The sequence below is a fragment of the Colwellia maritima genome, from assembly GCF_022669015.1.
Taxonomy (GTDB): Bacteria; Pseudomonadota; Gammaproteobacteria; order Enterobacterales; family Alteromonadaceae; genus Colwellia; species Colwellia maritima.
On record NZ_JAKKSL010000002.1, the window covers coordinates 692,060 to 807,402 of the forward strand.

Annotated in this window: 108 protein-coding genes, 1 tRNA gene and 19 pseudogenes (2 of these 128 running past the window's edge); 67 read left to right on the forward strand and 61 right to left on the reverse strand. The window is 36.6% G+C overall.

All coding sequences use genetic code 11. The annotated features are described in order from the left end of the window. The 4 genes and pseudogenes from glgB to L3081_RS13415 form a co-directional block, all read left to right on the forward strand. Positions 1–1,814 (forward strand): annotated as a pseudogene (gene glgB, locus L3081_RS13400) (1,4-alpha-glucan branching protein GlgB) (it extends 434 nt beyond the left edge of the window). 64 nt (positions 1,815–1,878) lie between these two features. After that, the gene (locus L3081_RS13405; protein ID WP_242286648.1) at positions 1,879–2,994 is read left to right on the forward strand and encodes an alpha-D-glucose phosphate-specific phosphoglucomutase; all 1,116 of its coding nucleotides are present in this window, start codon (positions 1,879–1,881) and stop codon (positions 2,992–2,994) included. Beyond that, a complete protein-coding gene (locus L3081_RS29400; protein ID WP_476728555.1) occupies positions 2,954–3,514 on the forward strand; it encodes a hypothetical protein in 561 nt (186 codons plus the stop codon). The genes L3081_RS13405 and L3081_RS29400 overlap by 41 nt, the downstream gene beginning before the upstream one ends. A 212-nt stretch (positions 3,515–3,726) precedes the next feature. Beyond that, a complete protein-coding gene (locus tag L3081_RS13415) occupies positions 3,727–5,310 on the forward strand; it encodes a glycogen synthase (protein WP_242286650.1) in 1,584 nt (527 codons plus the stop codon). Positions 5,311–5,357: 47 nt separating this feature from the next. On the opposite strand, the pseudogene bktB reads toward L3081_RS13415, so the two are convergent. The 3 genes and pseudogenes from bktB to L3081_RS26975 all read right to left on the reverse strand — a co-directional run bounded on the left by bktB (position 5,358) and on the right by L3081_RS26975 (position 7,745). Continuing rightward, positions 5,358–6,544, reverse strand: a pseudogene (gene bktB / locus L3081_RS13420) (beta-ketothiolase BktB). A gap of 56 nt (positions 6,545–6,600) precedes the next feature. Beyond that, positions 6,601–7,584 carry an acyl-CoA dehydrogenase family protein gene (locus L3081_RS13425; RefSeq protein WP_274620532.1) on the reverse strand — a complete coding sequence of 328 codons (984 nt, stop codon included), beginning with the start codon at positions 7,582–7,584 and terminating at the stop codon, positions 6,601–6,603. Positions 7,585–7,586: 2 nt separating this feature from the next. Then, positions 7,587–7,745 (reverse strand): acyl-CoA dehydrogenase family protein, encoded by a 159-nt coding sequence (locus L3081_RS26975; protein ID WP_338027332.1) that lies wholly within the window; start codon positions 7,743–7,745, stop codon positions 7,587–7,589. A 201-nt stretch (positions 7,746–7,946) separates the two neighbouring features. Here L3081_RS26975 and L3081_RS13435 point away from each other — a divergent pair, with 201 nt between their 5' ends. The 13 genes from L3081_RS13435 to L3081_RS13495 all read left to right on the forward strand — a co-directional run bounded on the left by L3081_RS13435 (position 7,947) and on the right by L3081_RS13495 (position 19,809). Further along, complete coding sequence (locus L3081_RS13435) at positions 7,947–8,957, forward strand: AraC family transcriptional regulator (protein ID WP_242286651.1); 1,011 nt, start codon at positions 7,947–7,949, stop codon at positions 8,955–8,957. Positions 8,958–9,039: 82 nt separating this feature from the next. Then, a complete protein-coding gene (locus tag L3081_RS13440) occupies positions 9,040–10,209 on the forward strand; it encodes a tetratricopeptide repeat protein (protein WP_242286652.1) in 1,170 nt (389 codons plus the stop codon). Positions 10,210–10,333: 124 nt separating this feature from the next. Continuing rightward, positions 10,334–10,888, forward strand: coding sequence for a phosphoribosyltransferase (locus L3081_RS13445; protein ID WP_242286653.1), 555 nt, complete (start codon positions 10,334–10,336; stop codon positions 10,886–10,888). Between the two features lie 69 nt (positions 10,889–10,957). Further along, positions 10,958–11,980, forward strand: a complete 1,023-nt coding sequence (locus L3081_RS13450; RefSeq protein WP_242286654.1) for an alkaline phosphatase family protein — start codon at positions 10,958–10,960, stop codon at positions 11,978–11,980. 29 nt (positions 11,981–12,009) lie between these two features. Further along, on the forward strand, positions 12,010–12,234 hold the full coding sequence (locus L3081_RS13455; protein WP_242286655.1) for a hypothetical protein: 225 nt from the start codon (positions 12,010–12,012) through the stop codon (positions 12,232–12,234). A 91-nt stretch (positions 12,235–12,325) separates the two neighbouring features. Next, the gene (locus tag L3081_RS13460) at positions 12,326–13,561 is read left to right on the forward strand and encodes an EAL and HDOD domain-containing protein (RefSeq protein WP_242286656.1); all 1,236 of its coding nucleotides are present in this window, start codon (positions 12,326–12,328) and stop codon (positions 13,559–13,561) included. A gap of 221 nt (positions 13,562–13,782) precedes the next feature. Continuing rightward, positions 13,783–14,781 carry a Gfo/Idh/MocA family oxidoreductase gene (locus L3081_RS13465; RefSeq protein ID WP_242286657.1) on the forward strand — a complete coding sequence of 333 codons (999 nt, stop codon included), beginning with the start codon at positions 13,783–13,785 and terminating at the stop codon, positions 14,779–14,781. Positions 14,782–14,799: 18 nt separating this feature from the next. Continuing rightward, the gene (locus L3081_RS13470) at positions 14,800–15,390 is read left to right on the forward strand and encodes a class I SAM-dependent methyltransferase (protein WP_242286658.1); all 591 of its coding nucleotides are present in this window, start codon (positions 14,800–14,802) and stop codon (positions 15,388–15,390) included. Positions 15,391–15,587: 197 nt separating this feature from the next. Beyond that, a complete protein-coding gene (locus tag L3081_RS13475) occupies positions 15,588–16,205 on the forward strand; it encodes a hypothetical protein (RefSeq protein ID WP_242286659.1) in 618 nt (205 codons plus the stop codon). A gap of 39 nt (positions 16,206–16,244) precedes the next feature. Continuing rightward, positions 16,245–17,237 (forward strand): DEAD/DEAH box helicase, encoded by a 993-nt coding sequence (locus L3081_RS13480; protein ID WP_420839731.1) that lies wholly within the window; start codon positions 16,245–16,247, stop codon positions 17,235–17,237. A 41-nt stretch (positions 17,238–17,278) separates the two neighbouring features. Next, a complete protein-coding gene (locus L3081_RS13485; protein ID WP_242286661.1) occupies positions 17,279–18,526 on the forward strand; it encodes a S24 family peptidase in 1,248 nt (415 codons plus the stop codon). Positions 18,527–18,621: 95 nt separating this feature from the next. Next, positions 18,622–19,014, forward strand: coding sequence for a redoxin family protein (locus L3081_RS13490; RefSeq protein WP_242286662.1), 393 nt, complete (start codon positions 18,622–18,624; stop codon positions 19,012–19,014). 273 nt (positions 19,015–19,287) lie between these two features. Further along, entirely contained in the window at positions 19,288–19,809 is a 522-nt protein-coding gene (locus L3081_RS13495; protein ID WP_242286663.1) for a hypothetical protein, read from the forward strand. A gap of 109 nt (positions 19,810–19,918) precedes the next feature. Here the strand turns inward: L3081_RS13495 and L3081_RS13500 are convergent. From L3081_RS13500 to L3081_RS13520, 5 genes are all read right to left on the reverse strand, one after another. Continuing rightward, positions 19,919–19,995 (reverse strand) — tRNA-Pro (locus L3081_RS13500). A 204-nt stretch (positions 19,996–20,199) separates the two neighbouring features. Further along, positions 20,200–20,820, reverse strand: coding sequence for a hypothetical protein (locus tag L3081_RS13505; RefSeq protein ID WP_242286664.1), 621 nt, complete (start codon positions 20,818–20,820; stop codon positions 20,200–20,202). After that, on the reverse strand, positions 20,792–21,409 hold the full coding sequence (locus tag L3081_RS13510; protein ID WP_242286665.1) for a DUF3413 domain-containing protein: 618 nt from the start codon (positions 21,407–21,409) through the stop codon (positions 20,792–20,794). Before L3081_RS13510 ends, L3081_RS13505 begins: the two co-directional genes overlap by 29 nt. Then, complete coding sequence (locus tag L3081_RS13515) at positions 21,387–21,947, reverse strand: DUF3413 domain-containing protein (protein WP_242286666.1); 561 nt, start codon at positions 21,945–21,947, stop codon at positions 21,387–21,389. The genes L3081_RS13510 and L3081_RS13515 overlap by 23 nt, the downstream gene beginning before the upstream one ends. 40 nt (positions 21,948–21,987) lie before the next feature. Continuing rightward, positions 21,988–22,206, reverse strand: a complete 219-nt coding sequence (locus L3081_RS13520; RefSeq protein ID WP_242286667.1) for a YejL family protein — start codon at positions 22,204–22,206, stop codon at positions 21,988–21,990. A 109-nt stretch (positions 22,207–22,315) separates the two neighbouring features. Between L3081_RS13520 and L3081_RS13525 the strand changes: the two genes are divergently transcribed. The 7 genes and pseudogenes from L3081_RS13525 (at position 22,316) to L3081_RS13555 (ending at position 29,071) form a co-directional block, all read left to right on the forward strand. Beyond that, the gene (locus L3081_RS13525; RefSeq protein WP_242286668.1) at positions 22,316–22,603 is read left to right on the forward strand and encodes a hypothetical protein; all 288 of its coding nucleotides are present in this window, start codon (positions 22,316–22,318) and stop codon (positions 22,601–22,603) included. Next, complete coding sequence (gene yejK / locus L3081_RS13530) at positions 22,603–23,454, forward strand: nucleoid-associated protein YejK (protein ID WP_242286669.1); 852 nt, start codon at positions 22,603–22,605, stop codon at positions 23,452–23,454. The genes L3081_RS13525 and yejK overlap by 1 nt, the downstream gene beginning before the upstream one ends. 182 nt (positions 23,455–23,636) lie before the next feature. After that, positions 23,637–24,666: pseudogene (gene pyrC, locus L3081_RS13535) on the forward strand (dihydroorotase). Between the two features lie 2 nt (positions 24,667–24,668). Beyond that, complete coding sequence (locus tag L3081_RS13540) at positions 24,669–25,550, forward strand: 6-carboxytetrahydropterin synthase (RefSeq protein WP_242286670.1); 882 nt, start codon at positions 24,669–24,671, stop codon at positions 25,548–25,550. Further along, positions 25,543–26,394, forward strand: coding sequence for a M23 family metallopeptidase (locus L3081_RS28335; protein WP_242286671.1), 852 nt, complete (start codon positions 25,543–25,545; stop codon positions 26,392–26,394). Before L3081_RS13540 ends, L3081_RS28335 begins: the two co-directional genes overlap by 8 nt. An 81-nt stretch (positions 26,395–26,475) precedes the next feature. Further along, the gene (locus L3081_RS13550; protein ID WP_242286672.1) at positions 26,476–27,201 is read left to right on the forward strand and encodes a substrate-binding periplasmic protein; all 726 of its coding nucleotides are present in this window, start codon (positions 26,476–26,478) and stop codon (positions 27,199–27,201) included. Positions 27,202–27,317: 116 nt separating this feature from the next. Then, a pseudogene (locus L3081_RS13555) lies at positions 27,318–29,071 on the forward strand (SulP family inorganic anion transporter). 40 nt (positions 29,072–29,111) lie between these two features. Here L3081_RS13555 and L3081_RS13560 read toward each other — a convergent pair. The 3 genes from L3081_RS13560 to L3081_RS13570 form a co-directional block, all read right to left on the reverse strand. Continuing rightward, the gene (locus L3081_RS13560; RefSeq protein ID WP_242286673.1) at positions 29,112–29,423 is read right to left on the reverse strand and encodes a chaperone modulator CbpM; all 312 of its coding nucleotides are present in this window, start codon (positions 29,421–29,423) and stop codon (positions 29,112–29,114) included. A 1-nt stretch (position 29,424) separates the two neighbouring features. Continuing rightward, positions 29,425–30,387 carry a DnaJ C-terminal domain-containing protein gene (locus L3081_RS13565; RefSeq protein WP_242286674.1) on the reverse strand — a complete coding sequence of 321 codons (963 nt, stop codon included), beginning with the start codon at positions 30,385–30,387 and terminating at the stop codon, positions 29,425–29,427. 82 nt (positions 30,388–30,469) lie between these two features. After that, positions 30,470–30,940 (reverse strand): cytochrome C, encoded by a 471-nt coding sequence (locus tag L3081_RS13570; protein ID WP_242286675.1) that lies wholly within the window; start codon positions 30,938–30,940, stop codon positions 30,470–30,472. 432 nt (positions 30,941–31,372) lie between these two features. Between L3081_RS13570 and acnA the strand changes: the two are divergent. From acnA to L3081_RS13635, 13 genes and pseudogenes are all read left to right on the forward strand, one after another. Further along, positions 31,373–34,075 (forward strand): annotated as a pseudogene (acnA, locus tag L3081_RS13575) (aconitate hydratase AcnA). A gap of 74 nt (positions 34,076–34,149) precedes the next feature. After that, complete coding sequence (atpD, locus tag L3081_RS13580) at positions 34,150–35,739, forward strand: F0F1 ATP synthase subunit beta (RefSeq protein WP_420839732.1); 1,590 nt, start codon at positions 34,150–34,152, stop codon at positions 35,737–35,739. Beyond that, complete coding sequence (locus L3081_RS13585) at positions 35,714–36,118, forward strand: F0F1 ATP synthase subunit epsilon (RefSeq protein ID WP_242286676.1); 405 nt, start codon at positions 35,714–35,716, stop codon at positions 36,116–36,118. Before atpD ends, L3081_RS13585 begins: the two co-directional genes overlap by 26 nt. A 39-nt stretch (positions 36,119–36,157) precedes the next feature. Beyond that, on the forward strand, positions 36,158–36,526 hold the full coding sequence (locus tag L3081_RS13590; protein ID WP_242286677.1) for an AtpZ/AtpI family protein: 369 nt from the start codon (positions 36,158–36,160) through the stop codon (positions 36,524–36,526). Beyond that, positions 36,519–36,896, forward strand: coding sequence for an ATP synthase subunit I (locus tag L3081_RS13595; protein ID WP_242286678.1), 378 nt, complete (start codon positions 36,519–36,521; stop codon positions 36,894–36,896). Before L3081_RS13590 ends, L3081_RS13595 begins: the two co-directional genes overlap by 8 nt. Then, positions 36,886–37,602 carry a F0F1 ATP synthase subunit A gene (locus L3081_RS13600; protein ID WP_242286679.1) on the forward strand — a complete coding sequence of 239 codons (717 nt, stop codon included), beginning with the start codon at positions 36,886–36,888 and terminating at the stop codon, positions 37,600–37,602. Before L3081_RS13595 ends, L3081_RS13600 begins: the two co-directional genes overlap by 11 nt. 257 nt (positions 37,603–37,859) lie before the next feature. Then, positions 37,860–38,042, forward strand: coding sequence for an ATP synthase subunit c family protein (locus L3081_RS29405; protein WP_476728551.1), 183 nt, complete (start codon positions 37,860–37,862; stop codon positions 38,040–38,042). A 3-nt stretch (positions 38,043–38,045) separates the two neighbouring features. Continuing rightward, entirely contained in the window at positions 38,046–38,924 is an 879-nt protein-coding gene (locus L3081_RS13610; protein WP_242286680.1) for a F0F1 ATP synthase subunit B family protein, read from the forward strand. Then, entirely contained in the window at positions 38,917–40,560 is a 1,644-nt protein-coding gene (locus L3081_RS13615; protein WP_242286681.1) for an alternate F1F0 ATPase, F1 subunit alpha, read from the forward strand. The genes L3081_RS13610 and L3081_RS13615 overlap by 8 nt, the downstream gene beginning before the upstream one ends. Further along, a complete protein-coding gene (locus L3081_RS13620; RefSeq protein WP_242286682.1) occupies positions 40,553–40,981 on the forward strand; it encodes a F0F1 ATP synthase subunit gamma in 429 nt (142 codons plus the stop codon). The genes L3081_RS13615 and L3081_RS13620 overlap by 8 nt, the downstream gene beginning before the upstream one ends. A 2-nt stretch (positions 40,982–40,983) precedes the next feature. Continuing rightward, a complete protein-coding gene (locus L3081_RS13625; RefSeq protein WP_242286683.1) occupies positions 40,984–41,184 on the forward strand; it encodes a F0F1 ATP synthase subunit gamma in 201 nt (66 codons plus the stop codon). 40 nt (positions 41,185–41,224) lie between these two features. Next, the gene (locus L3081_RS13630) at positions 41,225–41,479 is read left to right on the forward strand and encodes a F0F1 ATP synthase subunit gamma (RefSeq protein WP_338027359.1); all 255 of its coding nucleotides are present in this window, start codon (positions 41,225–41,227) and stop codon (positions 41,477–41,479) included. A 113-nt stretch (positions 41,480–41,592) separates the two neighbouring features. After that, positions 41,593–42,153: an excalibur calcium-binding domain-containing protein gene (locus L3081_RS13635; protein ID WP_242287048.1), complete on the forward strand. Its 561-nt coding sequence runs from the start codon at positions 41,593–41,595 to the stop codon at positions 42,151–42,153. Positions 42,154–42,433: 280 nt separating this feature from the next. Here L3081_RS13635 and L3081_RS13640 read toward each other — a convergent pair whose 3' ends face one another. Together L3081_RS13640 and L3081_RS13645 are read right to left on the reverse strand one after the other, a co-directional pair. After that, complete coding sequence (locus L3081_RS13640; RefSeq protein WP_242286684.1) at positions 42,434–43,588, reverse strand: serine hydrolase domain-containing protein; 1,155 nt, start codon at positions 43,586–43,588, stop codon at positions 42,434–42,436. Between the two features lie 65 nt (positions 43,589–43,653). Continuing rightward, on the reverse strand, positions 43,654–44,892 hold the full coding sequence (locus tag L3081_RS13645) for a tyrosine-type recombinase/integrase (RefSeq protein WP_242286685.1): 1,239 nt from the start codon (positions 44,890–44,892) through the stop codon (positions 43,654–43,656). Positions 44,893–45,401: 509 nt separating this feature from the next. Between L3081_RS13645 and L3081_RS13650 the strand changes: the two genes are divergently transcribed. The 3 genes from L3081_RS13650 to L3081_RS13660 are packed head-to-tail and all read left to right on the forward strand — an operon-like array spanning position 45,402 to position 50,278. After that, positions 45,402–46,442 carry an HlyD family secretion protein gene (locus L3081_RS13650; protein WP_242286686.1) on the forward strand — a complete coding sequence of 347 codons (1,041 nt, stop codon included), beginning with the start codon at positions 45,402–45,404 and terminating at the stop codon, positions 46,440–46,442. A gap of 12 nt (positions 46,443–46,454) precedes the next feature. Beyond that, positions 46,455–49,247: a ribosome-associated ATPase/putative transporter RbbA gene (gene rbbA / locus L3081_RS13655; protein WP_242286687.1), complete on the forward strand. Its 2,793-nt coding sequence runs from the start codon at positions 46,455–46,457 to the stop codon at positions 49,245–49,247. 2 nt (positions 49,248–49,249) lie between these two features. Beyond that, the gene (locus L3081_RS13660) at positions 49,250–50,278 is read left to right on the forward strand and encodes an ABC transporter permease (RefSeq protein WP_242286688.1); all 1,029 of its coding nucleotides are present in this window, start codon (positions 49,250–49,252) and stop codon (positions 50,276–50,278) included. 143 nt (positions 50,279–50,421) lie between these two features. Here the strand turns inward: L3081_RS13660 and L3081_RS13665 are convergent, their stop codons facing one another. From L3081_RS13665 to L3081_RS13675, 3 genes are all read right to left on the reverse strand, one after another. Then, positions 50,422–50,727 (reverse strand): DUF1330 domain-containing protein, encoded by a 306-nt coding sequence (locus L3081_RS13665; RefSeq protein ID WP_242286689.1) that lies wholly within the window; start codon positions 50,725–50,727, stop codon positions 50,422–50,424. 30 nt (positions 50,728–50,757) lie between these two features. Then, the gene (locus tag L3081_RS13670; RefSeq protein WP_242286690.1) at positions 50,758–51,633 is read right to left on the reverse strand and encodes a tetratricopeptide repeat protein; all 876 of its coding nucleotides are present in this window, start codon (positions 51,631–51,633) and stop codon (positions 50,758–50,760) included. A gap of 105 nt (positions 51,634–51,738) precedes the next feature. Then, positions 51,739–52,353: a class I SAM-dependent DNA methyltransferase gene (locus L3081_RS13675; RefSeq protein WP_242286691.1), complete on the reverse strand. Its 615-nt coding sequence runs from the start codon at positions 52,351–52,353 to the stop codon at positions 51,739–51,741. 491 nt (positions 52,354–52,844) lie between these two features. Between L3081_RS13675 and L3081_RS13680 the strand changes: the two genes are divergently transcribed. The 3 genes from L3081_RS13680 to L3081_RS13690 are packed head-to-tail and all read left to right on the forward strand — an operon-like array spanning position 52,845 to position 54,770. Next, complete coding sequence (locus L3081_RS13680; protein ID WP_338027360.1) at positions 52,845–54,053, forward strand: chemotaxis protein CheB; 1,209 nt, start codon at positions 52,845–52,847, stop codon at positions 54,051–54,053. Continuing rightward, positions 54,016–54,474: a CheR family methyltransferase gene (locus L3081_RS13685; RefSeq protein WP_242286693.1), complete on the forward strand. Its 459-nt coding sequence runs from the start codon at positions 54,016–54,018 to the stop codon at positions 54,472–54,474. The genes L3081_RS13680 and L3081_RS13685 overlap by 38 nt, the downstream gene beginning before the upstream one ends. Continuing rightward, complete coding sequence (locus L3081_RS13690; RefSeq protein WP_242286694.1) at positions 54,441–54,770, forward strand: EAL domain-containing protein; 330 nt, start codon at positions 54,441–54,443, stop codon at positions 54,768–54,770. The genes L3081_RS13685 and L3081_RS13690 overlap by 34 nt, the downstream gene beginning before the upstream one ends. Before the next feature lie 83 nt (positions 54,771–54,853). On the opposite strand, the gene L3081_RS13695 is transcribed toward L3081_RS13690, so the two are convergent. From L3081_RS13695 to L3081_RS13715, 6 genes are all read right to left on the reverse strand, one after another. Beyond that, the gene (locus tag L3081_RS13695; protein WP_242286695.1) at positions 54,854–55,480 is read right to left on the reverse strand and encodes a hypothetical protein; all 627 of its coding nucleotides are present in this window, start codon (positions 55,478–55,480) and stop codon (positions 54,854–54,856) included. A 270-nt stretch (positions 55,481–55,750) separates the two neighbouring features. Next, entirely contained in the window at positions 55,751–56,047 is a 297-nt protein-coding gene (locus tag L3081_RS29105) for a DUF3592 domain-containing protein (RefSeq protein WP_420839743.1), read from the reverse strand. Further along, positions 56,029–56,250 (reverse strand): hypothetical protein, encoded by a 222-nt coding sequence (locus L3081_RS13700; RefSeq protein WP_242286696.1) that lies wholly within the window; start codon positions 56,248–56,250, stop codon positions 56,029–56,031. Before L3081_RS13700 ends, L3081_RS29105 begins: the two co-directional genes overlap by 19 nt. Before the next feature lie 40 nt (positions 56,251–56,290). Beyond that, positions 56,291–57,190 (reverse strand): DUF2785 domain-containing protein, encoded by a 900-nt coding sequence (locus L3081_RS13705; RefSeq protein WP_242286697.1) that lies wholly within the window; start codon positions 57,188–57,190, stop codon positions 56,291–56,293. 381 nt (positions 57,191–57,571) lie between these two features. After that, the gene (locus L3081_RS13710; protein WP_242286698.1) at positions 57,572–58,339 is read right to left on the reverse strand and encodes a sulfite exporter TauE/SafE family protein; all 768 of its coding nucleotides are present in this window, start codon (positions 58,337–58,339) and stop codon (positions 57,572–57,574) included. 321 nt (positions 58,340–58,660) lie between these two features. After that, entirely contained in the window at positions 58,661–59,269 is a 609-nt protein-coding gene (locus L3081_RS13715) for a PEP-CTERM sorting domain-containing protein (RefSeq protein ID WP_242286699.1), read from the reverse strand. Between the two features lie 228 nt (positions 59,270–59,497). On the opposite strand from L3081_RS13715, the gene L3081_RS13720 reads away from it, so the two are divergent. Both L3081_RS13720 and L3081_RS13725 read left to right on the forward strand, forming a co-directional pair. Continuing rightward, complete coding sequence (locus L3081_RS13720; RefSeq protein ID WP_242286700.1) at positions 59,498–59,770, forward strand: type II toxin-antitoxin system Phd/YefM family antitoxin; 273 nt, start codon at positions 59,498–59,500, stop codon at positions 59,768–59,770. Continuing rightward, positions 59,751–60,020: a Txe/YoeB family addiction module toxin gene (locus L3081_RS13725; RefSeq protein WP_242286701.1), complete on the forward strand. Its 270-nt coding sequence runs from the start codon at positions 59,751–59,753 to the stop codon at positions 60,018–60,020. Before L3081_RS13720 ends, L3081_RS13725 begins: the two co-directional genes overlap by 20 nt. 260 nt (positions 60,021–60,280) lie before the next feature. Here L3081_RS13725 and L3081_RS13730 read toward each other — a convergent pair whose 3' ends face one another. From L3081_RS13730 to L3081_RS13740, 4 genes and pseudogenes are all read right to left on the reverse strand, one after another. After that, a complete protein-coding gene (locus L3081_RS13730) occupies positions 60,281–61,207 on the reverse strand; it encodes a GGDEF domain-containing protein (RefSeq protein ID WP_242286702.1) in 927 nt (308 codons plus the stop codon). Positions 61,208–61,417: 210 nt separating this feature from the next. Further along, positions 61,418–61,570, reverse strand: a pseudogene (locus L3081_RS13735) (type II toxin-antitoxin system RelE/ParE family toxin); the annotation flags it as partial. A gap of 14 nt (positions 61,571–61,584) precedes the next feature. Then, a complete protein-coding gene (locus L3081_RS26995) occupies positions 61,585–61,710 on the reverse strand; it encodes a hypothetical protein (RefSeq protein ID WP_274620534.1) in 126 nt (41 codons plus the stop codon). Beyond that, positions 61,707–61,988, reverse strand: a complete 282-nt coding sequence (locus L3081_RS13740) for a type II toxin-antitoxin system Phd/YefM family antitoxin (protein ID WP_242286703.1) — start codon at positions 61,986–61,988, stop codon at positions 61,707–61,709. Before L3081_RS13740 ends, L3081_RS26995 begins: the two co-directional genes overlap by 4 nt. 390 nt (positions 61,989–62,378) lie before the next feature. On the opposite strand from L3081_RS13740, the pseudogene L3081_RS13745 reads away from it, so the two are divergent. Further along, positions 62,379–62,723: pseudogene (locus L3081_RS13745) on the forward strand (group II intron maturase-specific domain-containing protein); the annotation flags it as partial. 89 nt (positions 62,724–62,812) lie between these two features. Here L3081_RS13745 and L3081_RS13750 read toward each other — a convergent pair. From L3081_RS13750 to L3081_RS13765, 4 genes and pseudogenes are all read right to left on the reverse strand, one after another. After that, entirely contained in the window at positions 62,813–63,070 is a 258-nt protein-coding gene (locus L3081_RS13750) for a hypothetical protein (RefSeq protein ID WP_242286704.1), read from the reverse strand. Between the two features lie 384 nt (positions 63,071–63,454). Further along, positions 63,455–63,754 (reverse strand): annotated as a pseudogene (locus L3081_RS13755) (transposase); the annotation flags it as partial. A gap of 251 nt (positions 63,755–64,005) precedes the next feature. Further along, positions 64,006–64,443, reverse strand: coding sequence for a hypothetical protein (locus L3081_RS13760; protein WP_242286705.1), 438 nt, complete (start codon positions 64,441–64,443; stop codon positions 64,006–64,008). A gap of 68 nt (positions 64,444–64,511) precedes the next feature. Then, positions 64,512–64,793 carry a hypothetical protein gene (locus L3081_RS13765; protein WP_189379678.1) on the reverse strand — a complete coding sequence of 94 codons (282 nt, stop codon included), beginning with the start codon at positions 64,791–64,793 and terminating at the stop codon, positions 64,512–64,514. 228 nt (positions 64,794–65,021) lie between these two features. Between L3081_RS13765 and L3081_RS13770 the strand changes: the two are divergent. Continuing rightward, positions 65,022–66,066, forward strand: a pseudogene (locus L3081_RS13770) (IS110 family RNA-guided transposase). A 491-nt stretch (positions 66,067–66,557) separates the two neighbouring features. Here L3081_RS13770 and L3081_RS13775 read toward each other — a convergent pair. Together L3081_RS13775 and L3081_RS13780 are read right to left on the reverse strand one after the other, a co-directional pair. Beyond that, entirely contained in the window at positions 66,558–66,911 is a 354-nt protein-coding gene (locus L3081_RS13775; RefSeq protein ID WP_242286706.1) for a hypothetical protein, read from the reverse strand. A 141-nt stretch (positions 66,912–67,052) separates the two neighbouring features. After that, positions 67,053–67,619, reverse strand: coding sequence for a DUF6151 family protein (locus L3081_RS13780; protein WP_242286707.1), 567 nt, complete (start codon positions 67,617–67,619; stop codon positions 67,053–67,055). 257 nt (positions 67,620–67,876) lie between these two features. Here L3081_RS13780 and L3081_RS13785 point away from each other — a divergent pair, with 257 nt between their 5' ends. Continuing rightward, positions 67,877–68,848 (forward strand): integron integrase, encoded by a 972-nt coding sequence (locus tag L3081_RS13785; RefSeq protein WP_242286708.1) that lies wholly within the window; start codon positions 67,877–67,879, stop codon positions 68,846–68,848. 50 nt (positions 68,849–68,898) lie between these two features. On the opposite strand, the gene L3081_RS13790 is transcribed toward L3081_RS13785, so the two are convergent. The 4 genes and pseudogenes from L3081_RS13790 to L3081_RS13805 form a co-directional block, all read right to left on the reverse strand. Beyond that, positions 68,899–69,516, reverse strand: a complete 618-nt coding sequence (locus tag L3081_RS13790; protein WP_242286709.1) for a hypothetical protein — start codon at positions 69,514–69,516, stop codon at positions 68,899–68,901. A gap of 89 nt (positions 69,517–69,605) precedes the next feature. Then, a complete protein-coding gene (locus L3081_RS13795) occupies positions 69,606–69,971 on the reverse strand; it encodes a hypothetical protein (RefSeq protein WP_242286710.1) in 366 nt (121 codons plus the stop codon). Positions 69,972–69,989: 18 nt separating this feature from the next. After that, positions 69,990–72,262, reverse strand: a pseudogene (locus tag L3081_RS29110) (dehydrogenase E1 component subunit alpha/beta). Between the two features lie 154 nt (positions 72,263–72,416). Then, positions 72,417–73,617 (reverse strand): annotated as a pseudogene (locus L3081_RS13805) (acyl-CoA dehydrogenase). Positions 73,618–73,797: 180 nt separating this feature from the next. Between L3081_RS13805 and L3081_RS13810 the strand changes: the two are divergent. Next, positions 73,798–73,998, forward strand: coding sequence for a helix-turn-helix domain-containing protein (locus L3081_RS13810; protein WP_242286711.1), 201 nt, complete (start codon positions 73,798–73,800; stop codon positions 73,996–73,998). Positions 73,999–74,009: 11 nt separating this feature from the next. Continuing rightward, positions 74,010–74,627 carry a LysR family transcriptional regulator substrate-binding protein gene (locus tag L3081_RS13815; protein ID WP_242286712.1) on the forward strand — a complete coding sequence of 206 codons (618 nt, stop codon included), beginning with the start codon at positions 74,010–74,012 and terminating at the stop codon, positions 74,625–74,627. Positions 74,628–74,774: 147 nt separating this feature from the next. Here L3081_RS13815 and L3081_RS13820 read toward each other — a convergent pair whose 3' ends face one another. After that, a complete protein-coding gene (locus L3081_RS13820; RefSeq protein ID WP_242287049.1) occupies positions 74,775–75,098 on the reverse strand; it encodes a DUF2956 domain-containing protein in 324 nt (107 codons plus the stop codon). Between the two features lie 83 nt (positions 75,099–75,181). Here L3081_RS13820 and L3081_RS13825 point away from each other — a divergent pair, with 83 nt between their 5' ends. The 3 genes and pseudogenes from L3081_RS13825 (at position 75,182) to L3081_RS13835 (ending at position 79,582) form a co-directional block, all read left to right on the forward strand. Beyond that, positions 75,182–75,865 carry an alpha/beta hydrolase gene (locus L3081_RS13825; protein WP_242286713.1) on the forward strand — a complete coding sequence of 228 codons (684 nt, stop codon included), beginning with the start codon at positions 75,182–75,184 and terminating at the stop codon, positions 75,863–75,865. 596 nt (positions 75,866–76,461) lie between these two features. Next, complete coding sequence (locus L3081_RS28360; protein WP_242287050.1) at positions 76,462–78,510, forward strand: diguanylate cyclase domain-containing protein; 2,049 nt, start codon at positions 76,462–76,464, stop codon at positions 78,508–78,510. Between the two features lie 2 nt (positions 78,511–78,512). Beyond that, positions 78,513–79,582 (forward strand): annotated as a pseudogene (locus L3081_RS13835) (EAL domain-containing protein). 62 nt (positions 79,583–79,644) lie between these two features. Here L3081_RS13835 and L3081_RS28365 read toward each other — a convergent pair. The 3 genes and pseudogenes from L3081_RS28365 to L3081_RS13850 form a co-directional block, all read right to left on the reverse strand. Further along, positions 79,645–80,076, reverse strand: a complete 432-nt coding sequence (locus tag L3081_RS28365; protein WP_338027361.1) for a helix-turn-helix domain-containing protein — start codon at positions 80,074–80,076, stop codon at positions 79,645–79,647. A gap of 9 nt (positions 80,077–80,085) precedes the next feature. Further along, positions 80,086–80,577, reverse strand: a pseudogene (locus L3081_RS13845) (AraC family transcriptional regulator ligand-binding domain-containing protein); the annotation flags it as partial. Continuing rightward, a complete protein-coding gene (locus tag L3081_RS13850) occupies positions 80,528–80,674 on the reverse strand; it encodes a hypothetical protein (RefSeq protein WP_242286714.1) in 147 nt (48 codons plus the stop codon). The pseudogene L3081_RS13845 and the gene L3081_RS13850, both read right to left, overlap by 50 nt. Positions 80,675–80,791: 117 nt before the next feature. Here L3081_RS13850 and L3081_RS13855 point away from each other — a divergent pair, with 117 nt between their 5' ends. The 7 genes from L3081_RS13855 to L3081_RS13880 all read left to right on the forward strand — a co-directional run bounded on the left by L3081_RS13855 (position 80,792) and on the right by L3081_RS13880 (position 85,747). Further along, positions 80,792–81,454, forward strand: coding sequence for an FAD-binding oxidoreductase (locus L3081_RS13855; protein WP_242286715.1), 663 nt, complete (start codon positions 80,792–80,794; stop codon positions 81,452–81,454). Positions 81,455–81,522: 68 nt separating this feature from the next. Then, positions 81,523–82,224, forward strand: a complete 702-nt coding sequence (locus tag L3081_RS13860; RefSeq protein WP_274620536.1) for an FAD-binding oxidoreductase — start codon at positions 81,523–81,525, stop codon at positions 82,222–82,224. Positions 82,225–82,265: 41 nt separating this feature from the next. Further along, positions 82,266–82,403, forward strand: coding sequence for an FAD-linked oxidase C-terminal domain-containing protein (locus L3081_RS27005; protein WP_338027362.1), 138 nt, complete (start codon positions 82,266–82,268; stop codon positions 82,401–82,403). Between the two features lie 2 nt (positions 82,404–82,405). Continuing rightward, positions 82,406–83,260 carry an FAD-dependent oxidoreductase gene (locus L3081_RS13865; RefSeq protein WP_242286716.1) on the forward strand — a complete coding sequence of 285 codons (855 nt, stop codon included), beginning with the start codon at positions 82,406–82,408 and terminating at the stop codon, positions 83,258–83,260. Positions 83,261–83,313: 53 nt separating this feature from the next. Next, positions 83,314–84,147 (forward strand): glycerol-3-phosphate dehydrogenase C-terminal domain-containing protein, encoded by an 834-nt coding sequence (locus L3081_RS28370; RefSeq protein ID WP_242286717.1) that lies wholly within the window; start codon positions 83,314–83,316, stop codon positions 84,145–84,147. Continuing rightward, the gene (locus L3081_RS13875; protein WP_242286718.1) at positions 84,147–85,304 is read left to right on the forward strand and encodes an FGGY-family carbohydrate kinase; all 1,158 of its coding nucleotides are present in this window, start codon (positions 84,147–84,149) and stop codon (positions 85,302–85,304) included. The genes L3081_RS28370 and L3081_RS13875 overlap by 1 nt, the downstream gene beginning before the upstream one ends. Further along, on the forward strand, positions 85,232–85,747 hold the full coding sequence (locus tag L3081_RS13880; RefSeq protein ID WP_242286719.1) for an FGGY-family carbohydrate kinase: 516 nt from the start codon (positions 85,232–85,234) through the stop codon (positions 85,745–85,747). Before L3081_RS13875 ends, L3081_RS13880 begins: the two co-directional genes overlap by 73 nt. A gap of 75 nt (positions 85,748–85,822) precedes the next feature. On the opposite strand, the gene L3081_RS13885 is transcribed toward L3081_RS13880, so the two are convergent. Then, on the reverse strand, positions 85,823–86,920 hold the full coding sequence (locus L3081_RS13885) for a cell division protein FtsZ (RefSeq protein ID WP_242286720.1): 1,098 nt from the start codon (positions 86,918–86,920) through the stop codon (positions 85,823–85,825). A 455-nt stretch (positions 86,921–87,375) separates the two neighbouring features. Here L3081_RS13885 and L3081_RS13890 point away from each other — a divergent pair, with 455 nt between their 5' ends. After that, on the forward strand, positions 87,376–87,795 hold the full coding sequence (locus tag L3081_RS13890; RefSeq protein WP_242286721.1) for a type II toxin-antitoxin system HicB family antitoxin: 420 nt from the start codon (positions 87,376–87,378) through the stop codon (positions 87,793–87,795). 85 nt (positions 87,796–87,880) lie between these two features. Here the strand turns inward: L3081_RS13890 and bioD are convergent, their stop codons facing one another. The 4 genes from bioD to bioB are packed head-to-tail and all read right to left on the reverse strand — an operon-like array spanning position 87,881 to position 91,798. Continuing rightward, entirely contained in the window at positions 87,881–88,624 is a 744-nt protein-coding gene (gene bioD / locus L3081_RS13895) for a dethiobiotin synthase (protein WP_242286722.1), read from the reverse strand. Positions 88,625–88,682: 58 nt separating this feature from the next. Continuing rightward, a complete protein-coding gene (bioC, locus tag L3081_RS13900) occupies positions 88,683–89,486 on the reverse strand; it encodes a malonyl-ACP O-methyltransferase BioC (protein WP_242286723.1) in 804 nt (267 codons plus the stop codon). Then, complete coding sequence (locus tag L3081_RS13905) at positions 89,487–90,689, reverse strand: aminotransferase class I/II-fold pyridoxal phosphate-dependent enzyme (protein WP_242286724.1); 1,203 nt, start codon at positions 90,687–90,689, stop codon at positions 89,487–89,489. 32 nt (positions 90,690–90,721) lie between these two features. Then, positions 90,722–91,798, reverse strand: a complete 1,077-nt coding sequence (gene bioB, locus L3081_RS13910) for a biotin synthase BioB (RefSeq protein WP_242286725.1) — start codon at positions 91,796–91,798, stop codon at positions 90,722–90,724. A gap of 88 nt (positions 91,799–91,886) precedes the next feature. Between bioB and bioA the strand changes: the two are divergent. Next, positions 91,887–93,201: pseudogene (gene bioA / locus L3081_RS13915) on the forward strand (adenosylmethionine--8-amino-7-oxononanoate transaminase). 35 nt (positions 93,202–93,236) lie between these two features. Here the strand turns inward: bioA and L3081_RS13920 are convergent. Continuing rightward, positions 93,237–93,626, reverse strand: coding sequence for a hypothetical protein (locus L3081_RS13920; RefSeq protein ID WP_242286726.1), 390 nt, complete (start codon positions 93,624–93,626; stop codon positions 93,237–93,239). 159 nt (positions 93,627–93,785) lie between these two features. Between L3081_RS13920 and asnS the strand changes: the two genes are divergently transcribed. Beyond that, complete coding sequence (asnS, locus tag L3081_RS13925; RefSeq protein ID WP_242286727.1) at positions 93,786–95,186, forward strand: asparagine--tRNA ligase; 1,401 nt, start codon at positions 93,786–93,788, stop codon at positions 95,184–95,186. Between the two features lie 62 nt (positions 95,187–95,248). On the opposite strand, the gene L3081_RS13930 is transcribed toward asnS, so the two are convergent. After that, a complete protein-coding gene (locus tag L3081_RS13930) occupies positions 95,249–95,791 on the reverse strand; it encodes an NAD(P)H nitroreductase (protein WP_242286728.1) in 543 nt (180 codons plus the stop codon). A gap of 460 nt (positions 95,792–96,251) precedes the next feature. Between L3081_RS13930 and L3081_RS13935 the strand changes: the two genes are divergently transcribed. The 3 genes and pseudogenes from L3081_RS13935 to ansA all read left to right on the forward strand — a co-directional run bounded on the left by L3081_RS13935 (position 96,252) and on the right by ansA (position 100,349). Further along, positions 96,252–97,169: a DMT family transporter gene (locus L3081_RS13935; protein WP_242286729.1), complete on the forward strand. Its 918-nt coding sequence runs from the start codon at positions 96,252–96,254 to the stop codon at positions 97,167–97,169. Between the two features lie 227 nt (positions 97,170–97,396). Then, a pseudogene (gene sppA, locus L3081_RS13940) lies at positions 97,397–99,300 on the forward strand (signal peptide peptidase SppA). 2 nt (positions 99,301–99,302) lie between these two features. Further along, positions 99,303–100,349: an asparaginase gene (ansA, locus tag L3081_RS13945; protein ID WP_242286730.1), complete on the forward strand. Its 1,047-nt coding sequence runs from the start codon at positions 99,303–99,305 to the stop codon at positions 100,347–100,349. A 149-nt stretch (positions 100,350–100,498) separates the two neighbouring features. Here the strand turns inward: ansA and L3081_RS13950 are convergent, their stop codons facing one another. The 14 genes and pseudogenes from L3081_RS13950 to lrp all read right to left on the reverse strand — a co-directional run bounded on the left by L3081_RS13950 (position 100,499) and on the right by lrp (position 114,958). Then, complete coding sequence (locus tag L3081_RS13950; protein ID WP_242286731.1) at positions 100,499–102,211, reverse strand: DUF349 domain-containing protein; 1,713 nt, start codon at positions 102,209–102,211, stop codon at positions 100,499–100,501. 392 nt (positions 102,212–102,603) lie between these two features. Further along, positions 102,604–103,410 carry a hypothetical protein gene (locus L3081_RS13955; RefSeq protein ID WP_242286732.1) on the reverse strand — a complete coding sequence of 269 codons (807 nt, stop codon included), beginning with the start codon at positions 103,408–103,410 and terminating at the stop codon, positions 102,604–102,606. A 72-nt stretch (positions 103,411–103,482) separates the two neighbouring features. Beyond that, complete coding sequence (locus tag L3081_RS13960) at positions 103,483–103,821, reverse strand: YeaC family protein (protein WP_242286733.1); 339 nt, start codon at positions 103,819–103,821, stop codon at positions 103,483–103,485. A 12-nt stretch (positions 103,822–103,833) separates the two neighbouring features. Then, a complete protein-coding gene (locus tag L3081_RS13965) occupies positions 103,834–104,160 on the reverse strand; it encodes a zinc ribbon domain-containing protein (RefSeq protein WP_242286734.1) in 327 nt (108 codons plus the stop codon). Positions 104,161–104,280: 120 nt separating this feature from the next. After that, positions 104,281–105,662: pseudogene (locus tag L3081_RS13970) on the reverse strand (alanine/glycine:cation symporter family protein). Positions 105,663–105,892: 230 nt separating this feature from the next. Next, a pseudogene (locus tag L3081_RS13975) lies at positions 105,893–107,033 on the reverse strand (M14 family metallopeptidase). Between the two features lie 94 nt (positions 107,034–107,127). Then, positions 107,128–107,544 carry a TlpA family protein disulfide reductase gene (locus L3081_RS13980; protein ID WP_242286735.1) on the reverse strand — a complete coding sequence of 139 codons (417 nt, stop codon included), beginning with the start codon at positions 107,542–107,544 and terminating at the stop codon, positions 107,128–107,130. A 269-nt stretch (positions 107,545–107,813) separates the two neighbouring features. After that, the gene (gene serS, locus L3081_RS13985) at positions 107,814–109,094 is read right to left on the reverse strand and encodes a serine--tRNA ligase (RefSeq protein WP_242286736.1); all 1,281 of its coding nucleotides are present in this window, start codon (positions 109,092–109,094) and stop codon (positions 107,814–107,816) included. 60 nt (positions 109,095–109,154) lie between these two features. Continuing rightward, on the reverse strand, positions 109,155–109,556 hold the full coding sequence (gene crcB / locus L3081_RS13990) for a fluoride efflux transporter CrcB (protein ID WP_242286737.1): 402 nt from the start codon (positions 109,554–109,556) through the stop codon (positions 109,155–109,157). Continuing rightward, positions 109,549–110,956: pseudogene (locus L3081_RS13995) on the reverse strand (replication-associated recombination protein A). The gene crcB and the pseudogene L3081_RS13995 overlap by 8 nt, the downstream one beginning before the upstream one ends. A gap of 123 nt (positions 110,957–111,079) precedes the next feature. After that, the gene (lolA, locus tag L3081_RS14000) at positions 111,080–111,817 is read right to left on the reverse strand and encodes an outer membrane lipoprotein periplasmic chaperone LolA (RefSeq protein ID WP_242286738.1); all 738 of its coding nucleotides are present in this window, start codon (positions 111,815–111,817) and stop codon (positions 111,080–111,082) included. A 23-nt stretch (positions 111,818–111,840) separates the two neighbouring features. After that, positions 111,841–112,839 (reverse strand): DNA translocase FtsK, encoded by a 999-nt coding sequence (locus tag L3081_RS29115; RefSeq protein ID WP_420839733.1) that lies wholly within the window; start codon positions 112,837–112,839, stop codon positions 111,841–111,843. Positions 112,840–112,858: 19 nt separating this feature from the next. Then, complete coding sequence (locus L3081_RS29120) at positions 112,859–114,424, reverse strand: DNA translocase FtsK 4TM domain-containing protein (RefSeq protein WP_420839734.1); 1,566 nt, start codon at positions 114,422–114,424, stop codon at positions 112,859–112,861. Between the two features lie 51 nt (positions 114,425–114,475). Then, entirely contained in the window at positions 114,476–114,958 is a 483-nt protein-coding gene (lrp, locus tag L3081_RS14010) for a leucine-responsive transcriptional regulator Lrp (RefSeq protein WP_242286739.1), read from the reverse strand. A 173-nt stretch (positions 114,959–115,131) separates the two neighbouring features. On the opposite strand from lrp, the pseudogene ald reads away from it, so the two are divergent. After that, positions 115,132–115,343, forward strand: a pseudogene (ald, locus tag L3081_RS14015) (alanine dehydrogenase) (it continues 905 nt past the right edge of the window).

Genomic DNA, 115,343 nt, shown 5'->3' on the forward strand with positions numbered 1-115,343 from the left:
TTTTGTCGTATGGGCACCTGAAGCGACGCGTGTTTCTGTTGTCGGAGATTTTAATTTTTGGGATGGCAGACATCATGTTATGCGTAAACATATCGCTGCAGGTGTTTGGGAGATTTTTATTCCTAATATCCCAATGAATAGCGCATACAAATACGAAATTCTTGATGCCAATGGTCATATTCAACCGTTAAAGGCTGACCCCTATGCAGTATCGATGCAGCATCCACCTGAAACTGCTTCTAAGGTTATCGCCACAAAACCGTATCAATGGCAAGACACGCAATGGATGCAAACAAGAGCTTCTTCCATTAATCATTATCATGGTCCGGTTTCCATATACGAAGTGCATTTAGGTTCATGGCGAAGAAATCATCAAGACGGACATAGTGAATTACACAATAAATATTTAACTTATCGTGAACTTGCTGAACAATTAATTCCCTATGTGCTTGATATGGGGTTCACCCATCTACAGCTTATGCCAGTAAGTGAATATCCGTTTGATGGCTCTTGGGGCTATCAACCTGTTGGACTGTTTGCGCCGACCTCCCGTTTTGGTAATGCTGAAGATTTTAAATACTTTGTAGATTGTTGCCATCAAGCAGGGCTTGGTTTATTGCTTGATTGGGTACCAGGCCATTTTCCTACTGATGCTTATGGTACGGGTAAATTCGATGGTTCATGTTTATATGAGCATCAAGATTTACGCAAAGGTTTTCATCCAGACTGGCAAACACTTATCTATAACTATGGCCGAGCAGAAGTGCAAAGCTATTTAATTAGTAATGCAATTTATTGGTTAGATCAATTCCACATTGACGGTTTACGTGTCGATGCTGTTGCCTCCATGTTGTATCTAGATTACAGCAGAGAAGACGGTGAATGGTTGCCTAATCACCATGGGGGACGTGAAAATTTAGAAGCCATTAATTTACTACAACAGGTAAATAGCCGAGCCTATTTTAACTACCCTGGGGTAATGATGATTGCTGAAGAGTCAACTGCTTGGCCTGGTGTTTCCCAACCTGTGGATAATGGCGGTTTAGGTTTTGGCTTTAAATGGAATATGGGTTGGATGAATGACACCTTGTCATATATGAAACGAGACCCTATTCATCGGTCTCATCATCATAACGAAATGACGTTTAGTTTGGTTTATAGTTTCAGTGAAAACTTTGTTTTACCTATCAGCCATGACGAAGTAGTACACGGCAAAGGGTCACTACTGACTAAAATGCCCGGTGATGAATGGCAAAAGTTTGCTAACCTGCGTGCCTATTATGGCTTTATGTGGACACATCCAGGCAAAAAACTTCTTTTCATGGGCTGTGAATTTGCGCAGTGGAATGAATGGAACCATGATCAAAGCCTTGATTGGCATTTGCTAAACGATGATCACCAAAATAAACATCGCGGTGTTCAGCAATTGATAAAAGACCTAAATCATTGCTATCGTAACATTCCTTCCCTTTACGAACTTGACTGTGACAGCAGTGGTTTTCAATGGCTTGATTCACAAAACAGCGAACAGTCGATTTTAATCTATTTACGTCAAGGAAAAGAAGGGAGTGCTCCAAACTTTAGTTGTTGTAAATTTAACACCAACAACGTATAAAAATTACTGTGTGGGTGTACCTGAACCGGGGTTTTATCGTGAATGCTTGAACACCGACAGTGCCCAATATGGTGGAAGTAATATAGGTAATAACGGCGGTGTTGAAACGCAAGATAAACCTTATGTTGGGCAATCAAATCAATTAAGTTTATCAATTCCGCCGTTGGCAACGTTAATATTTGAATTACAAAATCGATAAAAATTTAAATAAACAATATGTTTAACTGGTTAGGTTGAATTAACCAGATTATTTAGAGGTAAAAATGACAATTAAACAAATAAAAACAAAGGCTTTTAATGACCAAAAACCTGGTACATCAGGTTTACGTAAAAAAGTGACACAATTTCAACAAACCGGTTACTTAGAAAACTTTGTTCAAGCTGTATTTAACACAATAGCACCTTGTTCAGGTAAAACATTAGTGATTGGCGGTGATGGCCGATATTATAACCGTGAAGCCATACAAGTGATTATAAACATGGCTGTGGCAAATGGTTTTTCACAACTATTAGTTGGCAAGGGCGGAATTTTATCAACTCCGGCAGCATCTTGTGTTATCAGAAAAAATAAGGCCTGTGGCGGTATTATTTTGTCGGCTAGTCACAATCCAGGTGGACCAGATGAAGATTTCGGGATTAAATTTAATGGTGAAAATGGTGGTCCCGCACCAGAAAAAATAACCAATGCAATCTATGAATACACATTATCCATTGAAAATTATAAAACCATTGATGCTGAAAATATTGACCTTGATAACATAGGCTCGCAACAAATAGCACAAACAACCATTAATATAATAGATCCTGTTGTTGATTATGCCGACTTGATGGAATCAATGTTTGATTTTGATTTGATGAAAGCCTTACTTTCGCAAGGTGATTTTCGCATGTGTTTTGATGCTATGCATGCCGTTAATGGTCCATACGCAAAAGAAATACTTGAAAATAGGTTAGGTGCGCCAAAAGGTACTGTGATTAACGGTATTCCGTTAACTGATTTTGGTGGTGGGCATCCGGATCCTAATTTAGTCCATGCTCACGAATTAGTTGATTTATTGCTAGGTGACGATCCCCTAGATTTCGGAGCAGCATCAGACGGCGACGGAGATCGCAATATGATTTTAGGTAAAAATTTCTATGTTAATCCTTGCGATAGTCTTGCGCTACTAACGGCTAACGCACATTATATTCCGGCTTATTCAAAAGGTATTGCAGGTGTGGCAAGGTCAATGCCAACCAGTAGGGCGGTTGATCGTGTTGCTACGGCAATGGATATAAGCTGTTATGAAACCCCAACTGGTTGGAAATTTTTCGGAAACTTATTAGATCTTTGGAAAAATAACTTTATGTGGCGAAGAAAGTTTCGGAACAGGCTCTGACCACGTAAGAGAAAAAGACGGTCTTTGGGCGGTATTATTCTGGCTTAATTTATTAGCGGTTAAAAAACAGTCGTTAAGTGATATTGTAAAAGAACATTGGGCTACGTATGGCCGTGATTACTTTACCCGTCATGACTATGAAGCGGTAGACAGTGAACAAGCTCATACCATGATTGCACAATTAAAAGAGAAATTATCAGATTTACCAGGACAAATCATCTCTGGTGTTGAAATAGAGAACGCTGACGATTTTCAATATACTGATCCCGTTGATAACAGTAAAACCGTTGCCCAAGGTGTGCGTATTTATTTAAATAATGGTGGCCGTATTGTCTATAGACTCTCAGGCACAGGAACACAAGGGGCAACATTACGTGTTTACATTGACTGTTTTGAAAGTGACCCTAAATTGTTAGATCAAGATACGCAAAAGGCGTTAACGAGTCTAATTGCTATTGCAGACAGCATAGCAGGAATAAAAACGTTTACGGGTAGAAACAACCCCGACGTTATTACCTAAACTTCTTAACACACTACATTTACATTAATGTAGTTTATTATATTGTAGTTTGCCAGATAATGGTTATTCAGGTGAATATAGCCTTGAATAACCATTATGTTCAATTAATACCATGTTTCTAATCTTATAAATTTCACTCAAAGTGACAATTTTAATGGGCTTGGTATTTGTAAAATTACAGTTTTATTGTATAAATGATTAAAGGGTAGAAGATGAAAATATTAATGGCTGCTGCTGAAAATGATGCTTTTTTTGGTGGTAAAGTTGGCGGAATTGGTGATGTTGTACGAGATATACCGTTGGCACTTGCCAGTATTGGTCAACAAGTTGATGTGGTAATACCGGGTTACGGTGTTTTCTCTAAACTTCCCACGGCAAAACACGTTACCATACTACAGGTTATGTTTGCCGGTCATTATCAAACAGTAGAAGTCTTTAAAATTGACCCGGATATTAATAATGTCACCCAATGGGTAATAGAACATCCTCTATTTTCACAAGGCGGGCAAGGAAAAATTTATTGTGACGACCCCGATAACCGACCATTTGCATCAGACGCAACCAAGTTCGCTCTTTTTAGTGCATCAGTAGCCAAAGCAATAATCAATGATGTTTTTGGTCAAATTGATGTCTTGCATCTACACGATTGGCATACGGCTATGGTCTCAGTACTTCGTGCATTTGACCCTGAATATCAACAACTCAAATCAATCAAAACTGTCTATACAATCCATAATCTTGCTTTACAAGGTATTAGACCCATAGCTGATGATGAATCTTCACTAAAAGCCTGGTTTCCATCGTTATCATTTGACCCTAGTAAAATAAATGATCCACGTTATAACCATTGTTATAACCCCATGCGCGCAGCAATAAAACTCTCTGATAAAGTTCATGCTGTATCACCAACCTACGCACAAGAAATTTTATTACCCAGTAATCCTGAACACGGCTACATTGGAGGGGAAGGGTTAGAACTTGATTTAAGAGAAGCCAAAGAAACAGGGCGCTTGCATGGAATACTCAATGGTTGTGAGTATCCTGTGATGGATAGTGAGGATGAGAGTAAAGCAACGAAAACCAAAAAATTAGGGGTTACAAAACTATTACAACTGTGTGAAAACGAATTATTAAAATGGTTGGCAAATAAACCTTTAGTGGATAGTGCCCATTTAATTGCAACAACAAGAATTAAACAATTAACATGCGATAAACCTAAGAAAAAACCACTGATTTTAACCTCGGTTGGTCGAATTACGGATCAAAAAGTCCGTTTGTTTCAACAAACAATGGTTAATGGCGAAAGCGCGTTAGAAAATATACTTTCCATGCTTGGGAATAAGGGGATTTTCATTCTACTTGGTAGTGGTGATTCAGCATTAGAAAACTTTTTAACGCAAATAGCAGCCAAACGTACAAATTTTATTTTCCTTAAAGGTTACTCTGAAGCGCTATCTGAAAATTTATACAGCACAGGAGACTTATTTTTAATGCCAAGTTCATTTGAACCTTGCGGCATTAGTCAAATGTTAGCCATGCGTGCCGGACAACCTTGTTTAGCTCATGATGTTGGTGGATTAAGCGATACTATAATCAACAACGAAAATGGTTTTACCTTTAATGGAGACACACCCAACGAGCAGGCAATTAATCTATTAAACTGTTTTGATAAAGTATTATCTTTAAAATTAGACAACACAAAACAATGGAATATCATTGCCGCTAATGCTTTTAAAGCCCGCTTTTTATGGGAAGATGTTGCCCATGATTATGTAACGTATTTATACTCAGCGTAGCCACAAATGGAATATTTCAGCTGTGGTAAATGAGCTTTATGTTAAAACTACATGGCTTGGTATATTGCGGCAATACCTTGACCGCCGCCAATGCACATAGTTACCAAGCCATAATTACCATTAATTCTTTTTAATTCATGTAAACATTTTGTTGTTAAAATAGCACCTGTTGCACCAACAGGATGACCTAAACCAATAGCACCGCCATTTGGGTTTACTTTATCTCCGGAAAATTTAATGCATTAGCGACACAAATGGCTTGAACAGCAAACGCTTCATTTGATTCTATTACATCTATATCATCTATCGTTAATCCTGATTTTTCAAAAACCTGAGTTACGGCAGGAATTGGTCCTATCCCCATTAGTGAGGGTTCTACACCGGCCCTAGCATAAGCAATTAAGCGGCCAATAGGTTTTAATCCCTCTTTTAACGCTTTTTGTTCCGACATAAGTACAACCATAGATGCCGCATCATTTATGCCAGATGAAGTGGCTGCTGTCACTGTACCATCTTGCTTGAAGTGTGGTTTTAATGTTGAGATTGATTTGGCTGTCGTTTCTGGACGCACATGCTCATCAATATCAAATACTTGGGTACCTTTTCGTGACTTGATTTCAATAGGTACTATTTGACCCTTAAAGTAACCTTTTTCAATAGCACTGGCTGCTTTCTGGTGACTTTGAGCTGCAAATTGGTCTTGTTCTGTTCTGGTAATACCATATTTATCCGCAATGTTTTCTGCTGTGATCCCCATATGAAAATCATTCCAAGGATCTTGTAGTGTCGTTGATAATTCATCAACAAGGACACTGTCACCCATTTTTTGTCCCCAACGATTACTTTCAAGTGTATAAGCTGAAGTAGACATACTTTCCGCTCCGCCGGCAAGTGCTATATCAACATCGCCGAGTTGAATTTGCTGAGCAGCTTGAATGATTGCTTCAAGACCTGAACCACATAATCGATTTAGGGTGACAGCATGACTACTGGTCTCTAAACCTGAATCTAATCCGATCACACGTGCTAAATAAGCATCTTTAGGGCCATTATGAATCACTTTGCCAACAATACATGAACTGATCCTTTTAGCGGAAATATTTGCTTTAGTTATCGCTTCTTTTGCGCACAGTGTACCGAGTTGTGCCGGTGTAAATCCCTTAAGACTACCACCAAAGCCGCCAATTGCAGTACGTACAGCACTTAATATTACAACACCATTTAATTTTGACATTATGTTTCCTAAATTTAACTAAAACGAAAGTACCAACTGATTGAAACTGTTGAACATTAGCGACCAAATAAAGTGCGGGCAATAACTTCTTTCATTATTTCTGAAGTTCCACCATAAATTTTCTGTATCCTAGCGTCGGCATAAAAACGACTGATTTTATATTCGCGCGTATAGCCATAACCACCAAAGAGTTGTAAACATTCATCGGCAATTTTACATTGAGCTTCTGTTGTCATTAACTTTAAAATAGCTGCATCTTCTGTAGTCATTTCATGCGATTTTAGTTTTTCAGTACAAGCATTTAAAAATGAACGACATAATTCCTGCTGTGCTTTTAGCTCGGCAAGTTTAAAGCGTGTATTTTGAAATTTAGCAACTGACTGACCGAACACTTGACGCTCGGCAACATAATTAATGGTTTCCTCCAAAGCACCATCGTTAGCACCAATAGCCTGAATAGCACAACCAAGACGTTCCCGTGGTAACTCAGTCATTAAATGAATAAAGCCTTTATTCAGCTCTCCAAGTAGACAATCTTCAGAAAGACGAAGTTTATCAAAAAACAATTCAGACGTGTCGCCGGTATGTTGGCCAAGCTTTTTTAGTTTTTTTCCGCGAGAAAAGCCGCCTAACGTAGCATCTACTAAAAATAATGAAATCCCTTTTGCACCAAGACTAGTATCAGTTTTCGCACAAACAATCACTAAATTTGCATTCATGCCATTAGTAATGAATACCTTTGAACCGCTTAATACCCATTCATTACCCTCTTTAACCGCTGTAGTTTTCATTGCCGCAACATCACTGCCTGCGCCGGGTTCAGTCATCGCTAATGCCCCAATGGTATCGCCACTGATCATTTTAGGTATCCAGTATTGCTTTTGCTCTTCTGTTCCTAAATGTAAAAGGTAAGGCATAACAATGTTTGCATGAATGTTATAACCCGTGGCTAGGCCCGCAAAACACATTTTTGACATTTGATATATAATCATTTGGGTAATATCAAAAGGTGCGGATGCGCCACCATATTGCTCAGGCATATCTATACCAAGTAAACCAAAGCATCACCCATGGTTTTCCAGATAGATTTCGGCATGTTTTCTTGTTCTTCCCACTCTTCGAAAAATGGCTCTACTTCCTGCTTTAGAAACCGCATGGTCATATCTTCAAAAATATTGAATTCATCACTGGAAATATTCACTACAAACCTTTTATATCAATAGGTGAATTATATAGTCAGTAGATTAGTGTTTGGTTCGCTGAAAATGAATGATATTATCAGACAAATAATTAACATTTTCGGCCATAATACACTTGGTCAAAATGATTTAGGCCAAATACAAGTCATTTGTTTCAATAACGAGTTGTGCTAATTATTAAATAACAGGTAAAAGATAATATAATGCGCCAAAACCATACCATTTCTATTATTTTTGTTAAAACGATTTTAGATTGTATTAGCAATGATGAGCATGAAACAGAAAAGCTGTTAATGCTAGCAGGTGTGAAATTAGCTTTATTAAAAAAACCTCAAAGCCGAATAACACCACTACAATTCAGTAAATTAATAAAGGTAATATCAACAACATACAAAGATGAATTTTTAGGTTTATCTAAAGAGCCTATGCCTTTAGGAAGCTTCTTGCTATTAGCGCGTAATGTTATTCATTGTAATAACTTATTTGAAGTATATAAAAATACTGAAATGGCGTTAACTGCAATGACAAAACAATTGTCCTTAAAATTGATAATTGAACCAACACAAGCCAGTGTTCATTTTCAGGTACAATCTTTAGATCAAAACAGTGAAATTATTTTAACTGAATTAGCCATGTTAATTTGGCATCGATTTCCGAGTTGGTTATTAGGTAAAGAAATTCCTCTCAGCCAAGTTTGTTTACCCTATGGCAAAACAACTCATATTTCTGAATACCTATTAATGTTTTCAACCGATAATATAACCTTCAATTGTGAAACTGCAAAATTAGTATTTCCTATTCAGTATTTAGATTCGCCCTGTAAACGGTCACCAATGGCATTGAAAAAATATATAGAACAATTACCTGAATACTGGTTTAAACGTGTGCAGTTAGCAGACACTAGTAGTATTGTTTCAAATGAGTGTTTAAAGCTCATGGCAATTTCATCTGATATTAGTATGGTGTCCATTGCTCAAAAAATGAATAAAAGTGTTAGAACTTTAAGAAGAAATCTATCCGTTGAAAAGCGTAGTTTTAATCAATTAAAAGCTCAATTCTTGCGAGATAAGGCGATTCATTTACTTACCGAAACCACTTCTTCTATAGAAACCATTGCATATAGGCTTGGTTACACCGAAGCCGCAACATTTTCGCGGGTTTTTAAGCAATGGACAGGTAGTACACCAAGAGAATACCGTAATTATACTGAATAAAATATCATTCGATATTGCCGTTTTTTAATTATGAGCTATGCTTATTATTAACCCTTTTATTAATATTCGGGGAGAAAGAATAATGCGTATTATTGTCTTATTTCTATTTTTACCCTTATTATTTTCGTGCCAAAGTAATAATAGCTATCAAACTGGCACACAAAACGTGCCTCTATACTTAGATCAACAATTCATTAGTCCTACCTCTTCCTTTACATTAGAAACAGAAGACGAAATCTTTATGCTCGATGATGAAATGATCTATATGGTTGAGCATTCCATTAATACGACCAAAAATGTTGAAAAAAAAGCCACTAAATTACTAAAACAGATTTTTTCAAAAGATAACATTGCTCTGAGTTATGCCAGTAATGCCAATCTTACCGCAAGAGAGACTTTTCATAGTCAAGAGGCAAATTGCATGTCGCTTACTATAATGGCTTATGCTTTGGCCAAAAGGGCGAATTTAAGCGTAAATTTTCAACAAGTAGATGTACCTGAATACTGGATAAGAAATGGTCAGTTTAGCTTACTCACCGGACACGTAAATTTACTGGTAGATACCAATAGCGCTCTCAATAATCGTATTATCTATGGCCGTGACAAAATTCAAATAGATTTTGACCCTTATGCCGTTAAACAAAATTTTGCTAGGAGAGTTATTACCAAAAATAGGGTAGTCGCTATGTTTTATAATAATAAAGGTGGCCAAGCAGTTGTTCAACATAAGTATGATGTCGCCTATCAATACTTTAAAGCGGCAACCTTAAAAGACAAAACTTTTAGTCCTGCTTGGGGAAATTTAGCGGTGCTTTATCGCTTGAACGGTAATATAAGTGAAGCGGAGCAAGCCTACAGATACGCTATTTATATTAATCATAATAACTTAACATCATTAACTAATTTAGCCCTATTATTGCGCAGCCAACAAAAATATAAGGAAGCTAAGAAAATAGAATCAACCCTTATCCAAAAACGAATTGAGAACCCTTATTACCATGCGTTATTAGCAGATGAGGCCTATTATAAAGGTAATTACTCGCAAGCTTTGAAACATTATAAAAAAGCATTACGGTTAAATAATAAAATACATGAAATTTATTTTGGCATAGCTAAAGTGTATTATGAAATGGATAGGTTAGATGATGCTGAAAGTGCAATGAAAAAAGCGTTATCGTTAAATAAAGCCAAATCCATAGAGCATCAATACATTGCTAAGTTAAATTTTTTGCAGGCTGAAAGTGTTCATTAAATACATAAGTTTTTAACGAAATAAGCTTTATATAAAATAAAAACCTGACTAATTAGACAAATAATTTAAAAAACAAAAATAATCACGTTATAATAACCAAAAATTAGTATTAAGGTTTATTTCAATGGATAAAAAATTTATTACCGCACAAGAATTACTTGAAGATTCTTTTAGACTTGCCGCTAAAGTATACGAAGACGGTTTCAGACCACAATTTATTGTTGGTATATGGCGAGGAGGAGCTCCAATAGGTATTGCAGTTCAAGAATATTTTGATTATAAAAAAGTCGATACTGATCATATTGCGGTACGTACTTCTTCTTATTATGGCATTAACAAACAAAGTAAAGAAATAACAGTTCATGGACTGCATTATATTATAGAAAACGCCAATGCAGATGATGGTTTATTAATTGTAGATGATGTTTTTGATTCAGGGCGTAGCATTAAAGCTTTAATTGAAAAACTCAATTTAACCATGAGAAAAAACATGCCTAAGGATGTTCGTATTGCTTGTCCGTGGTATAAACCTAGCAATAAGCAAGTGGATATAACACCAGACTATACCGTTCATGAATCAACAGAATGGTTAGTGTTTCCACACGAAATATCAGGCTTAACGCCAGAAGAAATCGTTAAAGGTAAAGCTGATTTAGCAAATATCAAAGATTTATTTTAATTGCTTAATTGCCGTAAGCTGATGAATGCGCTTGGTGCAATTAACGGATGGGTTTCTAAAGGATAGAAAATGTCGCGTTTTATTTCTGCTTGTTTTTTTGTGTTGTTTTTTTGTAGTTCAGCCCGCAGTGAAACAACCCCACCCGTTATAGTTTTATTGTCCATTGATGGTTTTGCTTATGAGTATATTCATAAGCATCAACCACCGAACATTTTAGCTTTATCAAAATTAGGTATTTCGGCTAAGCTTGCATCGGTGTATCCAAGTAAAACCTTCCCAAATCATTTGTCGATTATTACTGGCAAATATCCCATACATCATGGCATTACGAACAATGCTTTTTATAGTCCAGAAATAGGCCAACACTATAAATTAGGGGCGGGTAAAAAAAATGCTGCTTGGTTAAAAGCCGATCCTTTGTGGACAGTAGCTGAACAACAAGGCTTGAAAACCGCCGTGTACTTTTGGCCAGAGTCTGAAGCGTTAGGCAAACAACCAACCTATAACATTCCTTTTAATACAAAAGACTCTAACCAAAAGCGCTTTGATCAAATTTTACAATGGTTAGCATTACCTGATGAACAGCGTCCACGTTTAATTGTAAGTTACTTTTCAACGGTTGACAGTGCAGGGCACACTTATGGGCCAAACTCAAAAGAAGTAGAGCAATCAGTACAAGAAATTGATTCTTTAATTGGTAAATTCATTGCTAAACTATCGGCAGATAATAATGATGACATTACACTTATTCTCGTATCAGACCATGGCATGATGGAGAAAGACAAAAACAAACTGATTAAACCCTCTACAACTTTTGATGCTTCTATACAAAATTTAATTAAAACCAAAGCCATTACTATGGCTAAAAATGATACCCAACTCTATCTATATTTTACCCCACCTAAATCAAATAATTTAGACCCCTCAGATGTACTAAGTCGTTTAAAGGTTATCGCTGAAACAAAACATAATAAAAATCTATATCACATTTATTCTAAAGGAAATTACCCAAAACATTGGCAGTTAAATACTGACAGTCCCCTTGTGCCAGATATTATAATTGAAGCAATACCACCAAAGCAACGTTTATAAAAGAAGCGGTTGATATAAAGACTATGCACATGGGAATGGGTACCCATGGATATGATCCATTCAAACAAAATGAATTATTAGGTATATTTATTGCGGTAGGTCCTGACATATCACAATCAAAAGAAATTTTAACCTTTGAAAATGTACATCTTTTTCCTTTTTTAAGTAAATTACTTAACCTTCAAGAGGTTAATAGTGTTGATGGTACAGGAGAAATGTTAATGCCTTATATTAAAGAGAAGGTAAAACCTTAAGCAAAATTTGCACTAACTTGCGATTTTACGCTAGTAATTTCATACGAAAATGGTAATCTTGAAGGTAATTAGTCCTCAATAAAAATGTAAAATGAAACATACCTATATCGCCAGACAAGCTATTCTTAATGAGAAATCAGAAACTATTGGTTACGAATTATTATTTAGAGATAGTAGCGATAACAAGTTTCCTGATATTGAACAGGATGTAGCGAGTTCAAAGCTGATTATTCAAAACCATATTCATGGTGATATTAAAACAATTAGTATGGGTAAACTGGCATTTATAAATTTTACTGAAAACTGCCTAATTCATAAATTTCCCTTAATGTTTGATAAAGACAGCATTGTGATTGAACTTGTAGGAGCAGATAAACCTACCAAAAAATTATTAAAAATCATTAAGTTTTATCATGAAAATGGCTACATGGTTGCACTAACCGAATATGATTTAGCGCCACATTGGGACGTACTTTTTCCGTATATTGATATTGTGAAAGTGGATATTGAAAAAATAAACACAAAACGAATAATTCATGCGGTTGAACGTATGAGACCTTTTAACATTGCAATTGCAGCAGAAAAAGTAGAAACAAGAAACCAACAACAAACACTGGCCGAAGTTGGGTTTGATTACTTTCAAGGTTATTTTTACCACGAACCTGAAATTATTGAAGGGCAAGCACTGTCACCCATTAAAACTCAAATGCTGAGTTTGTTAAGTGAAACGTTCAATTACCCATTAAATTTTGAAGCTGTTGCTGAAATTATCAGTCATGACGTTAACTTAACGGTTGGTTTACTTAAAATGGTAAACAATGTATCAACAGGCTCACGCGTTGAAATAACCTCATTAAAACAAGCCGCTGCCTATTTAGGTGAAGACAAACTAAGACAGTTTGTATCAATTCTTGCTTTATCAAACCTAACCTCAGAAACTACCGATGAAGTGTGTAAACAAGCATTGATTACAGGCAAAATGATGCTTGCCTTAAGTAATCATGTAGCCTTTAAAGAAGTTAATGATTTAGCGTTCATTACCGGTTTACTCAGTGCGATAGAAGTAATGTTGTCTATGCCAATGGCCGAAATTGTTAAAACAATGCCTTTAGCAAAACCAATAGAAACAGCCTTAGTGAAGCATGATGGTTTGTTGGGGCAATTACTCGATTTAACCACTAACTATATATTAGGTTATGAAAAGTTAAAATCTAACAAAAATTTAATTGAGAGCTTAAAACAATATTCATTAGACAAAAAACTTGTTCAAGAAGAATTTTTAAAAGCCATTGAATGGTGTAACAGCCTTAATATTGAAGCCGCATAACGATTTAAGCGCTTTAACCGTATTTTCTACAAGTAATAACTTAACCTTAACTCAGGGTTAAAAAGACATTAACTTATTGAAAATTAGTGTTTAATTTTCATCTTATCACTATAGCGAGACAGTTTTGCTACTTTCGTCCGCAAATTTAGTCCGCAAAATAAGCAAGGCAAATTTACGCGTGAATAAACGCGTGAATAAACGAGAAAATAGGGCAAGGAAATATGAGTAAAATAAAAACCGGTGTTTTAGGCTATGGATTTTCAGCAAAAGTATTTCATATACCATTCCTCAAAGCCCATGATGCATTCACACTAACCGCAATTACCCAAAGAACCGGCAATAAAGCCCAGTTAGAACATCCTCAAGCAACTATTTATCGAGACTATGAGTCGATGCTTGACGATGATCAAATTAACTTAATCATTATTACAACGCCAAGCCATATGCATTATGAACATGCCAAAATGGCCCTTAATAAAGGAAAACATGTACTGGTTGAAAAACCATACACCGCAACCTATAAGCAAGCCTTAGCATTAAATGCTTTGGCCATAGAAAAGGGCAAAGTCATAACCGTTTATCAAAATCGTCGTTATGACGGTGATTTTTTAACCCTTAAAGAAATTGTAAATCGTTCTGATGAAAATCCCTATGAGTTGGATGTTACCTGGGACCGATTTAAAATGGTTAACGACAATAGTTGGAAAGCTGCCGGCCTGCCTGCGAGTAATCAATTGTATGATCTTGGCACGCATTTACTTGATCAAATATTATGTTTATTTGGCAAGCCAATTAGCCTTAACGGACAAGTACGAAAGTTAAGAGAAGGCACCAAAATTGTTGATTACTTTTTTATCAACCTCAATTATAAAAACACAGTTGTCAGACTTAAATCAACAATGGCGGCTGTAAAAGCGGATGAGCGCTATAAATTGCATACTACCAAAGGAACCTACTATTTTCATGAAATGGGGGAGCAAGAACACCGGCTTATTGCCGGTATGGCCCCTGATAATCCAGAGTATGGTGATAATGCTAGTTATGATTTCTATAGCATTGATGGTAATAAAACAAGTAGGCAAGTCGTTAAAGGTAATTACTTAAACTACTATGCAAAACTTGCAGACGCCATAAATAATAATGGCGAATTACCTGTATCACACGCAGATGCTGTATTGTTGATCAAATATATTGAAGAAATTATGGCCACTGAGATGTAAGGTAATTAACAGGTTTATATGTCTAATAATTTTTATAATGAAAATGCTACTAGTTTTTTTAATGATACTGTTGAAGCAGATTTATCACCTATTTATCAACAATTTTTACCGCTAGTTAAAAGCGGATCTCATATTCTTGATCTTGGTTGTGGTTCAGGCCGAGATACTTTATTTTTCATCAATCAAGGTTATCAAGTAACAGCGTTTGATGCGTGTGAAGCGTTAACCGCTAAAGCAAGTGAATACACGGGAATAAATGTTACATTAAATACATTTGAAAATTTTAACAGTAAGTCACCAGAATGTTTATATGATGCTATATGGGCGTGTGCATCGTTACTTCATGTACCAAGTAATAAGATATCAGGCTCTTTCAAAAACCTAGCTAATCAATTGAAAATAGATGGTGTTTTTTATTGTTCTTTTAAATATGGAGATAATGATATTACTCGAAACGGTCGATATTTTACTAATGCAAATGAATCAAGGTTAAATGAGTTTATTAAAAATACTGGGTTAGTGATAGATAGAACTTGGATAACAGAAGATGTACGGCCTAATCGTCATGGTGAAAAATGGCTAAATGCAATATTGATTAAAGTAGCATAAATCTTCATGACTTTACTTAAGATTGATAGCTTATTAGCAAGCTATAATTACACCCTATCAGAAGTGGTTTCAGTCGGCCGTCTCTACTTAAATAAGTGCGCAAGTAAAAATAAGCCGCAATTTTAATTGATACAACACTTTACGATTTATTAATTGCAGACTTTCAATATGTTGATTATACAAGCTATCAAAATAAAGTGATGCATCAATATAATGGTTTATATCGTTTTTTAGGAACCGATATAGCACTTTTAAAAGCTGAGTTAGCATTATTTTTATCTGGAGGTATTGAAGAATTAGAGTTGAAAATATATGGATCTGACCGTAGCGAAACTCATATTGACCCAACACCTCCAGAATTTAACTTTGCCGTTTCATTTGAAAAAGTATTTGGTGCAAAACACATTTATGCCTTGCAAGCTGAAGCTCCCTATGTGGATCGCCAAGGCCACCGACGTTATATTGATTATGTGTTACATCGTAACTCAACACCTATCGCGATAGAGCTTAATGGTGAACAATATCATCACCCATTATCGGCTATTGTCTCTGAAAAAAAATATCGTTCGCAGCTGTTTAAACAAAACTCATTAGTCAATGATGGATACCGCGTTTTTCGTTGGTCAAATAGAGGCATGCAAGATGACTTTAAATTTGAAGATCAAATAAAAGAATATTTCGGTGACAAGCAAGGGTTTCAATCAGCGCCATTATATCGAGCTGAACGCACAATAGACTTTTCTTTATATGAACACCAAGCAACTGCAGTTAAGTCATTACAAGAAAAAGATCGAACGGCAATCAAACCTTTTTAATTGTTCTACCGCCAGGAACAGGGAAAACAGAAGTTTTTATTGAGGATTTTAGGCAAGAATTTTCGAAAGGGTTTGGTTAAAAGAGCATTAGCGATAGTGCCAAGTACAGAACTAAAAAAGCAGCTTATTAAACGAATTATCGTGCAATTAAAGGAGATTAACGTTGGCGAAGACTTTTACGATGAAACACTCGATGTCATTGTTCAAACGAGTGCTTATGTTTTAAGGCACTACAGAAGTCATGTTTCTACTCATTTCGATTATATTTTAGTAGATGAAGCTCATCGTGCTGCAGCACATGGTTTGCGCAATGTCTTAGAATATTATAATCCTCAAAATCTTTTAGGGTTAACAGCAACAGACCGTTTAGATCAACAAAGGTTGGAAGATATTTTTGGCAGTTATCAAATTAACTTGTCTTTGGAAGAGGCAATTAAACAGAAATTAATACCGCAGATTAGAGCATTTAGATTACAGTCGAATATTGACCTTTCCAGTGTACGCTTTAACGGCAAAGAATTTGTTAAAAGTGATTTGCAAAAGTCGGTGCAAGTACCGTCTCGTGATCAATTAGTTGTTGATCTGTTAGTAAAGTATTTCTCAGCCAGTCATTCTAATAGCCACACTAATGAATCACTACAAACAAAACAGGGCGTAATATTTTGTGTCGATATTAAACACGCCAAACGCATGTCAGCTCTACTGAATCAACATGGCGTAAAGTCTGCTTCAGTGCATGGCACAAACAGGAAAGGCTTAGATGAGTACAAGCAGGGCGCTATACAATTTTTATGTGCTTGTGATTTGATAAATGAAGGGTGGGATGCACCCCAAACATCAGTAATTGTTATGGCAAGGCCAACCATGTCAAAGGTGTTATATACTCAACAACTTGGCAGAGGAACTCGTAACCACCCTGATAAAGAAGCACTTTATGTTATTGATGTAGTTGATAGCTACAGCTCAGCGTTGCAACCATGGTCAGTTCATAGTCTATTCAATTTTGGCATGTACCACCATTTGGCGATTTAGTCAGAAATGTTGAAGGAACCCCTAATCGTGAGCTAATTATTTTGGATGGTTTATGGGAAACAGAGCGCCGATTAGAGCCAATTAATATATTTAACTTTGAGCAAGAGTTTGGCCATTTAATGAATGAAGAACAATTAGCGAGAGAGCTTTTTGTCTCTACATCAACAATTAAGTCTTGGTTAAAAAAACAAGAGATTAGTGCATATAGAACACTACCTTTTGGCAATAAAACACTTAATTACTTTTCTGAAGAACAATTGTTAATAATCAAAAAAGAAAAAAACATCAAAGATAGAACCGAAAAAACGCGTAAATTAGACTTCTATGAGTTTTTAGACAAAAAAGATTATACATTTTCTTATAAAATTATTTTTCTATTGGCAATGGTTAATCACTGTAATAACCGTGGTGAACTTAATATTGATAATTTGGTTAAAAAGTACCAACAATTTTATCAAGATTTATTGACAAAATTTGGAAGAGCTGAAAAACAGGGTAACCCACTTAATAAAACAAGTAACTTAAGTAATATTAATTATTTGAAAAAAAGCATAAGAGAAAATCCATTTGAAAAGTTTGAACGTAAGCGTTTCTTTTATCAGTGCAAAGATCTCAATATTATTTCATTTGATTCAGTGCTTTGGGAGAATTTAGAGTCAGCTGAACTCACCAAAATAACAGAACAGATGATTAAAGATGGTATAAATTACTTTAATAAAATTGATATAGAACTATCGCGCGAAGATTTCAATGTATTACTCAACCACACAGCTAAAGGGAATATAGCTAAATTTGTCAGACCTGTAGAATCTGTTCCTAAGGATAATGTAGCAGTAATTGAAGATGAAACTATTTCAGGTTTATATTTGCCATTTTATCAAAACCTTAAAATTGCTTGTGGCCATTTTAAAACCAACCAACATGACGAGGTTGAAATGCATTTCATTGCCGATACAGCTCACAGTTTTGGAAAGTTAAATCCCGATATACATTTTGTTGCCACAGCGTCAGGCAATTCAATGAACGGTGGTAAAGCGCCAATTGAAGACGGAGATTTATTATTACTTGAATGGATCACACCAAATAATGCAGGCTCTATTTCCGGTTTAACAATGGCAATAGAAACTCAAGATGAAACTGGAGACGATCAATATTTACTACGAGTTGTTAAAAAGCAGGCCAATGGAAGCTATTCACTTATCGCTAATAATCCTGATTACCCAAGTATGTTGGCAAATGACCAAATGACTACTTTTGCCAGGTTGAAAGCGGTTTTAAAAGATATATAAGCCTTTCTCTTACAAATTCGTGGTGGCAAAATACATTTAAAGTATTAAATTTTCTTACATACCCCAACTTAATAAACCAATAAGGTAAAATCATTTTGGAACATTTTAAAGCGCAAAGCGCGATTCAATTAGTAGAGCCCAATGAAGTAAGCAAGCGTATATCTGCGGGTGATACCTTTATAGTCAATGTAGTAGCAACATGGTGTCCAGATTGCACAGAAAGGCAAAAGTTATATATTGATGATTTTGCACAAAAGATGAAATTACAAGCAATCGATGTATTGCAAGTAATTGTTCAAAGGGTGAAAGGTGAATTTATCAATGATGAACACGCGCAATTGACCGCTAAATTTGGCGGACATGGCTACCCAAGAACGGTGTTAATTTGCCAAGGAAATATAGTAGATTCAGACAACGTTGAAATAATTACAGAAGATGCATTGTCAGCTTTAGCTGAAAAGTTTACTCAAATAATAAACGAGTCATAAATAGATACATAACAGTACCAAGAGTGGATTGTGTAAAAATTATACATCTTCAGTGGGTTTAGCTATAGTGATATGAGCATATTGCAATTAACTGATATTTACATGAGGAAGATAGGAGCAATCAACAATGAAAAGGAAAAAACTAGCATTGATAGTTGGGCTATTTTTTATCGGTAGTAGCCAAACCGTATTTGCAGAAAACTTTAACGATGTATGTAGTAACACCATTGAAGGTGCAAACATAGGTATGTCAAAAGAAGAAGTTCAATCAACTTGGCAACACGCGGCTTTGAAAATAGTAAACAAAAAAAACACAAATTATCTAAACACCCAGAATCAATACAGTCGTTACTTTTTCAAACTGAAGACCGTCAACCTAATGAAAATTTTGTAAAGTTGCTAGGTTGGAAACAGATACTTTCAAATGATAACCGACGTATTTTTGCTAACTATGTTGCACCTAAAGACCCTAGCAAAATTGAGGCATACGAAACGTTTTACCGTGCAAAGCTAACAGCTTTTTGCGAATATAATATAGAAACATTGCGTGAAACAGAGCCGGCTGTACGAGCTACTCGTGCTTCTCGAATGAATCCTAATCCGAAATCAGCTGTTCACGAGTTTTGCGAAAACGCCTTAAAAGGTGAGTTTCGCACTGACAGCAATGGCCATGCTCATCCACCACCGCATGGTTTGAGCATCACCAATGCACAAGGGTGTAGAGTAAGCATTTCTAACCTCAATTTAAGAGGTTACAAAGCGGCTTTTACTGTGAGTATTGAGAACAACCAATAACCACACAACAATAATTCTAGCAGATTGAAAAATAGATGTTCTTCAGTGTTACTTTTACTGGGATTTAGGCACAAAAAAAGACGTCCGAGGACGTCTTGATTCTTATATATGGTCGGAGTAGCAAGATTCGAACTTGCGACCTCACGTCCCCCAGACGCACGCGCTACCAAGCTGCGCTATACCCCGATCTACAAAACATTACTTTGTCATTAATATGAATACAGTAACCAGGGGAAGGTTACTATCAATAGTACTGATTTGCGTCGACTATATTAATGATTTATTTGATTAATGCAATCATAATTCGCTATTGAGGCGGTCAATTTTGATCAACCGCACAAGTATTAGCCAACTATTCGCTGCTACAGCCAACTATTCACCGCTACCATGTTATTCATTTACGTTTTCTAGCATTTGTTTACTAAAACGCTTGATAAAATGCACACCATCAATCATTAACGGAAAATCTTTATTTACGGTGATCGGGGCAGCTAATTGACTTGAGTAACTTTGAAAATTACCATTTTGGTCAATCAATACTGATTTATCTTTATTAAAAACCATTAAACCATTCGCTGAGGTATTGGCAATAACACGATCTCGATTTAAGCTAAGTAAGTCTGTGCCATTACTGTAGTTTTTATTGTCATGAGAACAATTCAACCAATTTGTCATTAATGTTGATTGCAAGTCCATATGACTTGTTAGTTTGTTAATTACGGCTCTACTGCTATCACGTTGTGAGGTGGTAGCAGGGGCAATCAACAACGCAGGTTTAGTTGATAACTGTGTCTCGTTCGTTTGATTACCTATTGAACTGATCCATATAATGTCTTTTTGTTGTTTTTGCTTTTGTGCTAACAGTAAAGCATCTACAAACAATGAAAACTGATAGTCATTACTGATGGTTTTTTCGCTGTTGTCGTTTTCTTTACCGCTTTTAAAATATATAACATGTAGCCCGGCTTTCTTCGTGTTTAACTTATTTGAAAAAATTGGTGGATATATCATTTAGCTGATATTGCTCGTCAAATAAACCAGTAAACCATTGTTCTTCATTTTCATTGCTTTGCTCAGTATCTGCGTTGCTGTTTGAATCAACCAGAGTAAAGGAGGTTGCCATGTTTTGTTGTTCAATCGCTTGAAATAATAACGGTTTAATTTGCTGTGTTAAAATATCTTGCTGATAAATACTGGGTAATGAATAGAATAAATTAAACCAAGCATCATTAAGCAAGGCTGAATCAACATGGTTATTAAATTGATAATTGTTACTGTTTGTTCTGTTGCTAAAGTTTTGCAATTGTAGCGCTGTTAATTGCTCATCCGTTAATATAATAAACACAGACTGCTCAGTATTAGCGTTAGTACATTGCTTGTCTATACTAGGATATTGCGGAATAGCATGACTAAAAGACAATGGGCTCGTGGTACGCTCTTTATAGGCGTCAATATCAAATAAACCGTATTTGGTTAATAAGGTTTGTGCTGTTGCAGGGTAAGACAAAGGTAAAACGGTGTCTTGACGTAATATATCGTAATCTAAATTAGCATCTGCCCATATATGGGTAAGATGGCTAAAGAAAAATGAAACGACCAAGCGCAAAAATAACGAAACGAGCAAACACGGTTTTTTGTAATTTTTTTAAATGCTTCCAAGCATAGTTACTTACCGTGAATTCATAACCCAAAATCATAATGGCAAACATGCCGCTTAATGTATAAAAAGCAACACTTTCTTGTGCTATTTCTTTGATTAAACTAAATATTTGGCTGCTTGATGAGGCATTTAAATGATAACCTAAACGGCTATAAATAAATCCATCTAGCAGTAAGAGTAGTAAACCAAAGGTGAAAATAATTGAACCGCTGATCCTAATGACTTTGGTGTTAGGCCAAACGATAGTTAACGGAAATAGCAGCAATACAAAGCTCATAAAGGTTAAAAACGCAATATGGCTTACCCAGGTAGTAATTAAATAGGCCTGACCTAATAAAGTGTCTGGTGCTGTTTCACTAAAAAGATAGTAAGAGGAAAGGGCGATTGCGGCAATAATATTAAAAAAAGTAAACCAATGGCTCCAACTGATTAAATGTAAAAGTTTTTTGCTATAGGTTTTTGTATCAAAAGAGACCATTGATCTTTATTCTTCTTATTTTGATGTTAAGTAAATAAAACTAGTGAGTTTTTTGAATTGATTGATTCAATGCGCGCGTAAAATTGTCTACAATAGCACGTTGCTTATCAGCAGGAATTTTACTAATAACATTGGTTATTGTATTTCCTAAGCACATAAGGGCTAAATCTGTGGTGGCTTGCTCGTTTACAAGTACATCCATTAGTTCTTGGATAATTTTTTCTACACGTTCGTTGGAGTATTTCGATACAATGGGCATAATGACACTTAATTGCTGATGATAAATAATATTTTGCCAGTTTATCAAATGCCTGAACAATATACTAATATATCAATACTAATATAACACTTAACGTAGACCTTAATTTATGAGTTTAATAATTTCCAATATAGCATTACATTTTATTTCTAAAAAAGAAGAATCTGGCGAGGTTTTGTTACGCTTAGGGCCTGAAGATATAGAGATAGGGGCAAAAATCACGGCTTTTGTTGATGGTTTACATGTTATTTATAACGCTAAAGGTAGTAAAGCTTACGGTAGTTTCTCAACAATGCCTGCACAAGCTATTAATACTGACAATGTTACCGACACCATTGAAAGTGTTGATGGTGTTGAAGCGACAGTGAAACAACCACAGCACGTTTTGTTGACTTAATGGAAGGCTATTTAGGCGAGCGTCAAAGTTTTTATGCCTTTAGTACCCAAGCTGCCAATACACTTAAAAATGAAATTGAAAAATATGACCTAGAAGAAAGCGGTTATTTGGTGGTTTGTCATTACGAATATATGGGTGGGCGCTATCTTTTAGTGGCGGTTATACCCGTGTCGCAACATTACAGTGTTGATGGTGAATTAAATATTTCTGCTGATAAACACCTTGATACAAATAAAATACAATTAGCTGCACGTATTGATCTATTCGATTATCAACAAAATGCCAGTGGTAATCGTTATATTTCATTTATCAAAGGGCGAGCAGGCCGTAAGGTATCTGATTTTTTCCTTGATTTTTTAGGTTGTGAAGAAGGGTTAAATGCAAAAGAGCAAACCCAAACTTTAGTACAAGCAGTAGAAGACTATGTTGCCGTTAATCAATTAGACTCAAGTGAAAAGCAACAAACGCGTAAAGAATTATTGAATTACTGTAAAGAGCAGAAAGCGAGCTCGCAAGATGTATCAATGCAAGAAGTGGGTAAAGTTATTGGGCATACCACAACGGATGCTAGTGGTAACGAACAGGATTTTTATCAGTTTTGTCAGCAACAATCTTATCCTATTGAAGAGTCGTTCCCACATGATCAAACTGTAGTGAATAAAATAACGAAATACTCGGGTTACGGAAATGGCATCAGTTTAAGTTTTGAGCGTAGTCATTTTGGGCAAGATGTTGTTTATAATCCCCATAATGATTCGCTTACAATTTATAAAGTTCCACCAAATTTGAAAGAACAGCTACAAGCGTTATTAACAGCCAACGACACTGACGAACCCATAGAAAACAGTTAGTCACTTTAAGTATAAAGTACTCATTAAAGTGAAATAGGTAGAGCTAAAGGGTTACGCGTTACCCTTGATCGCTTTATTTGACTGATTAAATATTACCGTATTATCAATTGCTTACTTTGTTTAATTGATAATTTAAAGAAAAGAGAGTTACCATGACAGATACTGTACAAGAAAACAAAAACATGACGTTAACCATTGCACGACCAGACGATTGGCATGTACATTTACGTGATGGTGACGTATTAAATAATACCGTAAAAGATATTAGTCGTTATTTTGGGCGAGCTATTGTAATGCCAAATTTGGTACCGCCAGTTACCGACAAAGCACTTGCTGAAAGTTATTATCAACGGATTATGGCTGCGCAACCTCGTGCTGATTTTCAGCCGTTGATGGTACTTTATTTAACCGATGCCACCACGGCTGAAACAATTATTGAAGCAAAAGAATCTGGACTTGTGTTTGCCGCTAAACTTTACCCTGCCGGTGCAACCACCAATTCTTCTTCTGGTGTTACCGATATAACTAAAATGGGTGATGTCTTTGCGGCAATGCAAGCGGTTGGTATGCCTTTGTTAATTCATGGTGAAGTTACCACAAACGATATTGATATTTTTGATCGTGAACACGTGTTTATTGAAACTATATTATCGCCGCTTGTGGCTAATTATCCTGATTTAAAAATAGTGTTAGAGCATATCACCACAAAGCAAGCGGTAGACTTTGTCAATAACGCTAGTAGCAATGTGGCCGCGACCATCACGGTTCATCACTTGTTATTTAATCGTAATCACATGCTAGTAGGTGGAATTCGCCCACATTATTTTTGTTTGCCTATTTTAAAACGTAATATTCACCAACAAGCATTAATTGAAGCTGCTACAAGTGGTGATGCCAAGTTTTTCTTAGGTACCGATTCTGCGCCACATGCTAAGCACGCTAAAGAATCAAGTTGTGGTTGCGCCGGTGTTTACACGGCTCATGCTGCAATAGAATTATATGCTGAAGTGTTTGAACAAGAAAACGCATTAGATAAATTAGAAGCTTTTGCCAAGACTAATGGCCCAAACATTCTATGAATTACCCGTGAATAGCGACCAAATAACTTTGGTTAAAAAATCTTGGCCTGTACCTGCAACATTAAATTTTGGTAATGATGTTATTGTACCGCTTAGAAGTGAAGACACTATTGCTTGGCAAGTGGAAGGTTAATAATGAAGTTATTTGTAAATGATCTTACCGTAATTGATTTTTCATACTTATGTAAAGAGCGCGGCATAGTAGGTGAAAGTTGGATAGTGGATGTACTGCTTGACGGTTCGTTAAATGAACAATCAATGGTATTAGATTTTGCTATTGTAAAAAAACAAATTAAAGCCATTATTGACGAGGCGGTTGATCACAAGTTGCTATTGCCAACACAACAACAAGCATTAACAGTTAATGATTCTTCTTATCATGCTGATCATCTAACCCTTGATTTTATTAGCGAACGAGCCAGTTATTATTTGCAATCACCAAGTTGTGCTTTTGCTTTAATAGACTGCTTAGCCATTACCATTGAATCGGTAACAGAATATCTAAATAAAATTATCATGGCAGAATTACCAAGTAATGTGCAGGGGTTAACATTAACTTTGCGTCCTGAAAATATAGCAGGAGATTATTATCATTATACCCACGGTTTAAAGCTTCATGACGGTAATTGTCAACGTATTGCGCATGGACATCGCTCAAAAATACAGATTTTTGTTGATAATGTAAAAGACAGTAAAATAGAGCACGATTGGTGTCAACGCCGGCAAGATATTTATATTGCCAGTGAATCTGACCGCGTGCCAAAAGCGGATATTCAGTTATCTGATTCGGCACTAACTAATGTTACACCCGATCATCAATATTTTAGTTATACCGCACCGCAAGGGCGTTTTGATATTGCGGTTGAAAGCAAAGTGTTGGATGTGGTTGATTGTGATTCTACCGTTGAACTACTTGCAGATTTTATTGCCAGACAAATACATAAACAACATCCTGATAATAGTATTAAGGTTATCGGCTATGAAGGGGTGGCAAAAGGAGCAATAGTTAGTGTTTAAAAATTTAAAACCATATACATTTATAAAAAACAGTTTTGTAAGTGCAACTATCTTACTTTCAAGCTTATACATCAATAATACAATAGCAGCGAGTATTAACGTATCAGGTGAAGTTAAGCAGGGTGGTTTAATTGTTGGTAAAACAGAGGCAAACAATAGTGTTACGTTAAATGCTAAACCGTTACCCGTTTCGGCACAGGGTGATTATGTTTTTGGTTTTTCTCGTGACGATGTTTCAAGTTATCAACTGGTTATTACTGAACCCGATGGCACGAAAGCGACAAAAACATTTACCCCGTTAAAACGCGATTATAAATTGCAGCGTATTGAAGGGATAAAAAAGAGTATTATGCAGCCAGACCCTAAAGCGGTGGCAAGGTCTCAAAAAGACAGTAAGCAAATTAAAACGGCTCGTAAAATATCTAGCGATCTCACTAGTTTTGCCCAAGGATTTATTGCGCCAATTAAAGGCACTATTACTGGGGTTTTTGGCAGCCAACGTATATATAACGGAGTACCTAAAAGACCGCATTTTGGTTTAGATTATGCGGGTGATATTGGTGATCCCGTAAAAGCGCCTGCTTCGGGTAAAGTGTTGCTTTGGGTACCTGATATGTTCTATTCTGGTGGTACTATGATTATTGATCATGGTCACGGCATTAGCTCTACCTTTTTACATTTGAGTCATTCTTTTGTAAAACAAGGGGATACGGTTAAGCAGGGTGATATTGTCGCCTCAGTAGGTAATAGCGGTAGAGTTACAGGACCGCATCTAGATTGGCGTATAAATTGGTTAGACGTAAAAATTGATCCTGCTTTAGTATTGAAAATTAACACATTATAATTAAATTATTTTGTAACATAGAAGCAAATTAATGAGTATTAAGCATGTTAAAACATTTTTTAAGCAATTAGTTTTTAGTTTTTGCTTAATTGTTCCGCCCAAAGCCAAGAATTTTCGGTTGGTTGGGAGCTTTGGTACCCTTATCAATATCATAACGAGCAAAATAAATTGACTGGTGTTGATATTGAATTGTTTAAACTCATCACCGAAAACGTGGGTATGTCAGTTTCTTATGTCGAGCTTCCTTGGCAACGTCATTTAATGTATATCAAAAGTGGTAATGTAGATATTGCTTTTGGTGCATCTTATACCAAGGAACGCGCCGAAAGCGCTTATTATTCAATTCCATACCGAAAGGAACTCGTTAATTTATTTGTCAGAAAAGGGATGTCTGACTCGATAAAGTTATCACAATTATCTGATCTGATTGGTAGCAAATACCTTATTGGTATTGAAAACGGTTATTATTATGGTAAAGAATACGAACAACTAAAAACGAATCCTGATTTTATCTCTCGCATAAATAGTGTGATTGATATTGAACAGAACGTTAAAATGCTAATGAAAGGGCATATTGATGGTTTTCTAGCAGACCCAATGTCGATACAGTCTTTCGTGGAAAAATATAAATTTCAGGATGAATTTGAAGTACACCCATTGCCCATTTATCAAGGGGATATCTTTATTATGCTGAGTAAAAAAACCTGTTCTCAAACTGACTTAGACAAGATTAATGATGCTATAATCTCCCTCAAAGAAAATGGTAAACTTGATCAAATAATTAATCATTGGTCAATTGTGAAGTAAATTCATACATTAACTTATTACTCCATTTAAGTAAGATCATCGTTCATAAAATACCGTGTTATTCTCCTCGAACCTTGGTTTTGCATCTTCAGTATGTTTAACGAGGAAAAAATCTTTTGTTGTCACGTTTATATCAATTCATGCCTGGCTTAATCACACTTTTCAACTATGACCGTAAATGGTTTACTGATGATGTAAGAGCAGGGCTATCCGTTGCAGCCGTAGCCCTACCTGTAGCTATAGCTTATGCTCAACTTACTGGGGTTAATGCCGCTGTGGGTTTATATTCATGTGTTTTACCCATGATTGTTTATGCAATGTTTGGCACGTCAAAACAACTTATTGTAGGCCCTGACGCGGCAACTTGTGCCGTGATTGCAGCAGTGGTTACCCCTTTAGCCGCAGGTGATAGTGTTAAACATTGGCAGTTAGTTATAACCATGACTGTGATGACAGGTGGGTGGTGTATTATCGCCGACCGTTTCAAGCTAGGAGTACTTGCTGACTTTCTATCAAAACCGATTTTAATGGGGCTATTAAACGGTGTTGCAATAACCATTATTGTTGGTCAATTTTCAAAAGTTTTCGGTTTTACGTTTGATGAAAAACATTTACTTGAACGTTTAGGCGGCATTCCAACCTATTTATCGCAAGCACACATACCCACAATTTTAATTTCTATACTGACGATCCTTATTTATTTTTTCATGAAACGCCTTAAACCAACATGGCCGGCCTCTATGTTTGCCATAGCATTAGGGGCTTTGTCCGTATGGCTTTTTAATTTAGAACAATTTGATGTGAAAACTATTGGTATGGTTGATGGTGGTTTTCCTTTATTTCATGCACCCGTATTTAATGTTGGGATTATCCGTGAACTTGTTATGCGGCGCTTAATTTGGCGATAGTAAGCTTTGTAAGTATGATGCTTACCGCCAGAAGTTTTGCTGCAAGAAATGGCTATGATATAAATGCAGACAAAGAATTTATGGCATTAGGTATGGCTAACTTCGCTTCTGCATTATCCCAAGGGTTCGCCGTTAGTGGTGCTGATTCACGTACTGCCGTTAACGATGCAAATGGCGGTAAAACACAATTAGTTTCTATTATAGCGGCCGGTATTATTGCTATGATAGCGCTTTTTTTAACCGCACCGCTCGAGTTTATACCCAGTGCATCCTTAGGCATTGTGTTAATAATAGCCTCTGTACAGTTACTTGATTTAAAAGCCGTATGGAAATTAAAAGTCAAAGACCGACAAGCATTTTATTTAACAGTATGTACTTTGTTTGCTGTGCTTTTCATCGGTGTTATTCCGGGTATTACGCTCGCTGTATTATTAGGTTTATTTCAATTTATTCGCACAGTTATGCGCCCAACCGACCATATATTAGGTGTTGATATTAATGGTGTTGTCAGAAGCATGGATACAAGCGATAAAGCAAAAGCAATAGACGGTATATTTATCTATCGTTTTAATTCACCCTTAACCTACTTTAATTCAAGCTATTTTAAACGTCGTTTATTAGAACAATATGCCAGACAAAAAGATGCGATTGAATGCGTTATTATTGACGCCGTTCCTTGTTTCACGCATTTAGATTTAAGCGTTATGGCCATGTTAGATGATTTGAATACCATCTTTAGAAAACGCGGCGTTCGTTTAGAAGTTGCGGGTAGAAAAAGACAATTACTTGCGTGGTTTGAAAAAGCAGAAATCAAATCTGGGGTTGATGGCATTTACGTACATTCTGATTTGTATCTAGCATTAAGACGGAACCAGAAAAAAGAACCGGTTGAAATTGTAACCGATGATACAACACGGCTTGATGAAACGCTTATTGACAACAATAAACCTGAACATGCTTAAAAACACACAATAGGTTGGGGTGTCACCTAAGCGCTCGACTTTAAAGATCAACTTTATGAAATCTATGCAATCGATTTTGTAGAAGCTGATTTTCTTCCTGTAGCATTTGTTTTTGCTTAAGAAGATCAATAATCATCGCCACCGCACCCCAATCAACTTCCAATTCATTATAGATACGTACAGCTTTCTTAAACCAAATAATACTGGAAGTATCAAAGTACCAGTCATTTTTATCAGTGCCAGAAATGGGTTTTGCTATGCCATAATCTATAATCTCTATCACCCATTCTTGGTCGATGTTTTCTAATTCACATAACTCATCAAAACAGATTGTTAACCTCGTATCTATCATTTTAATTACTCCAATTTTTTCTGGGGTCGAAGGTGCTTGAACTTTTAAATTTTTGCCATAATATTTTGTCGCTTTCTGTAGTTTCTGATGGAATTACAATTTTCAGCACACCTATTAAATCACCTGTTATCGACTTACCTTTTAAGCCCTTGCCTTTAAGTCTTAACTTTTGCCCAGTTTGACTATTGGGTTTTATATTCACTTTAACTTTTCCATTTAAGGTAGGTATAGTAACGTCGGCTCCTATCGCTGCCTCCCATGGAGAAACGGGAATAGTAAGGATAAGATCATACGCTTGCACATCGAAAAGGGGATGGGGTTTCAACTTTATATTTAGATATAAATCACCATTGGCTCCTTGCGCAATTCCAGGGCCTCCTTGGCCTTTTAGTCTTATTCTACTATTATCTAAAACCCCAAAAGGAATATTAACTTTAAGTGTTTTGTTTATCTGCTTGATTTTACCATTCTCTATAGAAGGAATACCAAATTGAATCGTTTTTTCCGTTTTAGACAGGGTTTCTTCAAGTGATATTGATATGTCAATTTCCGCGTCTTGACCTTTCTGCGAAAACTGCTCAGCTCTACTTCGATGTGAGCTGTGAGACCTAGCATTGTTAACAGATTGCTCGCCAAATATTGAATTGAAAAAATCTGAGAAATCACCGTCATCTACAGTACTGCTGTAACTAGATGAAGCATTTTGTCTATTGCTTGCTGTGTTGAATTCGTCATGACTTCTCGCCCCACCATGTTTTCGTAGCTCATCATATTCGGCTCTAAGTTTGGGATCTTTAAGTACTTTATAAGCTTGTGCTATTTCTTTGAACTTTTCGCCACCATCATCAACGGGATTCACATCAGGATGTAATTTTATGGCAAGTTTTTTATAAGCCTTTTTAATTTGTTTAAGATCGGCATCTTCCGCAATACCAAGTATTTGATAATAATCTTTAAACCTCATAGGTTTCATCTCGTGATTTGTTGCTGCTGCTCAATGCAGCAGCCATAGTCGCTGTAATATTCATTAGTGATATCATTGCTATTTAATAGCGATTATATTGTGTATACGTTGGTGGTTTTATTTTGTATTTAGGTTGTAAAAAGGCAACTAAATCTATCAGTTCACTAACAGTCATTACATCATTGTAAATACGCATTTTAGAACTACCATCCTCATTAGTTACTTCTTCAGAAAGGTTAGCTTTTTTAGCAATTTTATGTGATGGATTAATAATTGAAGTGACTAATTGCGCATAGGTTGTTACCACCGCAGATGTGCCTCCCAAAGGTATTGGTTGTTTAAATTCTTTCGTGATTAACTCATAGTCATCCCTATTAACGCTGTAATTTTCAAGGCTATGACATGCTAAGCACTGATATTTCATAAATGCGGCTTCACCTTTAACAATATTGCCTTTGGGTAAACTAAAGCCTTGTGGTGAATCAACCCCTTGATTGCATGCAAATAAGGTTAAGATCGCAAAAAGAGTTACTACTAATAGTTTAATATTCATTTTTACTTCCTCGAGTTTAGTTGTATTTTAGTGCTATTGAATTAATAACTAAGTATTAAGTAAGTATTAAGTAAGTATTAAGGTGCCACATAATATGAAAAGTTAATTGACCTTGATCAATATTTTGCTAGTAATATTGGATGTTTACCTCAAAGTGTGATTATAGTTAAGTCTAATTTCATGAATTTTACAAATGGATATTATGCTATTTATTTCTATATTATTTTAATGGCGTGTACCTTGATAAAAATTTCGTCGTTGTACTACACTTGACTATGTCATCGGGTAGAAAATTCTAAAAGTTAAACACGTGTTAATGGTCTTGGAGATTGAACCTTTAATTGAACCGAAAAACTCAGAAGAGGATTAAGCTCGGTTGACCTTTACTGATTATTTTCTTCGGAAATAAATTGCCATAATTGGAGGGCTATTATGCCTACAAATACAGGGTCTACAAAAACAGGCTTAAATGAATTTAAAAAGGAACTTAACTTAAAGGGTAAAACGTATCAATATTTCGCCATTAATTCAGTAGATACGGCTATTAACTCATCAGTATCACGTTTACCTATATCCATTAAAATTTTATTAGAAAATTTGTTACGACACCAAAAAGACAACGACCAAGTCGGAGCAGATATTAAAGCGTTGGCGGTAAGTGGTGGCAGAGAGAGTAACACAGAAATTAACTATCGACCTGTACGTGTGTTAATGCAAGACTTCACCGGTGTGCCACCGTTGTTGATTTGGCAGCAATGCGTTATGCCTTAGTAAAACAAGGATTGGATCCAAAAAGATCAACCCACTCTCAAGGGTTGACTTGGTTATTGATCATTCTGTTAGTGTGGATAAGTTTTCAACTAACACCGCTTTTGCACAGAATGTTGATATTGAAATGCATCGTAATAAACAGCGTTATGAATTTCTAAAATGGGGGCAATCAGCCTTTGAAAATTTTCACCTTGTACCACCAGGTACAGGTATTTGTCATCAAGTTAACCTTGAATATCTGGCTGATGTTGTGTGCGTTCAAAACACAGATGATAGTGGTGCGGATGAGAACACCCTAATATACCCAGACACGTTAGTTGGCACAGATAGTCATACCACCATGATTAATGGCTTGGGGGTTTTAGGTTGGGGAGTAGGGGGAATAGAAGCTGAAGCGGCCATGCTTGGTCAACCTATTTCAATGCAAATACCTGATGTGGTTGGCTTTGAGCTTACGGGTCAATTACTCGAAGGTATCACTGCGACAGATCTCGTATTGCGTGTGGTTCAATTATTACGAAATCACGGTGTAGTGGGTAAATTTGTTGAGTTTTATGGTGATGGACTAAACCATTTACCCTTAGCTGACAGAGCTACTATCGCCAATATGGCGCCAGAATATGGTGCAACTTGTGGCTTTTTTCCTGTTGATCAGCACACCTTAGCTTATTTACAGCTTAGCGGTCGAAATCAAGAATCCATTGATTTGGTCGAAGCCTATTGTAAAGCACAAGGAATGTGGCGAGATGATCACAGTGTTATTCCTGATTTTGCAGAAAGTTTACATCTTGATATGAGCACCGTTGAAGCAAGCCTTGCAGGTCCGAGTCGGCCGCAAGACAGAGTACCTGTTAGCCAATTAAAAATGGCAACTGACAATTTTATTCAACTAAACGGTAAACAAGCGAAATCAACATCAGTTGTTGATGTGTCTAACAATAATCACTCATTAGATCACGGCGATGTAGTTATTGCAGCGATTACTTCTTGCACAAACACATCTAATCCGGCAGTGATGTTAGCTGCCGGATTATTAGCTAAAAAAGCAGTAGCAAAAGGTCTGGTTAAACCTTCTTGGGTCAAAGCGTCACTTGCGCCTGGTTCTCGGGTAGTCACGGATTATCTAAAAGAAGCAGGACTACAAGAGGCTTTAGATAAACTTGGCTTTAATCTTGTGGGTTACGGTTGTACAACCTGTATTGGAAACTCAGGTCCATTAACGGAAGCAGTGCAAAACAGTATTCAAGAAAATGATCTCATCGTGTCTGCAGTGTTGTCTGGTAACCGAAATTTTGAAGGTAGAATTCATCCGTTAGTTAAGGCATCTTGGTTAGCATCCCCTCCGTTGATAGTCGCTTATGCACTTGCGGGGACTACTCGGATCGATCTAAGCAACGAAGCAATAGGTACAGGTAACCAGGGTGAAAAAGTATATTTAAAAGATATCTGGCCAAGTAATACTGAAATTACCTCATTATTGCAATGTGTACACCAACAGATGTTCACAGAACGATATCGTTCGGTTTTTGAAGGCGACGATAACTGGCAAGCTATACAATCAACAGGTGAGATTAATTATCCCTTTGCCCTCGACTCGACCTACATTCAGCGTCCTCCTTTTTTTGAGCCACAATATCGTGACAATGTGTCTGATATTATTGATGCACCCATTTTGGCAATGTTCGGTGATTCGGTAACAACCGATCATATATCTCCCGCGGGGACTATTCCAAAAAACAGCCCACTGCAGATTATTTACGCGACCACGGTGTTAAAGAAGCAGATTTTAATTCTTATGGCTCTCGCCGTGGCAATTACGAAATCATGAAACGTGGTACTTTTGGCAATATTCGCATCCGAAATGAAATGCTCACTAATCAACTCGGAGGATACACGCATTTACAAGGTAAAGTGGACGTCATGTCTATTTATGATGCGGCAAATATTTATCAGCAACAACAAAGAGGAAGTGTGATTATTGCCGGTAAAGAATATGGCACGGGTTCGAGTCGTGATTGGGCAGCAAAAGGTACTTTACTACTTAATGTAAAAGCGGTTATTGCCGAAAGTTTTGAACGTATTCACCGTTCGAATTTGGCGGGAATGGGGGTATTGCCGTTGCAATTTTTACCCGGAGAAGACAGAAAAACATTGGCGTTAACTGGGGATGAATCGTTTGACATTCTTGGTTTAAGTGATACTTTAAAAATTAACCAACAGCTTGAGGTAGTTATCCATAATTCAACGGGAGAGAAGCGTCATATGAAATTGCTTTGCCGGTTAGATACTGCGATTGAAATTGAATATTATCGCGGTGGTGTTTTGACTTATGTTTTAAATCAAATTATGTCACCATCATCATAAAAAGGAAACTCAGCATAGAACTTAAAAAGTTTATCAACAAAAGGTCAATATATGCCAAAGATTAGAAATTGGCGATGGACACTATCAATATGAACACAACGGTTCTAAAGCTATCTGAAAATTCGCCCTCTAATAATGACAATAATTTTGGTAAAATTATTGCGGTGCGGGGCAGTGTGATTGATGTGTTTTTTGACACTAAATTGCCCTGTATTCAATCAATACTGACTATTGATTTACCACAGTGCGACGCAAGTGATATTAACTTACGTGGTGTAGATAAAGTAATTATTGAAGTGTTAGAGCAACGTTCAGCAAAGCAAGTACGATGTATTGCCTTAACGCCAACGCAAGGTTTGTCACGTGGTATGCCCGTTAAAGACAGTGGTAAACCTTTGTTAGCGCCTGTTGGCAAAGGGATTAAATCACGGATGTTTGATGTGTTCGGTAATCCAATTGATCGCCAAGGGGCTTTGGCTAACGTTGAATGGCGCTCGGTGCATCGGGCACCACCGGCACTGAAAGAGCGCTCTACTCAGTCACAAGTTTTTGCAACGGGTATCAAGGTGATCGATGTTTTAGTACCACTTGAAAAAGGTGGGAAGGCGGGTCTCTTTGGTGGTGCGGGTGTTGGTAAAACGGTACTGCTTACTGAAATGATCCATAACATGGTGGGCAATCACAAAGGTGTTAGTATTTTTTGTGGTATTGGTGAGCGCTGTCGTGAAGGTGAAGAGCTTTATCGAGAAATGAAAGAAGCCGGTGTTTTGTCTAATATGGTGATGATATTTGGCCAAATGAATGAACCACCCGGAAGTCGATTTCGTGTTGGTCAAGCGGCCTTGACTATGGCTGAATATTACCGTGATGACGAACACCGTGATGTGTTGTTGTTAATTGATAATATTTTTCGTTTTATTCAAGCAGGATCTGAAGTATCAGGTTTAATGGGACAAATGCCCTCAAGGCTAGGTTATCAACCAACAATGGGTACTGAATTAGCCGGTTTAGAAGAGCGGATTGCCAATACTGATAATGGCGCTATTACTTCAATTCAAGCAGTCTATGTACCTGCTGATGATTTTACTGATCCGGCAGCCGTACACACTTTTTCACACCTATCTGCTTCCATTGTATTGTCACGCCAACGCGCCGAAGGGCTATTTCCTGCGATTGATCCTTTACAATCTAATTCGAAAATGGCGAGTCCGGGTATCGTTGGTGAGCGTCATTACCATCTGGCGCAAAAAGTTCGTAGTACCTTAGCTCAGTATGCGGAGCTAAAAGATATAATCGCGATGCTTGGTTTGGAACAACTGTCTCCAGAAGATCGAGCGGTGGTTGGCCGCGCAAGACGTTTAGAACGTTTTCTTACGCAGCCTTTTTTTACTACAGAACAATTTACCGGCCATCAAGGCAAACTTGTGAGTCTTGCTGATTCATTAGATGGTTGTGAACGTATCCTTAATGATGAATTTAAAGATTATCCTGAGAGCGCTCTTTATATGATTGGTAATATCGACGAGGCTAAGTACAAGAAAACACAAAGTAAGAGTAAAGGAAATAAACCCAAACCAGAAACTACTGATAGCACAGATAGCACAGATATCGTAGAGTTCACCAATAAAGAGGTTGCCGATGCTGACAGACAACATGCACCTTAAACTGCTTTTACCCTCGAAAATATTTGTTGATAGAACAGATATAACCGAAATTATTTTAGAAACTAGCCAAGGGTCTTATGGTTTATTACCTCATCGTCTTGACTGTGTTGCAGTGCTTGTGCCGGGTATTTTAACGTTTTCAACCATTGCCGATGGTGAAATATTCGTGGCAGTAGATGAGGGCGTTTTGGTAAAAACGGGACTCGACGTATTAGTGTCAGTGCGTAATGCTATAGTGGGTAGTGATTTAGGTAAATTACGCGAAGCAGTAGAACATGACTTTCTCGCGACAACTGAGCAGGCTCAACAAGTGCGTGCAGTAATGGCAAAATTAGAAAATGGTTTTCTACGTAAGTTTGTGAGTTTGGAACAACAATAACGTGAAACAATTACGTGAAATAAAAATGAGCCGTAAGCTATGGCAAATAATATAGATAAACATAAGTTGGAAACAACATCGAAAACGCAATCGACATTAGCCTCGACAGTTGGCATAAAAGTAACGCGCAAAATAAAAGCTCGTGATAATTCACATCAAAGTGTATGGTTCGGCTTAGGTATGATGGGGCTTATTGGTTGGTCAGTGGCAATCCCCACATTAATTGGTGCCAGTATCGGTCTATATATTGATAGTCATTACCCCGGTGAAAGGTCTTGGACACTAGCCTTGCTAGTAGCCGGTTTAGCCATTGGTTGTTTTAATGCGTGGCATTGGGTAGAAAAAGAAGATATGGCGATACACGACGTTAATCAAGAGAAAAACAAAGAGGATCACATCGATGAGTAACTCAATGGAATTACTGCTGATCTGGTGCGTAGGCATGGTCTTGGGTAGCTTTTTTTTCTGTGGCCTATGGTGGACAGTGCAAAGAAGTTTACGGTCTAAAAATCCGGCAACTTGGCTACTAACTAGTTTGTTATTGCGTATGACTGTCACGGTCTTTGGCTTTTATCTGGTGGCCACACATGAAATGAGCAATGCACCATGGCTACGTTTGTTAATTTGTATGTTAGGGTTTATCTGCGCAAGACTTGTTATTTCAACAGTGATTTCGAGAATAGATCCTAAACAAACAACTCATGTGGATGAGCCAATAAACCAAGTAAGCGCCACTGAACAGCTTAATTCATCTGAGGGGTCACAGCATGCACCTTAGCCCTGACATGGTAATTTACTGGCAGTTTGGCTTTGTTAAAATCAATGCAACTATTGTTTTTACATGGGCACTGATGTTGCTGTTGACCCTTGGCTCTGTGTTAATTACCCGAAATCTATCAACAAAACTTTATCGTTCGCGCCGGCAAAATTTTTTGGAAATTATTGTTACGGGTATCGAAAAGCAAATTGAAGAAGTGGGCTTGCGTCATGCGAACAAATACCTGTCTTTTCTTGGCACCTTGTTTCTGTTTTTAGTAACCGCAAGTATTTTTACTATAATTCCCGGCTATGAGCCACCAACTGCGTCACTTTCAACAACAGCGGCATTGGCACTATGTGTTTTTATTGCTGTGCCAATGTTTGGTATTGCAGAGCAGGGCATCGGTAACTACCTTAAATCTTATATGGCGCCTACTAAGATTATGTTGCCATTTAATATCATCAGTGAATTGTCACGTACTTTAGCCTTGGCCGTACGTTTATTTGGTAATATGATGAGTGGTGCGATGATTCTTGGTATTTTACTGACCATTACCCCTTTTATTTTCCCCATAGTAATGACGGCATTAGGCTTGCTAACAGGCATGGTACAAGCCTATATTTTTACTATTCTCGCCGCAGTATATATTGCTGCGGCGACACGTTCTCGCGAACCGAGTGAATTGTCTACCAAAGCAAACGAGTACCGGAGTAATGAATTTTAATTAATATCAACTTAGCATTTAACTTTAACGTGCCTATGCACTTTGCTCAGGACAAAATGATGTATCCATTGTAGGGGGTTATTTATTGCCCCTTGTCGGACTGAAGTCCAACCTACATGGGATATTCTAATATTTTACAGTAGATTTTGGAGATAACATGGACAATATGACAATGATTGCAGTCGCCTCGATAATAATCGCAGGCATCACAACCGGTTTTGGCTGTTTAGGACCAAACACTTGGGGAAGGGCGCGCAGTGGCCGCAGCTTTAAGTGCGATAGCGCAACAACCTGATGCCTCCACTACCATTACCCGTACCTTATTTGTTGGTCTAGCGATGGTAGAATCTACAGCAATTTATTGTTTCGTCGTATCGATGATCCTTATTTTTGCGAATCCTTTTTGGAATTTTGCTATTGCTCAAGCCGCAGGAAATTAAACCATGTTGATCGATTGGTTCACTGTAACGGCGCAAGCTGTAAACTTTTTAATCCTAGTATGGCTTTTAAAACGTTACCTTTATCAACCAATTCTAAATGCTATTGATAAACGTGAAAAACGTATTGCCGCTGAGCTTGCTGATGCCGATGCTAAACAAGTTCAAGCAAAAGCAGAGCGTGATATTTTTCAGAGTAAAAATAATAAACTTGATCAAGAACGTGACAACTTACTGCAACAAGCAAAAAATGATGCTGATATAAAACGAGAAGAATTATTGGCTGAAGTAGAGCAAGACGTTGAAGTATTACGTATAAAACATCAAAGTATTATGGCAAAGGATGCTGAAAACCTAAAAAAGGTGCTCAGTCGTAAAACAAACGATGAAGTTTTTGCTATCGCGAGGAAAACCTTAAAGGATCTCGCTTCAATAAGTCTTGAACAACAAGTGATTCAAGTATTTATACAACAGTTGAGTCAACTTGAAAAATCAGCAAAAGCCGACCTAGTGCAAGCACTGAAAACCACATCTGAACCTGTCTTATTAACAAGTGCATTTGAGTTATCTGACAGTGAACGTAGCACGATTCATAACGCAATTAATGCAACATTTGGTGTTGATATTGATTTAACCTTTTCACTCTCGGAAGATCTTATTAGTGGTATTGAGCTTAAGGCTAATGGGCAAAAAATAGCGTGGAATATTGCCGACTATTTACAGCTACTAGAACAAGAAATTGTTGCACTGATACAAGAAAATAGTACAACTGTAAATCAAGAACGTCCTAAAAATAAAACCGAGAACGCCGCGAAAAACAAATCAAATGATACGCTTACGGATAATATTGAAACAGTGACTACAGTTGATAAACATCATGAGTAATCAAATTAATGAGACTGAATCTGTGCCTTTAGCAGAGCAAGAAACAACAAACGATTTTTGTTGTTCAACGCAAAATAGCGAGACACTCGATGATATTTTAGACAGCACCTTTTCCTTGATACAAAAAACTCGTAAAGCGTTTACGCCCCAAATGAAAGCGTATGAAGTAGGGGTTATTACCCATATTGCTACAGGGATCGCCAAAGTATCAGGATTACCCGGTGCGGGTTATGAAGAAATGATTATTTTTCCTGGTAATGTCCAAGGTATCGTTTTTAATGTCGATGCAGATGAATTAGGTGTGGTATTACTAGGTGAATATGAACATTTGCAAGCAGGTGATGAAGTTCGTCGCAGTGGTCATGTAATGAATGTTGTTGTCGGTAATGAATTATTAGGGCGAGTCATTAACCCGCTTGGTCAGGTGCTTGATGATGGGCTTCCCATTCAATCGAATATCCATTTCCCCATAGAGCGAACGGCAACTGCAATTATGGATCGCGCACCAGTAACCGTTCCCTTGCAAACTGGTCTTATTGTGATTGATGCGTTAATTCCTATTGGCAGAGGACAACGTGAGCTTATTCTTGGTGACAGACAAACAGGAAAAACCGCCATTGCCATTGACACCATTCTTAATCAACATGATAAAAATGTGCTTTGTATTTATTGCGCTATTGGACAACGAGCTTCATCTGTGGCTAAAGCAGTAGCAACATTACGCGAACAAGGCGCAATGGACTATACGGTAGTAATGGCCGGCGAAGGTAATGAACCCGGTTTACAATATATTGCTCCTTATGCTGCAACGAGTATTGCTGAATATTTTATGGAGCAGGGACAAGATGTACTTATTGTTTACGATGATTTAACCAAACACGCTCGTGCTTATCGCGAATTATCTTTATTGCTTCGTCGGCCACCTGGCCGAGAAGCTTTTCCTGGCGACATTTTTTATATTCATTCTAGGTTACTCGAACGTGCAACCCAATTAAACAAAGCACTTGGAGGGGGATCACTCACGGCACTGCCAATTATTGAAACAGAAGCACAAAACCTCTCTGCATATATTCCCACCAATTTGATTTCGATTACCGATGGTCAATTATATTTATCACCCTCATTATTCGAATTAGGTGTTTTGCCTGCTGTTGATGTTGGTAAATCGGTTTCTCGTGTTGGTGGTAAAGCCCAACGGGCCGTTTTTCGTTCTGTAGCAGGTGATCTAAAACTGGCTTATGCACAGTTTGAAGAGCTTGAAACCTTTGCTCGATTTGGTGCTCGTTTAGATAAAGATACTGAACAATCTATCGAACATGGCCGCCGTATTAGAGCCAGTTTACAGCAGGCTGAATCATCACCAATGTCAGTTTCAGAGCAAATTGTACTATTACTTGCATTGACTTCGGGTCAATTTGATACAGTTCCACTGTCACAAATGATAAAAGCGAAAGATTGCTTGCGAAGTATGATTAATAAATTACCAACTAATTTAAGTACACGATTGGAAACTTCCGATTTTTTAACTGATGAAGATCGCAAACATATCATTGAATTTACGAGTGAAATTCTTGCTCGCTTTACTTGTTCTGAAGTTGAAAATGAGCCCAAAAAGAGTTTAACCGACCATGAGTGAAACCGCCACTTATTTACGTCACAAAATCAGCAGTGCTAGCGATTTACAAGGGGTAGTGCGCACAATGAAAGCCCTTGCTGCATCAAGTATTAGCCAGTATGAAAAATCTGTAAGTTCATTAGCTGATTACTACCGAACGGTTGAATTAGGTTTAAGTGCTACTTTACATGCTAGTGACTTAACCATGCAAACAACTAACTCAACACCAGTAAGTGGCATTAATACTAAAACAGATCCTAGTGTTATAGCTGCCATTGTATTTGGCTCTGATCAAGGCTTAGTTGGCCAATTTAATGAGGATATCGCGGATTTTGCCGTTAAAACTCTTACGGATATAGAAACTCAATTACAGCCAAACAAACAGCTTCAAGTGTGGGCAGTAGGCGAACGGGTATATTCTCGTCTTGCTGATCCGGATTAACCATGATGAACAATTTTAGTGTGCCTAACAGTATTGACGCAATTACCGCCTTAGTTGGGGAAATTCAAATTGATTGCGAATCTCATCTTTCCACTGAAAAAGACCCTGACGTTTATGTTTTTTATAATCGTATGCAATCTGGTGCAATTTATCAGCCGATATCACAGCGATTATTGCCCCTAGACCAAACAATGGCAACGTGACCTAAAAGCAATATCATGGCCGACAAACTTAGTACCCGAAATTTTATGCAGTAATGATAGATCGCTACGTGCGTTAATTCGTGAATATGTTTTTATTTCATTTTACCGTGCCTGTGCCGAGTCATTGGCTAGTGAAAATGCGAGCAGACTCGCTGCAATGCAACGTGCTGAAAAAAATATAGAAGAGTTATTAGAAAAACTCGGTCGAGAATTTAATGTGCTACGACAAAACTCAATTGATGTGGAATTAAGTGATGTAATTGCGGGTTATGATTTACTGAAAACTCAATTATAAGGTTCAATTAATTTTTATTAGCTTTAGAAAATTTGAAACTTGGTTATTAGTTTATGAGGTATTGGTTTAGTATAATACTATGAAATTAATAGGGTACCTTCAATGGAATTATGATGCACAAAGGACAATTAAAAAGCCGGAAAAGTGATAAGGGTTTTGGTTTTATTGAATCAAGTGAGCTTAAACAAGATACATTTATACATATCTCTACCTTAAAAAACATGAGTAGAAAACCTAAGGTAGGTGACTACATTTATTTTGAAGTGGAAAAGCAGGCAAATGGAAAATTCAGAGCCATAAATTGTCGTATTGAAGGTGTTGCTGCCAAAGCCACACAAACGCTTCGTGTTCACAGAAATACTTCAATACCTAAAAGCAAAGTTGTTTTAATACTTTTAGTTATAGCTATTGGTGCTTTTGGTTATCAACGCTTAGGATTATCTACAGCCACTAAACCAACAGAACTAAAAAACAATGCTTTAACATCTGACGAGATGTTAAAGCGTGCTTTTTCCCATTCGGAATCAAACTCAACATTTTCATGTGACGGTAGACAGCATTGTAGCCAAATGACATCACGTGCAGAAGCCGAGTTTTTTATTCGGCATTGTCCAGGTACAAAAATGGATGGCGACAACGATGGCATACCTTGTGAAAATGACTCAAGGTTTTAATTGATAAAGAATAACCCCCATAAAATTAATTGCACGCTACGTGAAATTTACGGGCAATAGTACCTAAAAAACAATTTCATGAACGTAGCGTCACGATAGTAATTGTCTAGAGTTGATTGCTAGCAGAACAGAGTTAAGATAATAAGTACTATTCTAACTATATATAAATACCACTTCACTATGTCCGATACCTTTTAGTATTGGATATAGTTTAAAGGGGTATTTTGTTGAGATATGCTGCTACTTATCTATATCATCTATAAACTCTATGGCTATAATCTTATAGATTACTGTCAGCCCATTCTGCTAGTTCATTTTCAACTAACGTCCAAACTTTGTATCCTTCAATACTCGTACCTAAATTACCTTCACGTGCAATAATACCAAAGTATTTATGTTCAAAATCAATAAATGGATACGCACCATATGCACCTAAACTTGAAACTCTTTTTGGTGTTGTACAATTTAAAACATCTGATGAGCATTCTAACCACAAACCCAAACCATAATGCCAATGTGACAAGTTGTCATCATCACTAACTGGTGAATAAACAAAATTAGCATTGTTTGTATGGTCACTCATCATTATGTCGATTAATTCAGCTGAAAGAACCTGTTGTTGATAAAGTGCCCGCAAAAAATCTAAATACTCTGTTGCTTGCCAATGCATTCCACCGGCTAACCTTGGATTACTTTGCGAAGGTAAATCATAGACGGCATGAGAAAAAAGCTGTGTTTCTAGTGTGAAATTATTGAAAACCTGTTGCCAATTACTTAAACCACTAGCGCGTATAGCCATTAAACCTGCTATTTGTAGATGTGTACTAGCATAATAAAACTCTGTTCCAGGACTAGAAATTGACGAATTCTTATTAAGAATTGATTCAACACAATCAGTAAAATTAGCATTAGGTAAATTTAAACACAGGGGTTCTTCACTTAATCCTGAGGTAAAACTCAGTAAGTGCTTTAGTGTTATCAATGCATGGTTACCTGTCGATGGCCAAAATTCGATATAGTTTTGAGGATGATCATCTAATGAAAGCACACCTTGTTGAACCAATGATAAAATGACTGTTGCTGTTACTATTTTTGATGTTGATGCAGAGCGATAAAACGTACTGTTTGTAGACTCCCCAGTACTATGTGTAAATTGGGTTCCGTTATTCGACTCTATTAACATGGTAAAGTCAGTGTCAGTATTTGCTGTGTCTAATGCTGCATGCATATTTTGCTCATTTGTGAGTGTAATCGAGGGTTCATCTGTGTTTATTGAATCTTTGCCACTACCACCACAACTGCTGATTGTCGTCAGTATTGTTGCTAAAAACAGAGAAGTAATTAGCTTAGTTTTCCTGTAAACATCTTGATAATGTTTATGATATTTTTCATCAGATTCTTTGTTCGCAAAGGGATAATATCTAAATAAATCCATTGTAATAATCCTTTTGTTTATTTCTATACTTGTCTGGCTTATGACCTAAATAACTATAATTAGTATTAGTCCACTTTGCGTTTTTTACCGCTTGCTGCGCGTAATTTATTTTCAGATTGTACATAAATGGTATCAGTCGTTGCCATACTTGCATGACCTAAATCTTCAGAGAGATCTTTTAAAGCTCGTCCACGTTCTATTTCCATACTGGCACCGGTGTGTCTAAGCCAATGGGTGGTAGCTTCTTTTAGTTTAATCGATTTGTTTTCACCTTCCAAACGTTTCATTCTTGTATAAGCGTGGTCAAAAGTATCTTGAACTAGCCGTCTTAGGTGTCTTGATGTCATACCGCCTTGACCACGAATTTTTTCAACCAAAACATTATTGTCGCCACTGGTGGGTAACCCCGACAAGTCTCTTGATAAGCGATATCGCTTTAAAAAAGGAAGAAAATCTGAGGGTACCGTTGTGTCTCGAAGCTTTCTACCTTTGCCAAAAATTTTAAGCCACCAGTTTTCGTCTTCATCTTGCCAAAAATGTCCCATTACCGGCGACCAATTATCACGTTCAGACAGCTCAGATATCCTTAAAAATAAGGTTTTTAAGGAGGCAATAACAAATAAATTTCGTTCATAAACTGGATCTTCGTTTGCCATGTCTACAGCAGTGTCTAATATATATTGCCATTGTGAACCTGATAATCTTTTTACTTCTTTAACTTGGGCATCACTAATAAAATGTTTACAGTCTTTTTTTGCTATCTGTGCAGGATTTCCATAACATAATTCTTCGCCCATCAAGTAGTTATAAAACACAATGATAGCTGTAAAAGTTGATGTTAGTGTTTGTTGTGATGGTCGATATTTTTTTCTATCAACATCTTTTGAGGCTTGACTTTTAGCCGCTTGTATTTTGAATGGACGCCATTCTTCATTTATTGAAAAATAACTATTTTTTAATTTAAAGCGCTCTTGATTACTGGTACCAATCCACGTTACGGGTGGTTTCCAACAAAAATCAGCGTAATCTAAAATGTCAGTTTTGCGTAATTGATCTATAGGTGTTTTTTTTACCATAAAAGACCAGAGTAAAAATTTCTCTATTTCATTTCTAAATCTATCATAGGTATGAATTGATTTATTCCGCCCAGTATACTCAAGAAACGACTTTCCCCATTGCCAATGCGTTAAATGCCATTGACTAGTGGTTTTTATATTACTTTCAAGTTCGGGATAATCACAGAATTCAAATTCTATTAACTCTGCGTAAGTGGGATATAAAGGGAAAAGAGCTGATTTTTTCATATTAATTCATATTCACATGCTATTGAATAATAATAGTTTAATTACATTAGCTGTATATTATACGGCTTTATTTGTTAAGTCCAATACTAAACAGTATCGGATTTTGGTTTTTATACGCTTCGATCAACTAATCGCTACAACTAATCAAATAATGAATAATAGGCAATCTAAAACCCATAAATTTGAGTGACGGTTGTGCTACTATTCAATATATTATGTAGATTAAAGTTTTTGTGATGTTAGTGCCCTACTTTAATTTCTAATGATATAAAACAAATAAGTGTCGGTTAAGCGCGCTATCTCTCTTGATTCAAGTAAAAATCTAAAGCACAATATTCATAACAACTACATCGTTAATATATGTACCCTACATATTTTAGTTAAGTTTTAGTTAAATTTTAATTACGACAATTCAAATGTTTAAAGGATTATGATCTCAACGAATAAAACAATCGTTATCAATTAAATCGTTTTCAATTAAACAACCAAATTACTTTATGGAAAAAATCATGAAAAAATCAGTGGTTAGCTTTTTGATTTTAGGTGTTGTTATTGCGGTGGTTGCCACGTTTTCTTGGCAATGGTGGCAACAACAGCAATCAATATTAGCAAAAGATTTTGTGTCTGGAAATGGAAGAATTGAAGCAGATCAAGTTGATATCACCACTAAATATTCGGGCCGAGTAAAGCGTATTTTAGTGCAAGAAGGCGACTTAATTAAACCTGGTCAATTACTTGCGATCATGGACACCACTGAACTTGATGCGCAGTTAGCCCAAACAAAAGCCCAAGTTGCTCAAGCACAAGCGGCAGTAGCTGAAGGTGATGCTTTAATAGCACAACGACAAAGTGAATTAACATTGGCTGAACTTGAATTAAAACGTGTTGCGCCATTGGTAAAAACGGGGGCAATGTCACAAAGTATTGCCGATAAAACAAAAACTATTAGAGATACTGCTTTTGCGGCTTATAGTGCAGCAAAAGCCCATGTACATACACTTGAACAGTCGGTTTTAGTGGCAAAAACAGCCGTGGCACGAGTACAAACACAAATAGATGAAGCAACACTTACATCTCCCGTTATGGGACGTGTGCTTTATCGACTAGCACAGCCAAATGAAGTATTAGGCGGTGGCGGAAAAGTGCTGACCGTAATCAACTTAGGTGAAATATATATGGAAATATTCTTGCCTTCGGCCCAGGCTTATTTAACCCCAATTGGTGCACAAGCCAGAGTAAAACTAGATATCATAGATATTGCTATTCCTGCTCAAGTGAGTTTTGTTTCACCAGAATCACAATTCACACCAAAACAAGTTGAAACACAAAGTGAACGCGACAAACTCATGTTTCGCGTCAAGGTACGTATACCGCAAGCATTAGTGTTAAAACACATTGAGCAGGTTAAAACAGGCGCAAGAGGTGTTGCTTATATCCGCTTACTAGCCAATAAAGGTGAAGACCCCTCCCCTTGGCCTGATTTCTTACAAAAATTACCAGACGATGTTTTATCAAGTGAAAGCAGCCCTGCCGAGAAAAGCAATCAGTAGAGGATTTGTAAAGTGAATGAAACTCGGCAATCTGTAGCGAGCATTAAAGGTGTCACCCATCGCTATAATAAGACGTTGGCACTTGAAAATATTAATTTAACTATACCTTCAGGGCTGATGGTTGGCCTATTAGGTCCTGATGGTGTTGGAAAATCGACACTGATGGGGTTAATTTCAGGCGCAAGAAAACTTCAACAAGGCCAATTAACTGTATTAGACGGCGATATGGCATCCGCTAAAAATCGAGAATTGATTGGTCCTCGTATTGCTTATATGCCACAAGGATTAGGTAAAAATCTTTATTCAGAACTTAGCGTTGAAGAGAATTTAGACTTTTTTGCAAAATTGTTTAATCAATCAGCTGCTGAACGTAAATTACGCATAGAAAAATTAACTAAAGCAACTGAATTACATGCCTTTTTATCTAGACCTGCTAAAAAATTATCAGGCGGCATGAAACAAAAACTTGGTTTATGTTGTGCACTAATTCATGATCCCGACTTGCTTATATTAGACGAACCAACAACGGGTGTTGATCCACTTTCTAGGCAACAGTTTTGGCAATTAATCGCATCAATCAGAGCTGAACGTCCAACAATGAGTGTGTTGGTTTCTACTGCTTATATGGACGAAGCCGAAGGATTTGACTATTTAATTGCGATGGATCTTGGGCATGTACTTGATATTGGGACACCTGAGGAATTAAAAACAAAAACCAATACAAAGAATTTAGAAAGTGCTTTTGTTCATTTATTACCCGAAAATAAACGAGCGAATCACAACGAACTTATTATTCCTCCCTATGAAAAAACCCAAAACGCCCTGACTATTATTGCTAAGCATTTAAGTAGACGATTTGGTGACTTTACTGCTGTAAACGATGTAAGTTTTGAAATACAAGTGGGAGAAATTTTTGGTTTTCTAGGGTCAAACGGTTGTGGAAAAACAACCACCATGAAAATGCTTACGGGTTTATTGCCCGTATCAAGTGGTGATGCGTACTTATTCGGTAAACCAATAGATGCAAATGACCTAGAAACACGGCAACGTGTTGGCTTTATGTCTCAGGCTTTTTCATTGTATGGTGAGCTAACGGTATCGCAAAACTTAACTTTGCATGCACGTTTATTTCATTTATCTCCAGAGCAAACAATTTCTAGAATAGACAAGCTCGTTAACCGATTTGGATTGCTTGCCTACATGGATGAACCCGCAGCATCTTTACCATTAGGTATGCGTCAACGATTATCCCTTGCCGTAGCGGTTATTCATGAACCAGAAATGCTGATATTAGATGAACCTACTTCGGGTGTTGATCCTATCGCGAGAGATTTATTTTGGGAGTTGTTGGTAGAACTGTCTCGTAAAGATAAAGTCACTATATTTGTGTCTACTCACTTTATGAATGAGGCACTGCGTTGCGATAGAATTTCGTTAATGCATGCGGGTGAAGTACTGATTTATGGTACACCACAACATATAATTGAAACAAAAAACGTGAATACGCTAGAACAGGCATTTATAGAATATTTAGAAGATGCTATTCAACGCAAAAAGCAAAGTAAGCCTACACAACAAGTCTCTCAATCTGACAACTCGGTAGAGGTTACGTCTTCACAAGCTGAACCTACATTAATTGAAACTGTACCGACTGAAAAAACCACGATTAAACATAATCGTTTTAGTTTTCATCGACTATTAGCCTACAGTTACCTTGAGTCGATGCAAGTTTTGCGTGATCCAATACGACTCGCGTTTGCTTTTATCGGTAGTGCAATACTCTTAATCGTCATAGCTTATGGTATTTCCCTTGATGTTGAAAATTTAAATTACGCCGCGTTTGATAATGATAAAACCCCAGAAAGTCGTCAATATTTGAGTAATTTTGAAGGCTCTCGGTACTTTGTTAGTCGGCCGAGTGTACAAAGTAATGAAGAATTAGAACGGCGTTTACGATCAAATGACATCACCTTAGCGATTGAAATACCGGTCGGATTTGGGCGAGATCTTAAAAAGGGTAAAACACCAAGTATCTCAGCATGGATCGATGGTTCTAATACTATCCGTTCAAAGACAATTGAGGGATATGTCACTGGTGTGCACTTTAGTTATATTACTGAGCTAGCTAAAAATGTAGGCCTAGATATCAGCACCTTAGCAAATGTTAAATTAGCCTCTCGTTATCGTTACAATCCTACGTTTAAAACGGTTTATTCAATCGGGCCTAAAACACCCGCCATGCTGTTGTTATTGTTTCCTGCTATTCTTATGGCGGTTAGCATCTCACGAGAAAAAGAAATTGGTACTATCACTAACTTTTATGTCACCCCAACAAAAAGGCTTGAGTTTTTATTGGGTAAACAACTACCTTATCTCGTTATTGGTATGCTTAATTTTTTTATTTTAACAATAATGGTTGTCTATTTATTGCAAGTACCATTACAAGGCAGCTTTCTAGGTCTTATGCTCGGAGCCCTTTGCTATATTTTTGCTGCAACAGGTTTTGGATTACTCATTGCTACTATTACTAAATCTCAAGTGGCTTCCATTTTCGCAACTGCCATATTATGTATGCTGCCCACACTACAATTTTCAGGTATTGTGCAACCCACTTCAACACTTGAGGGATCAGGACATATTATTGGAACACTTTGGCCGGCAACGTATTACATGCATTTAAGTGTTGCAGCCTTTACCAAAGGACTTGGCTTTTTTGATTTAGCTAACGACATTATTTTACTTGCTATATTTGGCCCTGTATTTATTGCTATTGCCACCGTCTTTCTTAAAAAGCAGGAACGTTAACCATGAAAACATGGATCAATATATTTTGGCTTGGCATAAAAGAATTACGCAGTCTTTTAAGCGATTTTATTATGTTGATGTTAATCGTTTATTCATTTAGTGTAGCAATCTATTCTGAGTCTACCGCGATTAGCGAATCAGTACATAATGCGTCTATTGCGATAGTTGATGAAGACCGCTCAGCATTATCGGGAGCTATTGCAAATGCACTGTATCCGCCCTATTTTAAAACGCCAACACTTATTTCAGCATCAGAAATTGATCAAGGAATGGACCAAGATAAGTACATGTTTGTAGTTACCATTCCACCTAAATTTGAACAAAACATACGACAAGGTCGTCAACCTACGGTACAAATAGATATAGATGCAACAGCTGTCACACAAGCAAGTATCGGTAATAGTTATATACAAAGTATTATCACGAAAGAGGTCAATCATTTTGCGAATCGTTCAGATGCAACGACGGCTTACCCGGTAAAACTGATTCAACGTCGTGCCTTTAACCCAAATGGCACGGGCATGTGGTTTAGTGCTATTAATGCATTACTAAATCAGATTACCATGTTAACGATTATTTTAACGGGTGCAGCGTTATTACGTGAGCGTGAACACGGTACAATTGAACATTTATTAGTAATGCCTTTAAATGCTTTTCAGATTGTAATTGCTAAAATATGGTCCAATGGTTTAGTTATTTTGATTGCCTTTGCATTGTCTATGTTAGTTTTGGTTGAACAAACCCTAGACATCCCCATTGCGGGTTCAAAATTATTATTATTACTGGGGACGGCTTCCTACATATTTGCGGCTGCATCCATCGGTATATTTTTAGGAACTATAGCTCAAACCATGGCACAATTTGCCTTGTTGGTACTTATGGTTATAATCCCTATGGTAATGCTTTCAGGCGGTTTAACTCCCATTGAAAGTCAACCTGATATTATTCAACCTATAACTTGGTTATTACCCTCTAGGCATTTTATGGACTTCTCTCAAGCCGTTGTATTTCGAGTCTTGGCTTTGATTTAGTTTGGCCACAACTTTCAATTATCATAGCGCCGGGTGCTGTATTCTTTCTCGCAAGTCTTGCCATGTTTAGGCGGTCTTTAGAACGGATGTCATAAGTCAGTTTTAGCTAGCTGTTACTGTTTTTAGGTTAAACAGGAATCCAATTAGGGTTGTTTTTCATGCATAGAAATTGTTGTAACTGATTTTACCGAGCTTTGAAAATATTTAGCTTTTACTGCTAAATATTTAGGGTCACTAAAAAATTCATTCATAATTTCTTTACTTGGAAAATCAATTGTAAACACACGATTTATAGGGGCATCACTTTTAGATTTTAAGACTTCATTTACTTTAAAATCGAAACCAAAACTGCCACCAAAAGAATGAAGTATCGGCATCATACTTTCACGATATTTCTGATATTCAACATCATTAGTTACTTCAATACCCATTATTCTTTCGTAAGACATATAACCCCCTTTTAATTACTTATACTCATTCTATTTACTGAGCTCAAAGTCTAGCTTTCTGACTTTGATATTAACACCGGCAGCGGTTAATTCTTGATAGAAATCGACAATATTACATAATTCAACTTGTTTGCAAATTATGCCGTACTTTAAAATTGCAGGCTTATAACTTTGTAAAGAAGCTTGTTTAAGCCAATACAGCGCTTGTTCAAAATCTTTTTTAACATATTGTCCATTTATATACATTTCAGCAAGATTAACTTGTCCTTTGGCGTAGCCAAGATTAGATGAAGCTTGAAATAATTCAAAAGCACTTTCTAAATTAGTTTCACTAAATTTCTCATTTAAGAATGCCTCACCTGAGATATTTTCTTTTTTGCCATAAGTTAAATAGCTACTCGGTTGTTCATGTTTTTCTGGACCAACTAAACGATTAAATAACTTACCTCTTACCGGTCTTTTTGCTAAATAAATAGCTTGAGTATTTCTCATGCTTTTGATTACGTCAAGATGCAGATCATATCGTTTAGATTGAAAATAATCCTTATAACTCAATTGACTGTATTTTATACTATTGATAGCTGCATTTTGTCGTTGGTAATAAAAATCACCATATACCAATGTAATTATATCACCTGTAATATCGACAACCTTTGCAAGTCTGTACTTCTCTGTCGGTCTTAATTTGTCACTGAGCAATCTAAAATCTAAAAAGTAAATATCATCAATCTTTGGGTTTGAAATAATAGATAAAGTCTCTTTCTCTTCAGCTATAGAAGTGTGATATTCAAAAAACGCCAAACATAAAATGGTAACTAAAGCACAAATACTAAAGGTTTGATATGGTTTAATTGTTTTAAAAAACGTTGATGCTTCCTGATTTTCAATAGCTTCGTTAATATACATAAAAGTTAATCCCTTATACTTTTCAAAAGTGATTTAAACATTATGACACAAATAATATTTGTTTGTGTAGACGAATAAATCTTAGCTGCTACTATTTAAAAATCTTTATTTCTTAGCCGTTAACAAAAACACTGGATACTGCCCATGCGGCTTTTGTACAGCGCTCGCATCTACAACGGCAACATCTCGAAACCCGGCGTCTTGTGCTGCTTTAGTTATTACACTTCGATCAAAACCACAATGAAACACGCCGGTATCTTCACTATGAAAATTACCATCTTCACTATCTAGATCGGCGATAGCAATGACTCCGTCATCATTTAATAGTTTGTGAAATTTAGCAAACATTGCACTAATATCTTTAACATGGTGCATTGTCATTGAGGAGATAATACCGTCAAAAGCCCCCTTAAATTTTTCAGTTATATCTATCAATGTTAGATCCACGTCAATAATATCAAGCTCGCAACCCAGAGTATTTCGCTTTTTAGAAAGCTGCTCATTCATTGACTTTGAAATATCAATAGCCGTAATTTTTCTTACAAACGGCGCTATACGTTCAAGTAATAACCCAGTACCTGAGCCAAAATCCATTAGGTGCATATTTGAATCAAGGTTTATAGTTTCAATGATAGCATTGGCAATGTTTTCGACATTTGTAACTCTTTTAACGTCTTTTTCGTAGACCTTTGCTTTTTCTTTAAAATAATCTTTGTTCACTAAATTCTCTCCAATTTTTAACATTAACCATTAAAATAAATCGTTTATCATGAATTTTCCATAAAATTTGATAACCGTCAAACTAAGGTGGGGTTAATACCCCTATTCTTATTTTTTACTTTTATATTTATTTTTATATTTATTTTAATAGCACATTGATCCTTTTATGAAAGGCAAACGTATAATTCCCCTTAAGTATATTTTAGGCACGACTCAACTAGCTTTAACAGCCAATACTCTTTAATAAGGTTGTATGTCGTGTTGCTCTTTTTCAATTCATTAGCTATCTTCTAATGATAAAAGTGAGATTGTAGATTGTATAAGACTGAATAATAACAAATTTAATAGGGTAATAAGTAATGAAGTACAATGAGACAATTCTTTTTATTGAGAATGATGATAATACCCGTAAAATTTACTCTGATTTTTTTCGTGGAATATTTGCAACCGTGCTTGAAGCATCTAATGGACGATAAGGCATATCAAAATTTATCACCCATAGACCGAGCTTAGTGATAACTGAAATTCAGCTACCTCAAATGAATGGTCCTGAATTAATTCAAGAAATTCGTAAAAACGATAGTAAAACCCCAGTTATTGTATTTAGTGCACATATTGAAGAAGACTTTATCTTAGATACTATTAAAGAGCACATTAATGGTTTTATCAGTAAACCCACTAATAATAAAAAATTGGCACAAGTTATTGATCAAGTACTATCTGTTGGAAAGCACGAAGATTCCGTTGATAAAGCTAAGATACTTGGTGATAGTTTAACCCTAAATAATGAATCTGAAAAAGAACTACCTCAAGACCCTGAAAGTTTGATGGTCGTAGGGATAGGGTCAAGTGTCTTTGGCGGTCTAGAGGCGCTTACGGCTCTTATAAAAGGGTTACCTAGAAATAATAACACCGCCTATATCATTGCTCAGCACTTAAGTCCTAAGCATAATACTATGTTAGTGGAATTGCTTTCGAGAGAAAGTAGTTTAATGTTTAAAGAAGCTGAACATAATGAGACGCTTGAAAGCGATGTTTTTTATATTACACCACCAAATAAAAATGTTGAGATAAATAACAATAATCAAATTGTATTATCGGCACCAGAAAAACACTCTTTTTTACCTAAGCCTTCGGTAAATCAACTTTTTATCTCTATTGCTAAATACAAAAAAGAAAAATCTGTTGGCATTATATTATCAGGCACAGGTTCAGATGGCTGCCAAGGTATGCGTGCAATTAACGCTGAGGGTGGCATTACCATAGTACAAGAGCCAAGTACGGCAAAATATGATGGTATGCCTATGGCTTCAATTAACGGATCAGTTGTTGATATTTTAATTGTAGCTGACAAAATTGGCGAAGAATTAGTGGCGCTAGCAAATTTTCCTAGAAATAAAGTATTGAAAAAACATCAAGTGACACCTGCTAATGATCATATCTCAATTATTTTCGCTCTGCTTCATAAAATTAAGCATGTCGACTTTTCTGTTTATAAAAAAGCGACGATTGGTCGCCGCATTGAACGAAGAATGGTGGCATTGAAAGTAACAACACTCAGTGAATATGTAGCCTTAATAGAAAGAGATAAACAAGAAGTTGAATTACTTTATAAAGATATTCTCATTGGGGTTACCAGTTTTTTTCGTGACAGAGATGCTTATGACTCGGCCGGAAAACCTTCTCGACAAATATCTTGATGAAAGTCCTGATGCAAAAGAACTTAGGATTTGGATGCCAGGTTCTTCTACCGGTGAAGAAGCCTACTCCGTTGCCATTATAGTAAACGAGTTATTGAACGATCGACAACAAGTGATGGATATTAAAATTTTCGCCACCGATATTGATGAACATGCGCTAAAAATTGCACGCCGAGGTATTTACAGTCAAGCATCGATGACAGAAGTATCTGACTCTTATATTAAAGATTATTTTACAATTACTGATAATGAATTTGAGGTAAAGAAAACCTTACGACAGAATATTGTTTTCTCTTATCATAACCTTTTATCTGATCCTCCATTTAAAGACTTAGATCTTATTGTTTGCCGTAATCTACTGATTTATTTTAATTTAGATGCACAAAAATGGATGATTTTGGCACCGGTTATTCAAACTTAGGTTACCTAATTAATAAACCATTCGATATCTTAAAAATTGACCGTTCTTTTATCTCTCGTATTGGTGAAGAAAGTAAATCAGAAGAAGTGGTTAAAGCCACTATTTCTATTGCCAACGCATTAGGTTTAAAAACCGTTGCTGAAGGCGTTGAAACAAAGGCACAATATGATTTTGTGGCTAGTCATAACTGTGATTTTATTCAAGGTTATTATTTTCAAACACCTAAGCCAATTGGTAAGTTACTTAATTATTTACAAGAAAATGAGAACCAAGAGAATAAAGAGAACAAGGATTAAAGACAAAAAATACGATAAAAAAAGGCGACTAAATAGCCGCCTTATAGCTTCTTATAAGTAACTTTTAATCGTTTAGATGATGGCTATCTCTGCCAATGAACTATTTGCTCACCTGTACTTGAACGATAGCGCATGTGTAAAATACCACCATTCTCCATTTTTATGTCTAGTGGTAAATTTAGCTCTTGCATAAAACCGGGTTCAGTACCACTAATGAAAGAGATGGTGTAGCCATTGTTTATATACTTTATGTCACCGGTATAACTATTATTAATAATCGTTCCATTCATATTTAATACGAAAACTTGGGTTGCCCAATTAATCTGAGTGTTTGATCGATTACTAAAGTTGATTGATGCGTTGACTTGATAAGGTACAGAATAATCAACGCCATTCTCTTGATAACTGTTTAATTGCCAACTGTTTTCAGGAAAAAATACGGATTGTGAATTATTTTGGTTTGTTTCTGATTGTGTAGTGACTACTGTTGGGGTTTGATTAATGCTTTTCTCCGGCATAAATCTCGGTAAAACCAAAAGACCTACGCCTGAAAGTATTAAAATAATAGAAGGATTACTAACGTTAAGTTTTATACCAAAGCCTTCAACTTGGTTACTGCTAGCGTCTTTTTTATTTGATATAAAAAGGTATAAGCCGGCAATAATGAGTAACGACCCAAAAATCACAAAAATTATATCTATTGCACTCATATACACATCCATTATAAGTATGTAATTGCTTGGCAAAGACAGCCACTTTGTCAATTTAATAATCCTAGTCTAAAGAATACTATTTTTCAATTTACTAGCAGTAAGCAAATGACATCTAAATAAAATACCAACATAGACTTTACCTCGCCTAACCCACAAATTTCCTTTTGTATCTAAAATAAGCGGGTGTAAAAAAAGATCAGCTGTAAGCTAACCGTGAATAATTAGCTTCGCTGTCATCATTAATCCTAGGCTACGCGACACCTATTCTTATTTATTATGTGTAAACCCTGTAGTGTATAAAAAAATTAAAAAAGCGATAGAAAATACAAAAATGAATAACCCCATTAAAGCTCCTAGCCCTAATCCGGGTTTTAACACCGCGATTTTGGGATTGTTAGGATTATAATAAACAGTGACAGACTTCCCTAAAGGGTAATTCCTAGCTATAGAGTCATGATAACGATAAAAAGATGATTGAACCTCATGCCATCGTCGTTTTTTGGATGAATAAGTTTTTCCATTTACAACATATCTATAAGTTATGTCTAAAGTAAAAGTTTGAATCCTATCCCCCTTTCACGACCTGCTCCTGCTATAGGAGTACCAACCTCACTACTCGTGATTTTACCTAAAACGGTTGGGAAATATTTTGCTTTGACCGCTTTAGGGATAGACACAAATAAATAATAAATTATGCCTAAAACAAGGCAAACAAAAACTAACGATATAAAAAGTGGTGTTTTGTCTATAATAATCGATAAATCCATTTGTCATTCCTCTGAACACATTATCTAAAAAGTTTGACAGCTACCCTAAGTTTTTGATGATATTCGCCAGTATTGGTTGAATTGCCTTTAACTTTGGATTTTCACTTTGCCCTGTAATAGCGAAAATACTGTAGATAAAACTACGGGTATTGTGCAGTTTAGCTAAGCCATTTTTACTACCATAAACACTATCCCAATCAGCAAAAGGTACAGGAGAAACAACCCTGTCAAAAAAACTAGAAATCTCACTTTCTGTATGTTCTCCACGCAGAACAATATAGATAATAGCAGTAGCTAATCGTTTGGGTTCGCCGTATGTGTAAAAATGCAACTTTTGCGGTGACACCTGTGATTGTATTGCGCTTAACAACTGATTTAACTGTATTTTTGATATATTTTTATTGAGTGATAGTTGTAAAAACACATCTGCTGTATGAGCTACTGCGTGTCGCCATCCTTTCGCATCATCAAACCCTCGATAATCTTCAATCTTACTCATGTACCTTGTTGATACATCTACCGCTCTTTGACGCTCTTCATCTGAAAGGTAAGGAGATAGACGATCAACACGAATTACCTCTGAAAACACTAAAGCTGCAAATGGCTGTGTAAAATCGTCGGTCTCTTGATTAACTTGCTGTAACGTATTGATGAGGGAATTAAAAATTGTTTTGACAGTATTTTGATCTAATAATTCATTACGTAACCAGTAACTTATTCCTTCAAAAACTACACCATCGCGAATTTTAGGATCTTGATATCCTAAGCATGAAAGTAATTTTATTGCTGTTTTATTTCTCTTGTTAACAGACTCAATTTCAAATTTTTCTTTTTTCAGTGTTTCAAGTGCACTTAATGTGAAATTATTCGTGCATTGATTCGCATTTACCATTGAGGTCATTAGCAGTGATATTATAAATGCAGTTAACAGCTTTTTCATATTATTCCTTGATATTAAGTATATTGCTTGTTTTACAGTACCCTCGGGCAATTTCAATAACAAATCCATTTTATATTTACATAAATAAGCTAGCAGTAGATTAGTACGGTATGATTTATTATGGTTAGCTAAGCTAGCGTGAATAATTAGGGTGGGTGTCCTCATAAATCTTTCTATGGTGAGAGATGGTGTCTATTGGGAGCCTAAAATGAATCAATAATTAAGATTTGACACCATAGTCACTTATTATATTGCATTTACTCTACAATATAGCCTTTAGAATATAAAGCTTTTACAACTGCCATTTGGTCATTGGACTGTTTATCAGAAACAATAGTCGCTTGCCTTTTTGAAGGACCTAAATACTAAATGTTAATACCTTTAAATATAAGTTACATAAAAAAAATACACCGTGATAACACAGCTCATCAATATAACGAATGCCCTGACATATTGTTGAGATAATCTCATTGAGATATGAGCTGAAAAATATCCGCCTAATAACGTTCCGACTAAAACAGCACTACCTTCTGCCCATGCAATTGAATCGTTTAATATAAATAGAAAAATAGCCGCAAGAGACACAGAGGAAGACACCGCTAATTTTATACCGTTCATTACGTTTATGTTTGAATGACCGGCTAGCGTTAAATAACTTAACACTACGATACCTAATCCTGCATTAAAAAAACCACCGTAAATACTTATACTAAATAATGTTAAAGACAAAAAGATGGCTCTGAATTGGAAGGCATATTTATTTTTTTCTGCATAAGCTTTTAATAAAGTATTAGCTTGGGATCCAAAGATAAATAATAGAGTGGCAAATAAAAGTAACCACGGAATAGCAATTTCAAATGAAGATTCTGGTGTTTTTAATAACAAATAAGCACCCAATGCACCACCGATCACACTCGATAAAACCGTTAATAACACTTCTTTTTTGTGTTTTTTTAATATCTGTCTAAATGCAAAAGCACCACTAAGGTAACCAAGACATGATGAAAAGGTATTGGTTGCATTGGCAATTAGAGGAGGTACACCAACAAAAACAAGAGCCGGAAAGGTAATAAAGCTACCACCACCCGCAATAGAGTTTAAAACTCCGCCGATAAGTCCGGCTGTGAATAATAATAAAAATTCGCTCATGGTGTAACATTCTCAATAGTAATATCGTCATGGTGGCGATCTTCTTTATTGGAGGATACCCCCCATGAATAAATTACAAGCGCAACGTTATCATTACCTTTTTGAACAACATCTTATCAATCTTTCTTTACAAGGTAAACGACCATCCACTATCGATGCTTATGCTCCAGGATTATGATAAATGTGATAAAGATAAATGGGGTCAGGTACAAATTAAAATATGTGTACCTGACCCCTTTTTTATTTTTATGACCCCTTTTTTATAATTTAGGTATAAAAAAGCCCCGATTCATACCGAGGCTCCTTGTAAATATTTCAGCGCTATTTGGTAGTTTTTCTTCTTGCAAAGCCAAGACCTGCTAAGCCAAGACCCAACAGGGCAATGCTAGCCGGCTCTGGAACAGACACTGAATCTGAATAAAGCCTGAAATGGACATCGCTTACACGTACATAGGCAGTTTGATTGGAATAGTCGTCAAGCCCGGCGGTACTAAACTGTGTGTGCGTTCCTGAGCCCACTCGTGGTATGTAGGTATTGGCTGCCCAAAGCGACAAATAATATGTTCCTGCAGCCAAAGAGGCGCTTCCTAAATCTAGATTAACTGTTACGTTGTCGTAATAATCATTGACATTAGTAACATAGGTGCCGGCCGCCCAATCGTAATCATAAGAATACAGTTTATTGGATAAAGTATTGTTCCATATAGAAAACTCAACCTGATCATATGAGTCTGTAGAAAAATCAATACTCAAGCTATCTAACTCATGAAAGCTAGATAACGTAAAATCATCAAATACCTGCCATAATGTTGTATCACAAGAAGAACATGACCCCCCAACATTAAGAGTATCGCTTCCGTTATCTACAATAAGACCGGCGTTTGCATTGGTAGCAGCGAAAAGCCCTAGCGTTAGTAAAAGTTTTTTCATCTGTACCTTTCCCCTATTATAAGTTAACTTAACAGTAATTTTAATAGCAATATACACACCACAATTTCAACTAGTTGTTTTTATTGGCTTTATCAACACACCAAATCTAAAAGTGTAAAATATTTCGACGCAAGAGCAAAAGCCAACTGTTATTTATCGTTTTAAGTGACTTGTTATATTTTTTAAACTACAATGTACGACAATACCGTACATAAATTGGAGTTTACTATGGACAGCATAAGTGTAAATCAGTTTAGAGACAACTTAAAAACATACGTTGAACAAACAGTTAACCAACATGAACCTATTAAAGTAACGAGGCGTCTTGGTGATGCTTTTATTGTAATGAGTGCAGATGACTGGGAAAGAGAACAAGAAACATTGCACGTATTACAAAGTAATAGCTTGATGCAACAAATAGCTGAATCAATGAATACACATAAGAGTAATAAAGGCCACAAACCAACACAAGAGCAATTAGATGAGATCATTAATCTTTGAAGGTAAAACGTGGCTCACTTATGAGCAATTAAGAGAAAAAGATAAAAAATTACATAAAGCGCTATGTAAAATATTAAAAGAAATGCTTCGCTCAGATCCCAGTAGTGGATTAGGAAAACCCGAGCCACTAAAACATAACCTGTCTGGTTTATGGTCGAAGCGAATTTCTCAAAAAGACAGACTTATTTACAAGTTTGATGAAAAGTATGTTTATATATTCGCTATTGGTGGACATTACGCCGACTATTAGAAAAATACTCATCCTCTGATAAAAATTGCTCCACTGAGCAACCGTGAGGATAATAGATCTCCCCATCGTTATTCTTGTTACCTAGTACTCAGGAAATATAACTACATCCATAATAAAATCCATCATGGTTAATAAACCGCCCTGTGCAGAGTCGCATGCAGGTTGGTATAGGGCGGAGGGTAGAAACCACCGGCTACCCGATTTAAGTTTTTTGGTTCCGGCGGTTAGCTTGATGATAATGCCATATGAACGAACAGTGGTTACGCCCGAAATAGGTGCCCCCTGTTTTTACCGGCTCGTTTCGCCGCGTACATCGCGTTATCTGCTTGTTTGAACACGACATTTTCGTCAGCGTTTTCGGCACACACTAGCGCGACACCGATGCTCGTGGAACAATAATGCTCAATCGTATTCTCTTCATTGTCGGAAGTTACTTTCAGAAAGTATCTTTCTTCCAATGCAGCACGAATCTTCTCGGCTACTTGCAGCGAAGTTGATTCAAAATCGGCTTGGTTCGTATCGACACTCTCTATCCAAACGACAAATTCATCACCACCAAACCGCGCTAGAGTGTCAGAGGATCTGATCACTTTTCTAATTCTATACGCCACCTCAGTTAACATGAGGTCACCGACAAAGTGGCCGTGTGTATCGTTTAGATCTTTGAAATGATCTAAATCCAAAACCATCAGGGCACCACGTCCATTGTCTCGCTTTATTTTGGCAATAGATTTTTGCAATGCATGTTCAAAATATCTACGGTTAGGAACTTTGGTTAGTAAATCCAAAAATGCAATGTCACGAATCTCTCTTTGTGCAATATTACGCTCTGTGACGTCTATAAAGGTCGCCAAAAAACCATTGGCCAGTGTCATGCCCGATATTTCCATCTCGCGAACGGTGCCATCCTTACAGTTAATAGTGTATTCAATAGGTGTGATGTCTTGCCCTTCACGAGCTGATACCTCAACCGCTTCGGCCCAGTTCGACAACACCCAATCTCGATACTCGGAATCAGGGTAAGCTAACAGCCACCATTGTTGTAAAGTTGGCATATCGTCTAAATCATAGCCAAAGATATGTGTGAACTTTTTATTAATTCTTAGCACTATGCCATCTTCTGAAACAAGACAGAGCGGAATTGGCAACTTAATAAACAATTCGAGGAAATCATCTTGGGTGTTCATAATGTTTTATTCCACATGTAAGCAAAGGGTTGAGGGCAATATTGACCAGGAAAAAAACGATGTTTTTATCCGTTGGCTTCGTGCGCCTTTCATTTATAGACAAGGTCAACCTACCTTGAAAACCAATCACGCTATTTACTATATAAAGTGGCTTCGGGCTTGTCCAACACCCGAATAAGGTGTCGGCTGCGCGACACCTATTCTTATTTGTTATGACTCAAGATCATCGATTCTGAGCAATTGGCGGCTATTACGTAAAGTTAGTATTTTTATTTCATTTCCAACTTTATAAATTATTCGATAATTGCCAAATATAACTTCACGATAGCTTGTACTTAATAACTCTGGAAGTGGCCTTCCCTTCTCGGGGTGGGAACCTAATGAATCTGTTCTGTCGAAAACATCATTAACCCATTTATCAGCCCCGTTGGTTTATCAAGAGCAATAAATTTAGCTGTTGTCTCTAGCTTTTCAATTGCTAATGGCGACCAAACTACTTTCAAGATTGGATATTCTTTAAAACCTGCGCACGTGCATCAGAGTTGGAAATGCCAAGTCCTGCGGAAAGCTGAGCTTCCGCTTTTTGTACTTCTTCAAGTAACTCTATTTTTTCTTGCATAGATTCATATTCAGCAACATCCAAAACTACAGCAACACCTTTTCCCCTTTGAGTGATTACAATGGGTCTTCTAGTTTCATTAACTTGACGTATAAATGATGCTGCTCCGGCTCTAAAATCTGAAAGCGGTTGAATATCTTGATCAAAATGAAGTCTACTCATGATAATACCTTTTGTTGTACCTTATATGGTACAAATTATAGTAAAAATGGTGGGAGAGTACAAGACTTTGAATTTGAGTTATTACGCCCATTTAAGGGGCTGGTAATTGTTTGCTTAAATTGTGAAACGAAGCGGAATAGAGCAAACAGTTAGCTGTCCTGCGTTAATGGCTTGGTACGCCCGGCATGGGCATGAACTAATGAGGTGAAAGTCCTCTGTAGGAAGATCACCGTTTAATGAGTTTTATTAAACGCTAACTACTCGCGAATGGCAAGGGCTTTTCCGTGAGGAATGGTCTGAAGGAAGCCGTTAGCAAATTTGCGAGCTGAACACAGATAGCTCAAGGTACATACCGACCTAGCCCCATTAAATACCATGTGCGAGAGTTAAGCCATGAGCAAGCAAATTTCGAGCCTTAACCGATACCTGCGAGGATGGGGAAACTACTTCCTCATCGCCAACGGTTATCAGTTATGTGTCGATTTAGACCAATGGATCCGCCGAAGAATACGGATGTGTTTTTGGCGACAATGGCGCAAGCCAAGATCCAAAGTGAAAAATCTATTAAAACGGGGTGTTCCACTAGCGCTAGCAATTAGCTGTGGAGCGACAAGGAAAGGGGTATGGCGAAGTGCGAAAACCAAAGGGATAAATAAGGCATTAAGCAACGAGTATTTAGCTAATGCAGGTTTAGTATCACTTAGGGATATCTGGATTAAAATCCATCATGGTTAATGAACCGCCCTGTGCGGAGCCGCATGCAGGGTGGTGTGGGGGCCGGAGGGTAGAAACCTCCGGCTACCCGATTTAAGTACACATTTACGCTATTTTTCTTTATGTTCTTTATTCTCTTTGGCGTCTATATAAGCTTGGCGTGCTTGTGTATCACAATGTCTAGCGCTGCTTTGACGGTCTTTGGTGCTAACAGATGCAGAAGAATAATTCTTTTGACACCAGTCTAAACTTCGTTTTTGAGGATACTGCTCTATATCTAGTTCATTTGAAGTTAGCTCTGTTGAGCTTGAGCAACCAAAGATACTAAGACCTATAGATAATAATAAGATAGTTTTTGATTTATTCACGATACTCTCCTTGTGTATTTAACAGCTTATTGAACACCATTTTGGTGGTTTATAACACCCCAAAACGGCGTATATTACGTGGGCTAATAATTTCACTAAAAAACATCTTTGTAAACAAATAATTATATGTATTTTAAAATGGTCTTTGTTGTTACGCCCCAAAACTAACAATTAAAAAGGACATCCATTTTAATTGTCATCACAAGTTCTGCCAAATTCAATTGATGAACTTTCCCCTGTTTTCAAAAGAAGGTGCCGATTAGATAGGTTTGTTCATTCAAGCTGTCGAAAATGTGCGTATATTTTAGATTTTTGTAAACGCTAGACACAGTAAACTGCCAATCGGTGATTGGTGGTTTGTTCTTTATTAGTTGATATTACTTTTTAGGCTAATAGTTTTTCACAACAACTTAAGCTTTGTCGTCGTTTTAATCCTTGATGCTCGCAATACTCATTAAGCGCATCGCTATGCCCTACAGCACCATGAAATAAACGCCTAAATTCCTGGGTTAACTTTAACCAGTTGTCAGGCGCTATATTTAACCGTGCTAATAACGCAGGTTGTTCGTTATCTATGTAACCTCTATTATCTTCTCGTATGCATCGCCCTGTTATTTCTATTAATGAGAGATAATCCAATAATTCAAACGGTAAGCCTTTAGGCATGTGTTTTTTAGGGTTACCAACAACGGGGTGTTCCACTAGCGCTAGCAATTAGCTGTGGAGCGACAAGAAAAGGGGTATGGCGAAGTGCGAAAACCAAAGGGATAAATCAGGCATTGAGCAACGAGTATTTAGCCAATGCAGGTTTATTGTCACTTAGGAATATTTGGGTCAAAATCCATCATGGTTAATGAACCGCCCTGTGCGGAGCCGCATGCAGGGTGGTGTGGGGGCCGGAGGGTAGAAACCTCCGGCTACCCGATTTATATTTTTTACAACTCACATATACTTTTGATGCTACGAGCAAAAGCAGTGTTATCAATTTCTTTTATAAATTGACCGCCTGAACCACCAAAGATCAGATTTTGCTCCCATACAATAAGCCTGAATTTATCGGAGCGAATATATATTGTAGGAGCGTAAGTTACTAGAGAGCGATTCCACCCTCCCTTTACTTTTTTTAAGTAATCGTTCACCGCTTCATGCAGTTGACTGTTTGACTCAAACTTCCGCTGAGTTTCAATCCTGCCTTTGTTGTAAATTAGGCAGTCAATATTTTCATTTTTATCGAAAAGCCCATCGTTTGTTACTGGAAGATAAAAGTAACCTAAAATCACTAATACAGCCACAAGCAAAATAGAAAGCATAATTTTTATTATGAACACGGCAACCCAGTATTTAAAAATATAACGCCTTACTAATGGGCGCATAAATGCTTGGCTAAAATTAGCGACGAAGGAGCGCAAGCCAAGCGTTTTGCGTCCTTTTAAGTAACTTGTTATAGCTCCCTTTCCCCGTTTTCTTTGTCTTTGGGTTCACCATTCTCATCTTCTTCCTTTAATTGCTCTTGCCTTATTCTTTCGAGCTTTTTAATCTCCTGAGGAGGAATAGGAAAGACAGACAATATTGGAAAAACTGCCAAAAATATAAATGCCCCTCTTGGCATTCTTTTACTCCACACAACTAGCCGATACATCCCTCGAATTATTAGAACGGTAAATAATATTAATGCAAAGTAAAAACCAAGTTCTACAAGAATAGATGAATTATAAAAGTCCATTTAACAAACCTCCCCGTTATAAAATATATGGGGAGGCTTTCACTGACATTCAAGTAGCTATAACGCCTCGCTAAGAGGCAAATAATAGTTGGTCAAAATAAGCGAGGCACGAGCAAAAACCAACTGTTATTTGTCCTGCTTGAGCGACTTGATACTAATTGAGCCTCCTCCCCAAAGTCTAGCATTACGCTACACTTTAAGGCGACTAAACCAACAGGAGAAGACTCTATGAAATTCTACACTACTTTACAGCAATATTATTGCGGAATCGACTTGCATGCCAGAATTCTTTACGTTTGTATTCTCAATCAACAAGGGGATAAACTCGTTCACCAAAAAATTGGGGCTGATCCGCCGGCTTTACTACAATTACTCGAACCCTACATCGGCAATGTGGTAGTTGGTGTTGAATGCATGCATTGTTGGTACTGGGTTAGTGATTTTTGCCAAACACATGAGATAAACTTTGTCTTAGGCCATGCACTTTACATGAAAGCCATTCATGGTGGAAAAGCCAAAAATGATAAAATTGACTCATACAAAATAGCCAAACTTGCTAAAAGGTGGAAACTTCCCTCTTGCGTATAATTACCCAAAAGAAATGAGGGCAACAAGAGATTTACTTCGTAGAAGAACCGGCGTAGTCAGGCACGGCGCTAATCTTAAAGCTCATGTGGTCAATACTGACAGTCAATATAATTTACCTACCCGCGACCTGAATCTAAAAAATGTTTCCGCAAGAGAAACACTACGACATTGCTATGATGATGAGGTAGTTCAACGCACCATTGAACTCGACATGGTGTTACTTGATTGCTATGCAAAAGAGTTGTCCAAAGTTGAATACTTTATTGAAAAACAAGCCAAACAACATCATGGGGCTTACCTTTATATTATTCGTAGTTTTCCTGGTATAGGGCAAATACTAGGGTTAACTATCCTGTATGAAATAGGTGATATTACCCGCTTTAATTCTGTTCAAAACTTTGCGTCTTACAGTAGATTAGTCAAATGTAAAGCCGAGTCTGCCGGAAAGACTTACGGCACCAGTGGTAATAAAATTGGTAACGGTCATCTAAAATGGGCGTTTAGTGAAGCAGCCGTTCTTTATTTACGTGGCAATGATAAAGCCAAAAATTATCTTAATAAATTACAACGACGCATGAGTAAAGGCAAAGCCTTATCAGCCTTAGCGCATAAAATTGGTCGTTGTATTTATTTTATGCTGAAGGATAAAACTGTATTTGATGAAACTAAATTTTTAAAAGGTTAAGTCGCACAATGGCGTGAGCTTCTCGCCTAACTGGATGAAAAAGAGCATGAGGTTAATCGTCAAGCCAATTGTTGTTCATGATGATTACTATGCCATGTAGTTCAAGCCACGTTGTCTTGATTAGACACGCCATTGGTGCGCATTACCTTATAAGAGCAATGAGTAAACTCGTTTACACCTTAACTGAGCCTGAAACTAACTGAGACCTGTTTAACACCAAGTAATCATCCTACTTGAATAGTGCCAAAGAAAAGGTTAACCGATGAATGTCTAGTGCCCCTGCTACCGAAAAGGATTAAGGAAAAGCAGGCAGTGATGAGATCACACTAAGAGAGCCTCAATATGTGTTTGCCGTAAACGAGCGTTTAATGGCTAACTGACATAACGAAGAAGACGAATTTACTGATTGAAAACAATTAGCTACCTAGCGGTAGCTAAAAGAACACTATTGCCTATTGACGCGAGATGGGCTCATATGTGTTATATGCGCTTTACTTTTGATTCTTGCAATTTTCCCAAGACTTGTATACTTTACCATTTTTTGGAGATATAAAAGCAAAATCAGAAAAACTATTACCGTTATTTACAATGACGCAGCCATGAAGTAAACCAAATTTACCATAATAATCGCCGTTGAAATTTGATTTTAAAAAGGCTATTCCAGTATCTTCTTGACCAATTCCCGCTATCTCAATATGTAAATCCTTTCCCACTTTATAGGAACAATTTAATTGTTGATAATCATCTTCCTGGCATTTTTTGCCCTCTAAAATTACTTCATAAGTGCCGACTAAAGAAAATTGACTAAAAAAAGATAAACTTATGATTAACGCAAATAGCTTCATGGGATCTCCTGTGCATATAACGCCCAAATAAGGGGCTGATTAACTGTTGGCTAAAATGTGAAGCGAAGCGAAACCGAGCCTACTGTTAGCAGTCCCGCTTAATTTTCTTGTTATGTCACTTGCAACAGTAATCGAAATTTCTTAATTAAGAATATTTGGTTTAGCAATAGGTTTTCCGTTATCATCGAAAAATACAGAAGGTTTATTAAGTCCTTTTATTTTCCAAACAATAAGTTTGGAAAGACTTCTAAGAATAATCTTAAGAGATGATCCTTTCAGTTCAGTAGGGACTTCCTGCCTAGCAAATTTTGTCTGAATGTGGCCTCTATTTTTTCCTAATTCTTCGTCTCGGGTAGAAGCATTATCCATAAAATTATGGATAACCCCAATAAAAGGAACTCCTGGTCCCATTGTATTACCTATTGGAGTATTGCAACATATTGTATACCGGCGATACATACCTTTAGCGCTTAACCTAACACTCGAAATTTGTTCAATTCCTTCTGTAATTTTTATATTAGAAATCGGCATTTGAAATATGTCCGTACCACCGTATTGATCTAATACACTACTTTCTTGATTTAAATACTGAGCAAACGATTGACAGTCATCACAGCAACACATAATTCTTGTACCGGAACTTTCATTTACATTCTTAGTTTTTCCTTTAACTTTCCCACAAGAACATTTTAATTTTATTTCTGGCATTAGATTAGTTCTCCATATTTAATTTGATGACATAACAGCTTATTGAACACCATTTTGGTGGTTTATAACACCCCAAAACGGCGTATATTACATGTGTTAATAATTTCACTAAAAAACACCTTTGTAAACAAATAATTATATGTATTTTAAAATAACCTTTGTTGTTACGCCCCAAAACGGCTTGTAATAATGTTATTGGACAAAACAAAGTTTACTGTCTATACATACAGTTAATTATTATTTATGAGCTTAGCTAAATGAAATCACCTTTTTTAACACTGATCAAAGAACATATGTATAAAAAACGTTATGCCAAGCGCACTATTGAAGCATATTTATTCTGGATTGCTGCGTTTATTCGCTTTCATAATATGCGCCACCCTAGTTCGATGGGAGATACCGAAGTTGAGTTATTTTTAAATCATTTGGTCAACACCCGAGATGTTGCTAAAGGCACACAAGCGCAAGCATTAAACGCGCTGTGTTTTTTATATAAAGAAATAATTAATGCGCCACTGTCTTTATCATTGAATTTTTTAAAAAGTGAGCGACCTATAAAATTACCCGTTGTACTTACTCACGCAGAAGTCACAGCGTTATTTAAACACTGTAGTGCAAACCACTATTTAGCCTGTGCTTTATTATATGGTAGCGGTATGCGGTTAATGGAAGTGCTACGTTTACGAGTTAATGACATTGATTTTGATTATAAATGTGTACGAATTTGGGATGGTAAAGGTGGCAAAAACCGCGTAGTAACACTTGCAATTGAGCTTATTCCGCTATTGCGTACGCAAATAAAATTAGTTGAAAACTTTTTACAGCTTGATCTTAAAAATCCGTTGTTTAGCGGTGTGTTCATGCCTCACTTATTACGTAAAAAATATCCTAGCCACAATAAGCAGCTTAGTTGGCAATATTTATTTGCCTCTCATAAATTAAGTATTGACCCAGAAAGTAAACAACTTAGGCGCCATCATATTGATGAAAAACAATTACAACGTGCTGTTAAAAAAGCAGCGTTTGATGCCCAAATTGATAAGCATGTGACTCCACATACCTTACGTCATTCATTTGCCACTCATTTATTACAAAGTGGTGCTGACATAAGAACCGTTCAAGCGCAATTGGGGCATAGTGATGTGCGTACAACACAAATTTACACGCATGTTTTACAGCAGGGTGCAAACGGTGTGATCAGTCCATTCTCTCGCATAGGCGCTAATTAATTAAGCCCCTAGAATGTATACGAGAATTATTTTCAAACTATATACTGAGCTTATTTGCTAGTAATAACCCTTTTACGTTGTTCTTCAATGCCCATAGCTAAAAGAAAAGGGTCGGCTTTTTGTTTAGCAATAAAATCACTTTTTTCCTGTAAACCAAGCCAATTATGTTTGATCAAACATTGAGCGACAGCTCCACCTAAGGTAGCGCCAGGGCCTAGTATAATTAATTTGTCTGGTGCATATTCTTTAATAGCCACTTCAATGGCTTTGCTAAAATTATAGGCATCGGTTACTTGTGTACCTAAGGTGTAATCGTATAGTTTGTGGGTGTCACAGCTATAAGGTTGCCAGATCTGCCCTAGCCCATCAATTAACGGAATTTTTGGTGATTCAAATAACTCTGTTGATAAAAGTGATCTGGCTTTAATAGAAATATCGTTTAACAAGGGAGTATGAAAAGCTGCATGGTTAAATAAATTCATGGGGTACCTGTCTTGAATAACGGGCAATTTTTCTTCTAAGGCTTTTAAACCTGTTTTATTACCACCAAAAACTAAATAGCCGCCTAAATGAATAGAAATATACACTTCATTTTTACTGTCTTTATTTACTTCTGTGAGCCATTGATCAATTTGTGAAATGGATTCGCTGTTTTTGCCACTGCTCATTAGTGATTGGGTAAATCATTTGTCCACCCACTACACCATCAGTCATCATAGATCCCATGGTATTTATTAATTCAATAGCAGCATGTGGATCAACTGCTCCAAAGAACCGCTAAAGCAATATACCAACCCATTGAATTACCCGTTACGGCAACAATGTCGTATTCATCACGGTCAATTGATTGAAAATCGGCTAGTGCACATGCATAAATTAATGCCGAAGCATTTTCTCCTGCGGTGTGCTGACGCATATTATATTGCGCCATGCTATCAAGTTCATTGATGCTAATTTGACCTTGTAATTGACGATAGTTATCGATTACTGAGATTATCTCTGTTTTATCAGCGTGCAATCGCTGTAAATAACCGAGTTCTTCTTTATTGTAGGTTCCGCGTCCAGGGCAAATAACAACGGCGCGTTTTTTTTGATTCGTTATGTGTTGATTACTCGTATTCATATTGTTTCTCACGTAACCTTATGTTTTACGCCAATGGATTGTTTTTATTGGATTGTTTTTATTGGATTGATTTTTTTGTAACAACGTTGTTGCTGCCTCAACAATGCCGTTTGCAGAGGGCAAAACATGATAGGCCGCAGCACCCAATGGAATAAAACTGTCCTGAGCGGTCAGTCTACTCATATTCGGGATGATTTTATCATTTGCGGTATGCGCTTCATGTATAAGTGTCATTAAAGCTTCACTGATGGAACCCGTTTGGCGACATTCGTCAACAATTAAAATATTGCTACACTGAGTGACTTGTTCAAGAATACCTTGTTCATCTAATGGCGCTAACCAACGTAGATCTACCACGCGGCAATTAATGCCTTGTTCCGCTAATATTTTTTCTGCCTGTCTTGATAAGAAGTAACCATTCCCGTAGGTTAAAATACATAAGTCTTTGCCTTCGCCAAACACTGATATTTTTTGATCAACCTCTGCTTTTGCTGATTTAGGCTGAACATATTCAGATGTCCAAAGACCATCGCCCTCTTCATGTAAATCCTTAGTCATATACAATGCTATTGGCTCTAAAAACACCACAATACGTTGTTGCTCTTGCGCTAATTTCACACAGCTTCGCATCATTTGTACTGCATCAGCGCCGTTTGATGGACAAGCAATAATTAACCCAGGGATATCACGGAAAACCGCAAATGAATTATCATTATGAAAATGGCCGCCAAAGCCTTTTTGATAAGCCGCCCCCTGCAATACGTATAACCATGGGGTTGGTATATTGCCCATTAGAGAAAAAAGGCAAGGTGGCTGCTTCGCCCCGTATTTGATCTTCGGCGTTATGCACGTAGGCTAAAAACTGAATTTCAGGTATAGGTAGAAAACCGTTATGTGCCATGCCAATAGCAGTGCCTAAGATAGACTGTTCATCTAATAAGGTATTTACAACACGATTTTCCCCAAAGCGTTCACATAATTTTGCTGTAACGTTATACACACCACCTTTTTTACCAATATCTTCACCGCACATCACAATATTTTGATGTTCGGACATTAAATCAAGTAATGCCCAGTTAAGCAGCTTGGCTAAATGTTGAGGTTTACTGAGGTTATGCTTTTCATGTGAAAATAACGATAGCCGTTGATTGTCATCAACCTCGACATGATGTTTATTTTTGCGTGCAGGCGGAACAATACTCGCCATAACTTGTTTTGCTGTTGCTAATTTAGGTTTTGATGCTGCAGCATCAGCAACGTTAGCTACTCGGTTCTCAATATTATTATAAATGTCGATTATTTGTTCAGCATTTAACATGTTGTTTTCTAATAGAATACGGGCACTGTGTAGTAAGGGATCTTGAAATTCGTTTGCTTCAATCTCTGACATTTTACGGTAAACAAATTCAGCATCAGAGCCGGCATGGCCAAGTAAACGTACCGTGCGCATGTGTAAAAATACGGGTTTACGTAATTTTCTGGCAATATATTCTGCTTCTTTAGCTTTTTGGTAAGTATCAAGCAAATTTAAGCCGTCGCAATAAAGGTAGTGAATTCCTGCTCTATACTGATAATTAGCGGCAATCCAACCCTTAGGCGTTGAGGTTGAAATACCAATGCCATTATCTTCACAAATATAAACAATAGGCATTGGTATAGATTGATACGCCGCCCAAGCGGTACTGTTAATAGCACCTTGAGTTGTAGAGTGATTAGATGATGCATCACCAAAATTACAGACTACAATGCTGTCATTGGGCATTTCTGCTTCTATATTTAATCGTTTAGCCAAATCAACACTAAAGGCAGCCCCCATGGCTTTAGGTAAATGTGACGCAATGGTGCTTGTTTGTGGTGGAATGGCTAACGTTTTGCTACCCAACACCTTATGGCGACCACCAGAAATAGGATCATCTTTAGACGCTGAAAAAGACAGCAACATATCATATAGTGGTGTTTGCCCGGACAAGTTGTTTGCTTCGTTGAATAACAAAGGCGCCACTACGGTAATGTAAAAAAGCCATATCTGTATGCCTGAACGCTTTTGCATACGCGGCATTACCCTCGTGACCTGAGCTGCCTATAGTATAAAAGCTTTGCCCTTTCTTTTGCATCACACGTGATTGTAGGTCTAAATGACGACTCATCACCTGTGTTTCAAATAGGTCGATAACGGCTTGGTTACTTAAACCAACCGCTTCTGGTGTGAGTAAAGAATTTGACGTGGGTAGATTACCGCTACGCACAAAGTTGATAAAATTTTCTTTTACCAATTGATTACGATCTGACATTGGGATTCCACTTTTTCAGCAAACAAAATTTGAGATAGTTAACGTTAAAGCGCGATTAAAATCCCGCCTACGGATAATTAATTACTTGTCGGCATAAACCCCAACCTACAAATTTTGCTTTTGTAGGTTAGACGTTAGCTCATCAACAGAACTATTAATAAAAAGCTTGTAACCCTGTTTGTGCTCTACCTAAAATTAACGCGTGCACATCATGCGTACCTTCGTAGGTGTTTACTGCTTCTAGGTTCATTACATGACGAATAATGTGGAATTCATCACTAATACCATTACCACCATGCATATCACGGGCAGTACGAGCAATGTCTAAGGCTTTACCACAAGAGTTACGCTTTATAAGCGAGATAGCCGTAGGTGATAAGTCGCCTGAATCCATTAGTCTTCCTGCTTGTAAACAAGCAAATAAGCCTGTGGTTATGTCGGTTTGCATATCAGCTAGTTTTTTCTGAATAAGTTGAGTAGCCGCTAACGGACGACCAAATTGTTCACGGTCTAAGGTGTATTGGCGAGCACCATGCCGGCCAAAATTCTGCTGCACCTAACGCGCCCCATGCAATACCGTAACGGGCTTTATTTAAACAACCAAAGGGTCCTGACAAGCCTTTGGCATTGGGTAGCATATTGTCAGCAGGTACAAAAACGTTATCCATAACAATTTCACCCGTAATTGAGGCACGTAATGAAAATTTACCTTCAATTTTAGGAGCGCTTAACCCTTCCATGCCTTTCTCAAGCACAAAACCACGAATCACACCATCAAGTTTACCCCACACAACAAAAATATCAGCGACGGGTGAGTTAGTAATCCACATTTTTGTACCCGTTAAACGGTAACCACCGTCAACTGCAACGGCTTTGGTTGCCATGCTTCCGGATCTGAGCCTGAATTAGGTTCAGTTAAACCAAAACAACCAATGTATTCACCTGTTGCTAGTTTAGGTAAATATTTCATACGTTGTTCTTCGCTGCCGTAAGCGTAAATGGGATGCATTACTAACGAAGATTGCACACTCATAGCACTACGGTAACCGCTGTCTACACGCTCTACTTCTCGAGCCACTAAACCATAAGTTACGTAATTAACACCAAAGACAACCATATTTCTCAGGAATGGTTGCGCCTAATAAACCTAATGCACCAAGCTCACGCATGATCTCAACATCAAAATGTTCATTGCGATTCGCTTCAAGTACTCTTGGCATAAGCTTTTCTTGGCAATATTGATGCGCACTATCACGGATCATTCGTTCATCTTCTGATAGTAACGACTCTAATAACAATGGATCTTGCCAGTTAAAAGAAGGAGACTTGCTTGAATTAGCTGTTGAGTTTGACATGTGTAAAAGCACCTTTCATAAGTTGTTATAAGTTATTTCGTAAATAATGAGTATTGCATATATTTCGATAATAGATAAAACTTAGCCAAAGTTAAAATATTCTTTTTCTTTATCTGGTATAGTTTTTACCTATACCTAGGTAAGTTGACCGATAGAAATTAAAACACCGAGTAAGTATTTATGGACTTGAAAAGTTTACATTATTTTGCATCTGTTTATGAAAAACGTAGTATCAGTGCCGCAGCTAAAACATGTTTTGTTGCTCAACCGTCAATATCAGCCGCAATTCATTTACTAGAGCAATCATTAAAAACATCATTATTTATTCGACATGCCCGGGGGTTACTGCAACGGATACAGGCGAAAGGCTCTACCCATTAGCTAAACAATTATTGGGGCAAGCAGATGCGATAAAAAATCTTTTTTCTGATCCGAGTATTGAAAAATCATTTTATTTAGGGGTAACGCGCGGGCTTGGGGTTGAACGTATGTCAGCATTGCTTAAAGATTTTACTTCAGCACAAGAGAATATGCAGTTAACTTTAGTACCACATAATGAAGCTTGCGATGCGCGTATTATTATCAAAGAAGAATTAAATGGAACCGAAAATTACTTACCGTTATGGCAAGAAGAGTATTTGCTTGCACTACCTTATAATCACGTACTTGCGCTTAAAGATTCTATCGCCCTGCAAGATTTAGACGGACTGCCTTTTATTAAACGTAGTCCTTGTAATGCTTGGGATAGCTTAAACGACACGCTAACACTCGCCGGTATAACATTAGATATAAGGGCAAAAATTCAAACCATTGATTATGCATTAGGACTTGTTCACGCAGGTTTAGGTTGTGCCTTAGTGCCTGCCTCACCTGAAATACTAAACAAGTTTGAAATCGTATTTTTACCGATAGAAGGCATTAGTTTGGTTCGAGAAGTTGTATTAGCCTATCAAGATTCTTCAGACATTGTTGACACCTTAAAACAACTTATTATTAAGCACAGGCAATAACTAATTTCTAATTATATTATGGCTTTAATATCCATGTGTGAACAAAAAAAAGATAAGACCCTATTTTGATTTGTTAAATTATTTAATTAGCAAAATCAAACAGGTAGTGGTATCGCGTAACTTTATTATGTAGCGTATCGAGCTGATTTAAGAATATAAATACCGGCTAATAAAGCCACACCAACTAAGCGCTAATAATACCCAGGGTAAACGGTTATTGTTATTCTGGTCATTATTTGTATGGAGGGCGACAAGCATTTCAGCATTATTTAGCTGCTCTTTTAATTGCGCTTTACGCATTTTATCACGCTCACGTGATTTTTTATTCTGTTGCTTTTTATATTCTGCAATACCTTTTTCTATTCCTTGTGCTATTAATTTTGTTTGCTCTTTCGTTTGATTTGGTCTTTGTGTGCCTTTGGCTGTTTTGATTGCTTGTTCTTGTACTTCTTTTGATACTTTATTCATAATAACTATTAGTTTAACCTACCCTTTCATAAACGAATTAGCGTATATTAGGCTGTTCAACAGAACAGTCAACACAAAGAGAAATAATGTCTAAAATAACACCACTGCCGGATCGTATTACCATTGAGCCTAAAACTACCGCCACAGCTTGTGTTATATGGTTGCATGGTTTGGGTGATTCAGGCGCCGGTTTTGCGCCAGTAGTACCTTTATTAAATTTGCCACAAGATCATTCTATTCGTTTTGTGTTTCCACATGCGCCAGAGCAAGCCGTAACGGTTAATAATGGCTTTGTAATGCCCGCATGGTATGACATAAAGAATGTAGATTTACATAATCGTGCGGATATGGATGGTGTACTTAACTCAGAAAAATTAGTGCATGCTTTAATTAACGAACAAATTGATAATGGTATTAGCGCCAATCACATTGTTTTGGCCGGTTTTAGTCAAGGCGGCGTTGTCAGTTTATTTACTGGCTTAAGGTATGAGCAACCATTAGCAGGAATCATGGCATTGTCATGTTATTTACCAACTAAAAATCAACTACCTAGCCGCCTTAGTGATGCCAATAAAAATACACCAATTTTACAAAATCATGGTGAGCAAGATAATGTTGTTCCTATGTCAGCGGGTAAAATGGCGTATGATCTATTAAAGAGTGATGGATATAAAACGCAATGGCAATCTTACCCAATGGCTCATAGTGTTATACCACAACAACTTAATGATATTGGCATTTGGTTATCTAACTGTTTAAATAATTCATAATCTCATTATAGGGTGCTCGTTAAAAACTTAATCTATTCAAAACGAAATCTATTTAAAACATAATCTATTGAAATAGTAATACCAATTTGCCATTTTTGTAGCTTTTTTTAACGAGCACAACAATTTAACTCCCTATCACTCGCTTATTCCCTTTAAGTATAACTATTTACCTACTTATTTCTAATTTCTTTGATCTACATTATGTTTTTGGTGTTTTTTTATAGGTAATAGCCTTGCTAACATAGTATTATCCACGAAAAATCAATAACAGATTCGTCAGTACCATAGCCATTTAAAAAGTCAGTAAAAAGTGTACATTGAAATTCTATACTTGTACTTAAAGCCCTTTAAGAATGAATTCATAGATTAACGATAAAATATCAAACAAAAAACTTAACAGCCTCTTAAGAGTATGACAGTGTTAGAATTATTTAATAAACATAATATCAGTGCAAAACTTAATGCGTTTTTGGTTCTTCCTACTGTAGCACTCCTCTTTTTTTCAGCATAACCATTGTTGATAAATATGAAAAACTTGAACAAACTGATAATGCGTTGCAATTTGCGCAAGCTGTTCAACAACTGTCTGACCTAATATACAACTTGCAAAAAGAACGAGGTTTAAGTCCGGAGTACTCGCAGCAAATAACACCCACTACGTTTTCCAATTAACTGAACAACGAAAAACGACTATACAAAACTATAAACAAGTGTTTCATCTGTTTTCTATTCCTCCGCAATATTTACCTGATCAAACTCGCGTTAATTTTAAAAAAATCATCCAAAAATTTAAAAATTTGACACGTATCCGTGGTGAAGTAGATAAGCTTATAAATAACAACCATTTTGATTTCTATAGTGGTTTGATTTCTGATTTACTGCAGGAAGTCAGCGTACTTCATGCCATGGTAACTAATCAAGAAAAGAACAATATGGTTTCGTCCCTTATTTATGCGTTAGGGCTTGAAGAATATGCGGCCATAGAACGTGGATTATTATATGGTGCCCTTCATCAACAACACTCGTCTGATTCAAGAGGTAGTCTTATATTGATGGGGGTTATCAACCATGTTGCAAGACAACAAGCAGAACTAGCCCGTTATTATAATGTGGCTTCACCAAAGCACGCGAATTTAATGTTTAAAACTATACAGGATAAAAAAGTACAGGAATATCATGAATACGAGTCGAAAATCAGTATTGCGACCCGGCTGAGATCAGATAAAGTACCTATTAGAACAATTACCTTCAAATCAGATAATAACAATACCCCTGCTCTTAACCCGATTTTAGCCTTACAATCGCCCACAGAATTAATAGATCCTGAACTATGGTGGGAATCAGCAACCTATCGCCTTGGTTTGCTACATACCGTCAGTTCAACCATTATTAATGATATTATCACATCAGAAAAACTTGCCAATAAACAAGTAAATATACCACTAGTTCTGTACACGATTTTTGTACTGACTGTGTTAATAATTACTATTTTGTTGAGCCAAGTGCTAAAAAAGCGAGTCGTTGAACAAATTAAGCATATTGCCGACGTAATGAAACAGTCGCGCAAAAACAAAAGAAACAATCAATTGCTAGAAATATCAGGACAAGATGAAATTTCTGTCATGGCTAATGAATTTAATCAGTTAATGATTGAGCGCTCAGCAAATGAAGAACAATTAAAACTAGCAGCGCAAGTTTTTGTTGAAGCACATGATGGAATATTCATAACAGAAACAGATGGAACGCTGATTAATGTCAATCCCGCTTTTAGTGAAATTACCGGCTATGAACGTGGAGATGTATTAGGTAAAAATTTAAGTATTTTAAATTCTCAAAAGCAAAGTAAGCAGTTCTATGATGATATTTGGGAGTCTGTTGTTGCGCGTGGTTATTGGAAAGGGGAAGTTTGGAATTGTAAAAAAAATGGTGAGCTGTATGCCGAGCTACTGACTATTTCGTCTTTAAAAGACAATAGCGGCAAAACACTTCATTATATGGGGCTGTTTGCTGATATCACTCAAATCAAAAACCAACACCATACACTTGAACAGATGGCCCATTATGATGCCTTAACGTCATTACCAAACCGTACACTATTTATTGACCGTTTTAATCAGTCAGTAGCCCATGCAGATCGTTCAAAGAACTCACTTGCCGTTTGTTTTATTGATTTAGATAACTTTAAACCCATCAATGATAATTATGGCCATAGTGTAGGTGATAAAATTTTAATTGAAGTTGCCAATCGTATTAAATCAAACTTAAGAACCGGCGATACCGTATCAAGGCAAGGCGGCGATGAATTTGCCTTATTATTAAGTAATATTAATACTTTCTCAGACTGTGAAGACATTCTAAAACGCATATATCATTCGCTTAAACAGCCATTTATCTTGGAACATAATACATATCATTTGACTGCTTCTACAGGCGTCACCTTATATCCAAATGATCATAGTGATTTGGATACATTGATACGTCATGCAGACCAAGCTATGTACCAAATAAAGCTGTCTGGCGGAAATGGCTATCATCTGTTTAATAAAGAAAAAGACCAACAAATAATTAAAAAGAGACATAAGTTAAATGCCATTGTTAATGCGATAAAAAATGATGAATTTGTACTGTATTACCACCAAAAATAAACATGAAAACGGGAGCCGTTTACGGCGTAGAAGCCCTGGTTAGATGGCATTCACCTGATAAAGGTTTGATTCCACCAAAAGATTTTTTACCCGTTTTAGAGGATACAAATATAGATCTTCTCCTTGGCCAATGGGTAATAAATAGTGCAGTCAAACAATTAACTAAATGGCAACAAAGTGGCTTAATGATTGAAGTAAGTATTAATATTTCTTCTTATCACCTTCAATCTCAAAATTTTGTTTCTGATTTAAAAAACATATTAAGAAAATATAAAAATTTAGATACTCGGTATATTCAACTAGAAATTCTTGAAAGTAGTGTGCTAGGTGACTTAGATTCCATCAATAAAACACTAAACACTTGTCGTAAATTATTTGGGCTAACAGTGGCACTCGATGATTTTTGTACCGGCTATTCCTCATTAACGCATATTAAAGCCTTGCCACCAATGTGATAAAAATAGACCAATCTTTTGTCATTGATATACTTAATGATGCAAATAATTATAGCATTATTAATGGGGTACTGAGTTTAGCTCACTCTTTTAACCGCGACGTAATCGCCGAAGGTGTGGAAACAACTGAACATGGCTTAATGTTATTAATGATGGGATGTGAAAAAGCACAGGGTTACGCTATAGCAAGGCCTATGCCTGCAACCAAATTCGACCAATGGTTAATGGCGTACCAGCCTAACGAAGAATGGTTAGCTTGGGCGTGTAAGGCAGAAAATCAAAAAGAGTGTAAATTAAAAGTATTTGATATTGCATTACAACACGAATATAAAAGCTTAACAAAACGTATTATATCTCCTTCAAATATTGAAAAAGAATCGATTAGGCAAGACAAAAATACGGTTTGTCAACGATGGCTTAAACGAAAAAAACAAAATGCGATTTTTTGTAATACCTGGTTGATAGAGCTTGAAGAGGCTTATTTAATGATGTACCACAAAGCTGAAGAGCTGTGCTTACAACAAATAAATAGTGAAAAAAATGAAAAAATATCAAAGGTAGATAAACTAAAAGCCTTATTTAATAACGTAACTCAAGTGATGACAAGAGTGAATTGATCTTTCTTGTTTTGATGCAAATAGGTTAAAAAAGTCTTCAACCTCGTTCAAGTGAAATACGGTTATGCCCGATAATATTTAGGCGTTTTACCTGTCCACCGTTTGAACGCATGAATGAAACTTGCCGATTCGCTATAACCTAAACGGGTAGATATTTGTTCGATGTTAAATTCTGTTGTTAATAAATAATGACGGGCTTTTTTACTTTGTTCTTCGTTTACTAATTGTTGAAACGTTACGCCCTGCTCTTTTAATTTTCGACGCATTGTTCTTGCAGTAATAAAATGCATTTGGGCTATTTTATCTAAATTGGGCATTTCATTTTCAATGCATTGAATAATTTGTCTAATTTTTTCAACCAAAGTATTCTGACCAAACAAAGCAATTTCTTGCAGTTTGCATTGTTCTTCTAATAATTCACGCGTGAGTGGATTTGCTAAAGGTAAAGGTAAATCTAGATACCGTTCATCAAACAATATTTGATTATAAGGCATCGAAAAATACACGGGACATTCATATAATTTTTGATAATGCTCAACGTGTGTTGGACAAGGAAAATCAAAATGGATCGTTTTAGGTTTTTGACCGACGACAGAGCGTGGAAACATATCTCGGGTTGACAGAAATGCAAAAGAAAAGTCTCTTTCTAAATAAAATCGTCTTAAGTTACCCAGACTCGAATTGATCGCTAAAACGTAAAATGGCATTGCCATCTTTTACAAAGAAATCGATCATAAAAGGAGTATAAGCAAGACGAATATATTTAAGAAAAAAGTAATAGCATCACTTACCGTGTCACTTGAACTAGCGGCAAAACCAATATGACCAAAAGCATTTAGCCGAAAACATTGACCGCCTTTAAAGCCTAAATCATTATCAGATAAAGTTTCTACTAATTGACGTGTAAAAGCCACTGCTTGTTGAAACGAAATACTCGCCTTTGGTTCATTCAATAGTTGTGATGGTATCGGCATTATCGAGTAGTAATTTAACATTCCCTCCTTCTTGTTGTACTAATTTTGCTAATAAAGAAATACCAATAATTGATTGGCGTGCATTCACTTCATCAATGCTAATAAGTTGACTACTCATAGAGTTATATGTCTCATAATGTCCTAAATTATCAATAATAAGCCCTATTAAAGCATAAATTAAGCGGTATATTCAGTTTAGTATATAAAAAACAATATCAACTTGAAGAGAGAACCTATGAAACGTTGGAATGGTTGGGGTGATGAAAAAAATAATTTAAGTTTTGATTTAACCAAAACGTCTCAAGCGTATATCGAAAATATACTAGGTGAAAGTAAACCCTTACCTGAAATTTCATTGGCGGAAGCTATTGCAAAAGTCCCTCAATCGAGGGCACCAGAACATCAGCTAATTCAAACTGGTGCCGAAATAAGGCTGCGTTATTGTCGTGGACAAAGTATTCCCGATTGGCTAGCAACTCATAGCGGAAATTTTGATGCATTTCCTGATGGTGTTGCCTTACCAACGACAACCGCTGAAGTACAAACACTATTGCAATTTGCTAAACAAGAAAATTTAATTGTGATTCCTTATGGCGGTGGTACCTCAGTTTGTGGCCATATTAATCCAGAAAAGTCAGAGCGTCCTGTTATCACTATCGCATTAACGAAAATGAACAAGCTTATTGCTTTAGATAAAGACAGTCAGATCGCAACTTTTGGCGCAGGCACACTAGGACCCGAGGTAGAAAAACAATTAGCTGAACATGGTTACACTTTAGGGCATTTTCCACAATCGTGGGAATTGTCAACGATTGGTGGTTGGGTTGCTAGCAGATCTAGTGGGCAGCAATCATTGCGGTACGGTCGAATAGAGAAAATGTTTCCGGAGGTAATATAGAAACATTACAAGGATCACTTGATATTCCTACCTTCCCTGCATCATCCGCAGGACCAGACATACGAGAAATGATCTTAGGTAGCGAAGGCCGTTTAGGAATTATTACCCAAGTTAAAGTGCGTGTTACTAAATTACCTGAACAAGAAAATTTTTACGTAGCATTTTTTCCCAATTGGCAAATAGGAATGCAATCAACACGTGAAATAGTGCAACAAGGTATTCAGCTCTCAATGATGCGATTAAGTAATGAAATAGAGACAGCATCACATTTAACACTAGCGGGTCACGATACGGCTGTTAAGTACTTAGAAAAATATTTACATCTGCGCGGTGTGCCAAAAAGTAATGCTTCGGGCACTAGCGAAAAAACCATGTTCACTTTTGGTATCACAGGAAGTAAAGCACAATGTAAATCTGCTTTAAAAATAACTAAAAAGTTAATTGCTCAACATAACGGTGTTTACATTGGTACTGCATTAGGAAAACACTGGCAACATAGCCGTTTTCGCAGCCCTTATTTACGGCAAGGTTTTTGGGATGTAGGAATTATTGTAGATACGATGGAAACTTGTGTTGACTGGTCTGCCGTACCAAATACTGTAAAAACAATAGAGTCAGCAATTAGTCATGCACTTAATGAAGTCAATGAAACCATTCATGTGTTTACACACTTGTCTCATTTTTATGGTCAAGGCTGTAGTATTTACACAACGTTTTTGTTTCGAATGGATGAAAATTATGAAAAAACCCTGCAACGCGGTCTAAAATAAAAGCAGCAGGTGCTACTGCTATCGTTAACTCTGGTGGTACTATTAGTCATCAACACGGGGTTGGCAAGGATCATGCCCCCTACCTTATGGCAGAAAAAGGTGAGCTTGGTATAAAAGCGATAAAATCCTTATGTCAGGTTTTCGATCCCAATAAACAAATGAACCCCAATACGGTGTAAATATGAAAAACAACCACAAAGCATCAATATCAGCCTCAAAAACAGATCTTAAACGTATCAACTTTGCTAGCCCAAATAATGCAGATAATGATAACAACAAGGTATGGGATGTGATTGTTATTGGTGGCGGTATAGTGGGAGCCGGTATTTTACAAGAAGCAACACGGCGAGGATTAAAAACCCTACTCATTGAGCAGAAAGATTTTGCTTGGGGCACGTCAAGTCGTTCATCTAAAATGGTACATGGTGGGCTTCGTTATATTGCTCAGGGTGATATCAAGTTAACAAAACATGCTTTAGAAGAGCGAGAACGGTTATTAAAAGAAGCACCTGGTCTTATTCATAGAATGGGTTATTACTTTGTACTCAAAAAAGGTCAATTTCCAGGTCGTTTTATTATGGGTACTTTACTCACTGTATATGATTGGCTTGCCGGTATTAAAGACCATAGTTTTTTAAACATAAATGAAACGATCGATAAATTTCCTAGGCTACTCAATGATAAACTTAAAGGCACTTATTTTTATACTGATGCCGTGGTTGATGATGCCCGCTTAGTCATGCGTGTTATACAAGAGTCTGTTCAAGCAGGCGCTCAAGTTATTAACTATACCCAAGTAAAAACATTAGTAAAAGATCCAAAAACACAACAAGTTATTGGGGTAATAGCGAAAGACATGTCGAAATCGTGTGATAAAAATGAAACCTTTACTTTATTATCATCAGTAGTAATTAATGCTACTGGCGCATGGGCAGATAAACTACGAAGTGAAGTTATCAATGAAAGACGTGTAAGGCCATTACGCGGAAGTCATTTAATAATAGCACAAACAAGCCTGAGTATTGATGCCGCTTAACCATACTTCACCCTGATGATAAACGACCTATTTTTATCTATCCTTGGGAAGGCGTGACCGTTATTGGTACAACAGATTTAGATCATAAGGAAAATTTAGATAACGAAGCCCAAATAAGTACAGACGAAATCGCCTATTTACTTAAAGCTGTTAATACAACTTTTTCAGGTAATGCCATCACTATTGACGATATTATTTCAACGTTCTCTGGGGTTAGACCTGTCATTTCTTCTGACAAAAATACTTATGACAAAAAGTCTACGATAAAACATTTTTCAAAAAGTGCATCAGAAGAACGTCGTGATCATAGCATTTGGGCTGAAGATGCCTTAGTTACCGCAAGTGGTGGCAAATTAACAACCTTTCGTTTAACGGCAATTGAAGCCGTTAATGCAGCTTTACCATGGTTAAAAGATACGTTACCCATATCAAATCAAGACAAAAACAAATCTAATGATGCTATTTTTACTAATTATTCAGTTGAACAGTTATTTAAAAACGAATTAGCCGCAGGCAAATACGATAAACCATGGCTAGAACGTCTTTTAGGGCGTTACGGCAATAATGCTGCTTTACTACTTGCTCAAGCCGACGAAAAAGAAACGATAAAAATAGCAGATACACAATTTTGTTTAGCAGAGTGCCGTTGGGCTATTAAACATGAAGCCGTTATTCACCTTGACGATTTACTACTAAGACGAACTCGTTTAGGCTTACTTTTACACAATGGTGCAGAAGCGTTGTTTTCGTCCCTGGCTATTATATTTACACAAGAGCTTGGCCGGACTACGACTAAATGGCAAGATGAATTAACACGTTATCAAAAAATTTGGCAGCAATATTATTCGCTGCCAAAATCTCTACTTAAGACAGCACACCCTAAATAATGAAAAGTTGCCAATCTAGTCATAAAGAAATCAACGCGAAAGCACAATATATTTTAGCGCTTGATAATGGCACACAGAGTATTCGCGCTTTGTTGTTTGACCTTAAGGGACAGTTAGTTGCTAAAAGTAAAGTAGATATTGTAGCCTATTTCTCAAAACACCCAGGTTGGGCTGAGCAAGAGCCTGACTATTACTGGCAAATGCTAACAAAAGCTTGTCAACAATTATGGCCAGAACTTGCCTTATTAAACATTGATAAATCACAAATAAAGGCAGCCTCATTAACTTGTCAACGTGCTACCATGGTAAATGTAGATAAAGAAGGTAAACCATTAAGACCTGCATTTGTGTGGTTAGATCAACGAGAACAGCTTAAATTAGACAAGATGAGTTGGTATTGGCGCTTCCTTTTTACCCTTGCAGGCGAAAAACAAACAATCGACTATTTTAGGAGCCAATCTGAAGCCAATTGGATTAAACACCAACAACCTGATATTTGGGCTAAAACTTATAAATTCATGTTACTTTCAGGCTTTCATAGTTTTAAATTAACAGGAAATTATGTTGACTCTATTTCAAGCCAAGTGGGTTATCTGCCTTTTGATTTTAAACATCATTGTTGGGCTAAACCATTAGATTGGCGTTGGCAAGCATTACCCATTACAAAAACTATGTTACCAACATTGATCCCTTGTGGAGATGTGTTAGGTAAAATTTCTGCGCAAGCTGCAATTGACACTGGAATACCGCAAGGAACACCGTTAATTTCAGCCGGTTCAGATAAAGCCTGTGAAGTACTTGGTTCGGGTTGCTTAACACCATTAACAGGTAGTTTAAGTTATGGCACAACGGCAACATATAACACAACAAATACTAGATACATTGAAGCAATCAGGCATTTACCCGCTTATCCCGCAGCTATCCCAAATACTTATAACACAGAATTAATTGTGCAGCGTGGTTATTGGATGGTTAGTTGGTTTAAACGAGAATTTGGACTGAAAGAACAACAAATCGCCGATGAACAAGGTATTATTGTAGAAAGTTTATTTGATGAATTATTAAAAGAAGTACCGGTGGCTCTATGGGACTTGTCTTACAACCCTACTGGAACCCTGGAATCAGAACACCTGGCCCAGAAGCTAAAGGCGCTATGATTGGTTTTGGTGATGTTCACACTAGAGCACATATTTACCGTGCAATTATAGAAGGTATCGGTTATGCCCTACGAGAGGGTAAAGAACTATCTGAAAAAAAATCAGGAGTTAAAATTACCAAACTAATGGTCTCAGGTGGTGGGTCTCAAAGTGACCAAGCGATGCAAATAACGGCAGATATTTTTGGCATGCCCGCACAACGACCTCATACTTTTGAGACTTCTGGCTTAGGTGCAGCAATCAATGCAGCCGTTGGTGTTGGTTTATTCAATAGCTATGCCGAGGCCGTGGAACACATGACCCACGGCGGCGATATATTTACTCCTATTGCAGAAAACAAACAAATTTACGATGCACTTTATCAAAACGTTTACAAAAAAATGTATGTCAGATTAAACCCTTTATATAAAGCAATACGCAAAATAACAGGTTACCCCAAATAAATAGGCGTCAAATAATGACTTCGTTAGTATCAACTTGTACTTGCTAGTTATTACAGATTATCAAATCCTAAATTTTTATTCGCCATTAAGCGTCGGGTAATTGGCCGGAATATCGGTATATATCCCCTCTTTAGGATCAATAAAAGCTAAATCTTCATCGATATAATCCGCATTCTTAGTGTTAGCACTTTCATTATGTATCGGTGTGATAACGGCTGAATCAATACCAGATGCGATAATTAAGATTTCTATCTCTGAGGTTAAATTAGGGTCTAATGTAACACCTGGCACAATAAGCACTGATTTATTGGTAATTTTTTCTCTAATATGATCAATTAAGCCATTATAAGTGGAAAGTTTTGGTTCAGATTTACAAAATAATTGGAAGATAATCCCTTTTGCCGTATCAATTTTTGCAATAGAGACCAGTGGGTTATTCAATGCTTGATCCAATGCCTCAAAAGATTGCTCTTCAGTATCGGCTTTACCGACCCCCAAAATAGATTCACCTTCATAGGACAAAATACTAGAGAAATCATTTTTATCGACATTAACATAACCTGTTTCCGTTAGCATTTGCACCAATGATACAAGCAGGTTTTTCAATACTTCATTGCTTTGATTGAACGCAGAAAATAAACGAACACTTTCACCTAAACCTTTTAAGAGTAGATCATTTGATAACGTAATATATGCATGAACCGGCTCTTTTATTTCATCTATTCCTTGTAAAGCAAATTCTTTACGACGCTCACCTTCTGATTCAAATGGTAGTGTTACAATCGCTAAACAATTTATATTTAACTCACGAGCGATTCTTGCAACTAATGGACTAGCTCCTGTTCCCGTTCCACCACCAAACCCGGCAGTGATGATTACAATATCACTGCCTTTAATTGCATTTATTAATAGTTCTTCACTTTCTTGCGCGGCTTGTAAACCAATATCAGGATTAGAGCCGGCACCATAACCTCGTGTGAGGTTTTCACCAATTAAAATTTTGTTCTCAACTTGCAATGAATTTAAAGCGGCAAGATCAGTATTTATAGCAATTAAATTTACACTGTTTGATAAGTTGTTTTCATAAAGCATGTTAACAGTATTACAACCACAGCCACCAATACCGATAACGGTAATTAGTAAATCTGGGTTGGTATGGATAAGTTCTTTCATAAATATTCCTAATCAATTCTGAGGTATTTATTGAGTTTATCGCGTTCAAAAAATAAGGATTAACTTATCGATAGTACCCAAAAATGTTTTTGTGTCAGACAATTTATTCCTTTGTTCATACCTCATTATAATGATCATTTTTTGGATCTTCCACCATAATCGATAACTCTGGTGTTAATTAAATCGGCAATTTTTCTAATTGATATTTTGTAATTCAGATTAAGTTATTTCCAATTTATCAATTTAACACATACGCAGTTTAACTAACCACAAATAGAAGTAAATGTTCACTTATTTTAACAAAGAGTTATCAGGGTTATTATAAATAAAATAAATAGAGTTACCGGGGTTACCTCTAAAAATAACTTGGGAGTTATCGGGGTTATAGTTAAATTGATTTATAGGGTTGTTGGGGGTATCATAGTCAGTAATATAAAAACCCTTAAAGGTGACCTATGAAATATGCAGTTGTGTTTTCTAACATTCAAAATTCAGAAAACTATCAGGTAATGGTGCCTGACTTACCTGGTTGTAGTGTTAATGTAGAAACAATAGATTTAGGATTAGAAAAAATAAGTCAAAGCATCAAATCACATTTGTCTATTTTGGCTGAGTACGGTGAAAAAATACCAACAGCAATAAGTATTGATAAACATAGAAAGCAGTACGCTATTGATAATCCACATACCTATGCCCAAGCATTTTGGGCAATTATAGATATTGATATAACAGCGTATTTAGGAAGAAGTCACAAAATTAATGTTACCCTGCCTGAAATTCTGATTAAGCAAATAGATGAGTGCGTAAGTAAAAACGAGGCATATAAAACCCGTTCAGGTTTTATTGCCGCTTGTTTACGAGAGTTAGGCAAATAAACTCAGCTTTACTTAATAATTCTTTCTATAGTGAGTTAAGTCTTTTTTAAACCAAGTTGAGAATAAATAAGATTGATGTGAGTAATTATGCAAGTAAAGGCGTTAAATCAAATGTGTGGGCAGCAGTACAAATTTTACTATGCACACTCGTTTGAGTATCTGAATAGTAATTTAATTGTGCTAGTTTAGGTATAGGTAAAAGTTGTTCGAGGCTTTCAATATTGTCATCTAAATTAGACATCAGATTTTTACTGGCGCTATTAGCCACCCACCCGATGCAATTAAGACCATCAGCAATAATTGTTTGATAAGTTAATAAAGCATGATTCAAACAACCTAGCTTCATATTTACTACTAATATAATATCTTGCTTTGTATTCACGGCAAAGTCAGATAAAAAAATAGGTTTAGTTACTCTAGCTTTAATTGACAAGCTTTTAACAGAAAACGTGTTTAACGGTAATCGCCATCCTCCGGCACCTTCAGTTAAATTAATATCTGCTTTTAATTGCAACACATTGTCGAAACCTTGTTCAATTTCGTTCAAGCATAACTCACGATTAACACGAGCAGCAGCAATGTGAGGCGCGATAGGCTCTTTAAATGCTATAGGGTTAATCTCTCTGATGTTTTGATCACAATTTGCGAATTCACTTAATAGTTTTGCATCGTTATTAATTAGTAAACCGTTTACTTGCTGACAACCCGCAGAAATAGGTTTGTAGACGGCAACCTTTTTATTGAGATTAACAAACGCTTGAGTTAATGCGCAAGCAACAAAGGTTTTTCCTGCATCGGTATCTGTTGCCGTAATAAAATAGTTTTTCATTGAATTAATGTGGTTAAGGTGTTTCGTTCTAGTGTTTTTGATTGTTGTATGTTGATTATTAGCTTGGGTTATTTAACTTAACAACCAAACCAGAATATAAACAATACGTTGCAGGATATATCCCATTGGGTTCAACAAATTCCTGATAATGATCTGTCATAGCAAACCATTTATCTTTTCCTGACAAACCACGATTCTTTTTCTTAGGTAAATGATTAGCTCCTAATCCTTTAAGTTCACGTGCTAAATGAATAACATTTTGATATTCAAGAACAATATCTTGACACTTATGCTCAAATATTTGTGAATTATCCGTATTAAAATACTTCGCTAATTGATCTTCTGATTTAAAATCGATAACGTGTTGATCATCGTCAACTTTAGCCCATGATGATTTTAACTCATGTAATGTTCCATCAACCAAGGTAGTAAATACAATTAAACCACCCGGTTTTAATACTCTCAGCATTTCTTTAATTGCATTATCAAGTGGTTCACACCATTGAAGTACAAGATTTGAATAAATAAAATCGATGCTCTCATTTTGTAATGGTATTTTATGTGCGTCAGCATTAATCCATTGAATATTTTGATTTCTACAGTTTTTCGCAAATTTGAGCATACCTTTAGAAAAATCTAAACCGATAACATCTTTGTAGGTTGTAGCGAGTAAATCGGTGAAAAATCCTGTACCTGATCCTAAATCAAGTACCCGTAAATCATTTTTATTTGGTAACCAAGGCATTAAATGTTTACCAGAAAACCGTTGTAATCTAGCCGATACATCATAAGATTTACTTGCAGAACCAAAGCTTTCGGCCATTTTAAACTGGTTTTCTTTATGTACTTTTGTTGTGATCATCTATTTAAGAGCCTTGTTTAAACATTGAGCTAGATGTTTGATATTATTGATGTTATGGTTTGCGCATACGGTTACGCGTAACCTTGATGTACCTGCAGCGACCGTTGGTGGACGAATAGCTGTTAACCAAATCCCTTGTTTTTTTAATTGTTCGTTTGCCTCAAGCGATTTTTGTTCATCACCAACAATTATAGCGTGAATTGACGAACTTGAAGACACCATTTCAATATTATCGTTAAGTCCATCCTTAAGTCGTTCACTTAATTCTAAAATTTTATCTCGTCGCCATTGTTCTTGTTTTATGAGTTCAATACTTTTAATTGTTGCCCAAGCAATGGCCGGAGAAATAGCCGTTGAATAAATATAGTGTCTAGCAAAATTTATTAAATAATCATGTAATGCTTCATCACAAGCGACAAAAGCCCCGCTTGTCGCTATTGCTTTGCCTAATGTTGCCATAATAATGTTGGGCTGTTTATTACCCCTTAAAAGACTAACACTACCCTGTCCTTGATCACCAATTATGCCAATACTATGCGCATCATCTAAATAAAGCCAAGTATTATAGATTTCTGCCAACTTCTCAAGCTCAGTCAACTTAGCCTGATCACCATCCATACTGAAAACGCCTTCAGACGCAATAAGCTTATTGTCGGCCTTGCTTTGTAATAATAATTGCTCAAGTTGAGTCATGTTATTATGACCAAAGCGTTTTACTTTGGCTTTACTAGCAAAAGCGCCATCAATCATGGATGCATGAGAAAGTTTATCAAGAAAAAATTGAGTTTTTGAATGGCTCGTCAAATGGGTATTTATGTGATCAGATTGCCCCAATGCATTGAAAATAGCCTCATTGGCGGCAAAACCACTGGTAAAGAGTAAGCATCGAGGTTTATTTAACCATTGGCAAATTTTATCCTCTAAAACTTGATGTGCATAATGAAACCCAGTAACTAAACTTGACGAGCTTGCACATAGTCCAAATCTATCAAGTCCCTCTTGCATCGCTTGATTTATCTTTGGGTGATTGTTCAACCCTAGGTAATCATTGGATGAAAAATTAAGATAATTTTTTCCATTTTCAACAATAATAGCCTCTTGTAATGAATCGTTAACGTCATTGTGTTGTATACAAAATCGTTGTCGGTAACGTAACTTTGATTTTTGTACCGCTAATTTTTCATTAATGAATTCAAATGCCATGGAAAATATTCTTATGCGTGCTTAATAGTTAATTATTGAGCAGCGTCATAAAACAACGCTTTATGTTGCTCATTAACTAAGGCTGTTTTCAAGGTTTGCTCTTGTTGCTGACTTTCATCAATAATAGTTTCGGTATTAATACCCAGTTTATTGAATAATTGGATATCTTTATCTGTTTCTGGGTTTTCTGCTGTTAATAACTTGCAACCATAAAAAATTGAGTTAGCACCTGCTAGAAAACATAATGATTGCATTTGTTCGTTCATTGCTGAACGACCTGCTGATAAGCGTACATGAGATTTTGGCATCATTATACGAGCAACAGCAATACAACGAATAAAATCAAAACTTTCCAAATCATCAACATCTGCTAATGGCGTACCTTTCACTTTTACTAACATATTAATAGGAACACTTTCAGGTTGTTTAGGTAAATTAGCTAACTGAACGAGTAAAGAAGAACGATCAACGTCTGTTTCACCCAAACCTACAATACCACCACTACACACTTTCATGCCTGCGCTGCGAACATACTCTAAGGTGTCTAATCTGTCTTGATAAGTACGCGTAGTAATAATTTGATTATAATGTTCTGGAGATGTATCAAGATTGTGATTGTAATAATCTAAACCGGCACCTTGTAATTGCTTTGCTTGATTCTCATCTAACATGCCCAATGTCATACATGATTCCAAGCCTAATGCTTTTACGCCTTTAATCATATCTAACACAAGCGGCATATCACGTTCTTTCGGGTTACGCCAAGCGGCTCCCATGCAAAAACGTGTTGAACCCATCGCTTTCGCTTTTTCTGCCGCTTCAAGTACTTTTTCTACTTCAAGCAAACGCTCTTTCTCTACATTGGTTTTATTGCGTGCACTTTGCGAACAATATTTACAATCTTCAGGACAAGCACCCGTTTTAATAGACAACAATGTACTGACTTGCACTTCGTTAGCGTTAAAGTGCTGACGATGAACTGTTTGCGCCTTAAACATTAAGTCATTAAAAGGTAGGCTAAATAATGCCTGAACTTCTGCTATTGTCCAATTATTGCGAATATCTGGATTATCTGAATTAGTAGAAGAAGTAAGAACAGCTTGTGTCATGATTACTCGTTTGCATCTAGTTTGGTTAACGGGTAGTCTAGCAATCAAAACCTTGATGTCAACACCACGAAACCAATTAAGTTTACATATGACCACTAAAAGAACAGTACATACCCCATTAACATTACTTGAATTTGATAAAACCCATGTTTGGCACCCTTATACTTCAATGACATCTCCCTTACCTACCTATTTGGTTGATAGCGCTGAGGGGGTTTACATTAATTTAGCAAATGGCGAATCACTGATTGATGGTATGTCATCATGGTGGTCAGTATTACATGGATACAATCACCCTAAATTAAATGCGGCCTTAATTAACCAGTCCACAAAAATGTCTCATGTTATGTTCGGTGGTTTAACACATCGTAGTGCCATTGAGTTATGTGAAAAACTTGTACAGTTAACGCCAAAGGGTCTGTCTAACGTATTTCTTTCAGATTCAGGGTCAGTTAGTGTTGAAGTTGCGATAAAAATGGCGTTGCAATATTGGCATAGTAAAGAGAAAGAAAGTAAAACCAAGTTGCTTACTATTCGTAATGGCTACCATGGTGATACGTTTGCTGCCATGTCAGTATGCGACCCTATTACGGGTATGCATCAAATATTCGACAAAGTATTAATGAAAAATATCTTTGCCCCAAAGACCAACGATTAAGTTTGGTGAACAATGGGATAAAAAAGAGATCAATGAACTCAAGGCACTGTTTGAAAAACATCACCATGAATTAGCGGCTTTTATTGTCGAACCTATTGTACAAGGTACAGGTGGTATGCGTTTTTATCATCCAGAGTACTTAAAAGCATGCAGAAATCTATGTGACCAATATAAGGTATTGCTCATTGTAGATGAAATAGCAACGGGCTTTGGTCGTACGGGGAAACTTTTTGCTTGCGAATGGGCTGAAATAAGCCCCGACATTATGTGTTTAGGTAAAACCCTAACTGGTGGTTACATAACGTTAGCCGCAACACTTTGTACAAGTAAAATAGCTCAAACCATCAGCCAGAGTGAAGCAGCTTGTTTTATGCACGGACCTACGTTTATGGGAAATGCGTTAGCGTGTGCAGTTGCGAATGCGAGTATTGATTTACTATTTGAAAATAATTGGCAGCAACAAGTGGCTTTTATCGAACAACGGTTACAAGGATCATTATTATCATTAAATAACCATCCGCGTGTTAAAGATGCGCGCGTTTTAGGCTCTATTGGTGCAGTTGAGTGTTTACAAGCGGTGAATATTGCGGTGATCCAAAAACGTTTTGTTGAATTAGGTGTTTGGATCCGTCCATTTGGCAAACTTATTTATATTATCCCACCATTAATAATTAATAAAAAACAGCTAAAACATTTAATTACAGCTATTTCTACTGTATTAAATGAAGACAATTGTTTTGTTTAATTATTTAAAAATAGACCCAATTAAAGATAACGACTTTATCCTGTCTTTGCACCCAATACATTATATAAAATAAGCGACAACCAAATTAAGTTAAAGGCTAACAGAAAATAGGCGTTATAATGTGTGTTGTCACAATGTCTTCTACTACGATACTTATCAATGAGTGTCGATGTATATATTCCTGCGGCACTAAACCATATAACAAGATACAAATAACCCGTTAAGGGAGTTAACCAAAACTGCCGTACTTCTATTTTATAATAACGTAAAACACCATAATTTGTTTCTGGTGCAACAAAATATGAAATATACAGAGCAGCCAAAAAAGCAATCCAACTACTAATGGTGAGAATTCTTGCTAAATAAAACCAAAAATCTAACGATTTTCGTCTCTCTTTGGTTGGTAAGTTTTTTGCTAATTTCATTTGTTTTTCTACTTTTTTAGCCAATATTATTAATATTTTCGCGATTTTTCATAATAGTTAAGTAATTTAGCAAGTTTTACTTGTTAAACATAATAGTCACGGTAACATAACCACCTTAAAAATTTCAGCACATTTGATAAAAATATAAGAGGTCATTACATGTCAGTTATATCAATTACTGATGTATTAGCAGGTCAGTACCCTGTTGATGAAACTATTACTATTCATGGTTGGATCAGAACTCGCCGCGATTCAAAAGCAGGTATTTCTTTTTTAGCTATTCATGACGGCTCATGCTTTGATGCCATTCAGGCTATCGTACCAAGTGATCTTACTAATTATCAAGAAGATGTTCTTAAGTTAACAACGGGTTGCTCGGTAAAAGTTACGGGTATATTAGTTGAATCACCTGGTCAAGGTCAGTCTTTTGAAATTCAAGCAACCGCGGTTGAGGTACTTGGTTTTGTGGAAGATCCAGATACTTACCCTATGGCTGCTAAGCGTCACAGTATTGAGTTTTTGCGTGAACAAGCACATTTACGTCCGCGTACCAATATCGGCGGTGCAGTTACACGTGTACGTAACTGTTTAGCTCAGGCGATTCATCGTTTCTTACATTCTAAAGGCTATTTTTGGATCAGTACGCCACTAATCACAGGTAGTGATTGTGAAGGTGCCGGTGAGATGTTCCGTGTTAGTACATTAGACATGGAAAATTTACCACGAGATGATAAAGGCACTGTTGACTACACAAAAGACTTTTTTGGCAAAGAAACTTTTTTAACCGTATCAGGACAGTTAAACGTTGAAACTTATTGTAACGCGTTATCAAAAGTTTATACCTTTGGCCCTACTTTTAGAGCGGAAAACTCCAATACTTCTAGGCACTTAGCTGAGTTTTGGATGGTAGAACCTGAAATCGCATTTGCTGATTTGTCTGATGCAGCTGATTTAGCAGAAGAAATGCTGAAATATGTATTTAAAGCTGTCTTAGCAGAACGTGCCGATGATATTGCTTTCTTCCAACAACGTGTAGATAAAACTGTGGTAGATCGCTTGAACTCAGTTATTGAAACAGATTTTGTTCGTTTAGATTACACAGATGCTATTACCATTTTAGAAAACTGTGGTAAAACATTTGAAAACCCTGTTTCATGGGGAGTAGATTTAAACTCAGAGCATGAACGTTACTTAGCTGAAGAGCACTTTAACGGTCCAGTTGTTTTACAAAACTACCCTAAAGACATCAAATCATTCTACATGCGTTTAAATGATGACGGTAAAACCGTTGCTGCAATGGATATTTTAGCCCCAGGTATTGGCGAAATTATTGGTGGTAGTCAGCGTGAAGAACGTCTTGATGTACTTGACAGTCGTTTAGATGCAATGGGATTGGATGTTGCTGATTACAGCCGGTATCGTGATTTACGTCGCTATGGTACTGTGCCTCATTCTGGTTTTGGCTTAGGCTTTGAGCGTTTAGTCGCTTATGCAACAGGTATGCAAAACGTACGTGATGTGATCCCTTTCCCAAGAACACCAAATAACGCAGCGTTCTAACGAATCGCGATGTTCAAGCAGTCGGCTAGCGATATTTACGCCAAGTTGACTGCTGTATTTCTTTATTTCCAGTAACTCACTTTATTTTCAAAAGGCTTAGTTGGTTTTAATACTTGCGCCCTACCTGGCGTTCCAATATATAAATAGCCAACAATCTCGTCTTTTTCAGCGATAGCTAAACCTTGCTTTATTCGTGAATTGTAAGCAAACCCACCTGTTCGCCATACGGCTCCATAGCCTAAAGCATACGCGGCCATTTGCATGGCATGAGCACAACAGCCTGCCGTAATTAATTGCTCTTGCAAAGGTATTTTTTCATGCTCACAGTATTGTGTGCTGATAACAATGATCATAGGTGCCCGAAAAGGTTTTTTAGCTATTTTATCTAAATCATCTAATTGCTCATCACTGCTTGCAACGAATAAGTCACTTAACTTTTGCAAACCACCATCGGTTATCACAGTAAAATGCCAAGGTTGCAAACATCCATGGTCAGGTACTCGCATCCCTGCTGCTAAAATCTGCTCAAGTGTTTTTTCACTGGGCGCAGGAGAAACTAAAAAAGGTGTTGATTGTCGTTGTAAAAGTAATTCGATAGCTGTCATAGTAAATTAAATATTTATACTAATTATAAGTTTATTAAGTGTATAACTATGCTTAATACAATTCTATTAAATTTTAAACGTTAAAATAGCGCTATTACTGCTTGACTTCACTCGCTCATGACAGCAATATTGATCTTCAACTATTGAATGAATTAAACAGTAAATTAAACAATAAAGACCATGACAAATATTTTCGCAGTAAATCCTAATTTTGTGCTCAAACAAAATCTAATTCAGGCTATAACATGTTGGCTGAATCAGGTCATTCGATTATGGCCAAATACTGCGGAGCGCCCAAGTTAACAAAATAGTTCAATTAACTAAACATATTAACTAAGCACATTATTTAAGCCGCAGAATTTACCTTTTGCGGCTTTTTTCTTTCTATTGGTCTTAACACTATAGTAAATATTCTGCAAAAGACTCTGCAACCCATGAAGAATCGATAAGGAGAGTAAAAATGCAAGTGTCTGTTGCCTATTTAGCGGTATTATTAATTTGGTCTACTACCCCGCTAGGCATTGTTTGGAGTAGCGAATCTATCAATCCAACGATGGCTGTTTTACTGCGCATGGTAATTGCAGTAGTACTTGGCAGTATGATTATTTTTATCAGGAAGATTGAATTACCATGGCATAAACAAGCCATTCGATTATATGCTTTTTCTGCTTTGGGCATTTTTGGTGGAATGTCGTTCTCTTACTTAGCCGCCGGTTATTTATCATCAGGTATTTTATCGTTAGTTTTTGGGTTAGCTCCGGCATTCTCGGCTATTTTAGCACGTCGAATCCTTGCGGAGCCTAAAATATCAACAGCCAAAAAGTTATCTATGTTGTTATCTTTTATTGGCCTAGGTTTTGTTTGTGCTGATAATTTTTCTTTAACGGGTGATAGTATCTATGGTTTCGGCTTTGTATTGATCGCCGTATTTTTATTTAGCTTAAGCGGTGTATTAGTGAAAAGTATTTCATTAGCCATTCACCCTATGGCAACAACGGTCGGTGCCTTATCATTGTCTCTACCGTTATTTATTGCTAATTGGTTATTACTTGACGGCAGCTTTGATACAAGCGAATGGCAACTTCGATCAATTTGGGCAACAGTTTATTTAGGTGTATTTGGCTCATTAATTGGTTTTTTTGCTTACTTTTTTGTATTACAACGGTTAACCGCAAGTACCGTTGCGCTAATTACATTAATCACCCCTGTTATCGCGTTAACCTTAGGCGCTGTATTAAATGATGAAGTCATTCATCCTCAACTTGTGTTTGGTGCTTTACTCGTCATCTTGGGGCTTACTATTTATCATTGGGGAGAATTGCTATACCGCAAAATCAAGGTATCTTTACGTGTGCCAACTTGGTCAAATGAAGAATAAAATCACGCTCTTCATAAATTGTCTTAACATTCAGTGTGGCTATTAAGCTTAGTAATACTTACTTTGTTATATAGCCCTCTGATAATAAAATATCATTTTCAATCAGTTTTAACTTTTCCGTGTTAACTTTCAGATAAATACGTATTTATTTACAATCTAATGGTCAAATTATAACTTGATTAAGGTAATATACAGATAATATTTTCAATTGTTATTAGTCTATTTTTATGAATGCATTAGTCAATTTTTTCAAGCTTATTCTTACAGGTATTTGGCGTTTATTTACCATCACTCGCTCTATTATACTTAATGTTATCTTTATCATTTTAATTCTCGGTTTCATTACGATGATCAGTGCTGAATCTGACAGAATAGTGATACCAGATAAAACCGCGTTATTGCTTAATCTTGCAGGTGATTTAGTAGAGCAAAAACATGAAATAAATCCTTTCGATGCATTTATTGTTGAAGCACTTGGTGAGAAGGAAGAAAATCCCGAAGTTCTACTTGCGGATGTCCTTGATGTTATCTCAACAGCGAAAAATGATGATCGGGTACAGATATTGGTTTTGCAAATTCAGGGCTTGAAACCAAAGAGGTTTATCCAAATTGCAAGATGTGGGTGCTGCATTGAGTGATTTTAAAACCTCCGGTAAAAAAATTATTGCTTTGGGTGATCAATACACACAAGATCAATATTACCTAGCCAGTTATGCTGATGATATTTGGCTAAATCCTCAAGGCTTTATGTTACTTGATGGTTATGGTCGATATAATATGTACTTTAAATCCGCTTTAGAAAAGTTATCAATTAATCAACATATTTTTCGAGTGGGTACCTTTAAATCTGCGGTTGAACCTTTTTTACGTGATGATATGTCTGATGAAGCCAAAGAAGCTAATAAATTATGGCTGAATGACTTATGGACACAGTATAAGCAGGATGTTGCTGTGCAACGAAACATTGATGCTGATAATTTTGATGAGAGTATTACGGATTTAATCACAAAATTTACCCAAGCAAATAATAGTTTTGCCCAATATGCCTTAACCAACCATTGGGTTGATCAATTAAAAACACGTGCTCAGATGCGTGATACATTAATTGAATTAGTGGGTAAAAACGCACGTGGTGACAGTTATAATCATATCGGTTTTAAAGACTATTTAGCTGCAAATGTACTGGTAAATCCCACGAATGATTTTGGGCCATTGGCTACAAACAAAGTTGCTATTATTGTCGCAAAAGGCACCATTTTAGATGGCGTACAGAAACCCGGTACTATTGGTGGTGACTCAACGGCACAATTATTACGTAAAGCGCGTAATAACGATGATGTAAAAGCAGTAGTTCTTCGCGTTGACAGCCCTGGCGGTAGCGCTTTTGCTTCTGAAATTATACGTCAAGAAGTAGAATTATTAAAAGCAGCAGGCAAACCAGTTGTTGCTTCTATGGGAACTTATGCCGCCTCAGGTGGTTATTGGATTTCAGCGCCGAGATAAAATATATGCATCCCCATCAACGATAACGGGATCAATTGGCATTTTTGGTATGATGATGACCTTTGAAGATTCGTTAAGTAAATTAGGTATTTACACTGATGGTGTCGGTACAACTGATATTACTGGTTTTGGACCAACACAACCGTTGACTGAAGGTATGGCGCAGCTATTTCAATTAAGTATCAATAAAGGCTATCAAGATTTTATTGCCCTTGTGTCTGAAAACCGAGGCATGACGTTGGATCAAGTAGATGCCATTGCTCAGGGCAGAGTTTGGTCAGGTAAAAAAGCGAAAGAATTAGGGTTAGTTGATGAATTAGGCAATCTCTCTGATGCTATTACCGCAGCGGCAGAGCTAGCAAATCTAGACCAATATGATAGTTTCATTATTGAAAGAGAACTTTCGGAACGTAATAAATTTATTCAAAAAATGATGGGGCAAGCAAAATCTATATTCGTTACCGAAACAAGTATGTTTTCAGAAAGCGAATTAACGTCACCAATAAGTGTCAACGCAAAACCTATGACTCAGTTTTTGTCACAACTTGAAAGCGAAGTTACAAAAATGAATCAATTCAATGATCCTCAAGGTATTTATACTCTTTGTTTAGCGTGTGGTGGTGAATAATTATGAGCCAAATTGAACGTAGCAGAAAAAGAATTTATGTTGCTTATACAGGCGGCACTATTGGCATGAAGAAAAGTGATCATGGTTATATTCCAGTTGACGGTCACTTAACGGAATCGATCAATGCCCTACCGGAATTCCATCGTGATGAAATGCCAACATTTACCATTAATGAATACCAACCGTTAATTGACTCATCAAATATGACACCAAGTGATTGGCAACATATTGCTGATGATATTAAGAAACATTACGATGATTATGATGGGTTTGTTGTATTACATGGTACAGACACTATGGCGTACACCAGTTCGGCACTGTCTTTTATGTTCGAAAATTTGAATAAGCCAATTATTGTTACAGGCTCGCAAATCCCCCTTAGTCAATTACGTTCAGATGGACAGGTGAACGTTCTCAATTCGCTTTATATAGCAGCAAATTATCCAATTAACGAAGTTGGATTATTTTTTAATAATCGGTTATATCGAGGCAACCGGTCAATTAAAGCCTATGCAGATGGTTTTAATGCCTTTGACTCACCTAATATGTCACCGTTACTTGAGGCGGGAATTAATATTAAAGTACTCGCGGGAGAAATTGCACAAATTGATAACTTATCAGCTTCTGATCATACGCCACCCGTGATTGTTCGTAATATCACCCCACAACCTATTGGGGTTGTTCATTTATATCCCGGTATTAGTAGTGTTGTAGTTGAGAATGTTATTAGGCAACCAGTAAAAGCGCTCATTTTGAGAAGTTATGGTGTTGGAAATGCACCACAAGATCCTGCCCTACTTGCTTGCTTAGCCAAAGCAAAAGAGCAAGAGATCATCGTAATTAATTGTAGCCAATGCATTAAGGGCAAAGTAAATATGTCGGGTTATGCTACGGGGAATGCATTAAGTCAAGCCGGTGTTATTAGTGGACATGATATGACACTTGAAGCAACCTTGACCAAATTGCATTATTTGCTTAGTCAAGACATTAGTTACCGTGAAATATGTCGATTGATGGAGGTTAATTTACGCGGTGAATTAACCTTATAATCAATGATTAATACCGCTATCACTAACTATGTGATCATTTATACTTGCTAAAATCACCCACTACATTGTATTTATTAAATTGAACAACTCGATATTTTAGGGCACAAAGTGATTGTGCCCTAATAGAAAGTTAACGTTTATATACCGCTCTATGCAATGAAAATTTTCTGTAATCTACCAAGTAATGTAACATCGGTAGACTCTAATTTACCTAACGCTAACCAATCAACAAAACTTTGCTGTAAATCTATTATTGCTGAAGATTGCATTTGTTCTTGCATTAAACCAACCTGTACCGCCATGCGTTGTTGTGAATATTCTGCAGGTGAGGATACTTGAGCTAATATTTCAAGTACTAAGGTCTTTTCATCTCGAGACTCTTTATTTGCTTCAGTAGTTAATAAACATTGTTCAACCAAACGCTTTTGCCAGAAACTTGTAAGATCTTGGTATGCATCATCATTAACAATATCCTCAGCACTTATACTACTATTGCTTGATGCTAACTTTTCTAATAATGAAAAAACACTTTGCCAACTTTTATTTTCTTGTTCAATATCAAGTTGTGCTATTTTTGTTGTTAATTGCGCAATTAAATCTTCAACTTTTATTGCCACAGATTTAATAACAGGTTTATTGGCTATTACTTGGTTTAGCAATGCATTGGCTTGCTCTTTAGCTTTAACAAAACTAGATTTTTCATGATAAGTTACGGCTACACCTTTAATACTCGCTTCTATAACCGCAAGTGATAGAAGAAAATTTTCTGCAACTTGCGATAATTCAGCTTGTTGCTCAGACTTTGCTTGCTCCCGTTTAGCAAACACTTGATCATTGATGGCTCTAAAGCGCTGCCATAATTTTGATTCTTGATTAGAGCCAAGAAAGCCAATTTTACGCCATTGTTGCTGTAAATTTTTCACAGCTTCAATTGCTTGATACACGTCTTCACACGCTAATTGCTGAGTAGCTTCCTCAATTAAGCTTTGCTTTTTAGTGATGTTAGTATCGTGAAAAGTTTTAATCGCATTTTTAATTGGTTGTAGAGTATTTTTAAAAACTTTAAATAAGGTTTGGTATTCTTGCCTATCAACCTCGCCCGCTTGTTGCCGTTGTTTTAATTTATTTAATTTTCCATCAAGGGCTTTAAAATCTATTGATGAACTATCCGACTCATTATTTTTGAATGTTTCTGCTAATTTAGTCGCATCACTGATAATCTCATTACGTGTCACTAAGTGTGTTGCCCGTAACTTTTCTTGTTCTGCATAAAATAAGCGACAAGGTACAAATGCTTGCTCACAAGCAATATTAAATTGTTCATTTAATTCTTTGTCAATGGCTTCATCTGCGTGCCCTAACGAATTCCAAATTTTACGAAAGTGTTTCACTTTATCAGCTTGAGCATTAGGGTCATCTAAGGGCTCAGCTGCTAACGCGTTTACGCTCAATAACAATTCTTGCTTACGTGGTGTGGCGATGTAATGCTCCCAATCGCTAATATCTGCGATTTTTTCACTCACCGAATCAAAATCACGTTGTAATTGCTGTTGCTGCTGAAGAGATAATAAAGGAATAGCTTGGCTTACACCTTTGAATAAACCAAAACAAACTTTATACTTTCCACTAGCAAGTAAGCGTTTTAAATCATTCAATTTTTTCTTCGTTTGATCAAATAATTGTCTTTGCTCGCTTTGTAACGGTTTTAAACCATTTTTCCACGTGGTTGAAATTTCTTTATGCGCATCAATAATTGATTGAGGTAGAACACCTTGAGCTTTTTTATTGACAGCTTTATAACTTGTTAACCAATCATAGTAAGTTTGTTGGCGATCATTTAATTCATTTAAATTTTGCGGCAAAGTTAATTGCGAAATTTTTGAAATTAGATAAGTCGCTTCACTAACTGATTGAGCGATTTCCGGTAATTGAGTCAGTCGTTGTTCTAATTGTATCGTTTTTTCTAAAAAGTCAGTTTGTTCTGTTTTATTAAGAACACTCGCTGTTATTTGAACGCGAAGTGCATTTAACTGTTCACAAAATTCATCTTGATTAATTAATGCATTTTCAGTATTTTCTCCTTCAAAAACTGCGGTAGTAATTTGTTGATTTAATGAACTAATAACTTTGGTAAAGTCGTTTTTGGCAATCAGTTTATCGTTAGCTAACTGTTCAGCAATTTTTGCTTGGTGATAAGCTTCGGCTTTAGGTGCAAAAATTTGTTCAAGCTGTCCGGTAATTTTTTTATATTTATTTAGTAATAGTTCCGGTCATCTTCACTCAAACAGCCCATGTCAGACAGACTGTCTTGCCATTGCAAGTCTAAGTTCCCTTTACTAGTTATATATTGACCGTAACTGGGCTGATCTTTTAAGGCTAGTAACTTTGAAAGGATTAGTTGGTTTTGTTTTAATAATTTTTTAGGTTTTTCTATCTGTTTGGCTAACAGTGCTAAACGATCGTTTATCAATTGTGATACATCATCATTTACTGCTTTTTTATTAAGTTTGGTTAATAATGAAATGTCGTTAAGTTCTTTTAAATCAAGTGATAATAAGTGGCTTTGAACGTCTGCTATTTGTTTTTTAGTAAAGGTTTGTAGTATAAACTGCGCAATATTTTTCTTTTGGATAAGTACATCAAACAACTTAATAAGCATGTTTGAGTCCACTTCATGCTCAAACCAGTAGTTTAATAATGAAGTATCAGACGATTGCTTACTTGCAGTTTCGTTTAAGGTCTTTAAAAAAGCGATCTTTTCTGTTAAAGGTAACGATATAGTATGTTTACCTGATAAGATCAGTTGAATTTGATTTAGTGCAAAATCTCGTACTGCTTTTTTACTATTGCCAACACTTGCTTCAAAATATGCATCAAAGCTGTTAAGTTTTAATAAGATAGCTCTTCTGACTAACTCATTATCATCATTGTTGAGCATTGAAAATATGATGGTTTTATCATCAGTATTTTCAATTTTTAATTCGTCATTTATTGCCGAAATTCGAATATTACTGTCTTTATGCTGCCAGTTGTTTTTGCTTTTAAAGAAATTGAAAATCATGGAAAGTCACATTTTGAAGGTAAATAAACAACTTGCGTTGCTATAAACACGCAAGAAAATTGGTTTTGATTATTAAAGATCGGTAAAATGAGCAATATTGCTCTGTACCGACGATTCACTTTCGGTATTTGGTTTAGCACAAGCAGTAATTGGAGTGTCTTTAGCTGCAGTAGAAAATTGTGCTTTTAATTCGCGTTTATTTTTATGAACCATTTGTCCATCACTTCCTATGGTTAGCATTTCGTCACAATTTAAGTGCTTTGCTTGATATGCCATTGTTAATTGCAATGCAGTATCTCGCTGTGCTTGATCAACCACGGTTCCTTCTGGCCACTTTCCTGTTTCAGCCGCACATTTTAATCGTAAATACATTTCTTCAGGCATATGTTCAATGGTGCTGTGTAAATTCATAGTAAACTCATGTTATTTTTTGCGTTTAAAGAAAAGTAATTTTATTCTGATAATAATGTAAAGAATAAAACCAATGACAGTACTTGTCATAGCGAGTGTGTGTTGCCATGTTCCTTGTTCAACATCATCCCAAAACATAAATAAAAACCCACCACAAAATAGCAACATGGCAATAAACGAATAATTCATTAATCGCTGTCCTTGGTTTATTCTGTTTACTTGGTTTAAATTAGCAATTTTATCGCTGTCTAATGCGTGTAAGTCTAAACCGCAATGAGAACATTCTTTCGCTTTATCTGATATTTTCTTTTTGCAACTAGGGCAATTTATTACTGCCATTTAGATAAACTTCTGTTGTGCTTGATTTTGCCAACATTCTACCTTTTTTAAGACAAAAAAAAACGTCCTTAAGACGTTTTTTTGTATTATTTTAACTAATACTGTTAAGCGTAGATAACGTTATGACATATTGATATCACTACCTTTGGCTTTATCTAGACGTTTTTCCCAAAAGGTGGCATTTTTTATGCCCAATTTTTTCGGATCAAAGGTATATGTTTCTACATTAGCTTTTTGCTGTTCTTCATAGTCTTTAAGTGCTTTTATCGCAGGTTTAGACATAAAGAAGAGTATGATGATGCCAATAATATTTAACCAAGCCATTAGACCTACACCTATATCACCTAAGCCCCAAGCAATATTAGCCGCCTTGACTGTGCCATAAAAAGTAGCGCTCATGATAACAGCTTTTAATATAAATACGGCACCAGGTAGCTTAAATGTGCGCTTGATGTAATAAATGTTATTTTCAGCAATAAAGTAATAAGCCAAAATAGTTGTGAAAGCAAAGAAGAATAATGCTAAAGCAACGAAAGGTTTTCCAACTCCAGTAAAAACACTTTCAACAGCTAATTGAGTAAACTCAGGGCCATTGGCTGCAATATTCATAGCAACATTCTGAACTATGAAGGTTTCGCCTGCACCATGAACATTATATGTGCCCGTAATGATAATCATAAAGGCGGTTGCAGAGCAAACAAATAACGTATCAATATAAACTGAAAAAGCTTGTACTAAACCTTGTTGTGCAGGATGATCTACTTCGGCAGCGGCTGCAGCATGTGGCCCTGTACCTTGGCCCGCTTCATTTGAATAAACACCACGTTTAACCCCCAACCTATTGCCGCGCCAAAACCTGCCATGGGAGTAAAAGCATCTCCAATAATCAACATAAAGGCTTCAGGTAATGCCGTAATATTTAATCCGATAATAATTAATGAGATTAAAATGTAAGCCAATGCCATAAATGGCACAACCACTTGCGTAAAATTAGCAATACGTTTAATACCACCAAAAATAATAAAACCAAGCAGTAAAACTATTCCCGTTGCTGTGTAAAGTTTTGCATAACTAATAACACCAATGGTTGTATTAATAGTGCCTGAGTTAGAAAAAACCTGTTCTATAGCCGTACCTATAGTATTAGATTGTACTGTGGGTAGTAGTATGCCGGTCGCTAGAATTGTTGCTATAGCAAAAGTCCATGCATACCACTTTTGTCCCATTGCTTTTTCAATATAATAAGCAGGTCCACCATAATATTTTCCATCATGCTCTTCTTTATATATCTGCGCATTAGCTGATTCGATATAGGCGGTTGCAGCGCCAAAAAAAGCGACAATCCACATCCAGAAAACAGCGCCAGGACCGCCAAAACCAATAGCAGCAGCCACACCGGCAATATTACCGGCGCCAACACGACCTGATAATGAAACGGCAAGCGCCTGGAAAGATGAAATTCCTTTTTTGGAGCTTTTTCCTGACATTAACAATCGCCACATTTCAGAAAACTGACGTAATTGAACAAAGCGAGTGACTACAGTAAAAAACAACCCTGCCCCCAAGCACAGATAAACCAGTGCACTGCTCCATATATAACCGTTAATTGTATTCACTAAATCTTGCACTAGAACTTCCTCTTTGTTTTTTATATTTATTTTTTATATTTATTTTTTATATTTATAATTGGTGACTTAGGTGCCGTAGAATTATTTATAACAAATTAACAGTTTTATCTTAAATCGTCGACCATATGATAGATACCTGTTAAGAAATCTCGGCCTAATAAACTACTTCTAATATCAGACCAACCCATGCTGTAATCTGGTAACAAATCATTATCCTTAAATGGCATTTCAATGGTATAAGCTAGGCATTTAAACTGATTCCCAACCCAATTAGTACCAACCGTCGGATTTGCCTTACCTGGCTCATCTTTATCATAACCACGGTCGTCTTGAAATTCAGGTGTTAATGACAAAAGAATAGTTTTAAATTTGTCTTCAAGTGCTTTATGTCGAGCATCATAATTCACAACCCCTTCACAACCCGACAAAATTCACAGGAAGTGCTTCATCACCGTGAACATCTAAAAACATATCAATGCCTGTTTCAAACATTTTTTCTCTGACTAAGTAAACTTCAGGGCTACGCTCCATTGAAGGTGTTAACCATTCACGGTTTAAATTGGTACCGACAGCATTAGTACGTAAATGACCACGAACACTACCATCGGGGTTCATGTTAGGAACAATGTAAAATACCGCTTTATTTAATAGAGCTCGGGCAACTCCATCATCTTCATCAAGTAAACGGTCTAAGAAACCTTCAATAAACCATTCTGCCATTGTTTCACCAGGGTGCTGACGTGCAGTTAACCAAATAATACGTTTACCTTCACCTTCCTCACCGACTTTTAATAGACTAATATCTCGGCCATCAAGTGTTTGACCCAGTACTTGTAACTGACAATCTAAATGCATTTGTGCATTATGTAGTAAGTCTTGATGACGCTCATAGCTGTAAGGCGAGAAATAAGCAAAGTACACTGAATCATATTCAGGCGTTAACGTTATTGTAAGGTTATCACCATCAAAAGTTGTTGGAACACGGAACCAGTGATCTCGGTCATAAGATGCTACCGCTTGGTAGTCTTTCCAGCCTTCAATATAGGCTGATTTACCCGCATTCGTTATATGAATAACGTGCTCCACACGTTCTTGAATTGGTGTAACATCCGTTTGCAATTTAAAGTGAAACCATTGAAAAAATTCAGATTGATTGTCGTGTTTTATTTCTAGTTGAATATTGCCAAGATCACTTGCATTAATAACACGAATATTGCCGCTATCAAAATTATCAGAAATTTGCATAGATTAAGGTACCTGTTTCTTTTATGCCATGTAAATCATGGCACACAATGGATTAAAAATACAAAAACAGTGTACACAAACCTAATTGAGATCACTACAAAGATCTTAAATAAAGACCTAGTTCAGAAGAATAACCCATAGATTTCCAAATAACAGAATTATGTTCGTTGATTACATAATAACTAGGGTATGCAGAGACTGAAAAAGCATGTTTAATTTGTTCATTCCCTAAGGCTATTGGAAACGTTAATTGATGTTCTTTTGTAAAATCAATGACTTCTTTTGTATCTCTGAAATCCAATGCAACTGCGATTACATCCAGTTGAGGATTTTTTTCGTACAACGATTGTAAATTACCAATACTGAGATGACAAACACTACACCAAGGTGCAAAGAAATAGATGACTGTTTTTTTGTTTTGTGAAGTTAACGATACAGTTTCCCCCATTGTTGTTGGTACTTTATTAAATACCAATCGTTCAGAAGCATCTAATTTGGTATCTGTTGCCAAAGCATACTTGATTCACGGAAAGAAGAAGCGAGTTGAAATATCAAGAAAAAAATTAATGCTTGAAACAAAAAATTACGTGCAGTGGTTAACAAGTGCTTCCCTTAAAAAATAATGAGTGAATACTACATTATTAGACCTGAACAACATGATTAAATTACAAAAAATTATAATAAAAAAGCTACTAGCAAAATACTAGTAGCTTTCAATTTCACATGTTGCAGAGAATGGATATGTTATTAGAATAGTGTAACTTAAACATTCTGCATTAATTAACTAATATTTGTTAAACCCTTCATATAAGGTTGTAATACGGTAGGAATATCAATACTACCATCAGCTTGTTGGTAGTTTTCTAAAATAGCGACTAACGTTCGCCCTACAGCTAAACCAGAGCCATTTAGCGTATGTAATAACTCTGGTTTGTTGGTTTCACTACTGCGATAACGGGCCTGCATACGGCGTGCTTGGAAAGCGCCCATATTTGAACAAGATGAAATTTCACGGTATGTGTTTTGTGCGGGTAGCCACACTTCTAAATCAAAGGTTTTTGTGGCGCTAAAACCCACGTCACCACTGCATAATGCCATGGTACGATATGGTAGCTCAAGTTTTTCAAGAATGGCTTCTGCGTGCGCTGTTAGTTCGTCTAATGCTTTAAATGAATTTTCAGGTTTAACCAATTGTACCATTTCTACTTTATCAAACTGATGCTGACGAATAAGACCACGAATATCACGACCACCCGAACCTGCTTCACTACGAAAACATGGAGTATGTGCTGTCATTTTTATAGGTAATTCAGCTTCTTCAACAATCTCGTCGCGGTACATATTCGTTAATGGAACTTCTGACGTGGGAATTAAAGAAAATTGTTTGCCCGATAAATCAGTATGAAATAAATCTTCGCCAAATTTTGGTAATTGTCCTGTGCCATATAAAGAGGCAGCATTGACTAAATAGGGTACGTACATTTCTTGGTAACCATGCTCTTCTGTATGAACATCAAGCATAAATTGCGCTAAAGCACGATGAAGTTTCGCAATATGTCCACGCATTACTGCAAAACGGGTTCCCGCGAGTTTTGCACCACTTTCAAAGTCTAATCCTTTACTGACACCAAAGCCTAAATCTACATGATCTTTAACTTCAAAATCAAATTCGCGCGGTGTACCCCAACGTTTTATTTCTACGTTATCATCTTCATCCTTACCTTCCGGTACTGACTCATCTAATAAATTAGGAATTGCGCTAGCGATGTCATTGATTTTCGCTAATACCTCATCTTGTTCGGCTTTTGCAGCATCTAAGTCATTACCGAGCCGGCTTACTTCAGCAAGTAATGGTGCAATATCTTCACCACGCGCTTTGGCTTGGCCAATAGATTTAGAACGGGTATTACGTTCATTTTGTAAGTCTTGTGTTTTAACTTGGATAGCTTTACGTTGTTCTTCTAACGTATTTAATGTTGCAGTATCAAGAGTAAATCCACGCTTTGCCAATTGTATGGCGATGTTGTCTAGGTCTGTTCTAAGTTGTTTGGCATCAAGCATAATTATTCACGTTTTTTTAGTTCAAAGTAAAAGTAAAAGCAAAATCTATAATAATTGCTTTTATTTCGCTATTGCTGAGACAATGTAAAGTCCAAAGGCCGCAGCAGCAATACAAAGCGAAACATTTAATAAAATATTAATAGCCGCTTTAAGTAAGTCTCCTTGTTGAATTAACAACAAAGAATCTAATGAAAATGTTGAAAAGGTGGTAAATGCACCTAAAAAGCCAATACCTATCAATGTTCTATGGATATTGACGTCTAAAATTTCATGTTCTATTAATTGGTAAAGTACACCCATAATAAATGAGCCGATGATATTAACCATCAATGTAGCAAAAGGAAACCCCTTTCCAAGCCAATTTAGCACTAATTGTGAAATATAAAAACGTAAACTAGCACCACAAGCCCCACCAATAGCGACAAAAAGATACAAGCTGACTTGGCTAATAGCATTACTCATAACGTTGCTCTTGGCTGTTTTGGTTTAATTGACTTAAATAATCAAGCTTATCTTTTAATTGTTTTTCTAAGCCGCGATCAGTTGTTTGGTAAAATTGTGTACTAAAACCGTTTGATTGATTATTAGACTGTTTATTTGCTTGGGCCAATGCTTCGGGAAAATAATTTTCTCCTGCTGCAAACGCATTGATTTCATTATGTGCATAACGATAATCAACTCCATGGCCTAAATTTTTGGTGATCTCACTCGTTGAGTTTTTTAAATGTTCAGGCACGTCTAAAGTTGCAGTTTGTTCAGCTAAACTTTTAGCCTGTTTAAAGGCCGTATAAATCGCGTTACTCTTCGGTGCTAACGCCATGTAAACTGCAGCCTGTGCAATAGCGCGTTCTCCTTCACTTGGCCCAACCCGATGAAAAGTATCCCAAGCATTAATAGCTAACTGCATTGCACGCGGATCTGCATTACCAATATCTTCACTCGCTATAGCAAGTAAACGACGCGCAACATACAGTGCATCACCCCCACCCGTTAAAATTCTAGCATACCAATAGAGTGCCGCATTAGGATCAGATCCTCGAACTGATTTGTGAAAAGCACTGATTAGATCATAAAAGGCATCACCCCCTTTGTCGTACAGGGCTATCTTACTACCAAAGAACTTGCGCAATTAATTCAACGGATATGGTAACCAGATCCTCTTGCAGCCTTTCATGTTTTGGTGCATCGGAGAACAACATACTATTCGTTAAACTATCTATACAGTTTTCTAATAAATTGAGTAAGCGCCTAGCATCCCCCTCGCTTCGGTTTATTAAACTTTGTTTTGCATCTTGATCAAGCATAACCTTAATGGATTGCTCAGTTGATATAAATACTAAGGCTCTGTTAAGTACCTGAGATAATGCTGCAGCATCGAGTTTTTTTAATGTGTAAACTCGCGCGCGAGATAAAATTGCTTGATTGAGTTCAAACGCGGGATTTTCAGTTGTCGCACCAATAAAAATAATAGTGCCATCTTCAATAAACGGTAAGAAAGCATCTTGTTGTGATTTATTGAAACGATGCACTTCATCAACAAAAAGGACAGTTTTCGTTTCGTGGCTGTTGGCCGTATTCGTACTATTTTGTGCTCTGACTTTAGCTTGTTCAATAGCCAAGCGAATGTCTTTAATGCCTGAGGTAACGGCTGACAGCCTTACCACTTTTGCATTTGCATGTGTGGCAATGATTTCAGCTAACGTAGTTTTACCAGTACCTGGCGGTCCCCAGAAAATAAGCGAATGGCAATGACCATGCAGTATTGCTTGTCTTAAGGGGGAGTCATTTGCAAGAATATGTTGCTGTCCAACGTAGTCATCTAAATTTTTAGGGCGTAACTGTGCTGCTAATGGAGCAGTCATTGACTTGGATGAGGAGTTATCATCATAATTGGACTCATTAGGTGTCACCGTATCTTCTAAGCCAAATAAACTTGTTTGTTGTTGTTCTTCTTCCACAATAATTACAAAAACCCTTGTTATCAGCTATTCAGAACGTTGGTCATCAATCTGTACACCAGTTGGTACTACAAATTGAAACAAACTTGCTTTAGGTATTACCTGATCTTCAAAATTAGATAATTTAATATGACTTAGTTGTCCTGTAGCATCTAAAAATGAAAATTGCGCTAAATTACTGTTACCTTTATTTGTTTCAAAAATTAACGTTAAGCTTTTAATTTGGCTATTAGTATCTTTAGCTGAAATGACAAAACGATCACTGACTTCCTCAGTTTTATTTTCTTTAGTTACTGTATATTGTTCCCATAAATTTTCATCTTTACTGGTTAGTAATAATATAGGTGTTTTAGCGATAGCTGCTGATAAAGAATAAACACTGACTTGTTCAATCCAGGGATCGTAAAACCAAACATTAGTACCATCTGATACAATGGCAAGTTCATCTGGTTCAGTAGTATGCCAGTTAGCTAAATTAGGTTTGCTAATTGCGAGATTTCCTGCACTTTGTGCTATTTTTTCACCTGAAACACTGTGAACTTCTTGACTAAAATCAGCTGTAAAATGGGCTAAATTTTCCAGTTTAGCCCGTAATATTTGTTTTGCCTCTGACGAGGCTAACTTGGGCATATTTGCAGTTGGCTGTTCTATACTTGTATTACTATTATTGATACTCACAACTTGTGTATTAGCCTGCACATGTTGTGTTATGACAAAATTTATTGCCATGGTTAACACACAATATTTTATAACGTTAATATTCATTTATTATCCGAAAGTAAACTGGTTTAGTCTCTAATAGGTGGTGGTGCTAATACTTCACGGGCACCATTGTTACCGGCAGTTGTTACAACACCTTGAATTTCCATTTGTTCTACAATTCTTGCTGAACGATTATACCCAATTCTAAATTGTCTTTGTACGCTAGAAATGGATACACGACGTTTTTCAGTAACAAAATTTACAGCTTCATCATAAAGTTCATCTAGTTCTTCATCTTCATTACCTTCAGCTTGTTCACCTGGTAATAACATATCAGGATCATTGCCACCGGCTAAAATTTCTTCAATATAATTAGGTTCACCGCGTGATTTCCAGTCTTTTACTACCGCATGTACTTCATGGTCATCAATAAAAGCACCATGAACACGTGTTGGAACACCTGTTCCTGGCGGTAAGTACAGCATATCACCCATACCTAATAATTGTTCAGCGCCTTGTTGATCTAATATTGTACGAGAGTTTAATCCAGAAGATACCTGAAATGCCATACGTGTTGGTATATTCGCTTTAATCAAGCCCGTGATCACATCAACGGAGGGTCGCTGAGTTGCTAGAATTAAATGAATACCAAGAGCACGCGCTTTTTGAGCAATACGAGCGATTAATTCTTCTACTTTTTTGCCAACAATCATCATCATGTCAGCAAATTCATCCACAATTACAACAATACTAGGCAGTTTTTCTAATAGAGGCGGTTTTTGATCTAAGCCATCACTAGGCTGCCATAGAGGGTCAATAATCGGATCGCCCGCATTAATAGCTGTTAGAATTTTTTTGTTATAGCCCTTTAAGTTTCTAACACCTAATGCCGACATAAGTTTATAACGACGTTCCATTTCGCCTACACACCAACGTAAAGCGTTTGCGGCATCTTTCATATCGGTAACCACTTCGGCTAATAGATGAGGTATACCTTCGTAAACACTTAATTCAAGCATTTTTGGATCGATCATGATCAAGCGTACATCTTCAGGTGTTGATTTGTATAACAAGCTTACAATCATGGTGTTAACACCTACCGATTTACCCGAACCTGTGGTACCAAGCAACTAATAAATGAGGCATTTTCGCCAGATCTACAACCACTGGCTCCCCGGCAATATCTTTACCGAGTACCATGGTTAATGCAGAGCTTGATTCTTCAAATTGTTGACATGAAATAACTTCACTTAATCGCACTATCTCTCTGTGTTTATTTGGTAGCTCTAGGCCTATCACTGATTTACCAGGAATAACTTCAACTACACGTACACTAATAGCAGATAAGGCACGTGCTAAATCTTTTGACAGAGAGCTAATTTTGCTGACTTTCATACCGGGAGCTAAATCTAATTCGAAACGGGTGATAACAGGTCCTGGATAAACGGCAACCACGCGGGCTTCTACTTTAAAGTCTAATAGTTTTGCTTCAACCAACCGACTCACTTGTTCTAATTCATCTTGATTTATCGGATTCTTGGCTTTGTCTGGACGATCCAGTAAATCAATTGAAGGCATTCCTTGAAATTTTTCTTCAACCGTAGGAACTAAGTTTACTTGGCTTGTATCAGAACTTGTTGCCAACTCTCCACGATGTTGTTTGTCATCTTCTACGTTTATTTGTTCTACAGCAGCAAACGCGGCAGTGATTTCAGTATCATTCACATGTTCTTGCACGTTAATATTTAGTGGACCATCCATTAAGTCATTAATATCCAAAAAGGGTTCTTGCACAGGTTCATCTTCATCACTTGTATTAGTATTCACACCAAAAAATGATCGGGTTGTTTTTTGCTTTGCCGGTTTCTCTGTCTTGGTTTTATCAACAGTGTCTTTATCTCTCAACGAGCTTTCAGGTAACTGGTCAGTACGTAATTGATTATCGTCTTTATTATTTGATGACTTAGTCGTGTTATCTTCAATTTCATTGGTACCAAATTGATTTTTAATCGTCTCTGGTAGGTCTTTTACATACAATATAGCCGCAATTGTGTAACGACCAACATCATCTATAAAATTAACCCATGAAAATCCTGTTAACAAAACAAAACCAAGACAGCTAAACATCAAGAATAATAATGTGCTTCCTACAAACGAAAAATAAGGTAAAAATGTTGTACTTAAGACATTGCCAAGTATTCCACCGGCAGAAAAATAATAAATATCATCAAAATTCATACTCGCAAGCGATGTTAGACCTAAATAAAACAAAATGAATCCAATCAGTTTTAAACCAATCGTCAAATAATCAAGCTGCATTAGTTTGTGATATTTTTGAAACAACAACCATCCAATAATGGCTACAACAAATGGTAAAGTATAAGCAATGTAGCCAAACAAATTGAGTAATAAGTCAGAAATATAGGCCCCCACTGCCCCGCCGAGGTTCCTTACTGGTGTTTGATATCCTGTTTGCGCCCAACCAGGATCAGCAGGATCAAAACTAAACAAAGCCAACATTAAAAACATAGCAAAGACGCTAAAAAAAAGTAAGCCTGTTTCAAGTATGCGTTGAACACCACTTAACTGTTTGTTTATTGGCTCGTTATATTGAGCACTATCAAATTTTTCACTGGTTTCGCCAGTATTTTTCACTAGTTCTGAAGACAATTAAAATTCCATAATATACGGGGATTAGTGATAGACAGATAAAATAACAAATTATCGCTTGATTGGTAACACATTACTGGATTTTATTTCATCCATAACCACATAGGTTCTACTTTCACTCACCGAAGGTAACCTTAATAATATGTCACCGAGTAGTTGTCGATAGGCAAGCATATCTTTCACCCGCGTTTTCAGTAAAAAGTCAAAATTGCCTGAGACTAAGTGACATTCTTGTATTACATCTAAATCATGAACTGCAGCGGCAAAATCATCAAAAACATCGGGACTTGTTTTAGTCAGTGTAATCTCTACGAATACCAACAAAGAGAGCCTTAATTTTGTTGGGTTCAAATTAGCTTGATAACCTATGATATATTTTTCTTTTTCTAAACGTTTTACCCGTTCTAAACACGGTGTGGGACTTAATCCAACACGCTTTGATAATTCAACGTTTGATAAACGCCCATTTTTCTGTAACTCAATTAGAATGTTTTTATCAATTCGGTCTAATTTCTTGGCTTGTAGTAAATTCATGCTTTATATATCACTATAATTTAATCCGATACTAGTATTATATATCGCTTTATTTATTATTTCGACAGGTTATTCCAATAAAACACAATTATACTAGCGTTATCTAAAACAACACGACACTTCAGTTGAAAATCATCGTGTGACACTACAACAAGTATAAAAGAGAAATTATTATGATTATTGGCGTACCTAAAGAAATTAAAAACCATGAGTATCGTATTGGCTTAACACCCGCAGGTGTTAAAGAATTATCTGTAAATGGTCATGAAGTGATTGTTGAAAATAACGGCGGTGCTGCTATTGGTTTTGATAATGAGCAATACATTGAAGGCGGCGCTAAAATAATTAACGATGCGGCAGAAATATTTGCGACTGCAGAGATGAT

Coding starts and splice junctions, on each gene's coding strand:
- L3081_RS13405 (WP_242286648.1), top strand. CDS start 1,879: ATGACAATTAAACAAATAAAAACAAAGGCTTTTAATGACCAAAAACCT.
- L3081_RS13415 (WP_242286650.1), top strand. CDS start 3,727: ATGAAAATATTAATGGCTGCTGCTGAAAATGATGCTTTTTTTGGTGGT.
- L3081_RS13425 (WP_274620532.1), bottom strand. CDS start 7,584: ATGCCTGAGCAATATGGTGGCGCATCCGCACCTTTTGATATTACCCAA.
- L3081_RS13435 (WP_242286651.1), top strand. CDS start 7,947: ATGCGCCAAAACCATACCATTTCTATTATTTTTGTTAAAACGATTTTA.
- L3081_RS13440 (WP_242286652.1), top strand. CDS start 9,040: ATGCGTATTATTGTCTTATTTCTATTTTTACCCTTATTATTTTCGTGC.
- L3081_RS13445 (WP_242286653.1), top strand. CDS start 10,334: ATGGATAAAAAATTTATTACCGCACAAGAATTACTTGAAGATTCTTTT.
- L3081_RS13450 (WP_242286654.1), top strand. CDS start 10,958: ATGTCGCGTTTTATTTCTGCTTGTTTTTTTGTGTTGTTTTTTTGTAGT.
- L3081_RS13455 (WP_242286655.1), top strand. CDS start 12,010: ATGGGAATGGGTACCCATGGATATGATCCATTCAAACAAAATGAATTA.
- L3081_RS13460 (WP_242286656.1), top strand. CDS start 12,326: ATGAAACATACCTATATCGCCAGACAAGCTATTCTTAATGAGAAATCA.
- L3081_RS13465 (WP_242286657.1), top strand. CDS start 13,783: ATGAGTAAAATAAAAACCGGTGTTTTAGGCTATGGATTTTCAGCAAAA.
- L3081_RS13470 (WP_242286658.1), top strand. CDS start 14,800: ATGTCTAATAATTTTTATAATGAAAATGCTACTAGTTTTTTTAATGAT.
- L3081_RS13505 (WP_242286664.1), bottom strand. CDS start 20,820: ATGATATATCCACCAATTTTTTCAAATAAGTTAAACACGAAGAAAGCC.
- L3081_RS13515 (WP_242286666.1), bottom strand. CDS start 21,947: ATGGTCTCTTTTGATACAAAAACCTATAGCAAAAAACTTTTACATTTA.
- L3081_RS13520 (WP_242286667.1), bottom strand. CDS start 22,206: ATGCCCATTGTATCGAAATACTCCAACGAACGTGTAGAAAAAATTATC.
- L3081_RS13525 (WP_242286668.1), top strand. CDS start 22,316: ATGAGTTTAATAATTTCCAATATAGCATTACATTTTATTTCTAAAAAA.
- yejK (WP_242286669.1), top strand. CDS start 22,603: ATGGAAGGCTATTTAGGCGAGCGTCAAAGTTTTTATGCCTTTAGTACC.
- L3081_RS13540 (WP_242286670.1), top strand. CDS start 24,669: ATGAAGTTATTTGTAAATGATCTTACCGTAATTGATTTTTCATACTTA.
- L3081_RS13560 (WP_242286673.1), bottom strand. CDS start 29,423: ATGATAGATACGAGGTTAACAATCTGTTTTGATGAGTTATGTGAATTA.
- L3081_RS13565 (WP_242286674.1), bottom strand. CDS start 30,387: ATGAGGTTTAAAGATTATTATCAAATACTTGGTATTGCGGAAGATGCC.
- L3081_RS13570 (WP_242286675.1), bottom strand. CDS start 30,940: ATGAATATTAAACTATTAGTAGTAACTCTTTTTGCGATCTTAACCTTA.
- atpD (WP_420839732.1), top strand. CDS start 34,150: ATGGACACTATCAATATGAACACAACGGTTCTAAAGCTATCTGAAAAT.
- L3081_RS13585 (WP_242286676.1), top strand. CDS start 35,714: ATGCTGACAGACAACATGCACCTTAAACTGCTTTTACCCTCGAAAATA.
- L3081_RS13590 (WP_242286677.1), top strand. CDS start 36,158: ATGGCAAATAATATAGATAAACATAAGTTGGAAACAACATCGAAAACG.
- L3081_RS13595 (WP_242286678.1), top strand. CDS start 36,519: ATGAGTAACTCAATGGAATTACTGCTGATCTGGTGCGTAGGCATGGTC.
- L3081_RS13600 (WP_242286679.1), top strand. CDS start 36,886: ATGCACCTTAGCCCTGACATGGTAATTTACTGGCAGTTTGGCTTTGTT.
- L3081_RS13610 (WP_242286680.1), top strand. CDS start 38,046: ATGTTGATCGATTGGTTCACTGTAACGGCGCAAGCTGTAAACTTTTTA.
- L3081_RS13615 (WP_242286681.1), top strand. CDS start 38,917: ATGAGTAATCAAATTAATGAGACTGAATCTGTGCCTTTAGCAGAGCAA.
- L3081_RS13620 (WP_242286682.1), top strand. CDS start 40,553: ATGAGTGAAACCGCCACTTATTTACGTCACAAAATCAGCAGTGCTAGC.
- L3081_RS13625 (WP_242286683.1), top strand. CDS start 40,984: ATGATGAACAATTTTAGTGTGCCTAACAGTATTGACGCAATTACCGCC.
- L3081_RS13635 (WP_242287048.1), top strand. CDS start 41,593: ATGCACAAAGGACAATTAAAAAGCCGGAAAAGTGATAAGGGTTTTGGT.
- L3081_RS13640 (WP_242286684.1), bottom strand. CDS start 43,588: ATGGATTTATTTAGATATTATCCCTTTGCGAACAAAGAATCTGATGAA.
- L3081_RS13645 (WP_242286685.1), bottom strand. CDS start 44,892: ATGAAAAAATCAGCTCTTTTCCCTTTATATCCCACTTACGCAGAGTTA.
- L3081_RS13650 (WP_242286686.1), top strand. CDS start 45,402: ATGAAAAAATCAGTGGTTAGCTTTTTGATTTTAGGTGTTGTTATTGCG.
- L3081_RS13660 (WP_242286688.1), top strand. CDS start 49,250: ATGAAAACATGGATCAATATATTTTGGCTTGGCATAAAAGAATTACGC.
- L3081_RS13665 (WP_242286689.1), bottom strand. CDS start 50,727: ATGTCTTACGAAAGAATAATGGGTATTGAAGTAACTAATGATGTTGAA.
- L3081_RS13670 (WP_242286690.1), bottom strand. CDS start 51,633: ATGTATATTAACGAAGCTATTGAAAATCAGGAAGCATCAACGTTTTTT.
- L3081_RS13685 (WP_242286693.1), top strand. CDS start 54,016: ATGACTCGGCCGGAAAACCTTCTCGACAAATATCTTGATGAAAGTCCT.
- L3081_RS13690 (WP_242286694.1), top strand. CDS start 54,441: ATGGATGATTTTGGCACCGGTTATTCAAACTTAGGTTACCTAATTAAT.
- L3081_RS13695 (WP_242286695.1), bottom strand. CDS start 55,480: ATGAGTGCAATAGATATAATTTTTGTGATTTTTGGGTCGTTACTCATT.
- L3081_RS13700 (WP_242286696.1), bottom strand. CDS start 56,250: ATGGATTTATCGATTATTATAGACAAAACACCACTTTTTATATCGTTA.
- L3081_RS13705 (WP_242286697.1), bottom strand. CDS start 57,190: ATGAAAAAGCTGTTAACTGCATTTATAATATCACTGCTAATGACCTCA.
- L3081_RS13710 (WP_242286698.1), bottom strand. CDS start 58,339: ATGAGCGAATTTTTATTATTATTCACAGCCGGACTTATCGGCGGAGTT.
- L3081_RS13715 (WP_242286699.1), bottom strand. CDS start 59,269: ATGAAAAAACTTTTACTAACGCTAGGGCTTTTCGCTGCTACCAATGCA.
- L3081_RS13720 (WP_242286700.1), top strand. CDS start 59,498: ATGGACAGCATAAGTGTAAATCAGTTTAGAGACAACTTAAAAACATAC.
- L3081_RS13725 (WP_242286701.1), top strand. CDS start 59,751: ATGAGATCATTAATCTTTGAAGGTAAAACGTGGCTCACTTATGAGCAA.
- L3081_RS13730 (WP_242286702.1), bottom strand. CDS start 61,207: ATGAACACCCAAGATGATTTCCTCGAATTGTTTATTAAGTTGCCAATT.
- L3081_RS13740 (WP_242286703.1), bottom strand. CDS start 61,988: ATGAGTAGACTTCATTTTGATCAAGATATTCAACCGCTTTCAGATTTT.
- L3081_RS13760 (WP_242286705.1), bottom strand. CDS start 64,443: ATGCGCCCATTAGTAAGGCGTTATATTTTTAAATACTGGGTTGCCGTG.
- L3081_RS13765 (WP_189379678.1), bottom strand. CDS start 64,793: ATGGACTTTTATAATTCATCTATTCTTGTAGAACTTGGTTTTTACTTT.
- L3081_RS13775 (WP_242286706.1), bottom strand. CDS start 66,911: ATGAAGCTATTTGCGTTAATCATAAGTTTATCTTTTTTTAGTCAATTT.
- L3081_RS13780 (WP_242286707.1), bottom strand. CDS start 67,619: ATGCCAGAAATAAAATTAAAATGTTCTTGTGGGAAAGTTAAAGGAAAA.
- L3081_RS13785 (WP_242286708.1), top strand. CDS start 67,877: ATGAAATCACCTTTTTTAACACTGATCAAAGAACATATGTATAAAAAA.
- L3081_RS13790 (WP_242286709.1), bottom strand. CDS start 69,516: ATGAGCAGTGGCAAAAACAGCGAATCCATTTCACAAATTGATCAATGG.
- L3081_RS13795 (WP_242286710.1), bottom strand. CDS start 69,971: ATGAATACGAGTAATCAACACATAACGAATCAAAAAAAACGCGCCGTT.
- L3081_RS13810 (WP_242286711.1), top strand. CDS start 73,798: ATGGACTTGAAAAGTTTACATTATTTTGCATCTGTTTATGAAAAACGT.
- L3081_RS13825 (WP_242286713.1), top strand. CDS start 75,182: ATGTCTAAAATAACACCACTGCCGGATCGTATTACCATTGAGCCTAAA.
- L3081_RS28365 (WP_338027361.1), bottom strand. CDS start 80,076: ATGCCTTATAATCAAATATTGTTTGATGAACGGTATCTAGATTTACCT.
- L3081_RS13850 (WP_242286714.1), bottom strand. CDS start 80,674: ATGAGTAGTCAACTTATTAGCATTGATGAAGTGAATGCACGCCAATCA.
- L3081_RS13855 (WP_242286715.1), top strand. CDS start 80,792: ATGAAACGTTGGAATGGTTGGGGTGATGAAAAAAATAATTTAAGTTTT.
- L3081_RS13860 (WP_274620536.1), top strand. CDS start 81,523: ATGATCTTAGGTAGCGAAGGCCGTTTAGGAATTATTACCCAAGTTAAA.
- L3081_RS13865 (WP_242286716.1), top strand. CDS start 82,406: ATGAAAAACAACCACAAAGCATCAATATCAGCCTCAAAAACAGATCTT.
- L3081_RS13875 (WP_242286718.1), top strand. CDS start 84,147: ATGAAAAGTTGCCAATCTAGTCATAAAGAAATCAACGCGAAAGCACAA.
- L3081_RS13880 (WP_242286719.1), top strand. CDS start 85,232: ATGGGACTTGTCTTACAACCCTACTGGAACCCTGGAATCAGAACACCT.
- L3081_RS13885 (WP_242286720.1), bottom strand. CDS start 86,920: ATGAAAGAACTTATCCATACCAACCCAGATTTACTAATTACCGTTATC.
- L3081_RS13890 (WP_242286721.1), top strand. CDS start 87,376: ATGAAATATGCAGTTGTGTTTTCTAACATTCAAAATTCAGAAAACTAT.
- bioD (WP_242286722.1), bottom strand. CDS start 88,624: ATGAAAAACTATTTTATTACGGCAACAGATACCGATGCAGGAAAAACC.
- bioC (WP_242286723.1), bottom strand. CDS start 89,486: ATGATCACAACAAAAGTACATAAAGAAAACCAGTTTAAAATGGCCGAA.
- L3081_RS13905 (WP_242286724.1), bottom strand. CDS start 90,689: ATGGCATTTGAATTCATTAATGAAAAATTAGCGGTACAAAAATCAAAG.
- bioB (WP_242286725.1), bottom strand. CDS start 91,798: ATGACACAAGCTGTTCTTACTTCTTCTACTAATTCAGATAATCCAGAT.
- L3081_RS13920 (WP_242286726.1), bottom strand. CDS start 93,626: ATGAAATTAGCAAAAAACTTACCAACCAAAGAGAGACGAAAATCGTTA.
- asnS (WP_242286727.1), top strand. CDS start 93,786: ATGTCAGTTATATCAATTACTGATGTATTAGCAGGTCAGTACCCTGTT.
- L3081_RS13930 (WP_242286728.1), bottom strand. CDS start 95,791: ATGACAGCTATCGAATTACTTTTACAACGACAATCAACACCTTTTTTA.
- L3081_RS13935 (WP_242286729.1), top strand. CDS start 96,252: ATGCAAGTGTCTGTTGCCTATTTAGCGGTATTATTAATTTGGTCTACT.
- ansA (WP_242286730.1), top strand. CDS start 99,303: ATGAGCCAAATTGAACGTAGCAGAAAAAGAATTTATGTTGCTTATACA.
- L3081_RS13955 (WP_242286732.1), bottom strand. CDS start 103,410: ATGATTTTCAATTTCTTTAAAAGCAAAAACAACTGGCAGCATAAAGAC.
- L3081_RS13960 (WP_242286733.1), bottom strand. CDS start 103,821: ATGAATTTACACAGCACCATTGAACATATGCCTGAAGAAATGTATTTA.
- L3081_RS13965 (WP_242286734.1), bottom strand. CDS start 104,160: ATGGCAGTAATAAATTGCCCTAGTTGCAAAAAGAAAATATCAGATAAA.
- serS (WP_242286736.1), bottom strand. CDS start 109,094: ATGCTTGATGCCAAACAACTTAGAACAGACCTAGACAACATCGCCATA.
- crcB (WP_242286737.1), bottom strand. CDS start 109,556: ATGAGTAATGCTATTAGCCAAGTCAGCTTGTATCTTTTTGTCGCTATT.
- lolA (WP_242286738.1), bottom strand. CDS start 111,817: ATGAATATTAACGTTATAAAATATTGTGTGTTAACCATGGCAATAAAT.
- L3081_RS29115 (WP_420839733.1), bottom strand. CDS start 112,839: ATGATTGTAAGCTTGTTATACAAATCAACACCTGAAGATGTACGCTTG.
- lrp (WP_242286739.1), bottom strand. CDS start 114,958: ATGAATTTACTACAAGCCAAGAAATTAGACCGAATTGATAAAAACATT.